Here is a 114,615-nt window from a genome sequence, read left to right as displayed (position 1 = left end):
TCTGAATGAACTAAAAAGACAGCATATTGAACATGCTACTTTCTTTTTATCTGCTTCATGGGCTGAGCGTCATCCAGATATTGTAGAGCGCATTAAGAAAGAAGGTCACGAAATTGGCACAATGGGCTATGACTATACTTCTTACACAAGCCTAGAACCTAATGAGATTAGACAGGATCTTGCAAAATCAAAGAAAGTCTTTGATTCACTAGGCCTTAAAGATGTTCACCTTCTTCGTCCTCCTAACGGGCAATTTAATAAAGACATCTTAAAATTAACGGCAGATATAGGATATACTACTGTTCACTGGAGCATTGATTCTAAAGACTGGACAAATCCAGGGGTTGAAAAAATTGTCTCGAATGTTACAAAGCCTTTAGACGGGGGGGATATTATATTGCTGCACGCGTCTGACTCCGCTCAACAAACAGCAAAGGCTATTCCATATATCAAGAATTCATTACAAAATAAAAAAGTCTCAAACGTAAGTGTTTCAACATTAATTTCAAATTCAAAAACCCAAGTAAAAGATATCCGCTAAGATCTATTTCCACTGCATATGGAAAGCAAAAGCAGACAAATATGCTATTTGTCTGCTTTTGCTATTCTTGCGTGCGTAAGAAGTTTGGGCAAAATAAGAAGTTGATACATATTACAAATTAGAAGTGGAAACAACATAAGGTAAAGCCAGCTTTCTTCGTTCGTTCGCAGCGCTGGGAACCATTCAATTGTCGTTACAACAATCATAAAAAACAGCGCTGGTACAAAAGCCTCTTTATTCGTCTGCTTTTTCTTTGCATACGCCACTAATAACCCCACCGCTAACAAGAAAACGCTTAACAAAATATACTTGCCTATGCCTTCTCCCGGTTGTTGAAAGAACTTATATCGAAAATAAGCAACGTCAAATAATACAAATAAAACAAATACAATTTGAACCGATTTCCAAAGTGATGCAGATTTAAAAATTCCCAACCCAAATCGGTGAATAGTTAAATATGCAAAAAAACCCATTTGGCTAATTAAACTAAAAATAAACCCTACGCCTACGAGCCATGTTAAAACAGCAACAATTTCTCCTATCTTTCCTTGTTGAAATAAGTGACCGTATTCCCCCCAGCGCACCGCAAACCCAACAACAGCTGTACTTATACCCCCGACAGCTAACGTGGTTAGAAATAGACGAACCCAATTTCGACTATTCACTTCCATCTCCCCCATAAGTTACAAAATTGTACCTTTTCATAAATTGTACCAATCACGTTTTGAAAAATCTAGAGCTCTTTTATGAATAAAAAACCTTGATTATCTCATATTAAGCGTAAGCATATTAGGAAAGGAGCTCATTACTATGAAAAAGCGACTCATGCTCCTCATTTATATAGGAATGTGTATGCTTTTAGCTACAGCCTGTGCACCGCAAGATGAAGAGAACAATGGTATGGATTATGATCAAACAAAGAAAATGGTTGTTGATATTTTAAAAACAGATGAAGGAAAAAAAGCAGTCGAGGCAATTATGAAAGACCCTTCTGTTAGACAAGATATTTTAATGGATCAAAACGCGATAAAAGATACAATTTCTCAAACCCTAGTATCAGATAAAGGCGTGGAATTTTGGAAAAAAGCCATGGATGATCCGAAGTTTGCTGAAAGCTTTGCTAAAAGTTTGGAAAAAGAAAATAAGACGGTCATCAAACAACTGATGAAAGATCCTGAATATCAAGGAATGCTTCAAGATGTTTTAAAGGATCCGGCTATGGAAAAAGAAGTACTGACTGTTTTAAAGAGTAAAGAATATCGCACTTATTTACAAAAGATTATGACCGAAACGTTTGATAGCCCTCTTTATCAATCTAAAATTCAAGACATTCTTTTGAAAGCTGCTGAAGAAACACAAGGTGGACAAAAACAAAGCAGCGACGACGGTGGTTCTTCTTCCTCTGGATCTAATTCAGGGGGAGAACAGCAACAGCAGTGATTAAATACGCATCTCATATGAGGTGCGTATTTAATTATGTCATTTATTTTTATTAAAAAACCTAAATGACTTCTTTATATTTTTTAATACTTAGTATTTTTATTGGAATTGTAAACTTTAATTCTTAGCTTTATGGTAAAATATTAGAAATTAACACAATCGTTTTATAGCAAAAGGAGGGAATTTGATGGAATTTCGCGTTATTAAAACGTTTCAAACCATTGTTCGTTTAGGAAGCTTTCAATTAGCCGCTGAATATTTAAAGTACTCTCAGCCTACCATTACACTGCACATTCAAAAGTTAGAATCCGAACTAGGATTTAAGCTTTTAGAACGAGGAAAAAGCATTAAACTTACTGAAGCAGGTAAAATCTTTTACGAGCGGGCAAATATTTTACTAAAGGAATATGAATATCTAAATAACACCTTAAAGGATTATTCAACAGGCGAAGCTGGCACGATCCGTATAGGTGCTGCGGAACCTACAGCAAGCAGTCGACTGCCTTCCATTCTCTCATTATTTAAAAAAAGATATCCCAACACAGAAATTAGCTTACTCGTTGCAGACGAAAAGCACCTTCATCAACATATACGCAATCAAGAAATTGATTTCGCGATTGGCACTGTCTCAGAATCGTTCAGAGATATAGAATTTGAGGCATTACTAACGGAAAAACTTGTGCTGCTACTACCATTCAATCATGCTCTAACAAAAAGAAAAACAATCTTTGCAAAAGATTTAATACACGAAACGCTGATTACAGCTGGGCAATCTTCCGTTCAAAAGAAAATTGAGCAGCTACTCTTTGAGCGAACAGGCCAGCTGCCTGCTAAAGTCCAGTTAGGCACTATTAGCACACTTCAGCATTTTGTAAAAGAAAACTTAGGAATAGCCGTTGTTCCACAAATAAGCGCAACTCTTCCGCCAGATCAAGTGGTGGTTAAAACAATTCATGACTTGCATGACGGGCCTGCAATCGGCATTTTAAAGCACCAGTCTCACACCGTAAGTACAGCTGGAAAAACATTTTTAGCTCTCTTAAAACAAAACCTTGCATTTGATTTAAAAAAGGCGCAGATTGAACTCTCTGTATAATAACAAAAAGCACGCGCTCGAACAGCGCGTGCTTTTTGTTATTTTCCTGTTGCTGCTTTTTCATTTTCGCAAATAAATGCAATCTTGCTTGCAATCTCTCCATATATTTTACCTAAACGATGCGATTCATCGTAAATGGAAGGTGCAAAATCTTCTTCATTCCAGTCGGGCTGACTTAACGGAAGCTGTCCTAAAAGCTCTGTCTGAAGTTCCTCAGCAAGTTTTGGACCTCCGCCTTTACCAAATACATACTCTTTTTCCCCTGTTAGCTGGCTTTCAAAGTAGGCCATATTTTCTACAACTCCAATTACCTCATGATCAGTTTTCAAAGCCATAGCACCCGCTCTAGCTGCAACAAATGCGGCTGTAGGATGTGGTGTCGTAATAATGACTTCTTTACAAGCAGGAAGCATGGAGTGAACGTCTAATGCGACATCACCTGTTCCGGGAGGTAAGTCTAGTAAAAGATAATCTAATTCTCCCCATTCAACTTCTGTAAAAAAGCTCGTCAACATTTTTCCAAGCATAGGTCCTCGCCAAATAACGGGTGAATTATCTTCTACAAAGAAGCCCATGGAAATAACTTTTACTCCGAAACGGTCAACTGGAATAATCTTTTCACCTTCTACTACAGGACGCTGTGTGATTCCCATCATATCTGGGACGCTGAATCCATAGATGTCAGCATCAATTAAACCAACTTTCTTTCCTAAACGAGCTAGAGAAACGGCCAAGTTAACAGAGACTGTTGATTTACCAACGCCTCCTTTACCGCTGGCAATAGCAATAAATTCAGGTGCATTCGGACTAGTTAGTAAGTTGCCAGTATTCGGTTGCTCAGCGCGGTACTGCTGAAGTTCTTCAGGCGTAAACTCAACAAATCGCAGTCCAACCGACTGTACACCTGCTTTTTTTAATTCTTCTACAATCGTGCCTTGAAGGCTCAGCTGTTCACTAGTACCTGTTTTTGCAACAGCAATCTTCAGGCTTATATGCTGTTTTTCAGCTTTGATTGTTATTTCTTTAATCGCATCTGTTTCTGATAGTTTTTTATTTAAAAATGGATCCGTAATTTCCCCTACTACTTCTTTTACTTGCTTTTCCGTTAGCATACTCCCACCACCATGTTAAAATCTATTTATTTATACTATCAAGTATATCATACATATTAGATTTTTCTGAATAGAAGGATGCTATGCTTTTTATTTGGGCTTTTCTCCAGTAAAATACCGGCTGACTCCTTCATAAATGGATTCAGCTAACTTTTTTTGATAGCGTTTCGATTGAAGCATTTTACGTTCTGTAGGATTTGATAAGAATCCTACTTCAACCAAAGCACCTGGTGGCTTGGAATGCTTAAGAAGGTAAAGCGTTTGAATAGCTTTTGCTTCACGACTCGTATTATCCAGATTATTTCTTAGCTCTTGTTGAATGAGTTTGGCCACTTGCTCGTTTTCTTTTAGGGACCCGTAATAGAAAGTTTGAGCCCCTCTCCACGCAGAGGATGGAATAGCATTCAAGTGAATACTTAAGTACAAATCAGCATTGGATTTATTAATCATCGTTAAGCGATTTTTTAAGTCTTCTACTTTTCTGCGACTGTATCCTCTTGTGTCTTTGGCCGCTAGGTCTTCGTCTTTTTCTCTTGTCATAATAACAAGTGCCCCTTGCTCTTGCAGATAGTCCCGAAGCATTAACGAAATTTTAAGAGTTATTTCTTTTTCAAGCACTTCATCCCCTCCTACGGCTCCTCCATCAACACCGCCGTGTCCAGGATCTAGTACAATAACTTTCCCGCTAAGAGGAAGTGAAAGCGAACCGGATGATGTTCTATGATCTATCTGATATTGTACAATGACAAAAAGAACGAGAAGCGCTATAATTGTGCTCATTATTTTTACTTTAGACATTTTATCCCTTCCCTTCTTGCCTCACCTATTTATTTCTATATGGGACAAGAACGGGAATTATGAGTACTTTTTAATGCAAACGTAACCGACGTCTTTTTTCTGCGGTTCGATAACCTTCTTTCCACCAGTCTTGCACATATCCTTGACACAAATAATACAGACCATCTTGATAAAGATCTGTTACAGACATGCTGACGGCTCCGTACAATGTATCAATTAAAAGAGACTCTTCTTGCTTACTGTGCTTCTGAAAGTCTTCGTAGCCTTTACCACGTTTACTCACCCGGGCACCTAATAAAAATGATTCGATGGCAATATCAAGACAGTACTCCTCCACATGTTCGTCTCCTAGCATATTCCACTGAAACATTGGATGAAAATAACGGCGCAGCCTCTCTTGAAGCAAATCAAACGACAGTTCCCTTAGGACTTTGCGTTCATATTTCATTTCTTTTTCATAACGTTTTTCTTTTAAATATGTAACCTCATTCACGATAACGCCTCCCTTTTTTACATATTGTCTGCACAAGCCTTCGTCTCATACGCAAACAACAAATAAAAAAAGCCCTGGTCCAAAGACCAAGGCTTGAAACGTAATATAAAATTAACGTTTTGAGAATTGTGGTGCACGACGAGCGCCTTTAAGACCGTATTTTTTACGTTCTTTCGCACGAGCGTCACGAGTTAATAGACCAGCACGTTTTAATGTTCCACGGTATTCAGGGTCTGCTTCTAATAAAGCACGAGAGATTCCGTGACGAATAGCGCCAGCTTGACCTGCATAACCTCCACCATTAACGTTTACAAATACGTCATAGTTACCTACAGTTTCAGTTAAAGCAAGTGGTTGTTTTACTACTTCACGTAGTGCAGCAAATGGAATGTATTCTTCGATTTCACGACCGTTGATTGTTACGCGACCGTTACCTGGTACTAAACGTACACGAGCAACAGAGCTTTTACGACGACCAGTTCCGTAATATTGTACCTGTGCCAAGATAATAACCTCCTCTTATTAATTATCCGCGAAGTTCGTAAACTTCTGGTTTTTGTGCTTCATGTGGATGTGTTTCACCAGCATACACATGTAATTTTTTGAACATTTGACGGCCTAGGCTACCTTTTGGAAGCATGCCTTTGATTCCTAATTCAAGCATTTTCTCAGAGTAGTTAGTACGCATTTCTAATGCTGTACGTTGTTTCAAACCACCTGGGTGCATGCTGTGACGGTAATAAATTTTATCAGTTAATTTTTTACCTGTTAGTTCGATTTTTGACGCATTGATAAGGATCACGTGATCACCAGTATCAACATGTGGTGTAAAAGTTGGTTTATGTTTACCGCGTAAGATTGATGCTACTTCACTTGCTAAACGACCTAAAGTTTTACCTTCAGCATCGACAACATACCATTTACGCTCTACTTCGTTTGCTTTCGCCATGAAAGTTGTACGCATGAGTTTCCCTCCTAATTTTCATCATCAATTATAAAATTATTTCAACCTTCTATTTCAACACGATTAATTTCCGGGGCTAACCGTGGGGTTAAAATACATACCATATGATATATTATATCTTTAAGCTACTAATGTCAAGAAAATGTTACACCAGGTTTAGTTGTCATAGAAAACGCGCCATAAATATAGTCCTTGCGAAGGCGCAGTTTTCCCTGCACGAGGACGTGATTTGCTTTCTAGAATATCTTTTATAGCATCTGGTTCAATACGGCCTTGTCCTACTTCTAAAAGCGTTCCAACAAGAATACGAACCATATTATACAGAAAGCCACTTCCAACGAATCTAAACACAAGCTGACTATTCTCTTCATACATATCAATCTTGTAAATCGTACGAATCTTATCTTCCACTTCTGTTCTCGCTGAACAAAAGCTTGTAAAGTCGTGTGTACCGAGTAAATATGTGATGGCTTTTTTCATTTTTGAGTAGTCTAATGGATAAGGGTAATGGTATGCATAAGAACGAGTGAAAGGATTTCGATCTTCGCCGCGCAAAATATGATAGCGATACTCTTTTGAAGTAACGTCATACCGGGCGTGAAAATGTGCATCAACTTCACATACATTCTTCATTACAATATCATCTGGTAGCATTGAATTCAATGCTTTTTTCCACTTATCACATGGAATATTTAGGTTTGTATCAAAATGAATGACTTGCCCCTGTGCATGAACATTTGTGTCCGTTCGTCCAGAGGCGTAAATCGGCACTTTTTTGTTATGCATTTTCTCTAAAACGGCTTCAATCTCCAGTTGAACAGTTCGCTTATTGGGCTGAACTTGATAACCTGAAAAGTGTGTGCCGTCGTATGCAACTATACATTTTAAACGTTTCATCTTTTCACCAAACAATCTTTACGTTCTAATCAGCACTAAAACAACTGCTACTGCCAGCAGAAGTAAAAGCATAATTGTATCTATGCTTCCCCATTTCAATTGACGATACTTTGTACGCCCTTCTCCGCCTTTATAACCCCTTGCCTCCATGGCAATAGCTAGCTCTTCAGCACGCTTAAATGAACCTATAAATAGAGGAACAAGTAAAGGAACGACAGCTTTCAAACGATCCGTAACGGGACCGCTGCTAAAGTCCACTCCTCGTGCTGTCTGCGCTTTAATAATTTTATCTGTCTCTTCCATCAATGTAGGAATAAAGCGAAGAGAAATGGACATCATTAAAGCTAATTCGTGTACGGGAAGCTTGAGCTTTTTAAATGGATTCAGCAAGCTTTCCATTCCATCTGTTACTTCAATAGGCGTAGTCGTTAAAGTTAGCATCGTCGTAATTAAAATTAAGAACAAGAAGCGCAAGGAAATTAAAACACCTTGAATAAGGCCGCCTTTATAGACAGAAAACCATCCCCATTCAAATAAAAGAGGACCTTCCTTTGTCATAAAAATGTGCAAAAGAAACGTGATGATAATAATAAACATAACGGGCTTTAACCCTCTTAAAATAAACGAAAGGGGCACTTTACTCATGGCCACTATCATAAGGGTATACACACCTAAAAAAGCATAGCCGATAGGGTTATTTGCTAAAAACACAATTAATACATACGCAAACACAAGAAGCAGCTTGGCCCGAGGATCCATTCGATGGACAACCGATTGACCCGGCACATACTTACCAATAATGATTGAGTTCATCATAATCGTTCACCTTGCTGCATAAGGTGCTGCACTTTCTCTACCACTTCAGAAAAGGTAATTACCGTATCCGATGCTTCAAGCTGAAATTTCTCTTGCAGCTTCAGCATAAAGCGAAGCGATTCTGGAACATCCAATCCATATTCTTTTAGCTGCGTATGCTGACCAAACACTTCTCTAGGTGACCCTTTCATCGCAACCGTTCCCTTATTCATCACAATTAGCTCATCAGCGTACATAGCTGCATCTTCCATGCTGTGAGTCACGAGAATCGTCGTCAAGCCTTTTTCTTTATGAAGACGATAAATCATATTCATAATTTCTTGACGCCCTCTAGGGTCCAATCCAGCAGTTGGTTCATCTAAAATTAGCACATTAGGATTCATCGCTAAAATACCTGCTATCGCTACACGACGCATTTGTCCACCGCTCAAATCAAAAGGAGATCTGGTGAGAATGTCTTCTGGCAACCCTACTAACTTGATAAGCTCTCTTGCTTTTTGCTTTGCTTCTTCTTCCGAAACGCCATAATTCATTGGTCCAAAAGCTATATCTTTTTCCACCGTTTCTTCAAAAAGCTGATGTTCTGGAAATTGAAACACCACGCCTACTTGCTGACGAATAGCTTTTAAATTCTTTTCTTTTCGATTGGCTTTAATGGTGCGCTCACCGATTTGAATTTCACCAGCAGTTGGCTTCAATAAGGCATTCAGATGCTGTATGATTGTTGATTTCCCAGAACCAGTATGGCCAATAACAGCCAAAAATGTACCTGATTGAATGTTTAAATTTAAGTCATGTAGAGCAATTCGTTCAAATGGTGTATTAACTTGATAACGATGCTCTACTTCTTTGAATATAATGTCCATAGTTCGTCCACCAAGTCCTCATCTGTTAAATGAATTTTTGATAAAGGAATTCCTACGGAAGCAAAACGATGGCTTAGTTTAACGGAAAACGGCAAGTCTAGTCCAATATCCGTTAACTTGGAACCTAATGCAAATACTTCGCGTGGAGTACCTGTTGCATATATCTTCCCTTTGTTCATCACAACGACTCTGTCAGCCATTGCTACTTCATCTAAATCGTGAGTAATTGAAATAACCGTCAGTTGTTTTTCTTCTTTTAATTTTCTAACAGTTTCAAGCACTTCAGTTCGCCCAATAGGATCTAACATAGATGTTGCTTCATCTAGAATGATGACAGATGGCTGTACGGCAATTATACCCGCAATGGCCACACGCTGTTTTTGTCCACCTGATAGCTGATGAGGCTCTTGATCCAGAAAAGCACTCATATTGACCATTTCGATTGCTTCAGGTATACGTTTTTCCATAATCTCAAATGGAATCCCGTTGTTTTCAAGCCCAAACGCAATATCGTCTTGAACGGTTGAGCCAACAAATTGATTATCTGGATTTTGAAACACCATTCCAATCTGCTTGCGCACATCCCATATTGTTTCTTCAGATAAAAGAGTATCGCCCACTCGAACCGTTCCTTTTTCAGGTAGCAAAAGGCCGTTTAGAATTCGTGCCAGCGTCGACTTACCAGATCCATTATGTCCAGCTATCGCTAACCATTCACCTTTATAAGCAGAGAGAGAAAGGTGATCTAATGTTAGGTCTGCTTCAGGATCGTATCGAAAGCATAAATCTTTTACCTCTAAAGACATTTCTTTCAACGCTATCTTCCTCTCAGCTTTTTCTATTGCAGCATTGCCTACATTGATTTTTTACACTATTTACCCGGTTTTAGGTATAAAAAAAGGGCAACGACTAGTTACACACTGTCTCGCCCTTTTCTATCTGTATTAAAAATATTAAACTAATTCAATGATAACCATTGGAGCACCGTCACCACGGCGAGGTCCAACTTTTAAGATACGAGTGTAACCGCCTTGGCGATCTTCGTAGCGAGTAGCGATATCGCTGAATAGTTTTTGTAAAGCGCTTTGACCAGCTTCTTCGTTAGCTACTTCATTACGGATGTAAGATGCAGCTTGACGACGAGCGTGTAGATCTCCACGTTTACCTAAAGTAATCATTTTTTCAACAGTTGAACGTAATTCTTTTGCACGAGCTTCAGTTGTCTCAATGCGTTCACTGATGATTAAATCAGTTGTTAAATCACGAAGAAGCGCCTTGCGTTGTGCGCTTGTACGACCTAATTTACGGTAAGACATGTGAGGTCCCCTCCTTTGTTAAGTAGTTAAACAGGTAGATATAATCAGTCGTCCTTACGTAGACCCAAACCTAATTCTTCAAGTTTAGCTTTAACTTCTTCTAAAGATTTACGGCCTAAGTTACGAACTTTCATCATATCTTCTTCTGTTTTATTAGCAAGCTCTTGTACAGTATTGATGCCTGCTCGTTTTAAGCAGTTGTAAGAACGAACAGATAAATCCAGTTCCTCGATCGTCATCTCTAGAACTTTTTCTTTCTGGTCTTCTTCTTTTTCTACCATAATCTCTGCTTTTTGAGCTTCATCTGTTAAGTTAACGAAGATATTTAAGTGTTCCGTTAGAATCTTTGCACCTAAAGCAACAGCTTTTTCTGGCTCGATGCTACCGTCAGTCCAAACATCCAACGTTAACTTATCGTAATTTGTCATTTGACCAACACGAGTATTCTCTACATAATACGATACGCGAGTAACAGGCGTATAGATTGAATCAATTGGAAGTACACCAATTGGTTGGTCTTCACGCTTGTTAGCATCGGCAGGATTATAACCTCGACCTGTGCGAGCAGTAAGTCTCATACGGAAATGAGCATCTGACTCAAGTGTTGCAATATGAAGATCCGGATTTAGAACTTCGATATCGCTGTCTGCTTGAATGTCAGCAGCCGTTACTGTACCAGGACCTTTAACATCGATCTCAAGTGTTTTCTCTTCATCAGAGTAAATCTTTAACGCTAACTTTTTAACGTTTAAAATGATGTTTGTTACATCTTCAACAACTCCAGGAACTGTTGAAAATTCATGTAATACACCTTCAATTTGAATAGATGTTACAGCTGCACCAGGGAGTGAGGATAATAGGATACGACGTAAGGAGTTACCCAAAGTAGTACCATATCCACGCTCAAGTGGTTCGACGACGAATTTACCGTACTTTCTATCATCGCTGATTTCTACCGTTTCGATTTTTGGCTTTTCAATCTCTATCAATATAAACCCTCCTTCAAAACGTCGAAACCTCGGCTAGACGGCTGATTTCTCAAATGCCTAACCGAAATTCCCTATTAGACAGTTCCCGAATGTGCACAACAAATGGAAAACATTTCGTTGCATGAATAAATTCTACACCATCATCATTATAGACAACGAAATAGAATCTATACATATTAATTATACACGACGACGTTTTGGTGGGCGGCATCCGTTGTGAGGTACAGGAGTAACATCTTTAATAGCTGTTACTTCTAAACCTGCAGCTTGAAGAGCACGGATAGCTGCTTCACGACCAGCACCAGGGCCTTTAACTGTAACTTCAAGAGTTTTCATTCCGTTATCCATAGAAACTTTAGCAGCAGTTTCAGCAGCCATTTGCGCAGCAAATGGAGTAGATTTACGAGAACCTCTGAAGCCAAGTGCGCCTGCACTAGACCAAGCAATCGCATTACCGTGAACATCTGTAATTGTTACAATAGTGTTGTTAAACGTTGAGCGAATATGAGCTACACCAGCTTCAATATTCTTTTTCACGCGACGTTTACGTGTATTAGTTTTACGTGCCATCTGTTAATGACCTCCCTTACTAATTATTTCTTCTTGTTCGCTACAGTACGGCGTGGGCCTTTACGTGTACGAGCATTGTTTTTACTGTTTTGACCACGAACTGGTAAACTACGACGGTGGCGGATACCACGGTATGAACCAATCTCAATTAAACGTTTGATGTTTAAAGAAACTTCACGACGAAGATCGCCTTCTACTTTATAGCTATCTAAAATATCACGAATTTTACCTAATTCTTCTTCTGTTAAGTCACGAACGCGAGTATCTTCAGAAACTCCAGCTTCAGCTAGAACTTTTTCAGCAGTTGGACGACCAATACCGAAAATGTATGTTAATGAAATTACTACACGCTTGTCACGAGGAATATCAACACCAGCAATACGTGCCATATGAATAGTGCACCTCCTTATTGATTAACCTTGTTTTTGTTTATGCTTAGGGTTTTCACAAATTACCATTACTTTACCTTTTCTACGGATAACTTTACATTTTTCGCAGATTGGTTTAACTGATGGTCTGACTTTCATGTTTCATACCTCCTTGATAGTACGGAGTGCATAGGTTTTATTTGAAACGGTACGTAATTCTACCGCGAGTTAAATCGTATGGTGACAATTCTACAGTTACTTTATCACCAGGTAAGATTCGAATGAAATGCATGCGAATTTTTCCTGATACGTGAGCAAGTACTGTATGACCATTTTCTAATTCTACCTTGAACATAGCGTTAGGTAAAGTCTCAGCAACTGTACCTTCAACTTCAATTACATCGTCTTTTGCCATTAAAGTGCTCTCCTTTCTTTGAAACAGTAACAAGCTATCATTAAACGACTTAAAAAGAACCTGTTCTGAACATCCGGAGATCGTAATCATTAAATTCAAGATGATTGACGCTAATATACATCTTTACCATTTTAACAGCAATTCAGACGAAAAACGATCATCGTGAATTTAGATAATTACTGTTTACTGTCCAGTGCATCTAGCGAGGAATGGATAGAGATAACATCCTTTAACATTACAATGCTGTCAGAATTTCATATCCCGTCTCAGTAATTGCAATAGTATGTTCGAAGTGCGCACACATTTTACCATCTACTGTGACAACTGTCCAGTTATCAGGTAATGTTTTTACATATCGCATACCAGCATTCACCATTGGCTCAACTGCCAATACCATGCCTGGACGTAGACGCGGTCCTTTATTCGGTGGACCATAATGAGGTACTTGCGGATCTTCATGTAAGTCTTTGCCGACCCCATGGCCAACATATTCTCTTACAATCGAAAAGTTACGTGATTCTGCGTACTGTTGAATAGCATGTGAAATATTCGACAAACGCTCACCCGGCTTAGCTTCTGCTAATCCTTTGTAGAGAGATTGCTCAGTCACATCAAGCAGCTCTTGATTTTCTAATGAAATCTTTCCTACTCCATATGTCCAAGCTGAATCACCGTGATAGCCACCGAATTTAGCTCCGATGTCTAAACTGATGATATCCCCTTCATTAAGCTTGCGTTCACCCGGAATACCATGAACTAATTCTTCATTCACAGAAGCACATACACTGCCGCGAAAACCATTATACCCTTTAAAAGACGGAATTGCATCATGTTGACGAATAAAATTTTCAGCAATTGCATCCAATTCTATAGTCGTAATACCTGGAGCGATATGCTTTTTTAACTCTTGATGAGTTAAAGCCACGATTCGTCCAGCTTCACGCATGACCTCAATTTCCTCTGGTGTCTTGCAAATGATCATTGCTTAACCCCAGCAAGTAATTGACGAACATCCTCAAACACAATGTTAATATCTTGATTACCATTAATATTGCGTAGATAACCTTTTTCTTGATAGAAATCAAGTAGAGGTTGAGATTGTTTAACATTAACTGAAAGTCTAGTTGAAACCGTCTCAGCATTGTCATCTGCACGTTGGTAAAGCTCTCCGCCACATTTGTCACAAACTCCTTCTTTCGCAGGAGGATTGAATACTAAGTGGTAAGTAGCTCCGCAATCTTTACAAATGCGGCGTCCAGTAAGACGCTCCATTAAAATGCTTTGATCTACATCAATATTAATCACATAATCAATTTGCTTGTTTAGTTCTTTTGTAATTGTTTCAAGAGCTTCTGCTTGGGCTACTGTTCTTGGGAAGCCATCAAGTAAAAAGCCGTTTTCACAATCTTGTTTGTTTAAACGCTCGCGCACAATTCCAATTGTTACTTCATCAGGAACAAGGTTACCTTGATCCATAAATGATTTAGCTTTTAAACCTAGTTGCGTTCCTTCTTTAATTGCAGCTCGGAACATATCTCCTGTTGAGATATGAGGGATATCGTAATGCTCAACGATTTTTTCTGCTTGAGTACCTTTCCCAGCACCAGGAAGGCCCATTAACACTAAATTCATTTCTTGCTTCCCCCTCAGTATCTTATCCGTTTAATGGGAAAGCAGCTTGCTTCCCACTAAACAGCTTTACTTAATAAATCCCTTATAATGGCGTTTCACTAATTGACTCTCAAGCTGTTTCATTGTCTCAAGAGCTACACCGACAACAATTAACAAACTAGTACCGCCGATCTGAGCAGATGATGGTAAGTTTGCAATTTTGATGAACAGAACCGGCAACACAGCAATTAACGCAAGGAATATCGAGCCGATTAATGTCAGACGATATAACACTTTCGTTAAATAAGCTTGTGTGCTTTTACCAGGACGGATGCCTGGGATGTAGCCACCTTGCTTTTTCAAGTTCTCTGCTACTTGTTCAGGGTTAACTTGAACAAATGTATAGAAGTAACAAAAAGCAATGATTAACGCTACATACACTATCATACCAATTGGCTTAGTATAGTCAAATGTATTCTGAATCCACGTCGTTACATCATTTGGACCGAAAAATGATGCAATTGTTGGTGGTGTAATAATAAATGAAACTGCAAAGATAACAGGAATAACCCCAGCAGCATTTACTTTTAACGGTAAATGAGTGGATTGACCTCCAACAGGATTACGACCAGCTGAACCCTTTGCATATTGAATAGGAATTTTTCGTAGCGCTTGTTGGAAATAAATAACCCCAACAATAATAGCTAAAACTGCAATTGCAATTAAAACTACCGTTACGATACGAATGAATAATTGATCCCCAACGTCTTCAAATTGCTGTGCATAAATTTGATTTAATGTTGTCGGAATACCAGCTGCAATCCCAGCAAAGATAATGATAGAAATACCATTACCTACGCCTTTTGCAGTAATCTGCTCTCCTAACCACATTAAGAAGGCAGTACCTGCCGTTAACACTGTAGCAATTAGAAGATACGTAGAAATTCCTGGATTAGCGATCAATTGTCCGCCCGAAATATTGTTGAATCCTATAGACATACCTAAAGCCTGGATAAATCCAAGCACAATTGTTCCATAACGAGTTACTTGAGCTAATTTACGGCGCCCAACATCTCCCTGCTTTGACCATTCTGTAAACTTAGGTACAACATCCATCTGCAATAATTGGACGATGATGGATGCTGTAATATAAGGCATAATGCCCATAGCAAGAATGGAGAAGTTTTTTAACGCGCCGCCGCCAAATGTATTCAGAACTCCGAATACATTTAACCCATCTTGCAATTTTAGTACATCCGTATTAACACTTGGTACAGGAATAAATGTACCAATTCGGAAGACAATTAACATTAACAAAGTGAAAAAGATTTTTTGTCTTATTTCACGCACGCGCATTAAATTGGAGATTGTTTGAAACATTAGATCACCTCAACTGTACCGCCAGCAGCTTCGATAGCTTCTTTAGCAGTTGAAGAGAATTTAGCAGCTTTAACAGTTAGCTTAGAGTTTAATGTACCGTTTCCTAGTACTTTAACGCCAGCTTTTGCTTTGCTTACTAAACCAGTTTCGATTAATAATTCTGGTGTTACTTCAGTTCCATCTTCAAAACGGTTAAGAGCTTCTAAATTAACGATCGCGTATTCTTTGCGATTGATATTAGTGAACCCACGTTTTGGAAGACGACGGAATAAAGGAGTTTGACCACCTTCGAAGCCAGGTCTTACGCCACCGCCAGAGCGAGCGTTTTGCCCTTTGTGACCTTTACCTGAAGTCTTTCCGTTACCTGAACCAGTACCACGACCTACACGGTTACGTACTTTACGTGAACCTTCAGCTGGTTTCAATTCATGAAGTTTCATTCCGGAGCACCTCCTTAGAGTGACAATTTATACTTATTGCTCTTTTACTGTAACAAGGTGAGCTACTTTGTTAATCATTCCGCGAATTGCAGGATTATCGTCTTGAACGACAGTTTGATTTAACTTACGTAGGCCAAGTGTACGAACAGTTACACGTTGATCTTCTGGACGACCAATTACGCTACGAGTAAGGGTAATTGCTAGTTTGTTTGCCATTCTATATCCCTCCCTTATCCTAACAGTTCTTCTACAGTCTTGCCACGTAGTTTTGCAACATCTTCAGCACGTTTTAGGTTAGCTAAACCGTTAAGAGTTGCACGTACCATGTTGATTGGAGTGTTTGAACCTAAAGATTTAGATAGAATATCACTTACTCCACCCAATTCTAGTACCGCACGAACTGGGCCACCAGCGATAACTCCTGTACCTTCAGAAGCAGGTTTTAAGAAAATTTGACCTGCACCAAATTGTCCAAGGATTTCGTGTGGAATAGTTGTACCAACCATAGGTACAGTAATTAAGTTTTTCTTCGCATCTTCAATAGCTTTACGGATTGCATCTGGTACCTCTTGTGCTTTACCAGTACCGAATCCAACGTGACCGTTTTTGTCACCAACTACAACTAATGCAGCGAAGCGGAAACGACGTCCACCTTTCACAACTTTAGCTACGCGGTTAACGGTAACAACACGTTCTTCAAGCTCTAATTTATTTGGATCAATACGACGCATGATTTTCCCTCCTTTTACAATTAGAATTGTAATCCAGCTTCACGAGCAGCGTCAGCTAATGCTTTAACACGGCCATGATATAAATAACCGCCACGGTCGAATACTACTTCGTTTACACCTTTTTCTACTGCGCGTTTAGCGACTAATTCGCCAACTTTGATAGCAGCTTCAGTGTTACCAGTGCTTTCTAAAGTCAGGTCTTTATCTAACGTTGAAGCACTTGCGATTGTTACTGAATTTAAATCGTCGATAACTTGTGCGTAAATATGTTGATTAGAACGGAACACGTTTAAACGCGGACGAGTTGCAGTTCCAGATAACTTCGCACGAACACGAGCATGTCTTTTTTTACGAACTTTGTTTTTATCAAGCTTCGTGATCATTTCGGGCACTCCTTTCTTTTACCTAACCGGCATTACTTCTTAGCAGTTTTACCTTCTTTACGACGTACATATTCGCCTTCGTAACGAATACCTTTACCTTTGTAAGGCTCTGGTGGACGAACGTCACGAATATTTGCAGCTAATGCACCTACGCGTTCTTTATCAATACCTTTAATAACGATCTTAGTTTGAGAAGGAACTTCGATTTCGATTCCTGTTTCAGGAGTAATCTCAACTGGGTGAGAGTATCCAACGCTCAATACTAATTTGCTACCAGATTTTTGTGCACGGTAACCTACACCGACTAATTCTAAACCACGTTCGAATCCTTTAGTAACACCTTCAACCATGTTACCTAAAAGGCTACGAGTAGTTCCGTGAAGAGCGCGGTGCTCTTTATTGTCGCTAGGACGATTAACAACTAGTACGTTGTCTTCAACTTTAATTTCGATTTCAGGGTGGAATGTACGAGTTAATTCACCCTTTGGTCCTTTTACAGTTACAGTGTTGCTCTCGTTCGTAACTGTAACACCTGCTGGAAGTTCTAAAGGCTTTTTACCAACACGTGACATAGTTACACCTCCATTCACATTTAAAACTTATTACCAAACGTACGCTAATACTTCTCCACCAGTTTGCTTTTGACGAGCTTCTTTGTCAGTTAAAACACCTTGAGAAGTAGAAACGATTGCGATACCTAAACCGTTAAGTACACGTGGTACTTCGTTAGTTTTTGCATAAACACGTAGACCAGGTTTACTGATACGTTTTAAGCCTGTAATTACACGTTCGTTATTTGAACCGTATTTTAAGAAGATACGGATAATACCTTGTTTGTTGTCTTCGATGTATTCTACATCACGTACGAAACCCTCACGCTTAAGGATTTCTGCAATTTGCTTCTTAATGTTAGAAGCAGGAACTTCAATTTTCTCATGACGAACCATGTTCGCATTGCGGATACGAGTTAGTAAATCTGCAATAGGATCAGTCATTACCATATTAATTTACCTCCTTCCCAAACTTGGGTTTTACCAACTAGCTTTTTTAACACCAGGAATTTGACCTTTATAAGCAAGCTCACGGAAACAAATACGGCAAAGCTTGAATTTACGTAGTACTGAGTGTGGACGTCCACAACGTTCGCAACGTGTATACTCTTGTACTTGGAATTTTTGCTGGCGTTTTTGCTTCGCAATCATTGATTTTTTAGCCACATTTTCGCCTCCTCTGCTTAACGTTGGCAGTTATTACTTCTGGAATGGCATACCGAACTGAGTTAAAAGCTCACGAGCTTCTTCATCAGTGTTTGCTGTTGTAACAATAACGATATCCATACCACGAACTTTAGTTACTTTATCATAATCGATCTCTGGGAAGATCAATTGTTCTTTAACACCTAACGTGTAGTTTCCACGACCATCAAATGCTTTTTTAGATACACCACGGAAATCACGCACACGTGGAAGTGATACTGATACTAGTTTATCGAAGAATTCGTACATACGCTCGCCGCGTAAAGTAACTTTCGCACCGATTGGCATACCTTCACGAAGACGGAAACCAGCGATAGATTTTTTCGCACGAGTTACAACAGGTTTTTGACCAGTGATTTCAGCTAGTTCTTCAACAGCGTTATCTAAAGCTTTTGAGTTAGAAACAGCATCACCGATACCCATGTTGATTACGATCTTGTCGATTTTTGGCACTTGCATTACAGATTCATAATTAAACTTGCTAACTAGAGCAGGAGTAATCTCTTTTGTAAATTTCTCTTTAAGACGGTTCATGTGAACTAAACCTCCCTTCACATTTCATTAATTATTTATCTAAAGTTTCACCAGATTTTTTTGCTACACGTACCTTTTTGCCATCGATAACTTGGTACCCAACACGAGTTGGCTCACCAGATTTAGGATCCAACGGCATTACGTTTGATACGTGGATAGGTGCCTCTTGGCTAACGATTCCACCTTGTGGATTTACTTGAGAAGGTTTAGAGTGTTTTTTAACAACGTTCACGCCTTCAACAAGTACACGGTCTTTCTTTGGGAAAGCTGCAAGTACTTCACCTTGCTTACCTTTGTCTTTACCAGAGATAACCACTACTTTGTCGCCCTTTTTAACATGCATCCTATTCGCACCTCCTTAAAAGGCATTTTGTATTTGTTCTATATATCAATTAGATAACTTCTGGAGCTAATGATACGATCTTCATGAAGTTGTTATCACGTAATTCACGAGCAACTGGTCCGAAGATACGAGTACCACGTGGTCCTTTGTCGTCACGGATGATTACGCAAGCATTTTCGTCGAAACGGATGTAAGAACCGTCAGTACGGCGAACACCACTTTTTGTACGTACAACAACAGCTTTAACAACGTCACCTTTTTTAACAACGCCTCCTGGTGTTGCTTGTTTCACCGTACAAACGATAACATCACCAATGTTTGCTGTCTTGCGACCTGAACCACCAAGTACTTTAATAGTAAGTACCTCACGTGCACCAGAGTTGTCTGCAACTTTTAAACGAGATTCTTGTTGAATCATGTACGAAACCTCCCTTCGGATGAATCATTCTTATCCGATCTATCTTAACTATTAGATGATAACAGCTTTTTCTACAACTTCTACTAGACGGAAACGTTTAGTAGCTGATAACGGACGAGTTTCCATGATCTTCACGATATCGCCTAGTTGAGCTGTATTGTTTTCATCGTGAGCTTTGAATTTCTTTGAGTATTTTACACGCTTGCCATAAAGCGAATGCTTTTTGTAAGTTTCAACAAGAACAGTAACAGTCTTATCCATTTTGTCAGAAACTACGCGGCCAGTGTAAACTTTACGTTGGTTGCGTTCACTCATTCTGAAAGCCTCCTCTCAGACTTAATTATTTATTAGCAGCAATCTCTCTTTCACGAACTACAGTTTTCATACGAGCGATCGATTTGCGCACTTCGCGAATACGAGTAGTATTCTCTAATTGTCCAGTCGCTAATTGGAAACGAAGGTTAAACAACTCTTCTTTTAAAGCCTTAACTTTTTGTTCAATTTCAGCAGTGGTAAGGTCACGAATTTCATTAGCTTTCATTAGAATCACCACCAATTTCTTCACGTTTTACAAACTTACATTTTACAGGTAGCTTGTGTGCAGCTAAACGTAAAGCTTCACGTGCAACCTCTTCAGATACACCTGAAATTTCAAACATTACTTTTCCAGGTTTAACAACTGCTACCCAACCTTCAGGAGCACCTTTACCAGAACCCATTCGGACTTCTAGAGGCTTAGCAGTATAAGGTTTAGAAGGGAAAATTTTAATCCATACTTTACCGCCACGTTTCATGTAACGAGTCATTGCGATACGAGCAGCTTCGATTTGACGGTTTGTAATCCAAGAAGCTTCAGTAGCTTGTAAACCGAATTCACCGAAATGTACTTCCGTACCACCTTTAGCGCGTCCACGCATTTTTCCGCGGTGTTCGCGACGATATTTAACGCGTTTTGGTAATAACATAATTATTTTCCTCCTTCCTCAGTTTTCTTTTTAGTAGGAAGAACCTCTCCACGATAGATCCATACTTTCACACCAAGTTTACCATAAGTAGTATCTGCTTCAGCGTGAGCATAGTCAATATCAGCGCGAAGTGTATGAAGTGGAACTGTACCTTCACTGTAATATTCAGAACGAGCAATATCAGCTCCGCCTAAACGACCAGATACCATTGTTTTGATACCTTGTGCGCCAGCACGCATACTACGTTGAATAGCTTGCTTTTGAGCACGACGGAATGATACACGGTTCTCAAGTTGGCGAGCGATGTTTTCAGCTACTAGTTTAGCATCTAAATCTGCTCGTTTAATTTCAAGGATGTTAATGTGTACACGCTTGCCTGTTAATTGGTTAAGAGCTTTACGAAGTGATTCTACTTCAGTACCACCTTTACCAATTACCATACCAGGTTTTGCAGTGTGGATCGTTACGTTTAAGCGGTTAGCAGCGCGTTCGATTTCAACTTTAGAAACAGCTGCATCGTTTAAACGTTTAGCGATATATTCACGTACTTTTAAGTCTTCATGTAATAAGTCAGCGTAGTCTTTGCCAGCGAACCATCTTGATTCCCAATCACGGATGACACCGACGCGAAGACCGACCGGATTTACCTTTTGACCCATGAATTATCCCTCCTTCTTTTCTGATACCACGATTGTGATGTGGCTTGTGCGCTTGTTGATTTGGCTTGCACGTCCCATAGCGCGTGGACGGAAACGTTTTAAAGTTGGACCTTCGTTAACAAAAGCGTCAGTAATAACTAAATTGTTAGCGTCCATTTCATAATTGTGTTCTGCATTGGCAATAGCAGATTTTAATACTTTCTCAACGACTGGAGAAGCAGCCTTTGGCGTGTGAAGTAGCACTGCTAGCGCTTCACCCACTTGCTTACCTCGAATTAAATCTACAACTAAACGAACTTTACGAGGAGCAATACGTACTGTTCTCGCGACAGCTTTAGCTTGCATTTAAAAGCCTCCTCTCATATTAGCGTCTTGTTTTCTTATCATCACTTGCGTGACCTTTGTAAGTACGAGATGGTGCGAATTCACCAAGTTTGTGACCTACCATGTCTTCAGTAACATAAACTGGTACATGTTTACGACCGTCATATACAGCAATTGTATGACCAATGAACTGAGGGAAGATAGTTGAACGACGAGACCAAGTTTTTACTACTTGCTTGCTGTCAGTTTCGTTTAACTTCTCAATTTTGTTGATTAAATGGTCATCTACAAAAGGTCCTTTCTTTAAGCTGCGACCCATAAATGAACCTCCCTTCGTGATTGTCCTACGGTTCGTTTGAACCGTAGCTCAATCCCGTTATTTTTTACGACGACGAACGATAAATTTATCGGATTTGTTTTTCTTCTTACGAGTTTTGTAACCAAGTGTTGGTTTACCCCATGGACTCATTGGAGACTTACGTCCGATTGGAGCACGTCCTTCACCACCACCGTGTGGGTGATCGTTAGGGTTCATTACAGAACCACGTACAGTTGGACGGATACCTAACCAACGAGAACGACCGGCTTTACCGATGTTGATTAACTCGTGTTGTTCGTTACCAACTTGACCTACAGTTGCACGACAAGTTGCAAGAATCATGCGTACTTCACCAGAAGTTAAACGTACTAATACGTATTTACCTTCTTTACCAAGTACTTGAGCAGATGTACCTGCAGAACGAACTAATTGTCCACCTTTACCAGGTTTCAATTCGATGTTGTGTACTACTGTACCAACAGGAATGTTAGCTAAAGGAAGCGCGTTACCTACTTTAATGTCAGCTTCAGGACCTGACATAACTTCTAAACCTACTTTTAGGTTTTTAGGAGCAAGGATGTAACGTTTTTCACCATCAGCATAATGAATTAATGCGATGTTAGCTGAACGGTTTGGATCATATTCGATTGTAGCAACGCGTCCAGGTATTCCATCTTTATCGCGTTTAAAATCGATGATACGGTATTGACGCTTGTGCCCACCACCTTGGTGACGAACAGTCAATTTACCTTGGTTGTTACGACCACCTTTTCTCTTGACAGGTGCAAGTAACGATTTTTCTGGTTTGTCAGTAGTAATTTCAGCGAAATCAGAAACTGACATGCCACGACGACCATTTGAGGTTGGTTTATACTTTTTAATCGCCATCTCAATTTCCCTCCTTCTCTAGTAATCTTAAGCTTCGAAGAATTCGATTTCGTTGCTCTCTTGAGTTAGTGTTACTACCGCTTTACGACGACGGTTAGTAAGACCACTGTAGCGACCTACACGCTTGAATTTACCTTTGTAGTTCATGATGTTTACTTTTTCAACTTTTACGTCAAAGATTTTTTCGATAGCATCTTTAACCTCAGTTTTATTAGCTCTTACATCAACATCAAACGTATATTTTTTCTCAGCCATTAAGTCTGTTGAACGTTCTGTAATTACGGGGCGCTTAATAATATCACGAGGATCTTTCATTATGCAAGCACCTCCTCTACTTTTTCAACTGCGTCTTTAGTGATTACAAGCTTATCATGGTTCATAACGTCTAATACGCTTAAACCATTAGCTGCAACAACTGTTACACCAGGAATATTACGTGCTGAAAGTGCAACGTTTTCGTTAAGATCAGCAGTTACTACTAATGCTTTGCGTTCTACTGTTAGGTTTTTAAGAACTGCTACCATTTCTTTTGTTTTTGGAGCATCAAAAGAAAGAGCTTCAAGAACAACGATGCTGTTATCTTGAACTTTAGTTGATAATGCAGACTTAATTGCTAAACGACGAACTTTTTTAGGTAATTTGTAGCTATAGCTTCTTGGAACTGGACCAAATACTACGCCACCACCACGCCATTGTGGAGAACGGATAGATCCTTGACGAGCACGACCAGTACCTTTTTGACGCCATGGCTTACGGCCACCGCCTCTTACTTCAGAACGATTTTTAACTTTAGAAGTACCTTGACGTTGAGATGCGCGTTGCATTACGATCGCGTCGAAAAGTACTTTGTTGTTTGGTTCGATACCGAAAACGGCATCTTGAAGTTCGATTTCTCCAACGTTTTCACCGTTTTGGTTAAACAATGCTACTTTTGGCATTGGTTATTCCTCCTTTCTCGAAGAATTATTATTTAGATTTAACTGCAGATTTAACAGTAACTAGAGATTTTCTAGCTCCTGGCACGTTACCTTTTACTAATAAAAGATTGCGTTCTGCGTCAACTTTAACGATTGATAAGTTTTGCACAGTGATGCGCTCTCCACCCATGCGTCCTGGTAATAATTTACCTTTGAATACGCGGTTTGGAGCTACAGGACCCATTGAACCTGGGCGACGGTGGTAGCGAGAACCATGAGACATAGGTCCGCGAGATTGTCCGTGGCGTTTAATAGCACCTTGGAAACCTTTACCTTTTGAGATTCCTGTTACATCAATTACATCGCCTTCTGCGAAAATATCAACCTTGACTTCTTGACCAACTTCATATGCTGAAGCGTCCACACCGCGTAACTCACGGATGAAGCGCTTAGGAGCAGTATTAGCTTTAGTAGCATGTCCTTTTGCAGGTTTGTTAGATAGTTTTTCACGGATATCTTCGAAACCTAATTGGATTGCTTCGTAACCGTCTGTCTCAGCGTTTTTAACTTGAAGAACTACGTTAGCAGAAGCTTCAATTACTGTTACTGGGATCAAGTCACCATTTTCAGCAAATACTTGAGTCATACCGATCTTTCTTCCTAAGATTCCTTTGGCCATTAGTCACACCTCCTAAGTATCTTTTCATTCTTTATTTTAAATTAAAGTTTAATTTCGATATCTACACCAGATGGTAAGTCTAAACGCATTAATGAATCAACAGTTTGTGGTGTTGGATTCACGATATCAATTAAGCGTTTATGCGTGCGCATTTCGAACTGCTCACGAGAATCTTTATATTTGTGTACTGCACGTAGAATTGTATAAATTGATTTTTCAGTCGGTAATGGAATCGGACCAGATACAGCCGCACCAGAACGTTTTGCAGTTTCTACGATTTTCTCAGCAGATTGATCAAGAATTCTGTGATCATATGCTTTTAAACGAATGCGAATTTTTTCTTTTGCCATTATTTTCCCTCCTTTTTCGCCTATTTTACAATAGACATTCTCCGCGGAAATTTCCCCACACTCGCCATGGCAAAGCGGCCGGGTGTGTCGGCAACCTTCCGCATCATCGCAGTCAAAGACCAACATTTTTATTATACTAAAAATGGGTTCATATTGCAACAATAAAGTTAAAAAACTTTTTCATGTGTCGCACACTTTTTTCATTATATATAAAAGGAGATCATTTTGCAAGTGTAATAGTAAAAACTATCTTTACCTTTTATCACCAAATAAAAAAGGAGTAGGTTACCCTACTCCCTTTACTGAAACGAGAAATTACTCGCTGATTTTAGCTACAACGCCAGCGCCTACTGTACGTCCACCTTCACGGATTGAGAATTTAGTACCTTCTTCAATCGCGATTGGAGCGATAAGTTCAACAGTCATTTCGATGTTGTCGCCAGGCATTACCATTTCTACGCCTTCAGGTAAGTTACAAATACCAGTTACATCAGTTGTACGGAAGTAGAACTGTGGACGGTAGTTTGTGAAGAATGGAGTGTGACGTCCACCTTCGTCTTTAGAAAGAACGTATACTTCAGCAGTAAATTTAGTGTGTGGAGTGATTGAGCCTGGTTTAGCTAATACTTGTCCACGTTGGATTTCTTCACGTGCTACACCACGAAGTAAAGCACCGATGTTGTCGCCAGCTTCAGCATAGTCAAGAAGCTTACGGAACATTTCTACACCTGTTACAGTAGTAGATTTTGGCTCTTCAGTTAAACCGATGATGTCGATAACGTCACCAACTTTAACTTGTCCACGCTCTACACGACCTGTAGCAACTGTACCACGACCAGTGATTGAGAATACGTCCTCAACTGGCATCATGAATGGTTTTTCAGTGTCACGTTCTGGAGTTGGGATGTACTCATCAACAGCGTCCATAAGCTCGATGATTTTAGCTTCCCAATCAGCGTCGCCTTCAAGAGCTTTAAGAGCAGAACCTTTGATTACTGGTACATCGTCACCAGGGAAGTCGTATTCAGAAAGAAGGTCACGTACTTCCATTTCTACTAATTCAAGTAGCTCTTCGTCGTCTACCATGTCACATTTGTTTAAGAATACAACTAGGTAAGGTACACCTACTTGACGAGAAAGAAGGATGTGCTCACGAGTTTGTGGCATTGGACCATCAGCAGCAGATACTACTAAGATACCGCCATCCATTTGAGCAGCACCAGTGATCATGTTTTTAACATAGTCAGCATGTCCTGGGCAGTCAACGTGTGCATAGTGACGAGTGTCAGTTTCATACTCAACGTGTGCAGTTGAGATTGTGATTCCACGCTCGCGCTCTTCTGGAGCAGCGTCGATCATGTCGTAAGCCATTGCTGCACCTTTACCACTTTTCTTAGCAAGAACAGTAGTGATAGCAGCTGTTAAAGTTGTTTTACCATGGTCAACGTGACCAATTGTACCGATATTGGCATGTGTTTTTGAACGGTCGAATTTTTCCTTAGCCATTCGAAAATCCTCCTTAAAATTCATGTAGTTTATGTTTTATGAGGCCGTGAAAGGGAATGAGCTCCACTTTCACAGCGTACATAAGTAGTTATACTTCAATAAAGAGTGAAAATCAATTATTCACCTTTATTTTTTTTAATAATTTCTTCTGAAATTGATTTAGGAACTTCTTCGTAGTGATCGAAGTGCATAGAATATGTTCCGCGACCTTGAGTGTTTGAACGTAATGCAGTTGCATAACCAAACATTTCAGAAAGTGGAACGAATGCACGTACAACTTGAGCGTTACCGCGTGCTTCCATACCTTCTACACGTCCACGACGAGACGTAATGTCACCCATGATATCTCCTAAGTATTCGTCAGGGATAACAACTTCAACCTTCATCATTGGTTCAAGGATAGCTGGGTTACATTTTGATACTGCGTTTTTAAGAGCCATAGAAGCGGCAATTTTAAACGCCATCTCACTTGAGTCAACGTCATGGTAAGATCCATCAACTAAAGCAGCTTTGATATCGATTAATGGATAACCAGCAAGAACACCGTTTTGTAATGCATCTTCAAGACCAGCTTGAACTGCAGGGATGTATTCACGTGGAACTACACCACCAACGATTTTGTTCTCAAATTCAAAGCCTTTTCCTTCTTCGTTAGGTTCGAACTCAATCCAAACGTGACCGAATTGTCCACGACCACCAGATTGACGAGCGAATTTACCTTCAACTTTCGCACCAGCGCGGAAAGTTTCACGGTAAGCTACTTGAGGAGCACCAACGTTTGCTTCTACTTTGAATTCGCGACGCATACGGTCAACGATGATGTCAAGGTGAAGCTCACCCATACCAGAGATGATGATTTGACCAGTCTCTGTATTAGTTTCCGCACGGAAAGTTGGATCTTCTTCTTGTAACTTTTGAAGAGCTGTAGTCATTTTATCTTGGTCAGCTTTTGATTTTGGCTCAACAGATAAAGAGATAACTGGCTCTGGGAATTCCATAGACTCAAGAATTACAAGACTCTTTTCGTCACATAGAGTATCACCAGTAGAAGTATCTTTTAATCCTACAGCTGCCGCGATATCTCCAGCGTATACTTCAGAAATCTCTTCACGAGAGTTAGCATGCATTTGTAGGATACGACCTACACGCTCACGCTTACCTTTTGTAGAGTTTTTGATGTATGAACCAGAGCTTAGTACACCAGAGTACACACGGAAGAACGTTAATTTACCAACATAAGGGTCCGTCATAACTTTGAACGCTAGTGCTGAGAAAGGAGCGTTGTCGCTAGACTCACGCGTAACTTCTTCTTCTGTGTCAGGTACGATACCTTGGATTGATGGTACATCTACTGGAGATGGTAGGTAGTCAATTACTGCATCTAGCATTAATTGTACACCTTTGTTTTTGAATGCTGAACCACAGATAACTGGGTAGAATTCAACGTCACAAGTACCTTTACGGATACCAGCTTTTAGTTCTTCAACTGTAAGCTCGCCTTCGTCTAAGTACTTCATCATTAATTCTTCATCAAGTTCTGCAACAGCTTCTACTAAGCTTGCACGGTATTCTTCAGCTTGCTCTTTGTATTCCTCAGGAATTTCACGAGACTCTGAACGAGTACCTAAGTCATCTTCGTAGAAGTATGCTTTCATTTCCACTAGGTCAATGATTGCTTCGAACTCATCTTCAGCACCAATTGGTAACTGAATTGGGTGAGCATTTGCACCTAAACGATCGTGGATCGTTTTTACAGAGTACAAGAAGTCAGCACCAATTTTGTCCATTTTGTTAACGAATACGACACGGGGAACACCGTACGTAGTCGCTTGACGCCATACTGTTTCTGTTTGAGGCTCAACACCAGATTGAGCATCAAGAACTGCCACAGCGCCATCAAGTACACGTAATGAACGCTCAACTTCAACAGTGAAGTCTACGTGTCCAGGAGTATCGATGATGTTAACGCGGTGACCTTTCCAAGAAGCAGTTGTCGCAGCAGACGTGATAGTGATACCACGTTCTTGCTCTTGCTCCATCCAGTCCATTTGTGAAGCTCCTTCATGAGTTTCACCAATTTTATGGATACGGCCAGTATAATAAAGAACACGCTCAGTTGTTGTTGTTTTACCAGCATCAATGTGAGCCATGATCCCAATATTACGAGTGTTTTCTAAGGAGAACTCTCTTGCCATCTTAGGTATTTCTCCTTCCATATTATGATTTGTTTTTTAAAAAGTTTCGTTAAAAGATTACCAACGGTAATGAGCAAATGCTTTGTTAGCTTCTGCCATTTTGTGAGTATCTTCACGTTTCTTAACTGCAGCACCAGTGTTGTTAGCTGCATCAAGGATTTCGTTAGCTAAACGCTCTTCCATCGTTTTTTCTCCACGAAGACGAGCATAGTTTACTAACCAACGAAGACCTAGAGTAGTACGACGCTCTGGACGTACTTCTACAGGAACTTGGTAGTTAGAACCCCCTACACGGCGTGCTCTAACTTCTAGTACAGGCATGATGTTTTTAAGAGCTTGGTCGAATACTTCCATAGCTTCTTTACCACTGCGCTCTTGTACTAAATCGAATGCTCTATAAAGAATAGCTTGTGACTTACCGCGCTTTCCATCAAGCATCATTTTGTTGATTAAGCGAGATACAAGCTTAGAATTGTAAATCGGATCTGGTAATACGTCTCTTTTTGCAACAGGTCCCTTACGTGGCATTCTACTTCCTCCTTTCACTTTTAAAAGTTTATCTATTAATTGTTAAGCTATTATTTTTTAGCTGCTTTTGGTCGCTTAGTACCATATTTAGAACGACCTTGCATACGGCCATCCACACCAGCAGTATCAAGTGCACCACGTACGATATGGTAACGTACCCCTGGTAAATCTTTTACACGTCCACCGCGGATAAGTACCACGCTGTGTTCTTGTAAGTTGTGACCAATACCTGGGATATAAGCTGTTACCTCGATACCGTTTGTTAAACGTACACGAGCATATTTACGAAGAGCCGAGTTCGGTTTCTTCGGTGTCATAGTACCCACACGTGTACATACACCACGTTTTTGTGGAGAAGATTGGTTAGTTTGAGCTTTTTTGAAGCTGTTGTAACCTCTGTTTAAAGCAGGTGAGTCAGATTTTTTACCTTTACTCACACGACCATTACGGATTAATTGGTTAATAGTAGGCATTTAAATTTTCCTCCTTTCGCCTTTTGTAAGACCACACATCCAGGTGGTTCATTTTTTAGCAAAAAACAAAGTCTTTGAAACTAAAAGTTCAAAAACGTGTTAACTAATAATTGCAACAGTTGCAGCGTTAACTTCTATCCTACAAGCTTGACCAAGCTTTCGCATAGAAGGGACATACGTATACGGAACGTTTTCTCGCTGTGCCGTTTTTGCCACAATAGATGTGACATAAAAATCAGCGTCTTCAGCAATGATGACTTCCTTTACTGTACCTTTTTTTAATGCTTTCACCGTCTGCTTTGTTCCTACAATAATATGATCAGCCTGTAATACTTTTTCATAAGACATTATCATATCCTCCAAAGTAACAGGTAGTTTATAGGAGCACCTTTGATATAGTATCATTCCCTAGAATGGATGTCAACTAACGTTTTGTAGTTTTTTTAAAAAACATCCATTCTAGAGTAATGATTTTATAATTAGTCGATTGTTACCGTTTCTTCAGCTTGGTTTTTGATAGGTTCAGCATTACGATATCTCGTCATACCTGTACCAGCCGGAACTAGCTTACCAATGATAACATTCTCTTTAAGTCCAAGCAACTCATCACGTTTTCCTTTGATTGCAGCATCCGTAAGAACACGCGTTGTTTCTTGGAATGATGCAGCAGATAAGAAGGAATCAGTTTCAAGAGATGCTTTTGTAATACCAAGTAATACAGGACGGCCTGTCGCTGGACGATTGCCTTCAAGTAATACTTTTTCATTTGCATCAGTGAATTGGTGAATATCAAGTAATGAACCTGGTAATACATCTGTATCTCCTGAATCCATTACGCGCACTTTACGAAGCATTTGGCGAACCATTACCTCTACGTGTTTATCTCCAATTTCTACCCCTTGCATACGGTATACTTTTTGCACCTCACGAAGCAAGTACTCTTGTACAGCCGTGATGTCTTTTACTTTTAGTAATTCTTTAGGATCAATTGAACCTTCTGTTAATTCTTGACCACGTGCAATGCGCTGTCCTTCAATAACTTTCAGACGTGCACTGTACGGAGCTGTGTAAGAACGAGTTTCAATCTCTCCTTGAACAGTAATTTCATGTTGACGATCGCGTCCTTCAGAAATGCCGGCAATTGTACCTTCAATTTCAGAAATAACGGCTTGACCTTTAGGGTTACGCGCTTCGAAGATCTCTTGGATACGCGGTAAACCTTGAGTGATATCGTCTCCAGCAACCCCACCTGTATGGAATGTACGCATCGTTAACTGTGTACCTGGCTCACCGATAGATTGAGCAGCGATGATACCAACTGCTTCACCCACTTCAACTTCTGAACCAGTTGCAAGGTTACGACCGTAACATTTTTTACATACACCGTGGCGAGTGTTACAAGTGAATGCAGAACGAATCCATACTTCTTCAACACCAGCATCCACAATTGTTTCAGCTAGGTCTTCTGTAATTAGTTCGTTTTCTTTCACTAACACTTCGTTTGTTCCTGGGTGAAGTACTGTTTTTCTTGCATAACGTCCAATTAGACGCTCATCAAGTTTCTCAATTTCTTCTGTTCCTTCTTTGATTGCAACAGCCAAAATACCGCGGTCTGTACCACAGTCGTCATCACGTACGATAACGTCTTGTGCCACGTCAACCAGACGACGAGTAAGGTAACCTGAGTCAGCTGTTTTAAGAGCCGTATCAGCAAGACCTTTACGTGCACCATGGGTAGAGATAAAGTACTCTAATACTGTTAAACCTTCACGGAAACTAGATTTGATTGGTAACTCAATGATACGACCAGACGGGTTGGCCATTAGTCCACGCATACCTGCAAGCTGAGTGAAGTTAGATGCGTTACCACGGGCACCAGAGTCACTCATCATGAAGATTGGGTTGCGTTTGTCTAATGATGCCATTAATTTACCTTGGATAACGTCTTTCGCACTGCTCCATACAGAGATAACACGATCATAACGCTCATCTTCAGTAATTAAACCGCGACGGAATTGTTTTAGTACGTTATCTACTTTAGCTTGCGCTTCTGTTAAGATAACTTCTTTTTCTCCTAAAACCACGATATCAGCTACACCAACTGTAATACCAGCTTTAGTAGAATATTTGAAACCTAGGTCTTTCATACGGTCAAGCATTTTAGAAGTCTCAGTAATTTTGAAACGTTTAAATACTTCAGCGATGATATTACCTAAGATTTTTTTCTTGAACGGTGCGATAGCCGGTTGATTCTTGATGAATTCCTTCACATCTGCACCTTTTTCAACAAAGTACTTCTCAGGAGTTTTCACTTCTAAGTTTTCTCTTGTTGGTTCGTTAATGTATGGGAACGATTTTGGTAAAATTTCGTTGAAAACTAATTTACCAACCGTTGTAACAAGCAATTGTTGATTTTGTGCTTCTGTAAACGTTTCGTTGTTTAAAGAACCTGCATACACAGCTACACGTGTATGAAGATGCACATAACCGTTTTGGTACGCTAATAGTGCTTCGTTGGTATCTTTGAACACCATACCTTCTCCAACTGCCTCTTCACGCTCAAGTGTTAAGTAGTAGTTACCTAATACCATATCCTGTGAAGGTGTAACAACTGGTTTACCATCTTTAGGGTTCAAGATATTTTGAGCAGCAAGCATTAAGATACGTGCTTCTGCTTGTGCTTCTGCAGATAATGGAACGTGAACCGCCATTTGGTCACCGTCAAAGTCAGCGTTATATGCTGTACATACAAGCGGGTGAAGACGGATAGCGCGACCTTCTACAAGCGTAGGTTCAAATGCTTGAATACCTAGTCTGTGTAGCGTTGGTGCACGGTTTAAAAGAACTGGATGCTCTTTAATAACCGATTCTAATACGTCCCATACTTCAGGTTGCACACGTTCAATTTTACGTTTTGCACTCTTGATGTTATGAGCTAAACCGCGTTCAACAAGCTCTTTCATTACGAAAGGTTTGAAAAGCTCTAACGCCATTTCTTTTGGAAGACCACATTGATACATCTTTAAGTTCGGACCTACAACGATTACCGAACGGCCAGAGTAGTCAACACGTTTACCTAATAAGTTTTGACGGAAGCGACCTTGCTTACCTTTTAACATGTGAGAAAGAGATTTTAATGGACGGTTACCTGGTCCTGTTACCGGACGGCCGCGACGACCATTATCGATTAATGCATCTACAGCTTCTTGAAGCATACGCTTTTCGTTTTGAACGATAATGCTAGGAGCTCCAAGGTCTAATAAACGCTTTAAGCGGTTGTTACGGTTAATTACACGGCGATATAAATCATTTAGATCAGACGTAGCAAAGCGTCCACCATCTAATTGAACCATTGGACGAAGTTCTGGCGGAATAACCGGTAGAACGTCTAAAATCATCCAAGAAGGTTCGTTACCAGAATGACGGAAAGCCTCTAGTACTTCTAAACGTTTAATAGCACGTGTACGACGTTGACCTTGAGCAGTTTTCAATTCTTCTTTCAAAGCATCTACTTCTTTATCAAGATCGATGTCATGCAATAATTTTTTAACAGCTTCAGCACCCATTGCTGCATGGAAAGTTTGTCCGTACTTCTCACGATACGCACGGTATTCTTTCTCTGATAAAAGCTGTTTCTTTTCAAGTGGTGTATCACCAGCATCTGTTACTACATAAGAAGCAAAATAAATGATTTCCTCTAGCGCACGAGGGGACATGTCTAAGACAAGTCCCATGCGGCTAGGAATACCTTTAAAGTACCAAATATGAGAAACAGGTGCAGCTAGCTCGATGTGACCCATGCGTTCACGACGAACTTTTGCGCGCGTAACTTCTACGCCACAACGATCACATACAACACCTTTATAACGAACGCGCTTATATTTTCCGCAGTGACATTCCCAGTCCTTTTGTGGACCAAAAATACGCTCACAGAATAAGCCGTCTTTTTCAGGTTTTAACGTACGATAGTTGATCGTTTCAGGTTTTTTTACCTCACCGTACGACCAAGAACGAATTTTATCTGGCGAAGCTAGACCGATTTTCATATACTCAAAGTTATTTACATCTAGCAAGGAGCCTACCTCCCTTTTAATCTACAGGTTTTTTCCCTTAACGTTTATATGAAAGTAATTCCTTACTCTTTTGTGACAGGATCTTTTTGTCCTTCAGAAAGACTTTCTTCGTTATCTGCAATAATTGATTCTGTTGGTTGCTCATGGTCCTCTTCTGAGTCCATGATATCAATTTCTTGCTCGTCAGCAGAAAGCATCTTCACATCCATACCTAAACTTTGTAGTTCTTTAATTAATACTTTGAACGATTCAGGTATGCCAGGTTCTGGAATGTTTTCACCTTTAACAATTGCTTCGTATGTTTTCACACGACCTACTACGTCATCTGATTTCACTGTTAAGATCTCTTGTAATGTGTAAGCAGCACCGTATGCTTCAAGTGCCCATACCTCCATCTCACCAAAACGCTGTCCACCGAACTGCGCTTTACCACCAAGTGGTTGTTGTGTAACAAGTGAGTATGGTCCAGTAGAACGAGCGTGAAGTTTATCGTCTACCATGTGAGCAAGTTTGATCATGTACATGATTCCTACTGATACACGGTTATCGAATGGTTCACCTGTTCGACCATCATATAGAACTGTTTTAGCATCACGAGACATGCCAGCTTCTTCGATTGTTGCCCAAACATCTTCCTCACGCGCACCATCAAATACTGGAGACGCAACGTGAATGCCAAGCTTACGAGCAGCCATACCTAAATGAAGCTCTAGCACCTGACCGATGTTCATACGAGATGGTACCCCTAATGGGTTTAACATGATGTCAATTGGCGTACCGTCTGGTAGGTAAGGCATATCTTCTTCAGGTAAAATACGTGAAATTACACCTTTGTTACCGTGACGACCGGCCATTTTGTCACCTTCAGAAATTTTACGCTTCTGAACAATATATACACGGACTAATTGGTTTACACCTGGTGGTAATTCGTCGCCATCTTCACGGTTGAAGACTTTAACATCAAGAATGATTCCACCGCCGCCGTGCGGTACACGAAGAGAAGTATCACGAACTTCACGCGCTTTTTCACCGAAAATAGCGTGTAGAAGACGTTCTTCAGCTGTTAGTTCTGTTACACCTTTTGGCGTTACTTTACCAACTAAAAGATCTCCGTCTTTTACTTCTGCACCAATGCGGATGATTCCACGCTCATCTAAGTTGCGAAGCGCATCTTCACCTACGTTTGGAATGTCACGCGTAATTTCTTCAGGCCCAAGCTTCGTATCACGAGACTCAGATTCATATTCTTCAATATGAACAGACGTATATACATCGTCTTTCACAAGGCGTTCACTCATGATGATGGCATCCTCATAGTTGTAACCATCCCATGTCATGAAACCAACCATTACGTTTCGTCCTAAAGCAAGCTCACCTTTTTCCATTGAAGGACCGTCGGCTAAGATCTCACCTTTTACTACTTCGTCGCCAACTGAAACAATTGGACGCTGGTTGTAACAAGTACCTTGGTTAGAACGAACAAATTTTAATAATTTGTATTGATCTAAGTTACCTTTAACTTTTTGTCCGTCTACTTCTTCATAGCGGCGAACAAAAATTTGTTTTGCTTCTACGCGCTCTACAACGCCAGGATATTTACAAATCACGGCTGCACCAGAGTCTTTACCAGATACGTATTCCATACCTGTACCTACGATTGGTGCTTCAGGATTTAATAAAGGTACTGCTTGACGTTGCATGTTCGCACCCATTAATGCACGGTTAGAGTCATCGTTCTCTAAGAATGGGATACATGCTGTAGCGGCAGATACAACTTGTTTTGGTGATACATCCATATAGTCTAAACGATCGCGACGGATGACCGTGTTTTCTCCACGGAAACGTGCAACGACATTTTCATCTAAGAATGAACCATCATCACCTAGACGAGCGTTCGCTTGGGCTACAACATAGTTATCTTCTTCATCAGCTGTTAAGTAGTCAATTCGCTCTGTCACTTTACCTGTTTCAGGATCGATACGACGGTAAGGTGTTTCGATGAAACCGAATTTGTTTACTTTTGCATAAGAAGATAGTGAGTTGATTAACCCGATATTCGGACCCTCTGGTGTTTCAATCGGACACATACGGCCATAGTGGGAGTAGTGAACGTCACGCACTTCGAAACCAGCGCGCTCACGCGTTAAACCACCAGGTCCTAGAGCTGAAAGACGACGTTTGTGCGTCAATTCGCCTAATGGATTCGTTTGATCCATGAACTGTGATAATTGAGAACTTCCAAAGAACTCTTTAATCGCCGCAATAACTGGGCGAATATTAATTAATTGTTGAGGTGTGATTGTATTCGTGTCTTGAATTGACATTCTTTCACGAACAACACGTTCCATACGGGATAAACCGATACGGAATTGGTTTTGTAACAATTCACCTACAGAACGCAGACGACGGTTACCTAAGTGGTCGATATCATCTGTGTCTCCTACTTGATGAAGCAAGTTAAAGAAGTAACTGATTGATGCTAAAATATCAGCAGGTGTGATATTTTTAACTTCTTCTGTTACATATGCGTTACCTGATACAGTGATGATTTTTTCACCTTCTGGATCATTTGGCGCATAAATCTTAATAGATTGTAATGTAACATCGTCTTCTACTACTCCACCAACCGGACTATAAGTTTTGAAGTTTACTCCACCTTCAAGCATCGGAATCAAGCGATCTAGCAGACGGCGGTCAATCATTGCGCCTTTTTCTGCAATAATTTCACCTGTTTCAGGATCAACTAATGTTTCAGCTAGCTTTTGATTAAATAAGCGATGTTTGATATGAAGCTTTTTATTAATTTTATAGCGACCTACGTTCGCTAAGTCATATCGTTTTGGATCAAAGAAGCGAGATACTAATAGAGACTTCGCATTCTCAACTGTCGGTGGTTCACCCGGACGTAAACGCTCATAGATTTCTAATAGCGCTTTTTCCGTTGTTTCCGTATTATCTTTTTCAAGCGTATTACGGATGTATTCATTATCACCGATTAAATCGATAATCTCTTGGTCAGAACCGAAACCTAGCGCGCGTAACAGCACTGTTACTGGCAGTTTACGAGTACGATCAATACGCACGTATACTACATCTTTTGCATCAGTTTCATATTCTAGCCATGCACCACGGTTAGGGATAACAGTTGCTGTATATCCTTTTTTACCGTTTTTATCAAGCTTTCCACTATAGTAAACACTTGGTGAACGAACCAACTGTGATACGATAACACGCTCAGCACCGTTAATTACAAAGGTACCTGTTTCGGTCATCAATGGGAAATCTCCCATGAACACATCTTGGTCTTTTACTTCACCTGTTTCTTTATTAATTAACCGCACCTTAACACGAAGAGGTGCTGCATAAGTTACATCACGTTCTTTAGACTCTCCTACTGAATACTTTGGCTCACCTAAGCTGTAATCAATAAATTCTAGTGATAAGTTACCTGTAAAATCATCAATTGGAGAAATATCTTGGAACATTTCTCGTAAACCTTCATCTAAAAACCATTGGTATGAAGCCGTTTGAATCTCGATTAAGTTCGGTAACTCTAAAACTTCACTAATACGAGCATAACTTCTGCGTTGGCGGTGGCGTCCATACTGAACTAGTTGACCTGTCAACTGATTCACCCCTCAAATCAAGCGTTATTATTCAAAATATATAATAAACCATATGTTTATTATTGAACAAAAGAAAAATGGTCTCTTTAAATAGAAAACCACAATTTCATAAAAACGTACTATTGATTTTATTAGTTTTTCCCATATAATTCAAAATTATACCTTTTATTTTATGTATAACCCGAGCTTATATGGAATATTTATATATTGGCATTTTATAATGCTAACATACTAAAAAATATTAGTCAACATTTTTTAGCACATATGATATAATACCCTTTTTTCTTTTCTACTACTTCTACTTCATTAAATAGAGATTCTAATTTCGCAAGAGCAGATGGCGCTCCTTGCTTTTTCTGAATCACAATCCAAAGCTCGCCTTGGTCAGCAAGGTGATCTAATGATTTTTCTAGAATTTCATGAACAACTTTTTTACCCGCACGGATCGGCGGATTACTAAGAATAGCTGCAAAATTCGTTTCCTTCACATTTTCATAGCAAGAGCTTTGATAGATTGAAACATTTGATACTGAATTAACTTCAGCATTTTTTTGAGCTAGTGCTAATGCACGTTCATTAACATCAACCATATGAACGTTTCTTTGGCTGTCCTCTTTTGCAAGTGCCAACCCAATTGGACCATATCCGCATCCAACATCCAGAAGCGGGCCGGGACTCTCGGGCATTTGAAACGTTTCAATTAACAGGCGCGATCCAAAATCGACCTCTTTTTTTGAAAAAACACCGCGGTCACTCGTAAATGAAAAAGAGGTTCCTCTCAATTCAAATGAAAAGCGCTCTTCATTACTTGCAGACGATGGTGTATTAGAAAAATAATGTTCTGTCAAAATAGAACCTCCTAATCAATATGTTCTTCTTTACTATAAATGAAAAGGATGACAGAAGCAAAAAAGCTCGCTTGTACAAGCGAGCTTTTTTATATCAGTTGTTAAGCAATAATTACTTAACTTCTACAGAAGCGCCAACTTCTTCAAGTTTAGCTTTTGCTTCTTCAGCTTCTTCTTTAGAAATACCTTCTTTAAGAGCTTTTGGAGCGTTATCAACGATTTCTTTAGCTTCTTTTAAGCCAAGACCAGTGATTTCACGTACTACTTTGATAACTTTGATTTTTTGTCCGCCAGCACTTTCAAGTACTAGGTCAAATTCAGTTTTCTCAGCAGCAGCTTCACCAGCAGCACCGCCAGCTACAGCTACAGGAGCAGCAGCAGTTACGCCAAATTCTTCTTCGATTGCTTTTACTAAATCGTTAAGTTCTAAAACAGTCATATTTTTAACTGCTTCAATGATTTGTTCTTGAGTCATTGTTAATTTCCTCCTTGTGATTGTGTTATATATAACAGACTAGATTATGCACCTTGTTCTTCTTTTTGATCTGCCACAGCTTTTGTAGCAAGAGCAAGGTTGCGAATTGGAGCTTGAAGCACGCTAAGCAACATAGAAAGTAAGCCTTCGCGAGATGGTAGTTCTGCAAGTGCTTTAATTTCTTCAACAGATGCAACATTACCTTCAATTACACCAGCTTTGATTTCTAACGCTTCGTGTTCTTTCGCGAAGTTGTTTAGAATTTTAGCTGGAGCAACAACATCTTCTCCACCAAATGCGATTGCATTTGGACCTACTAACGCATCATTAAGATCTGTTAGTTCAAGTTTTTCTACAGCACGGCGAGTTAAAGTGTTTTTGTAAACTTTGAACTCAATGCCTGCTTCACGTAATTGCTTACGAAGTTCAGTAACTTCAGCAACATTCAAACCACGGTAGTCAACGACAACTATTGAGTTACTCGCTTGAAGTTTTTCAGCAATTTCGTCTACGACTTGTTTCTTTTGTTCAATTACGTTGCTCATCTTTACACCTCCTGTAGATTTCCTTCCGTACACTCAGACAAGGTGCAATAAAAAACCTCCATGACAATAAAGACATGGAGGTGTAGTAAGCGAACCATAACGTTTCACTAATTTATCTCACACACCTCGGTAGGAAATTAAGCTTTGCAGCACCTACTGTCTACGGTACAAATGTTATTCTTTTTAACAACATTATCTATTATAATCAGGGACTTTCAAAAAGTCAACACCGATTTATTTCCAAATTTATTAAGCAGAGAATGAAGCAGTATCAACTTTGATACCAGGGCCCATTGTTGAAGTAACAGCTACGTTCTTCATGTATGTGCCTTTTGCTGCTGCCGGCTTAGCTTTTACCATAGTTTCGAAGATTGTAGTGAAGTTTTCAACTAACTTGCTCTCTTCGAAAGATACTTTACCAATTGGTACGTGGATGTTACCAGCTTTATCAACGCGGTATTCTACTTTACCAGCTTTGATTTCGTTAACTGCTTTTTGAACATCAAATGTTACTGTACCAGTTTTAGGGTTTGGCATTAAACCTTTAGGTCCTAATACACGACCAAGTTTACCAACTTCACCCATCATGTCTGGAGTAGCTACGATTACATCGAACTCGAACCAACCTTGTTGGATTTTGTTGATGTAGTCAGCATCGCCAACGTAGTCAGCGCCTGCAGCTTCAGCTTCTTTAGCTTTTTCGCCTTTAGCGAATACTAATACACGTTGAGTTTTACCTGTACCGTTTGGTAGTACTACTGCACCACGAATTTGTTGGTCAGCTTTCTTAGGGTCAACTCCTAAACGGAATGCTACTTCTACAGTTGCATCAAATTTAGTTGTGTTTGTTTTCTTTACTAATTCAATCGCTTCTTGTACTGAATAAGTTTGTGTACGATCTACAAGCTTAGCAGCTTCAACGTACTTTTTACCTTTTTTAGCCATTTTTGTTTCCTCCTTATGTGGTTTTAACGGAATAACCTCCCACTAATAAAGGTTGCGAGCATAGGAAAACTTCCATTTCTCGCAACCTTCTAACACCCAATCAAATGGAATTAGTCTTCAACTACGATTCCCATACTGCGCGCTGTACCTTCTACCATGCGCATTGCAGATTCAACGCTAGCAGCGTTTAAGTCAGGCATTTTAGTTTCAGCAATCTCACGCACTTTGTCACGCTTGACTGTTGCAACTTTATTACGGTTTGGTTCACCAGAACCAGACTCAATACCAGCCGCTTTCTTAAGTAGTACAGCAGCAGGTGGAGTTTTCGTAATAAATGTAAATGAACGGTCTTCAAATACCGTGATTTCAACAGGAATGATAAGACCAGCTTGATCAGCTGTGCGAGCGTTAAACTCCTTACAGAAACCCATGATATTAACACCGGCTTGACCTAATGCAGGACCAACTGGTGGCGCTGGATTTGCTTTACCTGCAGGAATTTGTAACTTAACAAGTTTAATTACTTTTTTAGCCACGAGACACACCTCCTTAAGTCCGTGATGTGGTAATAGGGCGATGCCCTCCCACTCAATGTTCTTTATATATAAAATAAAGAAATAGTTGTTTTAGTCTCTAGTTTTGAGACATACTGACTTATGAAATATTAACATTAAACTTCATGAATTGCAAGGTCTTACAGATTATATTTTTTCAATTTGTGTAAAGTCTAGCTCTACTGGCGTTTGTCTTCCGAACATATCCACATGAACCTTAACTTTACGTTTATCTGTATCGATTTCTTCAATGGTACCTTCGAAGTTTGCAAACGGACCTTCTTGAACTAATACTGTTTCTTTTAGTTCAAAGTCAAAGTCAGCATGCTTCTCGTCCATGCCCATTTGTTTTAAGATCATTTCTACTTCTTCTGGTAGAAGAGCAGTTGGCTTTGATCCAGAACCTGCTGAACCTACAAAGCCCGTAACGCCAGGTGTATTACGAACTACATACCATGAATCATCCGTCATGATGATTTCAACTAACACGTACCCTGGAAATACTTTTTTCTTTGTAATCTTTTCTTTGTTGTTCTTAATTTCTCTTTCTTCTTCTTCAGGAACAACAACGCGGAAAATTTTATCTTGCATACCCATTGTTTCTACGCGCTTTTCTAAATTTGTTTTTACTTTATTTTCATATCCAGAATAAGTATGGACTACATACCAATTTTTCTCCATTTCTGAGGACTATACGTCCTTCCCTCCCAGCTCACTATAAAATAAGATGTCCTAATCTATTGCACAGACAACGCACTAGGAAAATAGTTGACTCCTAGCACAATCATTCTTAAAGCAAATTAAAAAACCCGTCTCCGGGCTTTTCTGAAAAAAACATAATTTAGCTTTATTATACCATGATTTAAGTCAATTTATTCAAGGGATTAAACGAATAAGTGACGAAATTCCGTAATCAACTACTACAAAAAAGAGTGTCATAAATACAACTGTAGAAATAACAGTAATTGTATAACGAGTTAGCTCATTTTTTTTAGGCCAACTTACCTTCTTCATCTCACGCCCAACATCACGCAAGAAATTTCCTACACGGTTCATGTTTGTAACCTCCAATAAATTAAAAGGGGTATTAGTCTGTGCAGATTATTGATCTACTTTGTTTCACGATGAATCGTATGTGCGTTACACGTTTTGCAAAACTTCTTCATTTCTAAACGATCTTCGTTTTGCTGTGTGTTTTTCATAGTCGTATAGTTACGACTAGCGCATTGCACACACGCAAGTACAACTTTTTTACGCATAATGTCAACCACCTATAGAGTGATAATGTCTATAAAAAAGTATCACAGACTTTCTTAGCATGTCAATATGAGGATAGAAGGCTACATTGTGATTTCACGAATCTCGAGGTAGCGCTCTAATTTCCTCTTCACACGCTGAAGTGCATTATCGATGGATTTGACGTGGCGGTTTAACTCTTCTGAAATCTCTTGATAAGATTGACCATCTAAATAAAGAACGAGAACTTTTCGCTCAAGATCACTTAACAGTTCAGCCATCTTTAATTCAATATCATCAAACTTCTCTCGATTAATGAGCAACTCTTCTGGATTTGCTACTTTTGTCCCCGAAATAACATCCATTAAGGTTCGGTCGGACTCTTCATCATATATTGGCTTGTCCAATGATACATAAGAGTTTAATGGAATATGTTTTTGCCTTGTTGCGGTTTTAATAGCGGTAATAATTTGCCTCGTAATGCAAAGTTCAGCAAAAGCTTTAAACGAAGTTAGCTTATCTTCTCTAAAATCTCTAATTGCCTTATATAACCCTATCATACCTTCTTGTACAATATCTTCACGGTCTGCCCCAATTAAAAAATATGACCGCGCCTTTGCTCGCACAAAGTTTTTGTATTTATGAATCAAATACTCTAATGCGTCAATATCGCCTTTATGCACAAGATCGACAACTGTTTCATCCTCTTGTTGTTCGAAATGAGCATGCAGTTTTCTCCCATAATTATCGCCCATATCGATCCCCCCGACCGCACAGTAGATAGAAATATTATACAGTAGCTAATTCCGTACCGTCAATAACCTCACCGCTGTCCCCGGCGCCATTTTTCGAAAATTTCGGCTACTTGATTGGAAAGTTGAATGCGTGCCGCTGGCTTTTGATTTTGAATAGACTTCACATCAAGATTAATATGTTTCTCAATTTGCTCAATTTCGTTGTACAATTCTCGAGCAGAAATTCTAAGCGCACCTTGTCCAAAGATTGCCCACTGCTCCGTAAAATCAGATGTAGCAACATGAATCTGTGTCTTTACATTGTTTAGCTCTTGAGCCAGCTTTTCAATGTACTCATCCGCTGTTTCATTTTCTCTTGTAAATACAACGTCAACCTTATGATTTTTTGCCTTCTTTTCAATTCCTTCGACCATATGAGCATCGAAGACAATAATGACACGATAACCCATATATGCTTGATACTCTGCCATCTTTTCGATTAACAGGTCTCGAGCACCGGCTAAATCATTATCTCTAAGCTTTCTTAGGTCGGGCCACGCACCTATCATGTTATAACCATCCACCAGTAGAATATCCATTCTTATTCACCTAGAGGATGGCGTTTTCGGTAAACCTCATACATGAGAAGACTAGCTGCTACAGATGCATTTAACGATGTAACATGCCCAACCATTGGAAGCTGTACAAGGAAGTCGCATTTTTCACGAATCAAACGACTCATGCCTTTTCCTTCGCTTCCAATCACTAACGTAAGCGGCATACCTCCATCTAAGTTGCGGTAATCATCGCTTTCTTTCGCATCTGTTCCAACAATCCATACGCCTCGATCTTTTAATTCATCAATCGTCCTTGATAGGTTTGTTACCCTTGCTACGGGAACATGTTCAATTGCTCCTGTAGAGGCCTTAGCTACAGTGGCGGTTAATCCAACTGAACGGCGCTTTGGAATAATAATACCGTGTGCGCCAACGGCATCAGCTGTTCGCATAATAGAACCTAAATTATGGGGATCTTCAAGCTCATCTAACAGAAGAAAAAACGGACTTTCATTACGTTTTTCCGCTAAGTTAAATAAATCATCTAACTCTGCATACTGATAAGCAGCAACTTGTGCAGCTACTCCTTGATGAATACCGTCTACCATTTGCTCAATTTTCTTTTTCGGTACAAACTGCACCAATACACCATTACGTTTTGCTAACTGCGTGATTTGCCCCATAGAACCGCCTTGCGATCCTTCGGCAATCCATAGTTTGTTAATGTCGCGCCCAGACTTTAGGGCTTCTAGGACCGGATTACGTCCAATGATAAATTCATGTTCCATGATTCATTCCTCCCTCTCCTTCATCGACGAAAGAGATAGCTTTAGTAATAAGTTCCATCATTCTTTCTTCTTCACCTAAAAGATACAAATAGCCTACGACCGCTTCAAATGCCGTACTGTAGCGATACGTTTGCACATCTGTGTTTTTAGGGACTGTACCGGACTTTGCATTGCGTCCTCGGCGCAGTACACCTTCTTCTTCTTCAGTAAAAAAGTTTTCATTTTTAAAATAATATACGATTTGCGCTTGTGCTTTTGCTGATACATATTTTTTAGCTTTATTATGAAGCTGGTTAGGGCGCACTGTCCCTAACACCAGCAGGTGGCGGCGAACATGTAAATCAAACACCGCATCACCCATATAAGCAAGAGCTAAGCTATTTAGCTGTTTTACATCTAATTTACTGCTGCTCATAACACTATTATCCTCTTTTCCATCTTGTTCCTTGCGCCGTATCTTCTAAAATAATATTTTTAGCCTTTAATTCATCTCGAATTTGATCTGCTAATTGGAAATTACGATCTTTACGAGCCTGAATACGACCTTGGATCAATTGATCAATTTCTTCGTCTAGAAGTTCAGCTTCTCCAAACGTAATGCCTATTGCAGCACCTAATTCTTTAAACTCTTTAATAAAGGCTTCAATTACATCTGTAGACGTTGTTTGTTCTAACAAATACAAGTTAGCTTGCTTTGCTAGCTCGAACAGAACAGAAATGGCATTTGCCGTATTAAAATCATCATCCATCTCTTCAACAAACGTTTCGCGAAGCTCTTTTAGCTTTTCGAACCATTCTGAAGCATCTTCTTGAAGATTTGTTGCTGCCTCTAGACGGTGAGTTAAGTTGCCGTAAGCTGTTTGCAGACGATCAAACCCTTTGCGCGTATTCTCTAAAATTTCTTCGTTATAGTTAATTGGGTGACGATAGTGAACAGATAAAATAAAGAATCGAAGTAGGGAAGGATCATGCTTTTTAATAATGTCATGAACTAACACGAAGTTCCCTAGTGATTTAGACATCTTTTCATTATCAATATTGATATATCCGTTATGAAGCCAGTATTTCGCAAACGATTTCCCAGTGAGCGCTTCTGATTGGGCAATTTCATTTTCGTGATGAGGGAAAGCTAAATCCTGGCCGCCTGCGTGGATATCAATTGTATCACCTAAATACTTGCGTGCCATCGCAGAGCACTCGATATGCCAGCCTGGTCTTCCTTGACCCCAAGGGCTATCCCATGCGATCTCTCCATCTTTGGTTGCTTTCCAAAGAGTAAAGTCTAATGGATCTTCTTTCTTTTCTCCAACTTCGATACGAGCACCGGATTGCAATTCATCAATAGACTGATGTGATAATTTTCCGTATCCTTCAAACTTACGTGTACGATAGTATACATCACCCTCTGACTCATATGCATATCCTTTTTTCACCAGTTCATCGATGAACTCAATAATGATATCCATATTTTCAGTTACGCGTGGATGCACATCGGCATGCTTGCATCCAAGAGCTGACGTATCTTCAAAGTAGGCATCGATAAAGCGGTTTGCGATCGTTGGAACATCTTCTCCTAACTCTTTTGCTGCCTTAATTAATTTATCATCCACATCTGTGAAGTTTGAGACATACTCCACATCGTAGCCTCTAAATTCTAAATAGCGGCGCACCGTATCAAATACGATCGCAGGACGCGCATTTCCAATATGAATATAGTTATACACGGTCGGTCCGCACACGTACATTTTGACTTTGTTTTCTTCTAGCGGTACAAACGTCTCTTTTTGACGTGTTAACGTGTTATATAGCTTAATTGCCATGGTGAATCTTCCCTTCTTTTAATTCCTTTAATTGATTTTGCAGGTGTAAAATTTCTTTCTCTAGCTGTTTGAAACGCTCTGCATCTGGATCTGGTAAATCTTGATGATTCAAATCTTTTGGAATCCGGACGCCATTTTGAATGACGACTCGGCCAGGGATGCCAACAACCGTTGAGTTTTCTGGGACGTCATTTAACACAACTGAGCCCGCTCCAATTTTGGAGTGCGCATGAATCGTAATCGACCCTAGTACTTTAGCACCTGTTGCAATTAAGACATTGTCTTCGATCGTCGGGTGACGCTTTCCTTTTTCTTTCCCTGTTCCTCCGAGTGTTACTCCTTGATATACTGTTACATTATCTCCAATTTCGCACGTTTCCCCAATAACAATTCCCATTCCGTGGTCAATAAAAAATCGGCGGCCAATTTTCGCACCCGGATGAATTTCAATCCCTGTGAAGAATCGGCTAATTTGTGAGATTACACGTGCCAGAAAAAACCACTTTCTTTTAAAAAGCCCGTGAGCTAATCTATGTGCCCAAATAGCATGCAACCCCGAATAGGTTAATATCACTTCAATATAACTTCTTGCTGCAGGATCTTGTTCAAATATGGCCTCAATGTCTTCCTTTAACAACTTTAGCATCATCTCACCCCAATTCCGCTATTCCTCTATCTACTCTACTCATTGATTGTATAAAAAAACGCCCCTATGTCAAATGACACAGAGACGTATATACGCGGTTCCACTCTGTTTGGATCAACAAACGATCCCAACTCTTCTCTCATAACGTGAAAGTACCCGCTTTTGCCTACTTACTTAGTAGCATTCAACAAAAGACTCAAAGGCGCACTTCAACAAGTTTTGTCATAGGTTACTTTCAGCCGGTGATAACCCTCTCTGATATGCAATGAACTTGCCTACTCTTCCTTCTCAACGATATCCATATTTGATTATTTTATCATATGGGCAAAATAGAAATTTGTTAACTATAAATGCTTTCTAAACGAGCTAAAACTGTTTCTTTCCCTAAAAGAGAAATAGCTTTTGGAAGCTCAGGACCGTGTGTTTCGCCTGTTGTTGCTACACGAATTGGCATAAATAGTTTTTTACCTTTTTGACCTGTTGCTTTTTGTACAGCCTTTGTTGCTGCCTTAATTTCATCAGCGCTGAATTCTTCTAAGGAAGAAATCTCTTCAGCAAATGCTTTTAACACTTCCGGTACTTGCTCTTCAGCAAGCACTGCTTTTGCTTCTTCACTGTAATCAATTTCTTTCTTAAAGAACATTTCAGTAAGTTCAACAATCTCGGCGCCAAAGCTCATTTGTTCTTGGTATAGAGCGACTAGGTCACGTACCCATTGTTCTGTTTCTGCATCACGCGTTTCTTCAACTTTTCCAGCTTTCACTAAGTGAGGAACTGATAAAGCTACTACCTCGTCTAAATCCAATTGTTTCATGTATTGGTTGTTCATCCAACGTAATTTGCTTGTATCAAATAGTGCTGGAGATTTTGATAAACGAGCTGGGTCAAAAATTTCAATGAACTGTTCTTTAGAGAAGATTTCTTCTTCTCCCACAGGTGACCAGCCAAGCATTGTAATAAAATTAAACAGTGCTTCCGGCAAGTAGCCTAATTCTTTATATTGCTCAATAAACTGAATGATTGACTCATCACGTTTACTTAGCTTACGGCGATTTTCATTTACGATCAATGTCATATGACCAAATACAGGAGGCGTCCAGCCTAAAGCTTCATACACAAGAATTTGCTTCGGTGTATTAGAAATATGGTCATCTCCGCGTAGAACATGTGTCATCTTCATTAGATAATCATCAATGGCTACAGCGTAATTATATGTTGGTGTACCGTCTTTTTTCACAATAACGAAGTCACCAATGCCTTCAGACTCAAATGACACTTCATCTTTGACAATATCATTCCATTTAATTTCTTTGTTACTAGGAACACGGAAGCGAATGCTTGGCTCACGGCCTTCTGCTTCTAGTTCAGCACGCTGTTCAGCTGTTAAGTTACGGCACTTCCCTGAATAGCGCGGCATTTGACTGTTTGCCTGCTGTTCTTCACGCTCTTTTTCAAGCTCTTCTGACGTACAGTAACAGTGATAAGCTAATCCTTTTTCAAGAAGTTCTTCCGTATATTTTTGATAGATTTCCGTACGTTCAGACTGGCGGTAAGGACCGTACTCGCCGCCTACGTCGATACTCTCATCCCATTCAATACCTAACCATTTTAAATAGCGCAGCTGACTTTCTTCTCCGCCTTCGATATTACGCTTTTGATCTGTATCTTCAATACGGATAATAAATTTACCGTTTTGATTTCGTGCAAATAAATAATTAAATAGTGCTGTTCTTGCATTCCCTATATGAAGATGTCCAGTTGGACTCGGGGCATAACGAACTCTTACTTCGCTTGACATAACTAAGATGACCTCCAATTTAATATTACTTATAGTATGTATTTAGATATTTTAGACATGTTCTAATTTTATCACCAAATAGGTATCTGTCAAAGTCAACTGTTTTTATTTTTGATAAACTAAAACGGCTGCTTGGGCGGCAATTCCTTCTTCACGTCCCGTAAAACCTAACTTTTCTGTTGTTGTTGCCTTGACGTTAATTTGAGAAATGCTTGCTTCTAACAGCTGCGCAATACGCTCTCTCATTGGTTCAATGTAAGGAGCCATTTTAGGTTTTTGCGCGATAATTGTGCAATCTACATTGCTTAATTCATAACCTTCATCTTTTAGTAGTTTCCATACGTGTTGAAGAAGCTTTGCTGAATCAGCATCTTTAAATTCAGGGTCTGTATCCGGAAAATGCTTTCCGATATCTCCTTTAGCCGCCGCTCCTAATAAGGCATCTGCGATTGTATGCAACAGCACATCTGCATCTGAATGGCCTAATAGTCCTTTTTCATACGGAATTTCTAAACCGCCGATGATTAAAGGTCTTCCTTCTGCAAATTCATGTACGTCGAAACCTTGTCCTACTCGAATGTTCATTTTTCCACTCCTTCAGTCCTGTTTAGCTTTGTTAATATAGCTTCTGCATATAACAAATCTTCTGGTGTTGTTAGTTTTATATTATCGTAATTTCCCTCTACAATCGATACTTTTTGCCCCGCTCTTTCTACTAAGCTTGCATCATCGGTGCCTAAGTATTCATTTGTTTTTGCTTTTTCGTGTGCATTCATTACTACATCAAAAAGAAAAGCCTGCGGCGTTTGAATAGCCCACAAGCTAGAGCGCTCAACTGTTTCAATGACAGTACCCTGTTCCACACGCTTAATTGTGTCTTTTACTGGAACAGCCAGCACAGCAGCCTTATCACTAGCAGCTTTTTCTACTAACTCATGGATTGTGTTTTGTTGAACAAATGGACGAGCGCCATCATGAATTAATACCATCTGAGCCTGCTTTAAACTTTTAAGACCGTTATAAACGCTATGTTGACGTTCATCGCCCCCAACTGTCAATGATTGAACCTTTTGAATTGGATATTCGATTAATAACTCTTCAAAAATCTCCACTTCTTTTTCGTTTACGACTAGTACAATTCCACTGCACCAAGGATCTTGTTCGAATTTTTGCAGCGTATGAATGATAAGCGGAACGTTTTGAATAGTTAAAAATTGTTTGTTCCGCCCCGCTTTCATTCGCTTCCCCTGACCTGCAGCTAACACGATAATTTCATACTTCATAGGTATACTCCCTTTACCTGTTACGTCACAGTGCTTTTTCTAATAACTTGGGTTTCGCAAAAATCATACGGCCTGCTGAGGTTTGGAGTACGCTCGTCACCAGTACATCAATTTGCTTTCCAATATAATTTCTTCCTTCTTCTACCACGATCATTGTACCGTCATCAAGATAGGCAATACCTTGATTGTGCTCTTTACCGTCTTTTATAACCAATACGTTCATTTCTTCTCCTGGAAGTACAATTGGCTTGACGGCATTTGCTAAGTCATTGATATTTAAAACGCCAACATTTTGAAGTTCACATACTTTATTTAAATTAAAATCGTTTGTCACGACCAAACCGGAAGTCAGCTTTGCCAATTTAACCAGCTTGCTGTCTACTTCTTGAATGTCTTCGAAATCGCCTTCATAAATTTCTACCTTCATTGCCAGTTCTTTTTGAATACGGTTTAGAATATCTAGACCTCGTCTACCTCTGTTTCGTTTTAGAACATCCGACGAATCAGCAATATGCTGAAGTTCCTCAAGCACAAAGCGCGGAATAACAATCGTTCCGTCTAAAAATCCTGTTTGACAAATATCTGCGATACGGCCGTCAATAATAACGCTTGTATCTAAAATCTTAAGAGACTTTAATGATTCTTCGTTATCTGTTTCTTCTTCTTGTCCTTTTTTCTTCCCAATTCGAGCCGGCATCGAAAACACGCTTACAAGTTCATCACGTTTTTTAAACCCGACTTGAAACCCTAAGTAACCTAAAAGAATACTTAGAAAGATTGGTAAAATGGTACTTACTACTTGAAGTTGAATTCTACCTAAAAAAGCTCCGACCAAGTAGGCCACAATAAGCCCTAAAATCAATCCTAAGCTCCCGAAAAGCACATCCGTTACAGGCGCCTTCAGTAACGCCTCTTCCACTCGGCGAATTAATTCAACTATATAATCAACAATCCAAAACGTGACAAGGAAAAACAAAATGGCTCCCAGTATTGCATCGACGTAAGGCTTTTCTAGAAATGCTACATCTTGCAGATTTAATAATTGAATAAGTTCAGGTATAAAAAAGACGCCCAATGTACCACCTGTAATAATAAAAAATAACTGTACAAAACGTTTTAACACGCCTTCACCTCCCTTTATCATTATAAACAGTTTACAATGATTGAAACCTGTTATTTAACCAAAAAACAGAATTTGTAAACAAACTGTCACTTTTTTTGTATTTTCACAATATCTTAATGAATCAAACATTTAATGTCAATTAATATCCTATAGCTGACGGTTTGTAAGATGCTGCTCTTTTAGTCTTTTTAGGCCTTCTCTGATTTTCCTTGCTCGAATTTCACCGATGCCTTCTACCTCATCCAATTCTTCTACCGACGCATCTGCTATCGTTTTTAAATCCCCTAATTCATCAATGAGATTTTCAATAATAATCGATGGAAGTCTTGGAATTTTATGAAGCATTCGATACCCTCTAGGAATAACGCTGTCTTCAAAGCTTGTATACATAGGATATCCCATTAAGCGAAGGAGCGTTTGGTCATCGAGAAGAACATTATTTGACGGCTGCTGCATGCGTTCAATTACTCGGTAAGGGTCAAAGCTGAGATCATACATATAATCTTTGATTAATAAAGTTGCTTCTTCCTCTAAGTGGGAAAGTAGTTCATTCATTTGGAGACGGATTAGTCTTCCTTCTGTTCCTAACTCGCTAATATAGCTCAAAATTTCATTTTTAATACGCAGAACCATTTCTGTACGATGAAGCGACTGCAGCACATCTGTATGAGTTACTTGCTCTTCAAACTCTAATGCACTGAGACTTGTAATCGATTCGTCTAATACCGCCTTGTACTTTTCAAGTGTCCCAAGCGCTTGATTCGCTTTTGCTAAAATAACACTAATGTCTTTCAATACATACTGCAGAGACCCTTTGTAAAGCGTAATCACATTTCGTCTTTGTGAAATGGCTATCACCAATACACCTGACTGCTTAGCTACGCGCTCTGCTGTACGGTGACGCATTCCTGTCTGTGAAGAAGGAGTAGAGGGATCTGGCATGAGCTGAGCATTAGCAAATAATATCTTGCTTCCGCTGTCGTTTAAAATAAGCGCTCCATCCATTTTGGCTAACTCGTATAAATGCGCAGGTGTAAATGCACAATTAATCGAAAATCCTCCATCTACCATCTTTTTGACTTGTTCATTGTAGCCCATAACAATTAAGCCGCCCGTCTTTGCCCGCAAGACGTTATCGATACCGTCACGAATAGGGGTTCCTGGTGCTACAAACTGCAGAATTTCTGATATTTGTTTTTGACTAACTGTTGTTTTTTCTCCTTCCACTGCTTATCCTCCTAATGTATATTGCAGAGCCTCCGCTACTGTTGATACCCCAATCACATCAATACCATCTGGGACTTTCCATCCTCCTAAATTTTTCTCCGGGATAATAATTCGTTGGAACCCTAATTTTACCGCTTCTTGAACGCGCTGTTCAATTCTAGACACTCGGCGTACTTCACCTGTTAATCCTACCTCTCCTACAATAACATCTGTAGCGCTAGAAGCAGCATCTCTGAAGCTTGAAGCAATGCTAACGGCTACAGCTAAATCGATTGCTGGTTCATCTAATTTCACTCCACCTGCTACTTTTAAATAAGCATCTTGATTCTGCAGCAGCATTCCTACACGCTTTTCTAAGACAGCCATGATAAGCGAAACGCGATTATGATCTACTCCCGTCGCCATTCTTCTAGGGTTTCCAAAGCTCGTTGGACTGATTAGCGCCTGCAGCTCTACTAATACGGGTCTTGTCCCTTCCATTGAAGCGACAACAACCGATCCTGCTGCTCCCTGAGATCGTTCTTCTAGAAAGATTTCAGATGGATTCAATACTTCTTCTAGCCCACTTTCTTTCATTTCAAAAATGCCCATTTCATTTGTAGATCCAAACCGGTTCTTAACCGCTCTTAATATACGATACGTATGATGGCGCTCTCCTTCAAAATAAAGAACCGTATCCACCATATGTTCAAGAAGTCTTGGACCTGCAATGGCCCCTTCTTTCGTTACATGACCCACAATAAAGATGGCAATTCCATTCGTTTTAGCAACACGCATTAGTTCAGCCGTACACTCTCGCACCTGTGAGACGCTTCCTGGCGCTGATGTCACATCAGCATGGTAAATGGTTTGAATTGAATCAATCACCACAAAATCAGGCTGCATGCTTGAGATGGCCTCTAGTATTAATTCTAAGTTTGTTTCTGCGTGAACATAAAGCTCTTCAGCTTTTACACCTAGCCTGTCCGCTCTTAACTTCGTTTGTTTGGTTGATTCCTCTCCCGAAATATATAGTACTTTATTTTGTTTCATTGCTAACTGCGCAGAGGTTTGCAAAAGTAAAGTAGACTTTCCGATACCCGGATCTCCCCCTATTAAAACGAGTGACCCTCTCACAATGCCTCCTCCTAATACACGATTTAACTCTGCAGAAGGTGTAAAAATTCGTGGTTCTGTTGTAGATTCAATCGCTGTAATTGACTGAGGTTTTTGAACTTTAGAAGCAGTAGCTCCGGAAAAAGCTCCTCGGCGTGATGATTTCGTTTCTTCCATTTCTTCTACCATAGAATTCCAGCTTCCGCATCCGGGACATTTCCCCATCCATTTTGCTGATTCATATCCGCAATGCTGACATGCAAATTTTGTTTTTCGTTTCGCCATTATGTTATCAATCTCTCCGTTCATTCAATCGATTTCTATCTCTATTGTACACTATTTCCTAAGCTAAAATAAAAAGGGAGGCATACGTGTTTTTTCGTATGCCTCGTCTTGGTTTGAGTAAATTTAGCTGATGCTGCTTGGAGCGGAGGATTTAACAACAAATTCTCCTTTGTCTACATCTAGCGTCACTTTCTGACCTTTTTGAACAACCCCTTTTAGCAGCTCTTCAGATAAACGGTCTTCAATATGTTTTTGAATTGCTCTACGAAGTGGACGAGCACCGTATTCTGGATCAAAACCTTCCTCTGCAATTTTATCAATTGCCTCTTTTGTTAATTCAAGATCAATTTCTTGCTCTTTTAAGCGTTTTGTTAACTGATCCGCCATTAATTTAACGATTTCAGCTAAGTGAGGTTTCTCTAATGAATGGAAGACGATAATTTCATCGATACGGTTTAGGAACTCCGGACGGAACGCGCGCTTCATTTCCGCCATTACTTTTCCTTTCATATCTTTGTAGTCTTGCCCTTCTGCTTCTACTGTGAACCCTAAGTGCTTGCTTCGTTTTAATGTATCAGCACCTACGTTTGATGTCATAATTAAAATCGTATTACGGAAATCAACTGTACGGCCTTTTGAATCTGTTAAGCGTCCATCTTCTAACACTTGTAATAAAATGTTAAATACATCCGGATGCGCTTTTTCAATTTCGTCTAAAAGAACAACTGAGTAAGGTTTTCTTCTTACTTTTTCCGTTAACTGACCGCCTTCTTCGTATCCAACATACCCTGGAGGTGAACCTACTAAGCGTGAAGTAGAATGTTTCTCCATGTACTCAGACATATCGATACGAATCATTGCATCTTCATCGCCGAAGATTGACTCCGCTAATGCACGTGCAAGCTCTGTTTTACCAACCCCTGTTGGTCCTAAGAAAATGAATGAACCAATTGGACGTTTTGGATCTTTCAAGCCTGCTCTAGCACGGCGCACAGCTTTTGCAACTGCTTTTACCGCTTCTTCTTGCCCAATTACACGAGAGTGAAGAATCTCTTCCATGTTCAGCAGTCTTTCTGTCTCTTCCTGTGCCAGTTTAGAGACCGGTACACCCGTCCAGCTAGATACCACCATCGCAATATCTTCTACGGTTACAGCTGAGTTTTCTTTACCTTGCTGCTCTTTCCAAATTTTCTTTGTGTCTTCTAATTCTTCGCGTAGGCGTTGCTCTGTATCGCGTAAAGATGCTGCTTTTTCAAATTCTTGACTTTGAACAGACGCATCTTTTTCATTGCGTACTGATTCTAATTTTTGCTCTAATTCCTTTAAATTTGGCGGCGTTGTAAATGAACGTAAACGCACTTTTGAACCAGCTTCATCAATTAAATCGATTGCTTTATCCGGTAAGAAACGATCGGAAATGTAGCGATCTGATAGTTTCACCGCTTGCTCGATTGCCTCATCAGAAATAGATACTCGGTGATGCGCTTCATAACGGTCACGAAGCCCTTTTAAGATTTGAATAGACTCTTCCAACGTTGGTTCATCCACTTGAATTGGCTGGAAGCGACGCTCTAACGCTGCATCTTTTTCAATGTACTTTCTGTATTCATCTAAAGTGGTGGCACCGATACACTGAAGTTCTCCACGAGCAAGAGAAGGTTTTAAAATATTAGAAGCATCGATAGCTCCTTCTGCGCCACCAGCGCCAATTAATGTGTGTAACTCATCGATAAAGAGAATGATATTACCTGCTTGACGAATTTCATCCATTACTTTCTTCAGGCGATCTTCAAATTCTCCGCGGTATTTTGTACCAGCAACGACCGTTCCCATATCCAAAGTCATAACGCGTTTGTCACGTAAAATTTCTGGAACTTCATTGTTGACGATTTGCTGAGCCAAACCTTCAGCGATTGCCGTTTTACCGACACCTGGCTCCCCAATTAATACAGGATTGTTTTTTGTACGTCGGCTTAACACTTCAATAACACGCTGAATTTCTTTCCCACGTCCGATAACAGGGTCTAAGCTTCCTTCGCGCGCTACAACTGTTAAATCGCGTGCTAAGCTGTCTAGCGTAGGTGTATTGGCATTTGAAGAGCCTCCGCCTTGATGGCTTGAAGCAGCTTCATTGCTACCTAATAAATGAAGCACTTGCTGACGAGCTTTATTTAGGCTGACACCTAAATTATTTAAAACGCGTGCTGCAACGCCTTCACCTTCACGAATTAAGCCTAGTAAGATATGTTCTGTTCCTACATAAGAATGACCAAGCTTTCGGGCTTCGTCCATTGAAAGTTCAATGACTTTTTTCGCTCGAGGTGTATAATGAATGGTCTGCGTTAATTCTTGGCCTCTGCCAATTAATGCTTCCACTTCTTTTTGAATTTTTTCAGTGCTTAGGCCTAGAGCAGAAAGAGCTTTTGCTGCAATTCCTTCACCTTCACGAACGATACCTAATAAAATATGCTCTGTTCCAATGTTGTTGTGACCTAGGCGTAGTGCTTCTTCCTGTGCTAAAGCTAATACTTTTTGTGCGCGCTCTGTAAATCTACCAAACATCATATAATCGTCACCCTCCACGTTTAATTTGTGTTTTTATTTATAGTGAGACGTTCTCGAATTAAGGTGGCTCTTTTAATGTCACGTTCTTGAGGCTTTAGGGGACCTCCCGAATACTTCTGTAAAAAGCCTGGCTGCGTCATAATGATAAGTTCATTCAATATATTTTGACTCAGTCCTTTTATATACCCTAAATCGATTCCTAATCGAACATCTGATAAACATTGTGAAGCTTCTTTTGACTCAATAATACGGCTATTGGCCAATACTCCATATGAACGATACACTCGATCTTCTAACTCTACATGAGATGTTTTAAACAGCGCGTCTCGTGCAGAGTGCTCTTGTGTAATTAACTGCTGTACGACACTATTTAAATCTGCCACAATATCTTCTTCAGATTTCCCTAAGGTTATCTGATTAGAAATTTGAAAGATATTCCCTAAAGCTTCGCTACCTTCTCCATAAATTCCTCTCACCACTAAGCCGAGCTGGTTAATAGCGGGAATAATACGATGAATTTGACGGGTCATCACTAAAGCCGGCAGATGCATCATCACAGATGCACGTAGCCCAGTACCCACATTTGTGGGACAGCTGGTTAAATACCCTCTATTTTCATCAAACGCATAATCTACGTATTTCTCAATCCAATTATCTACTTTATTCGCTGTGCTTAAAGCTTCAGATAATTGAAGGCCTGGAAATAAACATTGTATGCGTAAATGATCTTCTTCATTAACCATAATACTCAAATCTTCTTTTTCTGATAAAAAACAAGCTCCGTTGTTATCTCCTTCAGCCAAGTTAGGACTGATAAGATGCTTTTCAACCAACACTTGCTTTTGAAGAGGCTGTAATTCGTTCATCTTTAGTAAATGCAAATTCCACTGATTGGTGTTCTCACTTTTTTGAAAAACTTGCTCGAATACTCGAACCACTTCAACTGCTTGTTCTTTAGAAAAGAGAGTTGGAAAAAGATAATGAGTTAAATTTCGAGCCAGCCTGATTCGACTGCTTAGAACAATATCTGAATTCGAAGCTTCTTGACGCATCCAAGAGCTAACAGGCTGGGAAAAGAACAAATCCTGGGACATGAATTACGCTTCCTCCTCTCTCGATTCGTTCATCTTCTTTTCTAGTAATCGAATGTGATCTCGGAGTTCGGCTGCTTTCTCAAACTCCTCTTTTTCGATATACTCTTTTAAGTTCAATCTTAATGCCTGTAATTCCTTTTTTAAATGAAGATTACTTGCAATTCTTGCTGGTATTTTTCCATGATGCAGATAATTACCTCCATGCAGCCTCTTCAAGAAAGGAATAAGAGGTCGCTCAAATGTTTTGTAGCAATCTGCACATCCAAACCTGCCGATTTTAGCAAATTTTTGATATGTCATACCACAAGTAGGACAAGAAAGAACCTCCTGACTTTGTTGCTTATAATTTTCAGTTACTGCTGGATCTAGGTTAAGTAGGCCAGCTAGTAAGTTATTGATTGAAAAACCTTGCTGATTTGAAAAAGAAAATGTATCTCCATTTTCTGAAGCGCATTGTTCACATACATGCATCTCCGTCTTTTCACCATTAATAATTTTTGTGAAGTGAAGAGTTGCAGGTCTCGTTTCACATTGCTGACAAATCATCCTGTCATCACTCCCTGTTCTAAATAAAATAGATCATGAGTTTATCGGTAGCGTAATGAATTAAGCATTGCTTTTAAAAGATTAGCCCTTAGCTCATCACGATAAGGAAGTTCAATATTAATAACTGAACGATTGATAACACTCAACATGATTTTTGCTTCTCGTTCTGTGATGACTTTTTCTTCAACTAACCTAATAATGACGTTTTCAGCACTTACTTGTGAAATTTCATTTTGAATCATCTCAATTACTTGCTGAAACAAATCCGCTGCATCATGCATTTTTACTTTTGCAATACGAATAAAGCCGCCGCCGCCTCGCTTACTTTCTACAAGATAACCTCTCTCAACTGTAAAACGGGTATTGATAACGTAATTAATTTGCGACGGAACGCATTGAAATTTATCAGCAATCTCACTGCGCCTTATTTCAACAATTTCTCTTTCACTTAATTCAAGTACTTGTTTTAAATACTGTTCGATAATGTCAGAGATATTTGGCACGCTGCCCCCTCCTTCTGACTTTGACTATATTTGACCTTAATTTAAATATAAAAGGAAACGAAAAAATTTTCAACTATGTACTATTAAAGTTTATTCTTTACTTTTATCGTTGCCACTAAAATTTATTTCAAAACCTGCAAATCGTGAATTTTATTGTTCTTACTATACTTTTTCATAAAACAAATAAATTGTAAACAAAAAAGGACTAGCTAAAATAGCTAGTCCTTTTTCAGGTGCCTGGCAACGTCCTACTCTCACAGGGACAAAGTCCCAACTACCATTGGCGCTAAAGAGCTTAACTTCCGTGTTCGGTATGGGAACGGGTGTGACCTCTTCGCTATCGCCACCAGACAAGAGATTGCTCTCTCAAAACTAGATAACAGTTTGCTGAGTAAAGCTTACGCTTTTAAAGTTTTGGTTAAGTCCTCGATCGATTAGTATCAGTCAGCTACACATGTCGCCACGCTTCCACCTCTGACCTATCAACCTGATCATCTTTCAGGGATCTTACTAGCTTGCGCTATGGGAAATCTCATCTTGAGGGGGGCTTCATGCTTAGATGCTTTCAGCACTTATCCCGTCCACACATAGCTACCCAGCGATGCCTTTGGCAAGACAACTGGTACACCAGCGGTGTGTCCATCCCGGTCCTCTCGTACTAAGGACAGCTCCTCTCAAATTTCCTACGCCCACGACGGATAGGGACCGAACTGTCTCACGACGTTCTGAACCCAGCTCGCGTACCGCTTTAATGGGCGAACAGCCCAACCCTTGGGACCGACTACAGCCCCAGGATGCGATGAGCCGACATCGAGGTGCCAAACCTCCCCGTCGATGTGGACTCTTGGGGGAGATAAGCCTGTTATCCCCGGGGTAGCTTTTATCCGTTGAGCGATGGCCCTTCCATGCGGAACCACCGGATCACTAAGCCCGACTTTCGTCCCTGCTCGACTTGTAGGTCTCGCAGTCAAGCTCCCTTGTGCCTTTACACTCTACGAATGATTTCCAACCATTCTGAGGGAACCTTTGGGCGCCTCCGTTACATTTTAGGAGGCGACCGCCCCAGTCAAACTGCCCACCTGACACTGTCTCCCGGCCCGATCAGGGCCGCGGGTTAGAATTTCAATACAGCCAGGGTAGTATCCCACCGACGCCTCCACCGAAGCTAGCGCTCCGGCTTCTCAGGCTCCTACCTATCCTGTACAAGCTGTACCAAAATTCAATATCAGGCTACAGTAAAGCTCCACGGGGTCTTTCCGTCCTGTCGCGGGTAACCTGCATCTTCACAGGTACTATAATTTCACCGAGTCTCTCGTTGAGACAGTGCCCAGATCGTTACGCCTTTCGTGCGGGTCGGAACTTACCCGACAAGGAATTTCGCTACCTTAGGACCGTTATAGTTACGGCCGCCGTTTACTGGGGCTTCGATTCAGAGCTTCTCCCAAAGGATAACCCCTCCTCTTAACCTTCCAGCACCGGGCAGGCGTCAGCCCCTATACTTCGCCTTGCGGCTTCGCAGAGACCTGTGTTTTTGCTAAACAGTCGCCTGGGCCTATTCACTGCGGCTCTCTCGGGCTATACACCCTACCAGAGCACCCCTTCTCCCGAAGTTACGGGGTCATTTTGCCGAGTTCCTTAACGAGAGTTCTCTCGATCACCTTAGGATTCTCTCCTCGCCTACCTGTGTCGGTTTGCGGTACGGGCACCTCCCGCCTCGCTAGAGGCTTTTCTTGGCAGTGTGGAATCAGGAACTTCGGTACTATAATTCCCTCGTCATCACAGCTCAGCCTTTATGATGAGCGGATTTGCCTACTCATCAGCCTAACTGCTTGAACGCGCATATCCAGCAGCGCGCTTACCCTATCCTACTGCGTCCCCCCATTACTCAAACGGCGGGGAGGTGGTACAGGAATATCAACCTGTTGGCCATCGCCTACGCTTTTCAGCCTCGGCTTAGGTCCCGACTAACCCTGAGCGGACGAGCCTTCCTCAGGAAACCTTAGGCATTCGGTGGACAAGATTCTCACTTGTCTTTCGCTACTCATACCGGCATTCTCACTTCTAAGCGCTCCACCAGTCCTTACGGTCTGACTTCACAGCACTTAGAACGCTCTCCTACCACTGACATCTAAGATGTCAATCCACAGCTTCGGTGATACGTTTAGCCCCGGTACATTTTCGGCGCAGAGTCACTCGACCAGTGAGCTATTACGCACTCTTTAAATGGTGGCTGCTTCTAAGCCAACATCCTGGTTGTCTAAGCAACTCCACATCCTTTTCCACTTAACGTATACTTGGGGACCTTAGCTGGTGGTCTGGGCTGTTTCCCTTTTGACTACGGATCTTATCACTCGCAGTCTGACTCCCATGGATAAGTCTTTGGCATTCGGAGTTTGACTGAATTCGGTAACCCGTTGGGGGCCCCTAGTCCAATCAGTGCTCTACCTCCAAGACTCTCACAACATGAGGCTAGCCCTAAAGCTATTTCGGAGAGAACCAGCTATCTCCAGGTTCGATTGGAATTTCTCCGCTACCCACACCTCATCCCCGCACTTTTCAACGTGCGTGGGTTCGGGCCTCCATTCAGTGTTACCTGAACTTCACCCTGGACATGGGTAGATCACCTGGTTTCGGGTCTACAACCACATACTAAACGCCCTATTCAGACTCGCTTTCGCTACGGCTCCGCCTTATCAGCTTAACCTTGCATGGGATCGTAACTCGCCGGTTCATTCTACAAAAGGCACGCCATCACCCGTTAACGGGCTCTGACTACTTGTAGGCACACGGTTTCAGGATCTCTTTCACTCCCCTTCCGGGGTGCTTTTCACCTTTCCCTCACGGTACTGGTTCACTATCGGTCACTAGGTAGTATTTAGCCTTGGGAGATGGTCCTCCCAGCTTCCGACGGAATTTCACGTGTTCCGCCGTACTCAGGATCCACTCAAGAGGGAACGAAGTTTCAACTACAGGGTTGTTACCTTCTTCGACGGACCTTTCCAGGTCGCTTCATTTACTTCGTTCCTTTGTAACTCCGTATAGAGTGTCCTACAACCCCAAGAGGCAAGCCTCTTGGTTTGGGCTAATTCCGTTTCGCTCGCCGCTACTCAGGAAATCGCATTTGCTTTCTCTTCCTCCGGGTACTTAGATGTTTCAGTTCCCCGGGTCTGCCTTCAATATCCTATGTATTCAGATAAAGATACTGTTCCATTACGAACAGTGGGTTTCCCCATTCGGAAATCTCCGGATCAAAGCTCACTTACAGCTCCCCGAAGCATATCGGTGTTAGTCCCGTCCTTCATCGGCTCCTAGTGCCAAGGCATTCACCGTGCGCCCTTTCTAACTTAACCATTAGCGAATAAATGGTACAACATAATGTTGTGTTATTTATTGATTTGATTAAAGAAAAGTTTCACTTTTCCTCAGCAATTACTGTTATCTAGTTTTCAAAGAACAATCGCAACCAAAATTCTTCTTATTAGATAAGAAGAAAGTAGTGTGCTTTCTATAATTGAGAGATTGAACTCTCAAAACTGAACAAAGTATCAAAACGTACGTCATTTAAAAATCCTTAGAAAGGAGGTGATCCAGCCGCACCTTCCGATACGGCTACCTTGTTACGACTTCACCCCAATCATCTGTCCCACCTTAGGCGGCTAGCTCCTTACGGTTACTCCACCGACTTCGGGTGTTACAAACTCTCGTGGTGTGACGGGCGGTGTGTACAAGGCCCGGGAACGTATTCACCGCGGCATGCTGATCCGCGATTACTAGCGATTCCAGCTTCATGTAGGCGAGTTGCAGCCTACAATCCGAACTGAGAATGGTTTTATGGGATTGGCTTGACCTCGCGGTCTTGCAGCCCTTTGTACCATCCATTGTAGCACGTGTGTAGCCCAGGTCATAAGGGGCATGATGATTTGACGTCATCCCCACCTTCCTCCGGTTTGTCACCGGCAGTCACCTTAGAGTGCCCAACTTAATGCTGGCAACTAAGATCAAGGGTTGCGCTCGTTGCGGGACTTAACCCAACATCTCACGACACGAGCTGACGACAACCATGCACCACCTGTCACTCTGTCCCCCGAAGGGGAACGCTCTATCTCTAGAGTTGTCAGAGGATGTCAAGACCTGGTAAGGTTCTTCGCGTTGCTTCGAATTAAACCACATGCTCCACCGCTTGTGCGGGCCCCCGTCAATTCCTTTGAGTTTCAGTCTTGCGACCGTACTCCCCAGGCGGAGTGCTTAATGCGTTAGCTGCAGCACTAAAGGGCGGAAACCCTCTAACACTTAGCACTCATCGTTTACGGCGTGGACTACCAGGGTATCTAATCCTGTTTGCTCCCCACGCTTTCGCGCCTCAGCGTCAGTTACAGACCAAAAAGCCGCCTTCGCCACTGGTGTTCCTCCACATCTCTACGCATTTCACCGCTACACGTGGAATTCCGCTTTTCTCTTCTGCACTCAAGTTCCCCAGTTTCCAATGACCCTCCACGGTTGAGCCGTGGGCTTTCACATCAGACTTAAGAAACCGCCTGCGCGCGCTTTACGCCCAATAATTCCGGATAACGCTTGCCACCTACGTATTACCGCGGCTGCTGGCACGTAGTTAGCCGTGGCTTTCTGGTTAGGTACCGTCAAGGTACGAGCAGTTACTCTCGTACTTGTTCTTCCCTAACAACAGAGTTTTACGACCCGAAAGCCTTCATCACTCACGCGGCGTTGCTCCGTCAGACTTTCGTCCATTGCGGAAGATTCCCTACTGCTGCCTCCCGTAGGAGTCTGGGCCGTGTCTCAGTCCCAGTGTGGCCGATCACCCTCTCAGGTCGGCTATGCATCGTTGCCTTGGTGAGCCGTTACCTCACCAACTAGCTAATGCACCGCGGGCCCATCTGTAAGTGATAGCCGAAACCATCTTTCAATCATCTCCCATGAAGGAGAAGATCCTATCCGGTATTAGCTTCGGTTTCCCGAAGTTATCCCAGTCTTACAGGCAGGTTGCCCACGTGTTACTCACCCGTCCGCCGCTAACGTCATAGAAGCAAGCTTCTAATCAGTTCGCTCGACTTGCATGTATTAGGCACGCCGCCAGCGTTCATCCTGAGCCAGGATCAAACTCTCCGAAGAAATGTTTGACTTGCTCATTTAAAAAATAAAAATTAACGTTGACGTTTGTCGCTTTGTTCAGTTTTCAAAGTTCAACCGCCGCTCTTAAGCGACTTTACTATCTTATCAAGTTATTAACATAATGTCAACAACTTTTTTATTTCTTTTTGTTGTTTTCGCTTGTCTGCGTTAGCAACAGATATAAATATACCAAATCAATTTCATAAAAACAAGAGGTAAATTAAAAGTTTAAATTTTCTAATATTATTAACTAAAAAAAGATGGCCGTAGCCATCTTTTTTTTAGCGTTGACGCATATGTGGGAATAATAGTACATCACGGATTGACGGTGCATTTGTTAGTAACATAACAAGGCGGTCAATACCGATTCCTAGACCACCTGTAGGTGGCATACCATATTCTAATGCCTCAATGAAGTCATCATCCATCTCATGTGCTTCATCGTTTCCTTGTTCTTTCTCTTTCAACTGAGCTTCAAAGCGCTCACGTTGGTCAATTGGATCATTTAGCTCTGTAAATGCGTTCGCGTGTTCACGCGCAACGATAAACAGCTCAAAACGGTCAGTAAAACGCGGGTCTTCCGCATTTTTCTTAGCCAATGGAGAGATCTCTACAGGATGTCCGTAAATGAACGTTGGTTGAATTAACTGCTCTTCTACTTTTTGTTCAAAGAATTCATTTACAATATGTCCATATTGCATATGTTCAGTGATTTCTACCCCGTGTTCTTTCGCTAAAGCACGAGCTTCTTCAACAGATGTTTCTCCCCAGAAGTCTACGCCTGTATATTGTTTAATAGCATCGACCATATGAAGTCTTGTCCACTCTGGAGTTAAATCTACCTCTTGATCGCCATACTGAATCTTTGTTGTGCCAAGTACTTCTTGCGCGATGTGTGCAATTAAGTTCTCTGTTAAAGCCATGATATCTTTGTAGTCCGCATACGCTTCGTACAATTCGATCATTGTAAATTCAGGATTGTGACGTGTAGATACACCTTCATTACGGAATACACGGCCAATTTCATATACTTTTTCTAATCCACCTACGATTAAACGTTTTAAATGAAGTTCAATCGCAATACGCATATAAAGTTCCATATCAAGCGCATTGTGGTGTGTCACAAACGGACGAGCTGCTGCTCCACCTGCAATTGAATGCATCATCGGTGTTTCAACTTCTAAATATCCATGATTATCTAAGTAACGGCGCATCGATTGAATAATACGGCTTCTTGAGATAAATGTTTGTTTACTTTCTGGGTTTGTAATTAAATCTAAGTAACGTTGACGGTAGCGCTGTTCAATATCTTTTAAACCATGATATTTATCTGGAAGTGGACGAAGCGCTTTTGTTAGTAACGTAAAATCTTTTACTTTAATAGAAAGTTCGCCAACTTTTGTTTTGAATAAAACACCTTCAACCCCTACCAAGTCACCGATATCTACGCTGCTGAAGATTTCGTACTGTTCTTCGCCAATTGCATCTTTACGTACATAAAGCTGAATTTGTCCTGTTAAATCTTGAACGTGAGCGAAACCTGCTTTTCCTTTTCCACGTTTTGTCATAATACGACCAGCTAGTGACACAGGCACTTCATTTTCTTCTAACTGTTCTTTTGTTAACTCGTCATACTCACTAATTAATTGCTGTGATGTATGTGTACGTTCAAAACGTTGACCAAACGGATCAATACCCTGATCTCGTAGGTTGCTCATTTTTTCGCGGCGAACGAGAAATTGATCATTTAATTCTTCATGACTCATCGTTTACTCATCTCCATCGTATAATTAAGTTTTCCGAAACAGAAAAAAGGCCAGCATGTTTACTGGCAACTACTACGTTTCTTTAAAATTATTATAGGTTCAGTCGTTTCTCTATGTCAAATCGCTTTATTCTTGCTTCGCTTCTCTTTTTCTTCGATTTCTCTAACAAGCTACCGAATAAACCAACAACCTGCGAACCCAAACCTTAAACTTTTTACTCTGAACTCTACTTTACGCCAATATAAAAATGAATCAACTAATAAGATTCGTTTTTACTTATGTAAATCATTACTATTATTTTCGAACATATCTATTATACCAGTTGTTTGCTCTCGAAATAATTTTACATCTTTTAAATCCGATAAACGTGTTGTGATGGTTTCAACTTTTTCTTCTGCTACAGGGAGAATAAGAGATGGAGCTAGCTCGTTTAGAGGAACCATCACAAACGCCCGTTCAAACATTCGGGGATGAGGGACGCTCAATCTATCCGTATGAATGATTTCATTACTATAAAGTAAGATATCTAAATCAAGGGTTCTAGGCCCCCATACAATCTCTCTTTTTCGACCTGCCGCTTGTTCAATGGCTTGCAAACAATCTAAAAGTTGCTCTGACGAATACGTTGTTTGTATTTTTACTACCATGTTTAAAAAGCTTGCTTGATTCGTATACCCGACCGGGGCCGTTTCATAAACAGATGAAACAGCCACTACCTTAACCTCAGAGTGTTTCATCAAGCCAGTAACTCCTGACTTCAAATGTTCCATTCGATTTTCAATATTTGAACCTAATGCAATATATGCTTCTGTTGTCATTCAACGGCTCCTTTTAATTTCAATTGCTACCGATTGATAATAACCGGGAATTGGCGGATCGGGCTTATATACCTTTACTGTACAAGCCTGCACGAGTTCGTAATTAGCAAGCAATTCAGATGCAATCGTTTCGGCCACCGTTTCAACTAACTTGAACGTGCGCTTCTCTACGACTTCCTGGCATGTTTGGTATAAATCTGCATAGCTCACCGAGTATTCTAAATTATCCGTAGTACCGGCTTGCTTTAAATCCAGTTCTACAGCTAAATCCACGTGAAAACGCTGCCCTAATTTATTTTCTTCTGGAAATACGCCATGATATCCATAGAAACGCATATCGTTCACATAAATTTTATCCATCTTTAGCCTCTCCTTTCGCTTTTATACATGTAGCTCGTGTCGACTCATTAGCGACATAGTGTAAGAGCTATACTCTTTTTGCAACTGAGCTGTCAGCGTATGGTCTCCTACTGAAAACTGCTTATCCTTTATACTTCGAAGAGGTACGATTTCTTGAATGGAATTTGTAACGAAAGCTTCATCACCCTCCAAGAGCTGTTCCACCGTAAATAAGCCTTCTACAACCTTTATGTTTTTCTTTTGTAAAAGCGTAAAGATAAACTGTCTCGTAATTCCATTTAAGATACCTGTTTCAAGAGACGGCGTATATACACAATCACCTTTTACAAAAAATAAATTTGACACAATACCTTCGGCTAAGAACCCTTCTTTTGTTAAAAAGATACCCTCTTTATTTAAGTCTGAACCAACTTCTCGCTTAGCTAGTACATTGTTTAAATAATGATGAGACTTTAATCTCATGGTTCCTTCGGGCGTATTTCGCTTCGTCTCAAGAATAAGCCCCTCTTTTACAAGGGGGCTCGATGGATGAGGCATTGATTTCATATATATGATTGTAGATGGCTTATCGTATTCTTCCACCTGCAAGCCAATTCCGCCATTTCCTGCTGAGACATTTAATCGAACATACGCATTTCTCTCATTGTTTTTCATTAACAGACTATTAATGATTCCCAACACGTCCTGTGTAGAGTAGTCCCATACAATATTTAATTCACGTAAGCTGCTACACAGTCGATCCAGATGGTCTTCCACTAAAAATGGATGACCTTCATAAACTCGTAACGTTTCAAACAGCCCTAGGCCATACATATATCCGTGATCAAACGGAGAAATAGTGGCTTCAGACGCAGGCTTTACTTCGCCATTTACGTATATATACATATCATTACACTCGCTTTTTTTCGTAAGTTTCAATAAAATTCTTCAGCATTTCTTTACCGTAAGAAGTCATGATAGATTCAGGATGGAACTGTACTCCTTCAATAGGTAATGATTTATGGCGAATCGCCATAATTTCATCTTCTGCTGTCCACGCTGAAATCTCAAAGCAATCCGGCAGTGAACTTTTTTCTACAATCAAAGAATGATATCTCGTTGCCGTGAACGGATTATCAAGACCTTTAAAGATAGTACGGCCATCATGATGCATTTCAGATGTTTTACCGTGCATTAATTTATCCGCACGAATCACATTCCCTCCAAAAGCTTGCCCAATCGACTGATGCCCTAAGCATACGCCGAATATTGGAATCTTACCTGCAAAATACTCGATGGCTTCTAGACTGATTCCCGCTTCGTTAGGACTGCATGGTCCCGGGGAGATCATCAAGAAATCTGGGTTTAGCACTTCAATTTCAGAAAGTGTAATTTCATCATTTCTTTTTACAAGAAGCTCATGCCCTAGCTCACCTAAATACTGTACTAAATTAAACGTAAAAGAATCATAATTATCAATCATTAATATCATCTTTACTCACCCTCACTCAGCTCATTTTCGCTCTGCTCTTTTGCTTTCCATAGTGCAATTGCTTTTTTCAGTGATTCTTTGTATTCGTGTTTCGGATTTGAATCAATCACAACACCCGCACCAGCCTGCACATAAGCTTGGCCGTCTTGAATAATCATAGTGCGAATCGCAATATTTAATTCCATATCTCCATTAAACCCAATCCAACCAATCGATCCTGTATAAATTCCTCGTCGAACTGGTTCAAGTTCTTCAATGATTTCCATTGTACGAACTTTAGGTGCTCCAGTAATCGTCCCTCCAGGAAAAACCGCATCTACGATATCTACAAAATCTTTGCTGCGCGCGAGCTTGCCTTTTACATTAGACACAATATGCATGACATGTGAATATTTTTCAATAACCATAAACTCGTCAACATGTACGGTACCATATTCGCTTACTCTACCAAGATCATTACGCTCCAAGTCAACAAGCATCACATGCTCTGCACGCTCTTTTTCGTTATGAATAAGCTCATCCGCTAACTGTTGGTCTTCTTGATCATCCTTACCGCGAGAGCGCGTTCCCGCAATCGGTCTCGTACTGATTTCATCACCGGCTTTTTTCACTAATAGTTCTGGTGAACAGCTCACAATGTGAAATTCTTCTGTCTGCATATAAGACATGTAAGGAGACGGGTTGATTTTTCGCACCTGTTCGTAGATATGCATAGGATGAGTTTGAAGCTGTTGAGACTGTCGAACAGATAAGTTCACTTGAAACACATCGCCTTGCCCAATGTACTCATGTACGCGAGTTGTGGCATCTGAAAAAACAGCTTCAGACATCGAAACCTCACTCTTTTCGGCAACACGATGAATCCGCTCATATGAGAGTCCTTCAGCACTTGCCTCCATCCAGTCCTTTTTATATTGATCAATACGCTTATGTGCCTGCTCTTTACAATCTGCTTCGTCATTAACGATAATCCAGAGCTTTTCCTTTTCTTGATCGTATACAAATACGTCATCGAAAATAAGGAAATAAACGTCCGGCGTTTTCAATGAATCTTCAGCAAGGTCAGGTATGGTTTCTACATAGCGGATATAATCATAGCTAATAAAGCCAATTGCTCCACCTTGAAAAGGAGGAAGATCTGGATTCACCTCTGATTCAAACTTCTTCATCCAGTCTCGCATAAGATGAAACGGATTACCTTTTTGAACAGTAGCTTGGTCATCCGTTTTGATATGAAGCTCGTTTTGTTCGCCTCGCAAAATGGCTACAGGTTTTAATCCCATCATTTGAAACTTTCCGCCTCGACCGCTTTCAAGCAGGATATGATTCGGTTCCTCTTTTGACAACTCTTGATATTTTTTGAACCATTGGTTTTTAGAGATAGAAATAGATTCGCCCCAAGTCATTCTTTGCTGCATTTGTTCACTCTCCTAAAAATAAATCACCTGCTTTCATTTTACATGATTCTTAGATGAAAAAAAACAGCTTCATATAGAAGCTGTTTTTTTATCGTTTTTATGCTTGTGTTTGTTCCTCGAATTGGAACAATGGAGTACTTAGGTAACGCTCACCGTTACTTGGAATAATCGCTAACACTTTTTTACCTTTTCCAAGCTGTTTTGCAGCTTTTAACGCAGCATAAATCGCAGCCCCAGAAGAGATACCTACTAGTACACCTTCTGTTTTTGCTACTTTACGGGCATATTCAAAAGCTTGGTCGTTTTGAACAGCGACAACTTCGTCATATACTTCCGTGTTAAGCGTATCCGGAACAAAGTTTGCACCAATTCCTTGAATTTTATGAGGTCCTGGTTGACCACCGCTTAAAATCGGAGAATCAGCTGGCTCTACCGCATAAATTTTGATATTTGGATACTTTTCTTTTAACACTTCACCAGCACCTGTAATAGTACCGCCAGTACCGATACCTGCCACAAATCCATCTAGCTGATCGCCAAACTGCTCGATAATTTCTTTAGCCGTTGTTTGACGGTGCACTTCTGGGTTCGCCTCGTTTTGGAACTGCTGAGGAATAAAGTAGCCGTGCTCTTTTGCAAGCTCAGTTGCTTTATTAACCGCCCCTTTCATTCCTTCTGGACCTGGTGTTAACACTAACTCTGCACCGTACGCACGAAGCAGATTACGACGCTCAATACTCATCGTTTCAGGCATTGTTAAAATAGCACGGTATCCTTTTGCTGCAGCTACCATTGCTAAGCCAATTCCTGTGTTACCACTTGTTGGTTCAATGATTGTGTCGCCAGGTTTTAACACACCTTTTGCTTCCGCATCTTCGATCATCGCTAATGCTATACGATCTTTTACACTGCTCCCCGGGTTCATAAATTCTAATTTTAAATATACATCCGCCATATCTTCTTCAACTAGACGGTTTAGTTTTACGATTGGTGTTTGACCAATTAACTCTGTAATTGAATTTGCAATACGTGCCATATGACCACTCCTAATACCAACTAATTTTATTGATTTTGTATACAATTTATCAGATGTTTTCTAAATTGTCAATCATTTTGTCTTTCCATTTACCTAATTTTGTTATATTTTTAGATCAATATATACAGAAATAGAACCTATTATCTATAAAAAAAGGCGCTCATTTATAAAATGACGCCTTTTAAGAATCTTTTATTTCATTTAAATTGCTTGTTCTTTCATTTCTTCAAGCTGCTTTTTATCAAAACGATAGGTCTCATTACAGAAATGACACTGGGCTTCAGCTTGGCCGTCTTCCTCAATCATCGATTGAATCTCTTCTTGTCCTAAGCTGATAATAGCATTGGCAATTCTTTCTTCTGAGCACTGACATTTGAACTCTACAGGCATTGTCTCCAGAAACTTTACATTTTCTTTTCCAAGAACTTCTTCTAAGATTTCTTCAGGAGAAAGACCTTTTTGAATCAGTTTTGAAATTGGTTCAATCGTCTGTAATCGTTGTTCAATAGCTGTAATCGTTTTATCATCGGTTCCTGGCAGAAGCTGAATGATAAATCCGCCCGCAGCTAAGATCGTGTTATCAGGGTTAACAAGTACACCTACACCTACTGAAGATGGGACTTGTTCAGATGTCACAAAATAATACGTGAAATCCTCTCCTAATTCTCCCGATACAATAGGTACTTGTCCGTTAAATTGATCACGCATTCCGATATCTTTTACGACACTTAGCGTGCCATCTGTACCTACAGCACGTGCTACATCTAATTTTCCATGCTGATTTAAATCGAAGTGCGTTTGTGGATTCGTTACATATCCGCGCACTTCCCCTTTAGCATTGCTGTCTACTAAAATAACGCCAATTGGGCCGCGACCTTCAATTTTAATTGTTAGCTTTTGCTCACCCTTTAGCATAGCCCCCATCATGACTCCCGCAGTCATTGAACGTCCCAATGCTGCAGAGGCTGTAGGCCATGTATAGTGACGGCGCTGCGCTTCTCCAACTGTATCCGTTGTTTTTACTGCATAAGCGCGAACTTGACTATTGTAAGCTAGTGCTTTTACTAAATAGTCACCCATAATATACACCTCTTACTCCATATTTTTTGTATAAATTATTTGCAATCCTTTTAAAGTCAAAAATGGATCCACAATATCAATAATATCCGACTCTTTAGCAATCAATGTTGCGAGTCCTCCAGTAGCAATAACTTTAGGATTTACTGTTGCTTGCTCTTTCATTCTTGCTACAATTCCTTCTACTTGTCCAACGTATCCATATAAAATACCTGCTTGCATCGCAGATACTGTATTTTTTCCCACAATGCTATTTGGTCGCGCAATTTCAATTCGCGGAAGCTTAGATGCTCTTGAATAAAGAGCTTCTGTCGAAATATTAATACCAGGGGCAATCGCACCACCCATATATTGCTTATTTTCATCAATATAGCAATACGTGGTTGCGGTACCAAAATCAACGATAATTAAAGGGCTTCCGTATAGCTGAATTCCAGCAACAGCATTTACAATACGGTCTGCTCCCACTTCACGCGGATTTTCATATTTAATATTTAAACCCGTCTTAATTCCAGGACCAACAACAAGCGGCTTTAAATGAAAATACTTTTGACACATTCTCTCCAATGCAAACATAATAGGAGGAACAACAGAGGAAATAATAATACCATGAATATCTTTAAAAGATAAACTAACGTGCTCAAGCAAGGCTTTGATTGTCATGCCATACTCGTCTTCTGTTTTATTACGGCTTGTTTCTACACGCCAATGATACTTTAATTCATCTCCATCGTATACACCTAATACCGTATTCGTATTTCCAACATCTAATACAAAAATCATTTCAATCACCACTTTATATAAATTCAGTATTCACACTGAAACCATCATACCATAACTGGTAAATAGACGTGTATATTCTAGATAAAATAGGAATATAATGACACGATTCTCTAGTAGATATCCTACTTATCCACCATATATACGAAAACCTTTTATCAAATCTAACTTTTGCTCATAAAAAAATCAGTGGAGAATATCTCCACTGATTTTTATTGTCTTATGCTTTTGGCTCTTCATCGTCTGTCTTTGTTTGGATGTTTACTTTAACATCTTCATCTGTTACGTGACTAGAACGGTCTGGAAGAGTTCCATGATCTACTAAGTGGTTGATTTGCTCAGCGTCTAACGTTTCTACTTCTAACAATGTTTGAGCTACAAGCTCTAACTTGTCACGGTTTTCCGTTAAGATCTGCTTCGCACGCTCATAGCTTTCTTTAATGAAACGTTGGATTTCATTATCAATTTCATGAGCAATTGCATCACTGTAGTTTTGTTCACTGTGTAAATCACGACCTAAGAATACTTGGCCTTGTTGTGATTGACCGAATTGCATTGGTCCTAACTTTTCACTCATACCGTATTCTGTTACCATTTTACGAGCGATGCTTGTTGCACGCTGGAAGTCATTGTGAGCACCTGTACTCACTTCGCCGAAAATAATTTCCTCAGCTACGCGACCACCAAGCAATCCAACAATTTTATCCAGCAGCTCTGGCTTCGTCATAAAGTAGCGATCTTCTTTTGGTAACATAACAGCATATCCACCAGCTTGCCCACGTGGAACAATGGTTACTTTATGTACCATATCAGCTTCGTCTAATACGACACCGATAATTGTATGTCCTGCTTCATGATAAGCAACAATATTGCGTTCTTTTTTAGAAATAACTCGACTTTTCTTAGCTGGACCTGCAATTACGCGGTCTGTTGCTTCGTCAATGTCAACCATTTCAATTTTCTTTTTGTCCTGTCTAGCAGCTACTAAGGCAGCTTCGTTTAACAAGTTTTCGAGATCTGCACCTGAGAAACCTGGCGTACGCATAGCAATTGCTTTTAAGTTTACTGATTCATCTAAAGGCTTATTGCGAGCATGTACTTTAAGCACTGCTTCACGGCCATTTACATCTGGACGATCTACCGTAATTTGACGGTCGAAGCGGCCTGGACGTAATAACGCTGGATCTAAGATATCCGGGCGGTTTGTTGCTGCAATGATAATGATACCTTCGTTAGCACCAAAACCATCCATCTCAACAAGCAATTGGTTCAATGTTTGTTCACGCTCATCGTGTCCGCCACCAAGACCTGCGCCACGTTGACGACCTACAGCATCGATTTCATCAATAAAGATAATACATGGAGCATTCTTCTTCGCATTTTCGAATAGATCACGAACACGAGAAGCACCGACCCCAACAAACATTTCAACAAAGTCTGAACCACTGATAGAGAAGAAAGGAACGCCTGCTTCACCAGCAACAGCTCTTGCTAATAATGTTTTACCAGTACCAGGAGGTCCCACAAGTAAGACACCCTTCGGAATTCTTGCACCTAGCTCTGCGAATTTACGAGGATCTTTTAAGAACTCAACAACTTCCACAAGTTCTTGCTTTTCTTCGTCTGCACCAGCTACGTCTTTAAATTTAACCTTTTTCTTTTCTTCACTGTAAAGCTTAGCCTTACTTTTACCGAAGTTCATAACGCGGCTTCCGCCACCTTGAGCTTGGTTCAGTAAGAAGAAGAATAGGATGAAAATAATAACAAACGGAATGATTGACGTAAAGAACGTTACCCAGCCGCTTGTTTCATCAGCAGGTTTAAAATCAACTTCTACTTGATTATTTTCTGAAGCAGCGTCAATACGATTAAGTGCTTTGTCACCATCTACGATGTAAGTTTGGAACGTTTGATCCTTTTTATAAGAATCTAACTTCCCTTGCACAACATACACGCCTCTTTCAGGCTTCATAGAGAGTGATTTTACATCACCTTTGTCTAAGTGTTGAACAAATGTATCGTATCTCATTGGTTCTGCTTTTTGATTAGAGCCACTAAAGAAGCTTACCACGCCAATAATGACTAAAAATATAAGTAAATAAAAGATGGTATTACGGAAGATCCGATTCATTTCTTACCTCCTCCCACGATAAACAAATACTGTATTCAATACTAACATAGAACATTTATCCTATCCAATAAATTGCACTTGGATATGTGCTTATTAATTGCTGTATACTTGCGGTTTAAGAACCCCAATATACGGCAGGTTACGATATTTTTCTTGATAATCTAATCCATACCCTACTACGAATGCATCAGGTACTTCAAATCCAACGTAATCTGCTTTAATAGATGCTTTACGACCTGTTGGTTTGTCTAAGAGTGTGACAATCTTAATTGACTTAGCTTTACGATACTTGAATAACTCTACAAGGTAGCTAAGCGTTAAGCCGCTGTCGATAATATCCTCTAAGATAAGAATGTCTCGACCTTCAACTGATGTATCTAAATCTTTTAGGATTTTTACTTCACCAGAAGAAACCATCGCATTGCCATAACTTGATACATCCATAAAATCCATTTCTAAATATGTATCAACACGCTTAATTAGATCAGACATAAAAGGCATAGCGCCTTTTAATACACCGATTACCAAGGGAAAACGGTCAGCGTATTCCTCAGATAATAGCTTACCCAATTCTTTTACTTTCTGTTGTATTTCTTCTTCTGAAATCAAAATTTCTTGAATATCCTGCTTCATTCCTTACTTGCCTCCTAGAAGTTTTCGCTACTTATAGTATAAAATAACATATCTGGACTTATGTGTATGCAGTTCATAAGCAGATTTTTTCAAACCAGGTAGCCACAAAATAGTTCCTTGGCTATCTTCCACTACCGGCCAATGATCTCTGAATTGTAAAGGAATTTTTTCATCGATAAAAATATCCTTTACTTTTTTATGTCCCTTCATGCCCTTTACTCGCATTTTATCGCCATTTTTTCGTGTCCTTACCTTTAATGATTGTAAATCGTGAGCTTCATCTAAAAGAAAAACATCGTTTCCTTTTATATCTTCGACTTTATTATGTATTTCACAAATAAGCTGGTGACCATTTGGAAGCTCGACGACCCCTGGAATCGGAACAATAAATTCATATGGCTCGATGTTCCCCTCATTAAAGGTGAAAAGACAGTCGTTGTAAGATCGGATAATGCGCAAACCATTTGGAAAGTCAAGCGTACCAGACGGTTTTTCACTTTCACAAAATCCTACTAACATGTCAATATGCGCTGAGGAAAGGGTTGGAGGAATTTCTTTATAGAGATAGTTTAATATTAGTTGAATACCACGCCTTTGTAAAGGCTTGCGTATCCTTAGAAAACAATCTCTATCAATGAGAATTTCATTTTGCAATTTCTTTCTCATTACTTTATTCATCACACCGGTCGTTAATTCCTCTAAGTATGCTTGATCTTCATGCAAGTTCTCGCTAAATTGTTGAAATTTTTCATGTACAGCTGCGTTTTCTTGCTTTAAAAATGGCAAAACGTAATGACGAAACCGATTTCTTGTGTACGAGTCTTTCTCATTACTCGGATCAATCCGAGGGGTAAGGCCATGTAGCTTACAGTAGCGATTGATTTCTTCTTTCGTTACGGCTAGGAACGGCCTAATAATAAATCCATCCGCATATGGCCGCTTGGGCTGCATCCCTGCGTATCCATTCATCGTACTGCCTCGGACCATTCGCATTAACATCGTTTCAATCTGATCATCTCCGTGATGTCCTAATGCAAGAAGATTTGCTTTGTGCTTCTTCATAACATGAGTAAAGAATGTATAGCGGCATTCTCTGGCTGCTACTTGAGAAGATAACTTTCTTTCCTTCTGATAGGCAGTAACATCAATCTGCTTCGCCTCACATTTAATATTCAATTGTTTGCAGTAGTTCTGCACATATTCCATATCTTGCTGTGACTCTTTGCCCCGGAACATATGATCAACATGAGCAGCAATAATCGTGAGAGATTTTTGCTCTTTCAGACTCCATAAGAAATGCAGCAGTGCTAAAGAATCAGGACCACCAGAAATACCTACAACCACTGTAGAGCCTGCGGATAATAACTGATGTTTTGTCATAAAATTGTTCACTTGCTTTTCCATAGGAATGACTCATCCTTATAATGTACACGCAATAATGTATCATTAATTTACTTTATACGAATGACTATAAGGAAAGTTTCACAATTTCTCCAAACTTTATAGCACTTGAATAAATAGATACAAAATATAAATCAACATTACAGACGTACAAAGTAGTAGCGTCTCTAACACGTGAGAACGCTTCTTCTTTACTTTAACACGAGGGGCAGACGGTTGACGAACGTTTTGAGGCTTTGTTCCCTTACTTTTTGCCCCTCTTCTTTTTTCGACCGATAACACCTCTGTTTTCATTTCTTTAGCTGACTTATACTTTCCCGTAACCGCTTGATACAAAACGTCTCCGAAAGGTTCTAACTGCTTTGTTGTTAATATAAATTGTTTTAATTGTTCAGCTGGTTTGTCTGTTTTATTAATTCGCTTGCCATAAGCTGCGTGAATCAAAACCATAGATACAGCAAACAAATCATAGGTTGGTTCTGCTTTTCGGGAGCCAAGCCCCCAGTGCGCTCGATCATAAAAGTCGGTAAATTCTTTTATTGACCGCCCTTGTAGAGTTGTTCCCCCGACGTCAATCCACCGAACTTTTACGGGGTTAGGTGTTACGACCAGGTTTTCTGGTTTTAAATCGCCAAATACCCACCCTTCTTCATGAAGGTTTTCTAAGTCTGTTAAGAGCTGACTTGCAAATACTTGCAGCCATTCTGTCCCTCTTGTTGAGATAAAGGAAAGGAGAGGCTGCCCTTTCACATATTCCATTACATAAAAAGAAAGAGCGTGAGAACCATAGCTCCAATCATCTACATCAAGTAAGCGCGGTCCTAGCACTTTGTCTTTGACTTGAGAGAGCTTTTTTAATACATTCACTTCTGCTGTAACGGACATGTTGGAAAAGCTTATTTTTAACGCCGCTAGCGTTCCGTTTACTAATTGAACTAAATAGACAACTCCAGTTGCCCCCACGCCTAATTTCTCAAGAATTTTATAATGGACGTGATGCCATTTTCCTTGAATTTCTGTTCCCGGAGATAGGTTACATACCTGATTCTTCAATGTATTGTTCATTATTTTTTAACAACCCTCTCAATGAGCGCTTTTTGGTGAAATAATGAGTAGCCTCTTTGATAGCCGGTCCAGTAGGCGTAATACCTCCTGCTGTTAGTTTCGGAAAAATCGTTGAAAGCGACTCTAACCTTGGATTCCAGTCCATTAGCTTCTCTACGTCTTTCTTTTTCCCAGGAAATAAAAAGATTGAAAATTGATTATGCCCCATGCGAGCATTCAAGCTTAACGATAAATCTAACAGCGACTCCTTTACAGTAGGAAGCTTATTTTTCATACTTCCGCTCATGTCAACTAAAATAAGAATCTCTAAGTCAACCGTTTCCCCAAGTTCATCAACAACTTCCATGATTTCTCCTCGCTTCTCAGGAGATAACTCTTCTAATCTTGAATTAGAGGAACCTAGAATTTGCTGAAGTTCTTTATTTACAACGCCTTGAAGTGTTTGCGTCATTGCCTGCCTTGTAACCATTTGAACAGTTTGAGACAGCTGTTTTACGTAAACAATTTGACTCACGCCACCGCCTGACATGGCAATGCCTTCTATTTCATTCGTGCTTTGCTCATCAATTGTGTCCTCTTCCATCACACCAATAACGTTTACACTAATCCCTTGTTCTTTAGCCAGTGCTGCCATTGCTACCGGATCTTCACCTGTATTCGAACCACCGTCCGTAATGACCAACATCTGTTTCAATGTACCTTTTTTCATAAAAAAATCCCCTCCTCATTATCAGTATTAACATGATAGACGAGGAGGAGATAAAATATACTTCTATCTAACTATTGTGCTTTTTTACGATAAGCGTAAGAAGGAATCGATGACCATTTCGGGGTATTGTGCTGAAGTTTTGCCACAACTACCGTCATATCATCTTCAATTAAACCTGATTTTGTTCGAATAACTTCTTCCATAATTAAGTCTGCAATTTCTTGTGGATCGTTTGTTTGAAGCTCGCCAATTTTTCGCTTCATCCACATTTCGTAGTTCTCAACGTGTTTCGGTCCTTCAAATACGCCGTCACTCATCATAATTAATAAATCTTCCGCCTTCATTTGTTCATTCACAACATCCACTTCAAATTCTTCAATAATGCCCATTGGCAAATTGCTTGCCTGTATTTTAATTACCTTATCTCCGCGTTTGATGAAGCTTGGCGTAGAACCGATTTTCAAGAAGTTTACATTGGCATCTTGTAAGTCGATCATCGCTAAATCTAACGTAGAAAAGATCTCATCGTTTGTACGCAGCGATAAAATAGAGTTAATCGATTTAATTGCAATTGTCTCTTCTATTCCTGTTTGTAAAATTTGTTTTAACAGCTGAAGCGTTTCGCTGCTTTCATAGTGGGCACGCTCTCCATTCCCCATACCATCGCTAATAGCTAGTGCATACTTACCGGCGTTTAGCTCAATCATGGAGTAGCTGTCACCGGATACAAACCCTCCGCCTTTAGCAGCATGTGCTACGCCTGTATCAACAACGTACGCTTTTGTACAGCCAAACGAAACGTGGCAATAGCCTTGAGGATATTTAGCACATTCTTCGTTCTTTACTACAATACTTTCACCTAAAATATCTGTAAGCATTGGCGCAATAATCTTCTCGCATTCTCCTCTTCCGTGACAATATGGCACCCACATTTCAATATCTACATTTCCAGGTTCTAAGCTATAAATTTCAATTTGATTGATTTCCATCCCAAAGTTACGAAGAGCTTCTAAAATCTGTTCTTCTTGTACATTTAAATTTTCGCGCTCTCGCTTAATTTCTTTTGCAAAATTCCCCATGACTTCAGAAACACCGTGAAGCTGTTCTGCTACAATCCTTCTACTTTCTTGAATTTGGGCTTTTAAGTGCTGATTGGCTTTAAAATACGTAAGTTCATGCTCAATCACATCGATGACTTTTTTCGATTTCACACAATGTTTGTCCATTTCTCGGATTAGTCTTGGATTTTGTTCAAGAGTGCCATTATCAACTTCAAGCATAATTTCCTTCATATATTCATAGGTTGTATCAAACTGCTGTGCCCAACATTGTTCTTTTTTAAAACAAAATTGGCACGTCCTTTCGGTAACGCTGCTTAAGAAATAATCGACTTCTTTATCCGCGCTTGGCTTTTCATCATAAAATCCATTTTGCGTGAAGCTTTTGGAAAGTGCTTGAAAAACATTTGAGAACTGTTCTACGCGATTCGCTGTTACATCTCGGATCTTGCGCACGTACTGCTGTTGTTCAAGCATGTTTTCAGATGTCCCTGGTACGAGTTTACTTAAGTTTTTCAAAACAAAAGATGGGGTTAATAAAAATAGGACAACGGCTGTCAGTGATTCATACAAATTAGTCGTCAATCCTTGATCTGCCTGAGCATATAGGCCAATTAGCAATGAACCAACAACCAGCCCAAGAGCTGCACCTAGCTTTTTACCGTCTTTTAAAAGTCCTCCAAGCAAGCCTGAAAAAGCGAGTAAACTCATTTCGTACAAACTAGAAACATTCGCGAAACTTAAAATTAAACCGGTTACGACCCCTACCGTAGCTCCTATCGTGGGGCCAGATACAAACGCAAAAACTAATACTAAGTAACGAGATAATATATGTTCGGCCGAAAGCCCGTAAATCATCCACCCTATTGTCCCCGTCATAACAGATGCCAACAAAATAATTAGAGAAATCACTTCTTCTGTTTTTAATGATTGTTTTCGCTTTCGGTATGAAATTAAAGGCACGCTTTGTAAGAAAATCATTGTTAAGATAAAGCTCAACCCTGCTTCTACTGCCACAAATGTAAAATCATACATGGTGAATTCCTTGGTAAACACATAAAAAATAGTTAGTTTTGTAAGTAACATCGCGCTAAATACAGTGAACGGCAGCTTCTTTAACGGATCCATTGTCAGTATGCCGCTAAATCGATGAATTAGTAAGAAAACAAATAGTGTAGCAAATACGGTACCTCCATTTTGAATGGAAACACTAAATGCCCCTGCCAATACGGCTAAACTTGCTAGCGGTGCTTTTTCTTTCTTTATAGCCATTACAGCTGCAAAGAATGGCAAAGCAAATGGCATGATTTTCATTAAAATTAACGCTCGTCCTAATAAAAAACCTACGACTAGCAGCAACAATCCCCATTGAAATAACACCTTTTCCGTTTTCATACCCGCCTTTGTAAACACACGGGACATTTCTAATCTAGTTCGGTTAAATACCGCCTCTGTTGTTGGACTTGCAAAATCTCTTTCCGTCTTTTGCATTCTCCCACCACCCGCTAATTATACTTATTCATTATTATATCGCGGCGAAAGGTGAAATTTTGTCAAACGGACTAGCAAAATACCTATAATCGTTCGACTATTTTCTAGTATTATATTGAAAACTATACAAAAAGATGTACAATCTTACATGGCAATTTAAAAAATATCAGAGATACTGTTTGCCTCAGAGAAAGCCTATGCTCATCATTCTTTTTTAAAAGCAAATAAAAGTCTATAAAAATAACAAAAAAGTTATTGACAATAACCCTGCTTTTTTATATCATTATAAATGTCTTTTAGAGAACGTATAATGGCGGTGTAGCTCAGCTGGCTAGAGCGTACGGTTCATACCCGTGAGGTCGGGGGTTCGATCCCCTCCGCCGCTACTCGAATAACGGCCCGTTGGTCAAGCGGTTAAGACACCGCCCTTTCACGGCGGTAACACGGGTTCGAATCCCGTACGGGTCATCAAAAAGCATGTACAACAGTACATGCTTTTTTTCTACTCTTTTTTACATATAAAAAAAGCACCTTTTAAATAAAAGGTACTTTCCAAAAACTCGCTATCTATTTGATATAAGCAGCAAGTTAACCGCGTTTTGCACCGCGTCCACCGCGTTTTGATTCGGTATGGCGTTTTAGGGAAGATAAACGTTCTTCACTGTCTTTTAAGAAACGATTCATTTTTTGTTCGAATGTTTCTTTTGTACGGAAATCATTACCGCCACCACGATTATTATTACGTTGTGGGCGTGAATCACGTGGACGGTCTGAGCGTGGCGCTCTTGCAGGACGCTCTGGTCTTTCTGGACGTTCTGGTTTGTCTACCGCTTTCTTAATTGAAAGACCAATTTTACCATCTTTCTCAACGTTAATTACTTTGACTTCAACTTCGTCGCCCACTTTTAAATGGTCGTTAATGTCCTTTACGTAATTATCAGCTACTTCACTGATATGAACCAAGCCTGTTGAACCTCCTGGTAACTCAACAAAAGCTCCAAAGTTCGTAATACCTGTTACCTTTCCCTGTAACTTGCTGCCTACTTCGATTGACATAAAAAAAATGCTCCTCCTTAAATGATAAAAGAAATCAATTTATTATATTATACAAAAAGCAAAAATACACTGTCAACGAACCATACGTTTAGTCTTTTTTTACATTAAAGATAATTTCCCCGTCTTCTGATAAAAAATAATCTCTGCGGGCAATCTTTTTAATATAATCATCGTCATTTAACTTGACGATTTCACCTTTTAACTGTTTTTGCTTGCTTTGTAATTTTGTCAGCTGCTGTTCTAATTTCACCTTCTCAGCTTTTTTGTTCTCAATAGCTGAGGTTTGCGTAATTAAAGCTGATACCATCAATCCACCAATGATTAAGGCCAACACTCCGAAAACAGTCAAACGCCTAATTAAACCGATACGCTTTCGATCTGTATTTTGTTTAATTTGCTCTTGTTTATGGCTATAATCAGTATTTAACTTCGCGACCTTTTTTTTTCGTACCGCACTCATTGAATTAGTCGTCCCCCTTGTTTTTTAAAGTGTTCACCCATGCAACGATTCTCATTATCATATTCTTTGCACGATTGTAAATTCCTTCTATATACCGAAAACCCATATGTAAAAATCGTTTTACAGGTTTAGGCATCATTCTCCAAAATACGAAAAGAACCCACCTGGTCGGTACGTAAATAAGCTTTAGACAGAATACGAGCAGCTTATGAACAGCTCGGTAGATCCCTAAAGCGAATACAACTAAAATATGAATAAAGAAGCGGATAGGCTTGACCAAAAAAATATTACTAAGCGTTAAAACACCTCGATATAAACTTAATACGCTCGAGACAGTAAATGTTAATACTTTTAAATACAGTGATTGAAATAAGCTTTGATACGCGGCAAAGCCGCAAAACAAAGCAAGAAATGCATACAAACGCAGTTCTCCTTCATTCACTAAAAACAACACATAAAAAATGAGAAGAGCTTGCACCATCCAAAACAATACGTCATTCACAAATACAAACCATGGGCGTGATTTAGAGCGATTAACAAAGTAACGATAAGTATCGAGAGAAGCACCTAAACCGCTTCCCATCGATACCATCGCAAGCATTGTATAGAGCTGAATGTTTAAACTCATCGAAACAACTTACTAAAGAATCCTTTAGCCTTCTCCGATTGGTTCTCATCTAAGTAAACTATATCAAAGATTTTTCCTTTTATCGATACAATTCCTTGATCAACGTCTAAATTTTTCATTTGCAGATTTTGCCCTCTAACTGACAAGAAACCCATCACTGTTTCAAGTAAAAATTCCTCATTGTCAAAGCTCTCTACCTGCTTCACACCCGTGATATCTAAGAGACGCCGACCCTTCATCACTAAATCATGATTTGGAGTATGGTCTTTGTTTGAATTGCTTGTTTCGTAAAATTGGCTCATATCTTCATCCCCACCTCATTCATTAAGAGCATTCGCTCTTGTTATCTGTTGTTTAAAACATATGAATGAGAAAGGTGATTTAGAACAAGCCTTCATCAGTTATACTTCAGATGAAATACGCTCTTCTTTGACAATTGAGTACAAATTAGCTGCTTCTTCTTTTTTAGCTGCTTCTTGAAGAGCCTCTATTTTAACGGTAATTTTCTTCGTGCCAAATGTGATCGCTAATTCATCTCCTACTTTCACATTTGTGCTTGCTTTTGCAACGATTCCATTAATGGTAATACGGCCCTTGTCTGATACTTCTTTTGCTAATGTACGGCGCTTAATTAAACGTGATACTTTTAAAAATTTATCTAACCTCATAATTCCCTCACCTTTCTGTTTTACAAACCTGTTTTTTTTGCTTCTTCCCAAAATTCATCTAACTCTTCTAACGAAAAAGATTCAAATGGTTTTTCAGAAGCTCTCACTTTTTCTTCAATATATTGAAATCGATTTAAAAATTTTGTATTCGTTTTGGCTAATGCAGCTTCAGAGTCGATTTTATAGAATCTTGCAATATTCACTAAAGCAAATAAAATATCTCCAAATTCATCGCTCATTTTTTCTTTATCAGCATGCTGTACTTCCTCTTGGAATTCAGCAAGTTCTTCCTGTACTTTTTCCCACATTGGTTCAACTTCTGACCAATCGAAACCAACTTTTGCAGCTTGTTTTTGGTATCCATGCGCTTTCATTAAAGAAGGCATAGCTCCAGGTACAGAAGCTAACAGAGAAGAAGGTTCCTCTCCTTTTTCTTCTTTTTTGATTTCATCCCAATTTTTTAAGACCTCGTCTGCATCATTTACGCTTACTTCACCAAATACATGCGGATGGCGCCTTACCATTTTCTCTGCAACACTGCGAATGACATCATCAATTGAAAACATTCCTTCATCTTCACCGATTTGTGCATGAAGCAATACCTGTAGCAATACATCACCAAGCTCTTCAATCATATTATCGTCATCTTGACGGTCAATTGCATCTAATAACTCATAAGACTCTTCTAACAAATAGCGCTTGAGCGATTCATGCGTTTGTTTTTGATCCCAAGGACATCCGTTTGGTCCTCTGAGCGTGGCAATAATCCTTCTGAATGCGTCAAATTGATGGTATAAAATTGTTTCATCTGCTACTGGAGGGACATAAATAGTCGTTAAGTTATTGAGCGACATTTCTCTATCCAATTCATACAGCTTGACCGGCTGGATTTTTTCTTCGCTGCTTCCCGCTGCTGTTACAATGTAAACGAGGTAATCATCAGGAACATGTTCCATCAGCGTTAGCTTTACCTCTGAGGCAACGAACTGATCGTACACTTGAGCAATTAGAACATGACCGGTTAACTCTATTTCGCTTCGCTTTAAATCTGTTCCGTCTAGTAGCTGAAACCCTTCGATAGGATCGATCTTTAGCGCACCAAAAATTGGGTCTAAGAAGCTTTGTCCTCCTTTAATTTCAACAGGGATGCCTCGTTCTTTTCCTTTTTGTAAAAGTAATTGAACCGTACGTTCTGCCACTAAAGGGTGCCCGGGAACGGCATACACCACTTCTTCTATTGAAGCTTTATCGATTAAATCATTTGATATATGTTCATATACCTGTTCAAATGCATCATAAGATTCGTATACGTCATCATAGGATACATACGTCAAGCCTTCACTTTCTAATTCTTTGATTACAGGATGTTCTTTTGTGCGCATATAAATATGCTTTTCCTGCTGTAGCAAGCGATAAATGCCTACAGGTAGCTGTTCTAAATCGCCTGCTCCTAAACCAATAACTGTTACTTTACCTGTCATTGCTTCACCTTCTTAATTTATTTTTTAATACGTATTTAGCTAAAACACTTCCCATTGGAAGTAAACGTAATTCTTCTTCGGTAAAAATATGTTGTTTCATAATGATAAACAAATAAAACAAACCGCCTATTAAAACACCAGCTCCTGTTTCAACCACTTGTTTGCTTGTATCTAAACTATTAGACCATGCAAAGTGATGTAAACAAAATAAATAGCTTTGCAAAAGAACGACCATTGCTATGCCCGTTATAAAAATACCTCCACTCGCCTTTTTCGGAACAAGAAGTACAGCTAGCTTTTTATACAGACAAAATAGATTGATTGCTGCAACGATAGCGAATCCAGTTGAGGAAGCAATGGCTGCTCCTATGGTTTGAAAATCTGGTATTAGCCAAAGATTCAATATCAGTTTGACTGCCATGCCAGCGATGACGGCTATTACAGGCGCGAAAACAGCGCCCATCCCCTGCAGCACAGCTCCAGCAGTTGCTGCTACTGTTGTAAATATAACTAACAAGCTCAAAATTTGTAAAACGTCCGTTCCGTGGGAGTCACCGTATAAAAGCATATTAATGGGTTTCATCAGCGCAATCAAGCCAAAAGCTGCTCCAACTCCGACTACAAGCGATAGACGGAGAGACAGCTGAACTTTTTCAACCACAAATGACAGGTTCTTTTTCGCAATGGCTGAAGAAATAACAGGTACAAGCGAAAGCGAAAAAGCTGTACCTACTACTGTACCTAATTGAATCAACGGAAGACCACGGTCGTAAATACCTTTTAAAATTTGTGCTGCTTCTTCAGCCATGCCGTGCGCCGTTAGACTAGAATATAAAGTAAAGGAGTCAATAAGCTGGATAAACAGCAGACCCATACCGCTAATACAAATTAATAAGCCTTGAATAACAAGGATTTTAAATATTCTCTTGATGTCTGCTTTTTTTATGCGTTGAAATACTCCCTTAGAATTTGTCTTTGTTCTAAAAACAAATAAAAATAAAATAACAAGGGATGTTATACCGCCTGTTATAGAACCAAAAATAGCTCCCGCCCCTGCAGTATATAAATCATAACCATGTTGGATCAAGAAAATAGACAGATACAAAATAGTCCCTACCCGTACAACTTGTTCTGCAATTTGAGACAACGCTGTAGGAAACATATTATGTAACCCTTGATAATAACCACGAATAACAGCAATAAACGGAATAAGTAAAAAGGAAAATGAAATAATTTGAATGAGAACTGTTAACTTACGATCTCCCATCCATTCGGCAATCGTTTCTGCGAAAATATATTCGAACGCAAATATCGTGCAGCCTACTATAAATAAAAAAGCAAACGAAACTTGAAGTATTCCTCGGATTTCCTTTCTCCGATTTGTTACCGCATACTCAGCTACTAACTTTGAAATAATTACAGGGAAACCATATGTACCTAGCTGTAGCGCAATTCCATATAGCGGATAAACTTGCTGATAGATATAAAACCCTATATCTCCCGCGATATGGTGATATGGAATACGATAAGTGGCACTTAAGATTTTCGTAAATAAACCTGCGAGCGTTAAAATAACGGCGCCGTTAAAAATAGAATAGAGCTTTGATTGTTTCTGCATTCCTACACCTTTCACCTGCAGCTTGTAATGATATGAACAACTCTTTTTATTAGCCTCTAACCGCAATAGAATAGAGCTTTGTTCTTATAAAACATCCTGCACTTTCCAATAAATAAAATACCGTACCATTATATCATGTTCTCTTTATTTCTAAGGTAAGACAGCATGAAAAAAGGCAGCAGAAACTGCTACCTTTTCAGTAAATAATGTAAAATAAAGATAATTACGCTTACTGCTCCATTTGACGAGATAAGAAGCTAGCTGCTGTTTCGGCTGCTTTATGCTCTACTTCACCAAGAGACTTATCTTTTGAGAAAATGACAACAGCTCCAATCGGATCTCCATTTGCAATAATCGGACCGATTGTGTAAGAAGAAATATTTTCTTCGTATCCATCGACAAATTCCAGGTTTTTCCCATCAGTTACTAAAGAAGAACTGCGGCTTTCCATAACAGATTCCACTAACGAACTAATGTTTTTATTTAAGTATTCTTTTTTAGAACTTCCTGCTACCGCAATAAATACATCGCGGTCACAAATAAGTACAGGATGACCTAAGCTATCGTATAGCGCTTCGCCATACTCTTTTGCAAAGTCTCCTAATTCACTAATTGGCGAATATTTCTTTAAAATAACTTCTCCATCACGATCGACGAAAATCTCTAGCGGATCTCCCTCTCGGATACGAAGCGTTCTTCTAATTTCTTTTGGAATCACAACGCGACCCAAATCATCAATACGACGAACAATACCTGTTGCTTTCATTCATTGAAGCCTCTCTTTCATATGATGATTAAAATAGTTGGTGAATATCACTGATGGCTATATGATAAAAGGTTCACCTTTGTTGAGGTTAGTATTCTTCACTCTACAACTTCTATTCACCAACCATCTCTTTTTTTGTTAAAAAGTGTGCTTTTATTAAAAAAATGTCCAAAAAACCGCCAAAACATGGGGATTTGGATATTTTTATTTGACTATACAAAAGAGGCTGAGACATAACTAAACCTATCTCGCCTAAAGACGAACAAATAGGAGAAATGAGGTGAACCGCTTGAGACACCAGCTAGAAGCAGCCACATACATGAAACCTGCGTTCACCATATCAATAAAAAAATCCGAACGAGTTGGATTCTTTATCAAGAACCTCAATTCATCGTTCGGATTTTCCTTTAACTAAAATACTTTTGTCTTGCCTGTTTTAATTCGTAACTTGTTCTTTTTTAACAGTGGCTACTCCTTTTACTAACTGATACACAATATTGAGCCATTCTTTTTGAGCAAGTCCTTTTACATTAACCACTAATTTTACTTTCTTGCCTTCCATACCTAAGCTGACCATTCTGCCAAATTGATCACCTAGCATGAATAATTTTTGGCCGTCTACCGTTGAGCTCGCTTCTTCAGACAGCAGAATAGAAATTTCTTGTTTTGACTGAAGAATAGATTCTACTAAGTTCTGCGTTGCATATACTTTTGTTTCAGCTACTTTAAACAAATACTCAACCTCAGCCGGATACTCTCCAAAACGATCAATCATTTCATCCTGCAATTCTTGAATATCCTCTAGTCCTTCAATTCCTCTAAAGCGCTTATACATCTCAATTTTCAAGCGGCCGTCTGTAATGTACTGATCAGGAATATACGCGTCTAAATCCAGATTCATTTCCACATTAAATTTTACACTTTCTCCGTCAGACCCGCGTCTTTCCTCTATCGCTTCTTTAAGCATTTGTGAGTAGAGATCGAAACCGACAGAATCGATAAATCCATGCTGCTGAGCACCCAGTAAGTTTCCGGCACCACGTATTGAAAGATCACGCATAGCAATTTTAAAACCAGAACCTAATTCGGTGAATTCTTTAATAGCTTGCAGACGCTTTTCAGCTACTTCTGTCAGTACTTTGTCTTTGTGATACGTAAAGTACGCATATGCCACGCGATTTGAACGACCTACACGCCCTCTTAATTGATACAGTTGTGATAATCCCATCTTATCAGCATTATTGACAATAAGCGTATTTACATTGGGAATATCTACTCCTGTTTCAATAATGGTTGTACTCACAATCACGTCATATTCGCCTTCTAAAAAGCTTAAGATAACCGCTTCGAGTTCGGTTTCATTCATTTTTCCGTGGGCATACGTTACCCTAGCATCAGGCACGAGCATCGAAATTTCTTCTGCTTTTCGTTCAATATCTTCTACGCGATTATATAAAAAGTAAACTTGGCCATCACGCGCTAACTCACGCTCAATCGCTTCACGAACTAAAACCGGATTATACTCCACTACATATGTTTGAACCGGAAAACGATTTTCAGGCGGCGTTTCAATAACAGACAAATCCCTTACGCCCAACATAGACATATGTAATGTTCGTGGAATAGGTGTTGCTGTGAGTGTAAGGACATCAACGTTTGCTTTCATTTGCTTGATTTTTTCCTTGTGCGTTACACCAAAACGCTGCTCTTCATCGATAACTAACAATCCTAAATCTTTATAAATCACGTCTTTAGATAGTAAACGATGTGTACCAATCACTACATCTACGGTCCCGTTTTTTAGCCCTTTAATTGTTTCTTGCTGCTGTTTACGGCTGCGAAAGCGGCTCAATAGCCCAATGTTGATTGGATAGTCTTGAAAACGCTCACGGATGGTTTCATAGTGCTGCTGAGCTAAAATAGTGGTTGGCACTAAAATAGCCACTTGTTTTCCATCTGTCACAGCTTTAAACGCAGCACGAATGGCTACTTCTGTTTTTCCATATCCAACGTCTCCACAAAGCAGACGATCCATTGGTCTTTCATGTTCCATATCCTTTTTAATTTCTTGTACAGAACGAAGCTGATCTTCGGTTTCTTGATAAGGGAAAGCTGTTTCAAATTCTCTCTGTAAATCGCCATCTGGGGAAAATGCATAACCTTTACTTGCTTCACGCTCTGCATACAGTTTAATTAAGTCATCAGCGATGTCTTGAACAGAAGACTCAACTTTTCGTTTCACTTTCTTCCAATCATTTCCGCCAAGTTTATATACTTTTGGCTCTTTCCCTTCAGAGCCTACATATTTTTGTACTTGATCAATCTGTTCAACAGGAACGTACAGCTTGTCAGAGCCTTCATATTTGATATGGATATAATCTTTATGATTACCGTTAATCTCTAACGTTTCCATTCCTAAATAACGGCCAATACCGTGGTTCACGTGAACGACATAGTCACCTACGTTTAACTCTGAATAGCTTTTAATACGCTCTGCATTGGAAAGCTTTTGACGACGCTTTGATTTCTTTACCCGTTTTTTAAACAATTCTTCCTCGGTTAAAACAGCTAATTTTTGCATCGGCAGTTCAAAGCCCATTTGTAAATCGCCTTCAATAATTTGAACAAGACCTGGCACAAGCTGACCATTTCCATCTAAAATAGATGAATCAATATCATAATCTGCTAGCACACCTTCGAGTTTTTTCACGCGCTCTTTATCTGCTCCTAAGAGGACTACCGTATAATTAGCATTTTTCCAACGTTCAATTTCATTTTTTAATAAGTTCATTTGGCCGTAAAACTGCTGCATCTGCTTACATGAAATATTAATAATATTTTGCGGACTCGTATACGATACGTGCTTCAAAAATAACGATAAGTATAAAAACTGATGTTTTGCTCGCTGAATAAGCGATGGGAGCTTATGAGATAATTGAACGTCTCGAACAATTTGCCCCTGTCCTAATAATTCTGTTATCCATTCAGCTTCCTCTGTTTCAAGCTGATCAGACGTTTCTTGAATTCGAGTTGTCTCATCAAAGATGACAAGGCCGCCTTCTGGTAAATAATCTAGTAAACTAGCAGGCGATTCGTAGAAGAATGATAAATACTTGAACATATTTTCAAGAAGTTGACCTTGACGCAGCTGTTCGATTTCACCTTTAATATTTTCTGTTAAGGTAGCTTTTAGCGCTGCGTTTTTCACTTGTTGCAGCGTCGAAGCCAGCTGTGCTTCTAGTCCTTCAATTCCTTGGGCCACTTCATTTGGGTTCACAATGATTTCCGTAGCAGGACCGATTGAAATTTCTTTTAACTGCTCTTGAGAGCGTTGATCCTCGATTGTAAAAGTACGAATGGAATCAATCTCCGTATCAAATAGTTCAATTCGGATGAACTGCACCCCAATTGTTAGACAAAGAAACTCTAATGATTGGGGTGCTTTTATGTCTAGACATACATTTGAAGATAAGTTGAAGGCTATTGATTTGTACCTAAATAAGCGAAACTCATATAGGGAAACAGCCAAGTTAATAAGCGCAACTAAATCAGATATTATAAAATGGGTGGCATTGTATCAAAAACATGGAGAAAAGGGTTTACAGCCGACCTATACAAACTACTCTGTGAAGTTTAAAATGGACGTATTAACTTATATGGAAAAAACAGGAGCGTCTATTCGTGAAGCATCATATGTATTCAATATTCCTTCTTACTCAACGGTGGCGAAATGGAAAAGAACCTTTGAAGAACAAGGTAAGGATGGCCTGTTTCCTAAAAAGAGGAGTCGTCCAAAAATGAAGAAAAAGCCTACTGAAAATCTTGATACAGACAAGACAAATGAAGAGTTACTAAAGGAAAATGAATACCTACGAATGGAAATTGCGTATTTAAAAAAGTTAAACGCCTTAGTTCAAGCATCAAGGGAATCAAAGAGCGAGAAAAAGCCCAAATAGTGTTTGAATTAAGGCATGAGTATAAGGTCGTAGACCTTATAAAGGTAGCTAAAATCGCTCGTAGTACTTATTATTACTGGACGAAAGCTTTTAAGGGTCCTGATAAATACAAAGAGATGAAACAACTAATTAAGCATATTTTTCATGAGCACCAAGGTAGATACGGTTACCGTCGTATTACTTTAGAGCTGGGTAGACTAGGATATTCTATTAATCACAAGACCGTATATAGACTGATGAAAGAATTAGGATTAAAGAGCCTCGTGCGACTCAAAAAATATCGCTCGTACCGTGGGAAAACAGGAAGGATCGCTCCTAACATTCTTAAACGCGACTTTGAAGCGTCTAAACCAAATGAAAAATGGGTCACAGATATTACAGAGTTTCATCTGTTTGGAGAGAAGCTTTATTTATCCCCTATTCTAGATCTTTTTAATGGTGAAATTGTCTCTTATCATATAGATAAACGGCCTGTTTTTTCTCTTGTGACAACAATGTTGAATGAGGCATTTAATCACTTACAAGTCGGAGAACGTCCAATACTCCATTCTGATCAAGGGTGGCATTATCAAATGACAAAATATCAGCATTTACTCAAAGAAAACAATATTACTCAAAGTATGTCCCGTAAGGGAAATTGTTTTGATAACGCAGTCATTGAAAACTTCTTTGGTCTCTTAAAATCAGAGTTACTCTATCTCCAAGAGTTTGAGAGTATGGAGCACTTTCAACAGGAATTAGAGAGGTATATTGTTTATTACAACCACAAACGAATAAAAGTAAAATTAAAAGGATTGACCCCTGTAGAATACAGAATTCAATCCTCATTCGCTGCTTAAATAAAGGGTCTAACTTTTTGGGTTCAGTTCAGGACAGGTAGCTCTTCTGTTAACGGATAAATGTCAATGATTCCTCCGCGCACACTAAACTCACCCGGAGCTGAAACCATCGATGCCCGCTCATAGCCCAACTCAACTAACCTTTTTAAATAATGATCAACGTCGATGTCAATTCCCATTTGAAACGGCAGCTGTGTTTGCTCCCATCTTGCTTTAGGAGGCAGCAGCTTTCGAATTCCTGCAAGCGGTGTTACAACTACTCCACCTGTATGTTGACTCCAATAATTGAGTACTTCAATTCGCTGAGCCTTTAATTCTGGACTTGCAATCCCCACTTCTGTAGCAACTAAATCGTTAACAGGGTATAAGAAAACGTCTTTTTCCGGTAAAAGATGCAAAAGGTCTTCATACACTTTTTGAGCTTGATATAAATTATGAGTCACTACTAATAAGGGGTATTTTTTATCCTCATTTAAGAGTGCCATTAATACAGATCGAGCTGAACCGGAAATTCCCGTTACTAACTGTTCTTTCAAACCTTCTTCTAAACTGCTGACAACAGCTCCAATTTCTTTATTTTCTTCAAATTGCTGTCTAATCCCTCGCAAAGGAATTCCCTCCTCCCATGATATGTCTAAACTAAACAGAAAAACGCTTTGGTTTGAGACCAAAGCTTTTTATTGTATAAATGTTTCGTACTGATGATAGTCTGGATTTCGTTCTAGCGCTTCTTGACAGTCTTCACAAATAATTTTAACCACGATATCTCCACTATTATGGTAGTGAATAAAGTCTTTTCGTTCATCTGCGGTTAGGTGATTAAAACCGAGTGCTTCTGTATTGTGAGCTGTCTTTTCTATCATACCGACTTTTGCGCCACAATGTCTACAGAAATAATGAATAGACATACAAATCCTCCCAAATCTTTTAGTGTTAGTATGGACGATTGAGAGAAATTTTATTCTACTTAATTATAGCGATTCATTACTTCTAAGAACGTTTTACCTAAAAAATCTTCACTCGCGTGTACAGACGTTTTCATCGCTTCTTCCATATGAACCATTTCATCTTCTGTAAAGCGCCCTAGTACGTAATCAACTACTTTCATACCGTTTTTCGGACGATCAATTCCAATACGAATTCGGTTAAACTCTTGGGTTTTTAAATGCTGAATAATTGATTTTATTCCGTTATGGCCGCCCGGACTTCCTTTTGTACGCAATCTTACTTTTCCGCACGGTAAATCTAAGTCATCGTAAATAACAAGCAAGTCTTCGACGTCTATATCAAAATAGTCCATTAACGGGCGAATACTTTCTCCTGATAAATTCATATATGTTAGAGGCTTTAATAATATGACTTTTTCTCCTTTTATTATACCTGTTCCATATATTCCGTTAAACTTTGTTTTATCTAATGAAATCATAAACTGTTCAGCAATTTTATCAATTGCCATAAATCCTATGTTATGACGAGTACGGTCATATTCTTTTCCAGGATTTCCTAAACCAACGATTAATTTCAAAATAGATACTCCTTTCCACTCTATGTAAGTTGTACATAATAGGTAAATGTCTTTAATGTTTTACATTACTATATAGTATCACTTTTATTATAATCAATTCACACAAAAAGACGTAACCTTTTGGTTACGTCTTTTTATATTATTCTTCGTTATCTTTTTCTTTTGTTGCTTCAACATCGCCTTCAGCATCCTGAACTTCGCCGCTGTCCGGCTCTTCTTCCTGTTGAGGAGGTAGTACAGAAGCAACTGTATCTTCTGCACCATGCGTAATTTCTAGCTTTTTATCTACCTTAATATCCGCTACTGTGATTGTATCATTAATTCCTAAATCTGATACATCTACATCAATAGATGATGGGATATCTTGCGGCAAGCCTTTTAATGAAATTTGATATAGAGACTGCTGTAATACGCCGCCTTCTTTTGTTCCTTTTGCTTCTCCTACTAGAGATAAAGAAACTTCAGTATCAATTTCTTTCTTCATGTCGACCACTTGGAAATCGGCGTGGACAATTTCGTTTTTTAATGGATCAGTTTGAATATCATGTAACATTACGGAATATTTTTGCTTATCCACTTGTAATGTTAACACTCCATTGCGTCCTGCTTCACGAATAGTCTTAATAAAATCAGCACTGTTTAAGTAAATAGGTGTGGATTCTGTTTTATTTCCGTAAACAACCGCTGGGAAGTTTCCTTCGTCGCGAATCTTTCTATTTGTAGAATTTTTGAAATCCGTTCTTTTATTTGCTTGAATTGAAATACTCATTTTATTCACCTTCCAGTATGTTTTCTACTTAAAATGTACCCTTTTTAGAAGGTTGCTAAACATGAAACCCAGTTTGAACAGTAATATATCTTTAGTCATTCCGTCCAAAGCGCTTTAAAATCAAGGGTTAGCACATTTAAATTTTTTTCAAAAAAACCTCTTTCCAAATGGAAAGAGGTTCTATTTATCAATCAAATAATGTACTAACTGATTGCTCTTCGTGAACACGAATAATCGCTTCACCGATTAACGGAGCTACTGAAAGTTCTGTTACTTTATCAATTTTCTTATCTTCTGTTAAAGCAATAGAGTTTGTTACAGCTAGCTCTTTGATTGTAGAGTTTTGAATACGCTCAATCGCAGGGCCTGAAAGCACTGGGTGTGTACAACAAGCATATACTTCTTTTGCACCTGCTTCAATTAATGCACTTGCACCAATTGTAATTGTACCAGCTGTATCAATCATGTCATCAATCAAGATTGCTGTTTTTCCTTCCACTTGTCCAACAATGTTCATAACTTCTGCTACGTTTGGACGTGGGCGACGTTTGTCAATGATAGCGATCGGCGCTTTTAGACGTTCCGCTAAACGGCGAGCACGCGTTACGCCACCGTGGTCCGGAGATACAACCACAACGTCATCAAGGTTTTTACTCTTGAAGTATTCACCTAAAATTGGAACACCTACTAAATGGTCAATTGGAATATCGAAGAAACCTTGAATTTGAGGAGCATGTAAATCTAATGTGATAATACGAGTAGCTCCCGCTTTTTCAATGATATTTGCTGCTAATTTGGCAGTGATTGGTTCACGTGCACGAGCTTTACGATCCTGACGAGCATAGCCATAGTAAGGCATAACGATGTTAATTGTTTTAGCGGATGCACGTTTTAATGCATCAATCATAATTAATAATTCCATTAAGTGTTCGTTAACTGGAGCACTTGTTGATTGAATGATAAATACATCACAACCACGGATACTTTCTTCAATGTTAATTTGAATTTCACCGTCACTGAAACGATCAACCGAACATTTACCTAATTCCACACCAATTACTTTTGCGATCTCTTCAGCTAAAGCCTTGTTTGAATTTAGCGTAAATAACTTTAAATTTTCATCAGCATATACATTTGACATTTTATTGTGAAACCTCCGTCAGGATTTTTTATTAATATCAAGCTTTTCAGCATAGTTTTCTTTATTTACTTGTTTCGCACGAGCAATTGATAATGCTTTTCCTGGCACATCATCCGTTACGGTTGAACCAGCTGCAACATAGGCGCCTTCACCAATTGTTACAGGTGCAATTAAGTTTGAGTTACATCCTACGAATGCCCCATCTTCAATCTTTGTTAAAAATTTATTTTTCCCATCGTAGTTAACTGTAATAGATCCGCACCCTAAGTTTACACCTTTTCCGACCTCTGCGTCTCCAATATAACTTAAATGAGAAGCTTTGCTACCTTTGCCAAAAGATGCTTTTTTAATTTCCACAAAGTTTCCTACGCGCACTTCATCTCCAATTAATGATTGAGGACGAATATGTGCAAATGGGCCAATTGTGACTTCGTGACCAATTTCACTATCGTGAGCAACAGAATGGCGAATAGAAGTATTATTACCTATTTTGCAGTCTTTAATTTCACTGTTAGGTCCTACTTCACAATTCTCTCCAATTACAACTGTTCCTTGAATAACCGTACCAGGATAAATAAACGTATCTCTGCCAATGACAGCATCTGCTGAAATGTACGTGTTAGAAGGATCCACAATCGTCACTCCATTTAACATATGCTGCTTGTTGATGCGCTTTTTCATTGTTTCTTCTGCTTGAGACAGAGCAAATCGATCATTAACGCCCAATGTTTCAGCAAAATCGGATGTTTGATATGCAGAAATAATTTGACCTTCATTTTTTAGAATTTCGATAACATCAGGTAAATAATACTCTCCCTGTACATTATCATTTGAAACTTTTGAAAGTGTCTCAAATAATTTCTCATTATCAAAACAATACGTGCCAGTATTAATTTCCTGTACAAGACGCTCTTGTTCCGTGGCATCTTTATGCTCAACAATCTTTTCAACAGACCCTTGTTCATTTCGAATGATGCGTCCATATCCTGTTGGATCTTCTGCATGAGCTGTTAAAATAGTTGCCATTGCATTTGTTGCTTCATGATGCTTTAATAAAGATTCAATTGTTTCAGCTGTAATAAGCGGAGTATCTCCACATACAACAATTGTCGTACCTTTTTCATGTGCAAGTAAAGATTCTGCTTGCATTACTGCATGAGCTGTTCCTAACTGCTCTTCTTGTAAAGCAAATAAGCTTTTATCTCCAACATGTGATTTCACTTTTTCGGCACCGTGACCTACAACTGTAATTAAATTTGTTAAATCCAAACGTGATAACTGATCAATTACGTGTTGCACCATCGGTTTGCCACACACAGGGTGTAACACTTTATATAAAGATGACTTCATACGTGTACCCTGACCAGCTGCCAATATGACTGCATATCTTTTTGACATAACAGGCCTCCAATTTTACCTTTTTATCCATTAAGAATATTATATCAAAAATGACAGCATTTCAAGGAATCATTTATAAGTCATGAATTTTATTTTTTGGTAATGCTAAAGTTTTACAAAGGTGTGAAATTATATAAGTGGTAATCAAAAAGAAAAGAGCCTACTTTTCAGTAGACTCTTAATGTATCATATGTTTACGAAGCACCCGCTTCTTCAAATTCAACTTCTACCTCACCTAAACGATGATATTCTGCTAAAACAGCATCTTGAATCTTTCCGCGAGTATTTGAATTGATTGGATGTGCAATATCACGGAACTCACCATCCGGTGTACGTTTACTTGGCATGGCTACAAATAAGCCATTATTACCATCAATCACACGAATATCATGAACAACAAATTCACCATCTAATGTGATTGAAGCAATCGCTCTCATACGTCCTTCAGTGTTCACGCGGCGTAATCTTACGTCAGTTACTTCCATCTTGTTCACCACCTTTTTCTATGCGAAGCTTTACATACTTAATTCCACAGAATTTTGTGTTTTCCTGCTATTCAGAAAAAATTTTTAGAAAATTTTCGCAAAAAAAGTGAACAATTGGAAGTTACTTGCTTTTTGTTAGAAATTTGTTAATTTAATTACCCTTTAACGAGCGCAATAACTTCGATTTCAACAAGTACATCTTTAGGTAGTCTCGCTACTTCTACACATGAACGTGCCGGCTTATGGTCGCCAAAGTAGTCGCCATAGACTTCATTTAACGCTGCGAAGTCGTTCATATCTTTAATGAACACGGTTGCCTTTACAACTGTATTTAGAGAAGCTCCAGCTTCTTCAAGAACTGCTTTTAGATTTTCAAATACTTGAGTAGCTTGTACTTGAACATCTCCTTCGACCAACGTACCATCTGGACGAAGTGGAATTTGACCTGAACTGTAAAACAAGTTATTCACAACAATTCCTTGTGAATATGGACCAATAGCTTGCGGTGCATTTTTTGTTTGAACCTGTAACATATGTTCCTCTCCCTTACTTGATCAAATATATTTTAAGTAATTGCCTTCTTGTACACGAATTTGTTTATCTTTGATATTTACATCTGTTAATTGTACAAGGGACACATACTCATCCACTAAACGTTCTTCAATATCTTCTGATTCTACTAAAACTCCAATACCAGCAACAGTTGCATCGAACTCTTCAAGCAAGCTAACCATTCCATTTACAGTACCGCCAGCTTTCATGAAATCATCAATGATGAGTACATTTGACCCCACCGCTAAACTTCTTTTAGCTAACAGCATCGTTTGAATGCGCTTAGATGAACCCGACACGTAGTTAATACTAACGGTCGATCCTTCAGTTACTTTACTGTCTCTGCGCACAATAACAACGGGCACGTCTAAATACTGAGCAACCGCATACGCAATAGGAATACCTTTTGTTGCTACAGTCATCACCACATCGATTTTGCGGTTAGCAAAAAGCGATGCATACAAGCGACCGATTTTATTCACAACGCGGGGGTTCCCTAAAATATCAGTTAAATATAAATATCCACCTGGCAGTAAACGCTCAGGTTTTTCAATCAACCCACATAATTCTTGAACAAGCTGACCGGCTTCTTCATTCGTCATCTTTGGAATGAATTTAACTCCGCCGGCAGCCCCTGGTAGCGTAACCAAAGTTCCGATACCCTGCTGTTCAAAAGTTTGTTTAATAATCGCCATATCTTCGCTAATAGATGATTTTGCGGAATCATATTTATCTGCAAAATACGTAAGAGGGATAAGGCGCTGAGGGTTTTGAATGAAATAGTTGGTCATATCAATTAATCGTCCACTACGTCGAAACTTCATAACATCCTCCTGAAAATCCGAATATTGTAATGTAAATATAACATTAACATACGGATTTATTCAAGCGTTATTCGTTCACCTAGTAGCCTAACTGCATAAACTTTATCACAAAAGCCACGTAATCCATTATAAATGCGATGCATACGTGAATCATGCTGTACAAGTCCAAATACAGTTGGCCCACTGCCGCTCATGAGCACAGCATCGGCGCCAAAACGCTTTATTTGTTCTTTAATGAGAGCTACTTCCGGATGCATTTTCAGCGTTACTGCTTCCAATACATTTCCTACAAGGCTACACATTTGATCATAATTTCCTGATTGTATGGCGTGAACCATCTCATCTACTTTAGGATGATCCATCTCTTCAATTTTTAAGTTTCGATATACATCTGCTGTAGAAACACCTATTTCAGGCTTAGCTAAAATCACCCAGCAGCTTGGAGGTGCCTCAATATGCTCTACAATCTCTCCGCGCCCTGTAGCAAGAGCTGTCCCTCCGTACACGCAAAAAGATACGTCAGAGCCAATCTCAGCCCCTATTTCTGCAAGTGTGTCTAATGATAACCCTAATTCCCATAACGTATTTAAACCGCGTAATGTAGCAGCCGCGTCACTGCTGCCTCCAGCTAATCCAGCAGCTACTGGAATATGTTTATCAATTAATATATTTACACCTTTTGAAATGTTATAACGTCGCTTCAAAATCTGCGCTGCCTGATAAGCGAGATTTCGCTGGTCATCTGGAACAAAGCGATTATGAGAATAGATAACAATTCGTCCATCTTCACGGTCAGAAAGTTCAATTCTGTCCGCTAAATCAATTGTTGTCATAATCATCTTAACTTCATGGTAACCATCTGGACGTTTATGTAACACATCAAGTGACAAATTTATTTTAGCCGGTGCTTTCACCATTAATTTCAACTTACTTCACCTACTTCATCTTATCGAGTTTAACGCTATTTTATCATAAAATGAACAAGATATAGCTGTTCATTTAAACATCTTTGTTTAATCCTCTGTTTTATCTTTCATTTTGGGACAAAAAAACCGAAGCGGTTATACACTTCGGTTTTCCTCATTTCACTTTAAATAGTCGTATAAGCATTGATTTTCACTATGCTATTGCTTTAGCTGCTGCTGTGCAAGCTCTACAGCTCGCTTCACCATATTGCCTGCGTCTTTTGCCCGAATAGCGCCCCAGCCTTCTGCTTGTACAGTATCGTAAAAACCAAGTTCTTTAGCCAGTTCTTCTTTCAGCTTCGATGACATAATCCCTCTACGCCTTGACATTGCACATGGCTCCTTTACGTATAAAATGAAATTTCAACCTGAATCTCCTCGCTCTTTTACATAAGAAACGCGAGGACGATATGTATAGTATGTATAAAAAATAATGCATATATAATTTGAAAAAAAGACCAATAAAAAAGCAGTAAACCAATGTCCACTGCTCATCACCACTTGCTATATTGCCTATGTCATTCTTAGAAAAATTTTAGTTGCACTGTTTCCGTTAACACATCTGCGTAACTATACGAAACGCGCTCCAAAGAGTTTTCCTCTTGATCTAATTCAACGATAAAAACAGATGGGTACGTTTCTGTTAATACACCTGAACGTTCTACTGTTTTTCTACGACCACCGTTTGCTTTTAAAGTTAATCGTTGGCCTAGGTGCAAATCCAGCGCTTGCTTAATATCAGACAAAGTTTTCGCCATATTGGTCCACCTCACTATGTATAGTGTAACACATGTTAGAAAAATAGTCAAAAACATAAAATTATAACAATCTATCTCTAATTGTGTCAATAAATAATTTTCAACATGAATCTACATTTCGCTGTTAGTATGCTCGTTTTTCAACGAAATATGTATATCTTTAGCAAATATTGAAAATGATTTTGTATAATTAAGCGTATACTTTGGCTTCATACGAAAAAACAACTGGTTGCACATCATGCGTGTACATGCTGTAACCAGTTGTTTTTATTTCTACTCATCGCTTTCATAAGGCATGCCCGTGCGAAGCAGCCCTTTTGTTTCTACTCCTCCTAAACCTTTAGCACCCGTTAATGTATTACGTAAGACGTCCCATACATTAATACGATCCGTGAAAGGAGTAAAACTTAGTTTTGCTACTACATACACAGGGTCAAGCGCATGAATATTTACACGTGAAGGTGAACTAGCAAAGTTTGCTCCAGCTTGAATCAATAATTCAAAATGCGATTGACAGGCACCTGCAAAAATCACCAGCTGATCTAAATTACCAACTCTTTTTCTTGCTTCTTGGACTGTTTGAATATAGTGCTTGGAATGTCTATAAGCAAGGAGATCATCTTTATTTCCTTTTCCTTTGGAATAGGCATCATGGCCTGTCAGCACCAGAATATCGGGTCTTACATCCTCAATTAGCTTTCCAACTTTCTCCGGCATTTCTGACTCGACGCAATGAACACCATAAACAGGAACACCAATTTTTTCGTAAACCAACAAACATTTACGTAAATAATTAGGGTCTCCGTCTACGTGCAGGACCTTTCCTGGAATTTGAAATAAGCGATGTGAATGGCTGTATCCATTTGTCATGCTATATTCAGTTTTCTCTCGAACGAGCCGATAATCCTGTTGAATAAGCTCCAAAGATCTTTCTAAAAGTTCTTCTTCTTGTTTTTTTCTTTGATCCTGTTCTTTAGCATCCACAACCTCTAGATCTGTACAAGGAGCGTCGGCGATCAACCGAACGTCTTCCCCTATTAAAGTCGCATATTTCCCCGCTTCGCTGTCATTAATAGCTATAACACGAAAAAGCAAATCTCTTTGATAAGAAGGTCGTGTAACTATATCACCAATTTTGATGTTCATATGCTTCACTCCGTCTTTGCTACTTCAAAAATAAATTCTCTTCATAGCCTATGACTTCATGATAAAAATGTGATGATTTAGCGAAATGATTTTAAAAGTTGATCACTTAGCTTTCCAAATTCTTGAATAGATAAAGTTTCGCCTCTTCGTTTCGGATCAATTTCAGCAGTTGAAAGTGCTTGCTCAATGTCCGCTTTTTTCTGCTTACCATTTGGCAAGTTGTTCACTAGATTGTTTAAAATTGTTTTTCGACGCTGTCCAAAACTTGCTCGTACAACTTGGAAGAAGAATGCTTCATCTTGTACTTCTACCGCGGGCTTTGGTCTTCTCAACAATCGAATAACAGCTGAATCTACATTAGGCTGCGGATTAAACACTGTTTTAGGCACGATCATAACCGTCTCAGCCTCTGTATAGTATTGAATCGCAATAGAAAGTGAACCGTACTCTTTTGTTCCCGGTTTAGCTGCTATACGGTCGGCAACTTCTTTTTGAAGCATAACGACGATTCCACGTACCGGAATTTGCTCTTCTAATAATTTCATCAAAATGGGTGTCGTCACGTAATACGGTAAATTCGCAACGACCATTAAATCTTCTATGTTTTCAAATTCTTGTTCGAGCGTCCCTTTTAAATCGGCTTTTAACACATCTTGATGAATAACTTTTGCATTTGAGTAAGGAGAAAGAGTATCAGCTAAAATTGGAAGCAAACGCTGATCGATTTCAAATGCCAGCACTTTTTTTGCGCGCTTTGCTAGCTGTTCAGTTAAGGCACCGATACCAGGTCCAATTTCAATAGCTCCCGTTTCTTCTGTTATTTCCGCATGATCAACAATACGATGTAAAATGTTCGTATCAATTAAAAAATTTTGTCCCAAACTCTTTTTAAATGTAAAACCGTATTTCTTTAAAATTTCCTTGGTTCGATTAGGCGTTGCAATATCTTTTAACACGATCCCTTTTCCTCCTTATTTATCTGCTCAACAGCTCTGATAAAGTCCTCTTTTGAAATTTGGAACATCTGTAATCGTTTATGGAGCTGCTTTCCGTTGGCATAACCAATTTTTAATAACTTCCCTATTCTTTCACGTCGAGACTTGGCTTTACTATCTCCTATCAAACGAGCTACGATTAAATCCTCTTGAGAAATCTCCATAGCTGCCCCCATCCACTCTTGCTTCACATCTTCTAGTGCTTTTTGAATAGATGCAATAGAAGCATGTTCAACTCCAATACCTTTGCCATTTTTAGGGCGAGCCTCTTCTTTATCTAAGAATGCATGTTTACATCCGGGAACACGTTCTGAAACAATATTTCGAATTCGCTGTCCTGGATAATCTGGATCTGTAAAAATAATCACGCCTCTTGTTTTTTGAGCTAATTTTACTTTCTCAATGGTTTCTTCATTTACAGCTGATCCATTTGTCTCGATGGTATCCGCATCCACTGCACGTTTAATCGCTACAGTGTCATCTCGGCCTTCTACTACAATAATTTCTTTAATCTTCATTGCTTCCTCCAAAACATTCAGTTTTGTTCATTTGCTTTTCAGTAAAAATGAAATGCTCGTTACGCACATCATTTTTCTTCTATGAAATCAACGTTTTATCTTATTATCAACTAAATTAAAAAACATCTACCTGTTATTTTAACTGAAAAAGGCAGAGGATAACATTCTCCTCTGCGCCTATCTTTACTTTAACACGAAAATGATTGTTATATGAGAAAAAGTTTTAATCATTAATGCCAAATAGCTTTTTGGCGTTAGCTGTTGTAATAGCAGCTAATTCTTCATACGTTATACCTTTTAACTCTGCAATTTGCTCTGCTACGTATGAAACATAACCAGGTTCATTGCGCTTGCCGCGGAATGGATGAGGAGTTAGATAAGGACAGTCTGTTTCAATTAATAGTTTATCTAAAGGAAGCTCTGTAGCAACTTCTTTTGGCTTTTTCGCATTTTTAAAAGTAACAGGTCCGCCAAAAGAAATATACATATTCATATCCATACACTGCTTCGCTACTTCAATACTGCCCGTGAAGCAATGCATAATCCCGCCTACTTCTTCTACGTGCTCTTCTTTTAAAATGGTTACCACGTCTTCCGTTGCATCACGATTATGAATAATGATAGGTAAATTCACTTTGCGAGCTAAGCGAATTTGACGGCGAAATACGTCTTTTTGAACTTCTTTAGGTGATTTATCCCAATGGTAGTCTAATCCCATTTCTCCTAAAGCAACAACTTTCGGATGCTGAGCTAACTCTTCAATCCAAGCTAAGTGCTCATCCGTCATATCAACTGCATCTACTGGATGCCATCCTACACTAGCATAGATAAAGTCATACGTTTCAGCTATTTGAATAGCCTTTTTGATGGTAGGTTCATCGAATCCAACAACTACCATGTTTTGAACACCTTTTTCTAACGCACGATTAATTACTTCTTGCAAATCATCTTCATACTGTTCTGCGTTTAAATGAACATGTGTATCAAATAACATCTAATCGATCCTTTCCATGAATAAAAGGGGGTCCTCGCATGTTACACGTGAAACACCCCTTTTACCTATACTTATTTTATCTTCGTGCCGTTTGCTAAGTTTTGATCTACGCTTGCTAGTGAAAGACCATTCTCATCTTCCCCCGCTAAAATCATTCCTTGTGATAGTTCACCGCGCAGTTTCACAGGTTTTAAGTTGGTTACACAAATTACTTTTCGACCTACTAATTCTTCAGGCTTATAAAACTTGGCAATACCTGATACAACCTGGCGTTTTTCATAGCCAAGATCAAGCTGCAGCTTTAATAGTTTATCTGCCTTTTTAACTGGTTCTACTTGCGTAACTTGCGCTACACGAAGCTCTACTTTCATGAAATCATCAATCATAATCTCTTCAGAAGGCTCTTCCTTCACAACAGGTTTTTCTTCCTTTGGAGCACTCCCTTGCATCTGCTCTTTAATAAACGCTACCTCTTCTTCTCGATCTAGACGAGGGAACATTGGCTCACCTTTTTCTACTTTTGTGCCTTCTTTAAGCATATTAAAACGCGTCGTGCTTTCCCACGTTTTTAATACATCTTCTTTTACACCAATCTGAGCAAAAATTTTCTCAGGCGTACGCGTTAAGAATGGCTGCAGTAATACCGCAATGTGACGAATTGATTCAGCTAGATGTGTCATAACGGAAGCAAGTTCTGCACGCTTATTCTCATCTTTTGCTAACGCCCAAGGCTGCGTTTCATCAATGTATTTATTCGTGCGGCTTACATATTGCCAGATAGAAGCAAGGGCCACTGAAAACTCCATATCTTCCATCGCTTCTTCATATTTATTCACTGTATCTTTTTGAGCTTGGACGATAAGTGCATCAAACTCTGTTACATTGCCTTCATAAGTCGGAATAACACCATCAAAATACTTATTAATCATCGCCACTGTACGATTAACTAGGTTGCCAAGATCATTTGCTAAGTCAAAGTTAATACGTTCAACAAACGCTTCTGGTGTGAATACACCGTCTGAACCGAATGGAACTTCACGAAGTAAGTAGTAACGAAGGGCATCTAATCCATAGCGGTCAATCAATGTCACTGGGTCTACTACATTCCCTTTTGACTTCGACATTTTTCCATCTTTCATTAATAACCAGCCGTGAGCAAATACTTTCTTAGGAAGTGGCAAATCAAGTGCCATCAACATTATTGGCCAATAAATAGTATGGAAACGTACGATTTCTTTTCCTACTAAATGTACGTTAGCCGGCCAATATTTTCGATAGTTTTCATCGTTCTCTGTATCATACCCAAGAGAGGTGATATAGTTAGAAAGCGCATCAATCCATACGTAAATAACGTGTTTTGGGTTACCTGGAACTTTTACCCCCCAATCAAACGTCGTGCGAGAAACAGCTAAGTCTTCAAGGCCAGGCTTAATAAAATTATTGATCATTTCGTTTTTACGGGACTCTGGTTGAATAAATGAAGGGTTTTCTTCATAAAAAGCTAGTAAACGATCTACGTATTTCCCCATTTTAAAGAAATAGGACTCTTCTCGAACGAGCTCTACAGGGTGTCCGCTATCCGGGCTTTTTCCGCCTACAACTTTTCCATTTTCAACGATTGGATCTACTAGCTGATGCTCTGTATAGTACGTCTCATCGGGAACTGAATACCAGCCTTCATATTCATCAAGATAAATATCACCTTGTTCTAAAAGGCGTGCGAAAATCTTTTCCACGATTTCTTTATGTCTTGGTTCCGTTGTACGGATAAAATCATCATACGAAATATCCATCTTATCCCACAGCTCTTTGATTCCAGATACAATATCATCTACGTATTGCTGAGGTGTCACGTTTTTCTCTTCTGCTTTTCGCTGAATTTTTTGACCATGTTCATCTGTACCTGTTAAATAACGTACATCAAACCCTCTCAAACGTTTATAACGAGCCATTGCATCTCCCGCTACCGTCGTGTATGCATGCCCTATATGTAATTTACCACTCGGATAATAAATCGGCGTAGTAATATAAAATGTATTATTTCCATCTGCCATGTTCATAACCTCCAACATTCCATTTCAACATTTTGATTTATATGTATGTAATCATATAAACCCTGTCTTCTTATTCTACTATCTATCATACTATTTTACATGATAATTTCAAAACATTCTCTTCCTATATACACGGGAATATGACTGATTCACTTCATTTTTAAATAATCGTTATTTTTCCAAAAAATAATCCTGTTAATTGTATCAGCTTCGCCCTATTTTTATATAAAATATACCCTCATTCAAAAAGTCACTTTGATGAAAACGACAAATAGGTCTAATTTTGTCGTTTTATGTCGAATTATATTTACCCTATCTTCAAAATAGTTAATATCAAGCTATTTAGACGATTAATCTTTTTTCCAATGAAACCCCTTGTCATTCCTTGACTGACGGTCACAATTAGCTTGTAAACAAGTCGAAAAAAATTTTTTACCAGCTACATTTTTTTACATATAAAATGATTGACTAGTTTTGGAAACGCTGGTATTATGAAAGTACGTTGAAATTGTCGAATAATGACGAAAGTAATAACATAGAAAAATGATTACTGAGAGGAGAACGATTAACATGAAATCTACAGGTATTGTTCGTAAAGTTGATGAATTAGGACGCGTAGTAATTCCAATTGAATTACGTCGTACATTAGGAATTGCAGAGAAAGATGCTCTAGAAATCTATGTAGATGAAGAGCGCATCATCTTAAAAAAATACAAACCAAACATGACTTGCCAAGTAACAGGTGAAGTATCTGATGATAACATTCAACTTGCTAGCGGCAAATTAATTCTAAGCCGTGAAGGTGCAGAACAAATCATGAAAGAACTTCAAGATTCTTTACAAGCTTCTAAATAAAACGAAAAGCTGTCTATGATAGACAGCTTTTTTTAATGTACGTGATATTCACTATAAATGTCTCGCTTTGACACATCTCGGTCTTTTGCCACTTGCTTAATAGCTTCTTTGTTTGAAAGTCCTTCTTCTACATAGTGATCAACATGCTCGATAATGGTGAGCTGTTCCCACCATAGATTACTTTCATCTGGCGCTTCTTCATTTGTCCCTTCAAGAATTAAGCAGAATTCGCCTCTAATATCTGTGGCATTTGTCCATTCAATTGCTTCTAATACGCTTCCTCTTAAAAATTCTTCATAGCGTTTTGTTAACTCTCTACATAACACAATAGATCGGTTCCCTAAAATTTCTTCTATACTCTTTAGTGTTTCTTTTAATCGATGAGGGGCTTCATAAAATATCATGCTTTCCTTAATATACTGAAGCTCTTGAAGCTGTTCTTTACGCTGTTTTTTATTTCTGTTTAAAAATCCATAAAAATAAAACTGCCCTGTAGGTAGTCCCGAAGCAATTAAAGCTGTTAATGCTGCGTTAGGCCCCGGCAGCGGAACAACCGTATACCCTTTTTTAACGGCAGCTACCACTAACTCATAACCGGGATCTGAAATACAAGGCATGCCCGCGTCGCTTACTAAAGCAATATTTTTTTCACCGTCTAAGTCGCTTAACAGCTGTTCACTTTTTGTATGTTTATTATGTTCATGATAACTTGTAATAGGCGTATCGATCTCAAAGTGGTTACATAGTTTTTTCGTTTGTCTCGTATCTTCTGCGGCAATATAATCAACTTCTTTTAAAATTCGAATCGCACGAAATGTCATATCCTCTAAGTTTCCAATAGGAGTGGGAACTAAATATAAAACGCCTCGTTCATTTGATACATCATAACTTTTTTGTGATTTCATTCTGCTTTTCTTGCTCCCTTCGAATGTAAGCCTGTTTTTGTACTCTGCTTAACTGTTTGAACCAATATTCTTTTTGCATAGCTTCTGTTTTAGAAGTAAACACCTCATGCCAAATTAGTGAAACAGGCCTTCTTGCTCTCGTATATTTTGCCCCTTTTCCTTCATTATGGACAGAAATACGTTTTTGCAAATTATTCGTGTAACCAGCGTAATACGTACAGTCCTTGCATTCAACTACATAAAAATAATGATTATTTTGTTCCATATAAAATCCTTTTTAATTCGTCCGTGTATTCATCATTATCTTGGTAGACCACAAGCGGAGGAAGAATCTTTAAATCTGGACTTCCATCCTTCGTACCTTCAATTAAAAGTGTATTTGCTTCTTTCCCATCTTTAGGATAGACAAACTGAAGTCTCTTTGGCTCTAAACGGTACTGCCTCATTAACGTAACGATATCTAATAGTCTTCCTGGACGGTGAACTAATGCCACTTTTCCGCCTTGCTTCACTAGTTGACTGCTGGCTCTAATCACATCTTCCAACGAACAATGAATTTCGTGGCGAGCGATTGCAAAGTGTTCGTTTTCATTTATCTCTTCTTTATTGGATGTGGTGAAATAAGGAGGATTACATGTTACAACATCATATTTTCCATAACCCAGTTCTTGAGGCGCATTTTTTAAATCGCCATGTATCATTTTAATCTGTCCGTCCAGCTGATTATACGCAATACTTCTTTGCGCCATACTGTGTAGCCGCTCTTGAATTTCTACACCAATGATTTTTCCCTTTGTTCGTTTAGATAAAAACAGTGGGATTACACCGTTTCCTGAACATAAATCAACCAAGTTACCTTTACGAATTGGGACATAAGCAAAGTGAGATAAAAGCACAGCATCCAATGAAAAGGAAAAGACAGACGGACTTTGAATAATGCGCATCTCCTCATCGGCTAATAGATAATCTAAACGTTCATCTCCATATAACTCAACCATAGTCGTTCTTCTCCTTGTACATCTATTATTTATATCTTTTACTCATAAAAAGAACCTCTCCAAAAGGGAGAGGTGTTGTTACTTTTTATTTAAAAATGACAAGCAAAACAAACAGTCTCCATCTTTACGCACACTTCCATAATGAATGTTACAAATATGAAAACCCTCTTGGTAAAGGCGAGCCAAATTGTCATATCCTTCTCCGATATCAATTTGTTTTTGCTCTTTTGTTTGAGCGCTTGCTTTTGAATGTCTATTTTTCAGCTTCGTTTCGAAGTTTGTCTGGTCAAGGCGACGGCGCAAATGATCATTTTCTATTTGCAGGTGATGATTTTCTTCAATTAGCTCAGCAAGATGCTCTTTCAACTCACCTAACTGCTTATATAAATGACCAATTTGTTCCTCCATGTTTGTCACCGAATCAAAAATCTCTTTTTTATCCACCTTTGCCCACCTCGTTAATCTGTGGCTTGAAACGAAACAGCACCTTCATTATTGATCTCATCCAGAGTATACTCTAAAATTTGTTCGTGATCTGACAGTTCCACTTGAATAATTCTTTCCAAAATATTCAACCCCACTACACGTCCTGAACCATCTGAAGTTTTAATTGTTGAGCCTATATCAGGAAGCTGTTCTTTTGCCGTTTCATACTCATCATTTTCATATTTTAAACAACACATTAAACGTCCGCATAAACCAGAAATTTTCGTTGGATTAAGCGATAGGTTTTGGTCTTTGGCCATTTTAATAGAAACCGGCTCAAAATCACCTAAAAACGTTGAGCAACATAGCATACGTCCACAAGGACCTATCCCGCCCAACAGCTTTGCCTCGTCTCGTACACCGATTTGACGAAGCTCAATTCGCGTACGGAAAATAGCAGCTAAATCTTTAACTAACTCTCTAAAATCAATACGGCCGTCTGCTGTAAAATAAAAAATGACTTTATTACGATCAAACGTATATTCTACATCTACTAACTTCATATCTAAATCGTGTGATTGAATTTTTTGCACGCATACGTCATACGCTTCTCTAGCAGCTTGTTTATTTTCATCCACAATCAGCCTGTCTTTTTGTTCGGCAATGCGGATTACTTTTTTTAAAGGAAGTACGACATCATGTTCACTTACTTGCTTTTTATTAATAACCACTCTGCCAAATTCAACACCACGAACTGTTTCTACAATAACAAACTCACCATCTGGAATTGTAAGTTCTCCAGGGTCAAAATAATATATTTTTCCCGCTTTTTTAAAGCGAACGCCTACTACATCATACAAGCTTTTATCCCTCCTGCAAATCCAACACCAGCTGTTCCATTAATAACTGTAGATTCATATTTGAATTTAATTTATTTTTGGCCTTCAAGATAACCTCTAAGCGATAAATCGCTTTTTCCTGCGTTGTCTGAAGAGCTTGCTGTTTTAATTCTTCTATTTTATGACGATAGACGATTTTAGACTCTTGTCCAACTTGCAGCGTCAACAAATCACGATAAAGAAGCATCAATAAAGTTAAACCAATATGAGCTTGTTCTTTTTCTTTAAAATGTGTTACCCACTTTTCATGAATAAAAAGAAGAGCTTGTTGAGGTCTCGTTGTTAACACTTCATATAATTGTATCACTAACTTTATTGCAAGTCCAAACCATTCATCTTTACTTAATTCAATTGCTTCATCAATGCTGTTTGTTAAATTAGACAAGATGGACGCATCTACTGCCGAAAGGCCATTTTCTACTAGTTTTTCAGCTAACTGTTCTGGTGTAAGAGATCGAAATGATATTACTTGGCAACGTGAGATAATCGTATCTAATAAGCGCTGTATATTTTCTGTTAATAAAATTGCATAAGTTCCGTTGCCAGGCTCTTCTAAAAATTTCAGTAAACTATTTGCTGCGCTTACTGTCATTTTATCAACATGATTCACAATATATAACTTTTTATTAGATTCAACACCAGTTTTTGTGAATTCTGATTGCAAGAATTGAATTTGCTCTTTTTTAATCGATAGACCAGCTGGCTCAATCAAGTGAATATCTGGATGATTACCTGAATCAATTCGCCGGCAGTTACTGCACTCATGACATGGCCTATGATTAACTGGATTTTGGCAAAACAGCGCTTTAGCAAACAAAAAACTAATTTGTTTTTTACCTGTTCCTTTGCTTCCTTCAAATAAATAAGCATGAGCAACTCGCTCTTTAAGTAAGCTGTTTTGCAAAATCTTTAATACGTTCGGCTGAAGAGCTTCAAGCTGTTCCCATGTATTTCCCATTCAATCATCACTTTCTATTTAAAATCTTCTCTCTCAAAATTGATGAAATTGATCTACTGGTAGTACGAATACTGTAGCTCCGCCCACTTCAACTTCAACAGGATACGGAATGTATGAATCTGCATTACCGCCCATCGGTGCCACAGGAGAAATCATCTGTCTGCGGTTTTCACATTGGCCCTTAATAATATCAAGTACTTCATCTACTTTATGATCATCTGTACCAATCATAATTGTTGTATTCCCTGATTTTAAAAATCCGCCCGTACTTGATAATTTGGTTGAACGAAACCCTCTTTCTACAAGTGCATTTAAAAGCTTTGAGCTATCTGAATCTTGAATAACGGCCATTACTAATTTCATGAATAACACCTCATTTTACTTTTTTGTTAAGAATAGTATAGCAAGAATAACGATCATCTGTATTTATTTTAAAATCAATTTTATTTGTTTATAAGCTTCTTCACAGACTTTTTCAACGGATTGATTTGCATCAATTCTTCGAATACGCTCTGGAAATTCACTCAAAAGAGATAAATATCCATCTCGTACTTTGTAATGAAAGTCTAAGGATTCTAAATCTAATCGATTAATCTCATCTTTTCGACCATTATTAATTCTTTCTAACCCTACCTCAGGCTCAATATCAAAATATAAAGTGGCCTGTGGCATCGTTTGCTCAATAGCAAATTGATTGATAGCAAAAATATCTTCTACGCCTATACCCCGCGCATTTCCTTGATAAGCAAGTGAGCTATCAATAAAACGGTCACATAATACTATATTCCCTTTATTTAGCTCAGGAATCACTTTTTCCACAAGATGTTGTCTTCTAGCCGCAGCGTAAAGAAGTGCTTCGGTTCTGGCATCCATTTCCGTGTTAGATGGATTTAAGATGATTTCACGAATTTGTTCAGCAATTCGTATGCCTCCAGGCTCTCTTGTTAATACAATGGTATAGCCCTCTTGTATTAATTTTTGTTGAACCATATGGATGATGGTCGTCTTACCAGCACCCTCTGGCCCTTCGAATGTAATAAACGTTCCTGACATGTATAAATTCCTTTCTCTATTTAAATACTTCTATCTTTCCTTTTTCCATACAAGAGCCGCCTTGAATATGACCGTTTAACCTTTGAATATGCAAAATATAGTCAATATGATTGCTCGTAATCGTTTCTCCCTCCATTAAAATAGGAATTCCAGGAGGATATGGAATAACAGATTGTGCGCTTACACACCCAATCGCTTCTTCAAACGAACACATATGCTTTGATCTTAGTTTTCTTTCTTCCATAGACAGGAGAACGGTTGCTCTTGAAAAACGAAATGGTTTGATTAGTGGTTTTTCATATGACTTACGCTGTATATTCTCTACTGCTTGTCTAACCCGCTTAATTGTATCATTAAAATCCCAACTGCTGCTTAACGGTAGAACAAACAATACATAGTTAACGTCAGCTAGTTCTGTATAAATATTTTGCTTTTCCAGTTCCTTTTGCAAATGATATCCTGTTGCCGCCGAACAAGTCAACGTCATTTTCAAAAGGTCGGTAGCAGTTTGATCTGTTTTCACATCGATAGTTGAAAGTGTATCAATCTCATTAATTTTTTCAGCAAACGAATGAATATTGTCAGTCATTCTATCGATATCATGCTGTGTAAACTGCTGAAGATAATAACGTGCCAAATCGAGAGAAGCCATAATAGGGTATGAAGGACTGCTTGACTGCAGTACTTGTAGATAATGCCGCACGGCTTGCTTATTTACTAATGTTCCTTGCATATGTAAATAAGAACCCATTGTCATAGCTGGCAGCGTTTTATGTGCTGACTGAACGACAAGGTCGGCTCCATACGTAACAGCTGAAGAAGGAAAAGGATTGCCTAAAATAAAATGGGCTCCATGAGCTTCATCAATAATTATAGGAATATTGTAGCCATGAATAAAGTCAATGATCTCCTTTAAATCTCGCGCTACCCCGTAGTAAGTAGGATTTGTTAACACAAATGCTTTTATATCCTCAGAATGCTCTAAAGCCGCCTTAATTGTTTTAATGGATACACCTGTACTAAGATGTGTTTTTGAATCTATTTCAGGAGCTAAAAAAATAGGTGATGCCTTTGATAAAGCAATAGCATTAAAAATAGATTTATGAGAATCTCTTTGGACAGCAATTTTATCTCCTTCTTGACAAAGAGATAAAATTGCTGCGAGATTGCCTACAGTAGAACCATTAACTAAAAAAAAGCTTTCATCTACTCCATACAACTTTGCCGTTAACTCTTGTGCTTCTTTAATAACAGATTCTGCTTCATGTAAATCATCTAATCCGCTAATTTCTGTTAGATCGTATTGCAAAAAGTCTGCGTAAGAAGACTGAATATGTGAAGGTAGAATTTGACCATTTTTATGGCCGGGCACGTGATAAGAGAGTGACCTCTTTTCGCTGTGCCTTACTAAACAGTTATATAAAGGTAAATATGTATCCATACATCCATTCCTTACTTTTTGTAAATATAACATTGTTAACTTGATAAAAGAATATAATATGTAAGTATTTTTCCTATCAAAATTCATTTTTCTTTCATTATAACAAACTTAGATGATTTTTTTGAACCATATAAAGAAGCCCTTATAAAAAAGGGCTTTTAGTAAGAAAACGCTCCTGATATTCTCTTTAATTGATCTACTAACAATTGATAACGAAAATGAGATGAATCCACCTCTACAATCTCTACCTCGCAGTGTTGGCATATAAAGCTGGAAAACACCTCAATACCCTTTGTATGCTGTTCATGACAAACGGAACATGTTTTAATTTGTTTTTCCATTACTCTCCACCTCCACTAAATAAGTATCGACAAGATGCAACTTCTTTATGCAGTTCATTTAACCCATTTTATGTAGATAGCTTATACTCTGTGAATAATAAAAAAAGGACTAGCTAAAATAGCTAGTCCTTTTTCAGGTGCCTGGCAACGTCCTACTCTCACAGGGACAAAGTCCCAACTACCATTGGCGCTAAAGAGCTTAACTTCCGTGTTCGGTATGGGAACGGGTGTGACCTCTTCGCTATCGCCACCAGACAAGAGATTGCTCTCTCAAAACTAGGTAACAGTTTGCTGAGTAAAGCTTACGCTTTTAAAGTTTTGGTTAAGTCCTCGATCGATTAGTATCAGTCAGCTACACATGTCGCCACGCTTCCACCTCTGACCTATCAACCTGATCATCTTTCAGGGATCTTACTAGCTTGCGCTATGGGAAATCTCATCTTGAGGGGGGCTTCATGCTTAGATGCTTTCAGCACTTATCCCGTCCACACATAGCTACCCAGCGATGCCTTTGGCAAGACAACTGGTACACCAGCGGTGTGTCCATCCCGGTCCTCTCGTACTAAGGACAGCTCCTCTCAAATTTCCTACGCCCACGACGGATAGGGACCGAACTGTCTCACGACGTTCTGAACCCAGCTCGCGTACCGCTTTAATGGGCGAACAGCCCAACCCTTGGGACCGACTACAGCCCCAGGATGCGATGAGCCGACATCGAGGTGCCAAACCTCCCCGTCGATGTGGACTCTTGGGGGAGATAAGCCTGTTATCCCCGGGGTAGCTTTTATCCGTTGAGCGATGGCCCTTCCATGCGGAACCACCGGATCACTAAGCCCGACTTTCGTCCCTGCTCGAC

At 39.3% G+C, this 114,615-nt stretch carries 126 protein-coding genes, 2 tRNA genes, 5 rRNA genes, 1 pseudogene and 2 other annotated features (2 of these 136 only partly in view); of the genes and pseudogenes, 7 read left to right on the top strand and 127 right to left on the bottom strand.

All coding sequences use genetic code 11. The features are described from left to right. A protein-coding gene (gene pdaB, locus JNUCC25_RS00890; RefSeq protein WP_014462001.1) for a polysaccharide deacetylase family sporulation protein PdaB crosses the window boundary here: on the top strand, positions 1-541 show its 3' portion. 224 nt of this gene lie to the left of the window's left edge; only the last 541 of its 765 coding nucleotides appear in the window; its start codon lies off the left edge, out of view; the stop codon is at positions 539-541. 44 nt (positions 542-585) lie between these two features. Here the strand turns inward: pdaB and JNUCC25_RS00885 are convergent, their stop codons facing one another. After that, positions 586-1,206 (bottom strand): KinB-signaling pathway activation protein, encoded by a 621-nt coding sequence (locus JNUCC25_RS00885; RefSeq protein ID WP_013054965.1) that lies wholly within the window; start codon positions 1,204-1,206, stop codon positions 586-588. Between the two features lie 145 nt (positions 1,207-1,351). Between JNUCC25_RS00885 and gerD the strand changes: the two genes are divergently transcribed. Beyond that, a complete protein-coding gene (gene gerD / locus JNUCC25_RS00880; protein WP_029325227.1) occupies positions 1,352-1,981 on the top strand; it encodes a spore germination lipoprotein GerD in 630 nt (209 codons plus the stop codon). A gap of 187 nt (positions 1,982-2,168) precedes the next feature. Continuing rightward, positions 2,169-3,077 carry a LysR family transcriptional regulator gene (locus tag JNUCC25_RS00875; RefSeq protein WP_013054963.1) on the top strand — a complete coding sequence of 303 codons (909 nt, stop codon included), beginning with the start codon at positions 2,169-2,171 and terminating at the stop codon, positions 3,075-3,077. A 38-nt stretch (positions 3,078-3,115) separates the two neighbouring features. On the opposite strand, the gene JNUCC25_RS00870 is transcribed toward JNUCC25_RS00875, so the two are convergent. The 88 genes from JNUCC25_RS00870 to spoIIE all read right to left on the bottom strand — a co-directional run bounded on the left by JNUCC25_RS00870 (position 3,116) and on the right by spoIIE (position 80,287). Next, positions 3,116-4,189 (bottom strand): Mrp/NBP35 family ATP-binding protein, encoded by a 1,074-nt coding sequence (locus tag JNUCC25_RS00870; RefSeq protein ID WP_013054962.1) that lies wholly within the window; start codon positions 4,187-4,189, stop codon positions 3,116-3,118. 90 nt (positions 4,190-4,279) lie between these two features. Then, positions 4,280-4,987, bottom strand: a complete 708-nt coding sequence (gene cwlD, locus JNUCC25_RS00865) for an N-acetylmuramoyl-L-alanine amidase CwlD (protein ID WP_013054961.1) — start codon at positions 4,985-4,987, stop codon at positions 4,280-4,282. A 70-nt stretch (positions 4,988-5,057) separates the two neighbouring features. Further along, positions 5,058-5,480, bottom strand: a complete 423-nt coding sequence (locus JNUCC25_RS00860; RefSeq protein WP_013054960.1) for a DUF2521 family protein — start codon at positions 5,478-5,480, stop codon at positions 5,058-5,060. 111 nt (positions 5,481-5,591) lie between these two features. Next, on the bottom strand, positions 5,592-5,984 hold the full coding sequence (gene rpsI / locus JNUCC25_RS00855) for a 30S ribosomal protein S9 (protein WP_013054959.1): 393 nt from the start codon (positions 5,982-5,984) through the stop codon (positions 5,592-5,594). Positions 5,985-6,006: 22 nt separating this feature from the next. After that, complete coding sequence (rplM, locus tag JNUCC25_RS00850) at positions 6,007-6,444, bottom strand: 50S ribosomal protein L13 (protein WP_013054958.1); 438 nt, start codon at positions 6,442-6,444, stop codon at positions 6,007-6,009. A 156-nt stretch (positions 6,445-6,600) separates the two neighbouring features. Continuing rightward, positions 6,601-7,341, bottom strand: coding sequence for a tRNA pseudouridine(38-40) synthase TruA (gene truA, locus JNUCC25_RS00845; protein WP_013054957.1), 741 nt, complete (start codon positions 7,339-7,341; stop codon positions 6,601-6,603). An 18-nt stretch (positions 7,342-7,359) separates the two neighbouring features. Further along, positions 7,360-8,157, bottom strand: a complete 798-nt coding sequence (locus JNUCC25_RS00840; protein ID WP_013054956.1) for an energy-coupling factor transporter transmembrane component T family protein — start codon at positions 8,155-8,157, stop codon at positions 7,360-7,362. Continuing rightward, positions 8,154-9,023 (bottom strand): energy-coupling factor ABC transporter ATP-binding protein, encoded by an 870-nt coding sequence (locus JNUCC25_RS00835; protein WP_013054955.1) that lies wholly within the window; start codon positions 9,021-9,023, stop codon positions 8,154-8,156. The genes JNUCC25_RS00840 and JNUCC25_RS00835 overlap by 4 nt, the downstream gene beginning before the upstream one ends. After that, positions 8,999-9,838, bottom strand: a complete 840-nt coding sequence (locus JNUCC25_RS00830; protein ID WP_013054954.1) for an energy-coupling factor ABC transporter ATP-binding protein — start codon at positions 9,836-9,838, stop codon at positions 8,999-9,001. Before JNUCC25_RS00830 ends, JNUCC25_RS00835 begins: the two co-directional genes overlap by 25 nt. A 138-nt stretch (positions 9,839-9,976) precedes the next feature. Beyond that, positions 9,977-10,339 carry a 50S ribosomal protein L17 gene (gene rplQ / locus JNUCC25_RS00825; protein WP_013054953.1) on the bottom strand — a complete coding sequence of 121 codons (363 nt, stop codon included), beginning with the start codon at positions 10,337-10,339 and terminating at the stop codon, positions 9,977-9,979. Between the two features lie 44 nt (positions 10,340-10,383). Further along, positions 10,384-11,328 carry a DNA-directed RNA polymerase subunit alpha gene (locus JNUCC25_RS00820; RefSeq protein WP_013054952.1) on the bottom strand — a complete coding sequence of 315 codons (945 nt, stop codon included), beginning with the start codon at positions 11,326-11,328 and terminating at the stop codon, positions 10,384-10,386. A gap of 180 nt (positions 11,329-11,508) precedes the next feature. After that, complete coding sequence (gene rpsK / locus JNUCC25_RS00815) at positions 11,509-11,898, bottom strand: 30S ribosomal protein S11 (protein ID WP_013054951.1); 390 nt, start codon at positions 11,896-11,898, stop codon at positions 11,509-11,511. Positions 11,899-11,921: 23 nt separating this feature from the next. Then, on the bottom strand, positions 11,922-12,287 hold the full coding sequence (gene rpsM / locus JNUCC25_RS00810) for a 30S ribosomal protein S13 (protein WP_013054950.1): 366 nt from the start codon (positions 12,285-12,287) through the stop codon (positions 11,922-11,924). 24 nt (positions 12,288-12,311) lie between these two features. Further along, entirely contained in the window at positions 12,312-12,425 is a 114-nt protein-coding gene (gene rpmJ / locus JNUCC25_RS00805; RefSeq protein WP_003156543.1) for a 50S ribosomal protein L36, read from the bottom strand. A gap of 37 nt (positions 12,426-12,462) precedes the next feature. Next, positions 12,463-12,681, bottom strand: coding sequence for a translation initiation factor IF-1 (gene infA, locus JNUCC25_RS00800; RefSeq protein WP_010285101.1), 219 nt, complete (start codon positions 12,679-12,681; stop codon positions 12,463-12,465). A gap of 235 nt (positions 12,682-12,916) precedes the next feature. Continuing rightward, on the bottom strand, positions 12,917-13,663 hold the full coding sequence (gene map / locus JNUCC25_RS00795) for a type I methionyl aminopeptidase (RefSeq protein WP_014462024.1): 747 nt from the start codon (positions 13,661-13,663) through the stop codon (positions 12,917-12,919). Further along, entirely contained in the window at positions 13,660-14,313 is a 654-nt protein-coding gene (locus tag JNUCC25_RS00790; RefSeq protein ID WP_013054948.1) for an adenylate kinase, read from the bottom strand. The genes map and JNUCC25_RS00790 overlap by 4 nt, the downstream gene beginning before the upstream one ends. 66 nt (positions 14,314-14,379) lie before the next feature. Next, positions 14,380-15,672: a preprotein translocase subunit SecY gene (gene secY, locus JNUCC25_RS00785; protein WP_013054947.1), complete on the bottom strand. Its 1,293-nt coding sequence runs from the start codon at positions 15,670-15,672 to the stop codon at positions 14,380-14,382. After that, positions 15,672-16,112, bottom strand: a complete 441-nt coding sequence (gene rplO, locus JNUCC25_RS00780; RefSeq protein WP_013054946.1) for a 50S ribosomal protein L15 — start codon at positions 16,110-16,112, stop codon at positions 15,672-15,674. The genes secY and rplO overlap by 1 nt, the downstream gene beginning before the upstream one ends. A gap of 33 nt (positions 16,113-16,145) precedes the next feature. Then, positions 16,146-16,328 carry a 50S ribosomal protein L30 gene (gene rpmD / locus JNUCC25_RS00775; RefSeq protein ID WP_013054945.1) on the bottom strand — a complete coding sequence of 61 codons (183 nt, stop codon included), beginning with the start codon at positions 16,326-16,328 and terminating at the stop codon, positions 16,146-16,148. A 14-nt stretch (positions 16,329-16,342) separates the two neighbouring features. Then, positions 16,343-16,843: a 30S ribosomal protein S5 gene (rpsE, locus tag JNUCC25_RS00770; RefSeq protein WP_013054944.1), complete on the bottom strand. Its 501-nt coding sequence runs from the start codon at positions 16,841-16,843 to the stop codon at positions 16,343-16,345. A gap of 20 nt (positions 16,844-16,863) precedes the next feature. Further along, positions 16,864-17,226: a 50S ribosomal protein L18 gene (rplR, locus tag JNUCC25_RS00765; protein ID WP_013054943.1), complete on the bottom strand. Its 363-nt coding sequence runs from the start codon at positions 17,224-17,226 to the stop codon at positions 16,864-16,866. A gap of 32 nt (positions 17,227-17,258) precedes the next feature. After that, positions 17,259-17,798: a 50S ribosomal protein L6 gene (rplF, locus tag JNUCC25_RS00760; protein WP_013054942.1), complete on the bottom strand. Its 540-nt coding sequence runs from the start codon at positions 17,796-17,798 to the stop codon at positions 17,259-17,261. Positions 17,799-17,828: 30 nt separating this feature from the next. Beyond that, on the bottom strand, positions 17,829-18,227 hold the full coding sequence (rpsH, locus tag JNUCC25_RS00755) for a 30S ribosomal protein S8 (protein ID WP_013054941.1): 399 nt from the start codon (positions 18,225-18,227) through the stop codon (positions 17,829-17,831). Between the two features lie 30 nt (positions 18,228-18,257). Further along, positions 18,258-18,443, bottom strand: coding sequence for a type Z 30S ribosomal protein S14 (locus tag JNUCC25_RS00750; protein ID WP_013054940.1), 186 nt, complete (start codon positions 18,441-18,443; stop codon positions 18,258-18,260). Between the two features lie 33 nt (positions 18,444-18,476). Continuing rightward, on the bottom strand, positions 18,477-19,016 hold the full coding sequence (rplE, locus tag JNUCC25_RS00745) for a 50S ribosomal protein L5 (RefSeq protein ID WP_013054939.1): 540 nt from the start codon (positions 19,014-19,016) through the stop codon (positions 18,477-18,479). A gap of 31 nt (positions 19,017-19,047) precedes the next feature. After that, a complete protein-coding gene (rplX, locus tag JNUCC25_RS00740) occupies positions 19,048-19,359 on the bottom strand; it encodes a 50S ribosomal protein L24 (protein WP_013054938.1) in 312 nt (103 codons plus the stop codon). A gap of 49 nt (positions 19,360-19,408) precedes the next feature. Continuing rightward, the gene (rplN, locus tag JNUCC25_RS00735) at positions 19,409-19,777 is read right to left on the bottom strand and encodes a 50S ribosomal protein L14 (RefSeq protein WP_013054937.1); all 369 of its coding nucleotides are present in this window, start codon (positions 19,775-19,777) and stop codon (positions 19,409-19,411) included. A gap of 51 nt (positions 19,778-19,828) precedes the next feature. Further along, positions 19,829-20,092: a 30S ribosomal protein S17 gene (rpsQ, locus tag JNUCC25_RS00730; protein WP_013054936.1), complete on the bottom strand. Its 264-nt coding sequence runs from the start codon at positions 20,090-20,092 to the stop codon at positions 19,829-19,831. Between the two features lie 25 nt (positions 20,093-20,117). After that, a complete protein-coding gene (gene rpmC, locus JNUCC25_RS00725) occupies positions 20,118-20,318 on the bottom strand; it encodes a 50S ribosomal protein L29 (protein ID WP_013054935.1) in 201 nt (66 codons plus the stop codon). Next, entirely contained in the window at positions 20,308-20,742 is a 435-nt protein-coding gene (gene rplP / locus JNUCC25_RS00720) for a 50S ribosomal protein L16 (protein ID WP_013054934.1), read from the bottom strand. Before rplP ends, rpmC begins: the two co-directional genes overlap by 11 nt. A 2-nt stretch (positions 20,743-20,744) precedes the next feature. Continuing rightward, positions 20,745-21,401, bottom strand: a complete 657-nt coding sequence (gene rpsC / locus JNUCC25_RS00715; RefSeq protein WP_013054933.1) for a 30S ribosomal protein S3 — start codon at positions 21,399-21,401, stop codon at positions 20,745-20,747. A gap of 3 nt (positions 21,402-21,404) precedes the next feature. Continuing rightward, positions 21,405-21,746, bottom strand: a complete 342-nt coding sequence (rplV, locus tag JNUCC25_RS00710; RefSeq protein ID WP_013054932.1) for a 50S ribosomal protein L22 — start codon at positions 21,744-21,746, stop codon at positions 21,405-21,407. A 19-nt stretch (positions 21,747-21,765) separates the two neighbouring features. After that, positions 21,766-22,044, bottom strand: coding sequence for a 30S ribosomal protein S19 (rpsS, locus tag JNUCC25_RS00705; protein WP_013054931.1), 279 nt, complete (start codon positions 22,042-22,044; stop codon positions 21,766-21,768). Positions 22,045-22,101: 57 nt separating this feature from the next. Then, a complete protein-coding gene (gene rplB, locus JNUCC25_RS00700; RefSeq protein WP_013054930.1) occupies positions 22,102-22,932 on the bottom strand; it encodes a 50S ribosomal protein L2 in 831 nt (276 codons plus the stop codon). A 27-nt stretch (positions 22,933-22,959) separates the two neighbouring features. Beyond that, entirely contained in the window at positions 22,960-23,247 is a 288-nt protein-coding gene (gene rplW / locus JNUCC25_RS00695; protein ID WP_013054929.1) for a 50S ribosomal protein L23, read from the bottom strand. Then, complete coding sequence (gene rplD, locus JNUCC25_RS00690) at positions 23,247-23,870, bottom strand: 50S ribosomal protein L4 (RefSeq protein ID WP_013054928.1); 624 nt, start codon at positions 23,868-23,870, stop codon at positions 23,247-23,249. Before rplD ends, rplW begins: the two co-directional genes overlap by 1 nt. A gap of 28 nt (positions 23,871-23,898) precedes the next feature. Then, positions 23,899-24,528 (bottom strand): 50S ribosomal protein L3, encoded by a 630-nt coding sequence (rplC, locus tag JNUCC25_RS00685; RefSeq protein WP_013054927.1) that lies wholly within the window; start codon positions 24,526-24,528, stop codon positions 23,899-23,901. A 41-nt stretch (positions 24,529-24,569) separates the two neighbouring features. Further along, the gene (rpsJ, locus tag JNUCC25_RS00680) at positions 24,570-24,878 is read right to left on the bottom strand and encodes a 30S ribosomal protein S10 (RefSeq protein ID WP_013054926.1); all 309 of its coding nucleotides are present in this window, start codon (positions 24,876-24,878) and stop codon (positions 24,570-24,572) included. 315 nt (positions 24,879-25,193) lie between these two features. Further along, on the bottom strand, positions 25,194-26,384 hold the full coding sequence (gene tuf, locus JNUCC25_RS00675; protein ID WP_013054925.1) for an elongation factor Tu: 1,191 nt from the start codon (positions 26,382-26,384) through the stop codon (positions 25,194-25,196). A gap of 116 nt (positions 26,385-26,500) precedes the next feature. Continuing rightward, positions 26,501-28,579: an elongation factor G gene (gene fusA / locus JNUCC25_RS00670; RefSeq protein WP_029325229.1), complete on the bottom strand. Its 2,079-nt coding sequence runs from the start codon at positions 28,577-28,579 to the stop codon at positions 26,501-26,503. Between the two features lie 57 nt (positions 28,580-28,636). Further along, entirely contained in the window at positions 28,637-29,107 is a 471-nt protein-coding gene (rpsG, locus tag JNUCC25_RS00665) for a 30S ribosomal protein S7 (RefSeq protein ID WP_013054923.1), read from the bottom strand. Between the two features lie 50 nt (positions 29,108-29,157). Further along, positions 29,158-29,580 carry a 30S ribosomal protein S12 gene (gene rpsL, locus JNUCC25_RS00660; protein ID WP_013054922.1) on the bottom strand — a complete coding sequence of 141 codons (423 nt, stop codon included), beginning with the start codon at positions 29,578-29,580 and terminating at the stop codon, positions 29,158-29,160. Positions 29,581-29,679: 99 nt separating this feature from the next. Next, a complete protein-coding gene (locus JNUCC25_RS00655) occupies positions 29,680-29,928 on the bottom strand; it encodes a 50S ribosomal protein L7ae-like protein (protein WP_029325230.1) in 249 nt (82 codons plus the stop codon). 131 nt (positions 29,929-30,059) lie between these two features. Continuing rightward, positions 30,060-33,653, bottom strand: coding sequence for a DNA-directed RNA polymerase subunit beta' (gene rpoC / locus JNUCC25_RS00650; protein ID WP_013054920.1), 3,594 nt, complete (start codon positions 33,651-33,653; stop codon positions 30,060-30,062). A gap of 62 nt (positions 33,654-33,715) precedes the next feature. Then, positions 33,716-37,279 (bottom strand): DNA-directed RNA polymerase subunit beta, encoded by a 3,564-nt coding sequence (gene rpoB, locus JNUCC25_RS00645; RefSeq protein ID WP_013081368.1) that lies wholly within the window; start codon positions 37,277-37,279, stop codon positions 33,716-33,718. A gap of 245 nt (positions 37,280-37,524) precedes the next feature. Next, positions 37,525-38,127, bottom strand: a complete 603-nt coding sequence (locus JNUCC25_RS00640; protein ID WP_013054918.1) for a class I SAM-dependent methyltransferase — start codon at positions 38,125-38,127, stop codon at positions 37,525-37,527. 112 nt (positions 38,128-38,239) lie between these two features. Further along, positions 38,240-38,602, bottom strand: coding sequence for a 50S ribosomal protein L7/L12 (rplL, locus tag JNUCC25_RS00635; protein ID WP_013054917.1), 363 nt, complete (start codon positions 38,600-38,602; stop codon positions 38,240-38,242). 44 nt (positions 38,603-38,646) lie between these two features. Then, positions 38,647-39,147 carry a 50S ribosomal protein L10 gene (gene rplJ, locus JNUCC25_RS00630; RefSeq protein ID WP_013054916.1) on the bottom strand — a complete coding sequence of 167 codons (501 nt, stop codon included), beginning with the start codon at positions 39,145-39,147 and terminating at the stop codon, positions 38,647-38,649. Between the two features lie 40 nt (positions 39,148-39,187). Further along, positions 39,188-39,331: a sequence feature (ribosomal protein L10 leader region), on the bottom strand. Between the two features lie 65 nt (positions 39,332-39,396). Continuing rightward, on the bottom strand, positions 39,397-40,092 hold the full coding sequence (gene rplA, locus JNUCC25_RS00625; protein WP_013054915.1) for a 50S ribosomal protein L1: 696 nt from the start codon (positions 40,090-40,092) through the stop codon (positions 39,397-39,399). Positions 40,093-40,202: 110 nt separating this feature from the next. Next, the gene (gene rplK, locus JNUCC25_RS00620) at positions 40,203-40,628 is read right to left on the bottom strand and encodes a 50S ribosomal protein L11 (RefSeq protein ID WP_013054914.1); all 426 of its coding nucleotides are present in this window, start codon (positions 40,626-40,628) and stop codon (positions 40,203-40,205) included. Positions 40,629-40,793: 165 nt separating this feature from the next. Next, positions 40,794-41,327 (bottom strand): transcription termination/antitermination protein NusG, encoded by a 534-nt coding sequence (gene nusG / locus JNUCC25_RS00615; RefSeq protein WP_013054913.1) that lies wholly within the window; start codon positions 41,325-41,327, stop codon positions 40,794-40,796. 195 nt (positions 41,328-41,522) lie between these two features. Continuing rightward, the gene (gene secE, locus JNUCC25_RS00610) at positions 41,523-41,702 is read right to left on the bottom strand and encodes a preprotein translocase subunit SecE (protein WP_013054912.1); all 180 of its coding nucleotides are present in this window, start codon (positions 41,700-41,702) and stop codon (positions 41,523-41,525) included. Between the two features lie 53 nt (positions 41,703-41,755). Beyond that, complete coding sequence (gene rpmG / locus JNUCC25_RS00605) at positions 41,756-41,905, bottom strand: 50S ribosomal protein L33 (protein ID WP_013054911.1); 150 nt, start codon at positions 41,903-41,905, stop codon at positions 41,756-41,758. Between the two features lie 81 nt (positions 41,906-41,986). Further along, a complete protein-coding gene (gene sigH / locus JNUCC25_RS00600) occupies positions 41,987-42,637 on the bottom strand; it encodes an RNA polymerase sporulation sigma factor SigH (protein WP_013054910.1) in 651 nt (216 codons plus the stop codon). Between the two features lie 68 nt (positions 42,638-42,705). Beyond that, the gene (locus JNUCC25_RS00595; protein ID WP_013081364.1) at positions 42,706-43,215 is read right to left on the bottom strand and encodes an NYN domain-containing protein; all 510 of its coding nucleotides are present in this window, start codon (positions 43,213-43,215) and stop codon (positions 42,706-42,708) included. 2 nt (positions 43,216-43,217) lie between these two features. Further along, positions 43,218-43,961, bottom strand: a complete 744-nt coding sequence (gene rlmB, locus JNUCC25_RS00590) for a 23S rRNA (guanosine(2251)-2'-O)-methyltransferase RlmB (RefSeq protein ID WP_013054908.1) — start codon at positions 43,959-43,961, stop codon at positions 43,218-43,220. Continuing rightward, positions 43,951-44,376 (bottom strand): Mini-ribonuclease 3, encoded by a 426-nt coding sequence (locus tag JNUCC25_RS00585; protein ID WP_013054907.1) that lies wholly within the window; start codon positions 44,374-44,376, stop codon positions 43,951-43,953. Before JNUCC25_RS00585 ends, rlmB begins: the two co-directional genes overlap by 11 nt. A 7-nt stretch (positions 44,377-44,383) precedes the next feature. Continuing rightward, entirely contained in the window at positions 44,384-45,781 is a 1,398-nt protein-coding gene (cysS, locus tag JNUCC25_RS00580; RefSeq protein WP_029325231.1) for a cysteine--tRNA ligase, read from the bottom strand. Then, positions 45,771-46,427: a serine O-acetyltransferase gene (gene cysE / locus JNUCC25_RS00575; RefSeq protein ID WP_013054905.1), complete on the bottom strand. Its 657-nt coding sequence runs from the start codon at positions 46,425-46,427 to the stop codon at positions 45,771-45,773. The genes cysS and cysE overlap by 11 nt, the downstream gene beginning before the upstream one ends. A 77-nt stretch (positions 46,428-46,504) precedes the next feature. Beyond that, positions 46,505-46,728, bottom strand: a binding site (T-box leader). A gap of 39 nt (positions 46,729-46,767) precedes the next feature. Beyond that, the gene (gltX, locus tag JNUCC25_RS00570) at positions 46,768-48,225 is read right to left on the bottom strand and encodes a glutamate--tRNA ligase (protein WP_013054904.1); all 1,458 of its coding nucleotides are present in this window, start codon (positions 48,223-48,225) and stop codon (positions 46,768-46,770) included. Positions 48,226-48,330: 105 nt separating this feature from the next. Continuing rightward, on the bottom strand, positions 48,331-48,810 hold the full coding sequence (ispF, locus tag JNUCC25_RS00565) for a 2-C-methyl-D-erythritol 2,4-cyclodiphosphate synthase (protein WP_013054903.1): 480 nt from the start codon (positions 48,808-48,810) through the stop codon (positions 48,331-48,333). Then, positions 48,807-49,508 carry a 2-C-methyl-D-erythritol 4-phosphate cytidylyltransferase gene (ispD, locus tag JNUCC25_RS00560; RefSeq protein WP_029325232.1) on the bottom strand — a complete coding sequence of 234 codons (702 nt, stop codon included), beginning with the start codon at positions 49,506-49,508 and terminating at the stop codon, positions 48,807-48,809. The genes ispF and ispD overlap by 4 nt, the downstream gene beginning before the upstream one ends. A gap of 25 nt (positions 49,509-49,533) precedes the next feature. Next, positions 49,534-50,631, bottom strand: a complete 1,098-nt coding sequence (locus JNUCC25_RS00555) for a PIN/TRAM domain-containing protein (protein WP_013054901.1) — start codon at positions 50,629-50,631, stop codon at positions 49,534-49,536. 147 nt (positions 50,632-50,778) lie between these two features. Beyond that, positions 50,779-51,858, bottom strand: a complete 1,080-nt coding sequence (gene disA / locus JNUCC25_RS00550; protein WP_013054900.1) for a DNA integrity scanning diadenylate cyclase DisA — start codon at positions 51,856-51,858, stop codon at positions 50,779-50,781. Positions 51,859-51,861: 3 nt separating this feature from the next. After that, complete coding sequence (radA, locus tag JNUCC25_RS00545) at positions 51,862-53,238, bottom strand: DNA repair protein RadA (RefSeq protein ID WP_013054899.1); 1,377 nt, start codon at positions 53,236-53,238, stop codon at positions 51,862-51,864. A gap of 123 nt (positions 53,239-53,361) precedes the next feature. After that, positions 53,362-55,803, bottom strand: coding sequence for an ATP-dependent protease ATP-binding subunit ClpC (clpC, locus tag JNUCC25_RS00540; protein ID WP_014462041.1), 2,442 nt, complete (start codon positions 55,801-55,803; stop codon positions 53,362-53,364). Between the two features lie 20 nt (positions 55,804-55,823). Next, the gene (locus JNUCC25_RS00535) at positions 55,824-56,897 is read right to left on the bottom strand and encodes a protein arginine kinase (RefSeq protein WP_013054897.1); all 1,074 of its coding nucleotides are present in this window, start codon (positions 56,895-56,897) and stop codon (positions 55,824-55,826) included. Positions 56,898-56,900: 3 nt separating this feature from the next. Then, positions 56,901-57,443, bottom strand: coding sequence for a UvrB/UvrC motif-containing protein (locus tag JNUCC25_RS00530; protein WP_013054896.1), 543 nt, complete (start codon positions 57,441-57,443; stop codon positions 56,901-56,903). Positions 57,444-57,484: 41 nt separating this feature from the next. Further along, positions 57,485-57,946: a CtsR family transcriptional regulator gene (locus JNUCC25_RS00525; protein WP_013054895.1), complete on the bottom strand. Its 462-nt coding sequence runs from the start codon at positions 57,944-57,946 to the stop codon at positions 57,485-57,487. Positions 57,947-58,181: 235 nt separating this feature from the next. Further along, positions 58,182-58,297, bottom strand: a 5S ribosomal RNA gene (gene rrf / locus JNUCC25_RS00520). Between the two features lie 63 nt (positions 58,298-58,360). Beyond that, a 23S ribosomal RNA gene (locus JNUCC25_RS00515) occupies positions 58,361-61,296 on the bottom strand. Between the two features lie 225 nt (positions 61,297-61,521). Continuing rightward, positions 61,522-63,073, bottom strand: a 16S ribosomal RNA gene (locus JNUCC25_RS00510). Together the 16S, 23S and 5S rRNA genes form the textbook arrangement of a ribosomal RNA operon. A 281-nt stretch (positions 63,074-63,354) precedes the next feature. After that, positions 63,355-64,839: a lysine--tRNA ligase gene (gene lysS, locus JNUCC25_RS00505; RefSeq protein WP_013054894.1), complete on the bottom strand. Its 1,485-nt coding sequence runs from the start codon at positions 64,837-64,839 to the stop codon at positions 63,355-63,357. A 272-nt stretch (positions 64,840-65,111) separates the two neighbouring features. After that, on the bottom strand, positions 65,112-65,657 hold the full coding sequence (gene folK / locus JNUCC25_RS00500) for a 2-amino-4-hydroxy-6-hydroxymethyldihydropteridine diphosphokinase (RefSeq protein ID WP_013054893.1): 546 nt from the start codon (positions 65,655-65,657) through the stop codon (positions 65,112-65,114). Then, entirely contained in the window at positions 65,658-66,017 is a 360-nt protein-coding gene (gene folB, locus JNUCC25_RS00495; protein ID WP_013054892.1) for a dihydroneopterin aldolase, read from the bottom strand. Positions 66,018-66,038: 21 nt separating this feature from the next. Then, on the bottom strand, positions 66,039-66,902 hold the full coding sequence (pabC, locus tag JNUCC25_RS00490; protein WP_064472212.1) for an aminodeoxychorismate lyase: 864 nt from the start codon (positions 66,900-66,902) through the stop codon (positions 66,039-66,041). A gap of 4 nt (positions 66,903-66,906) precedes the next feature. Beyond that, the gene (gene pabA / locus JNUCC25_RS00485) at positions 66,907-67,488 is read right to left on the bottom strand and encodes an aminodeoxychorismate/anthranilate synthase component II (protein ID WP_013054890.1); all 582 of its coding nucleotides are present in this window, start codon (positions 67,486-67,488) and stop codon (positions 66,907-66,909) included. A gap of 2 nt (positions 67,489-67,490) precedes the next feature. Beyond that, positions 67,491-68,906 (bottom strand): aminodeoxychorismate synthase component I, encoded by a 1,416-nt coding sequence (gene pabB / locus JNUCC25_RS00480; protein ID WP_029325206.1) that lies wholly within the window; start codon positions 68,904-68,906, stop codon positions 67,491-67,493. Positions 68,907-69,003: 97 nt separating this feature from the next. Continuing rightward, positions 69,004-69,942, bottom strand: a complete 939-nt coding sequence (gene cysK, locus JNUCC25_RS00475) for a cysteine synthase A (RefSeq protein WP_013054888.1) — start codon at positions 69,940-69,942, stop codon at positions 69,004-69,006. A gap of 201 nt (positions 69,943-70,143) precedes the next feature. Continuing rightward, positions 70,144-71,022: an Hsp33 family molecular chaperone HslO gene (hslO, locus tag JNUCC25_RS00470; protein ID WP_013054887.1), complete on the bottom strand. Its 879-nt coding sequence runs from the start codon at positions 71,020-71,022 to the stop codon at positions 70,144-70,146. 12 nt (positions 71,023-71,034) lie between these two features. Then, positions 71,035-71,802 (bottom strand): type III pantothenate kinase, encoded by a 768-nt coding sequence (locus JNUCC25_RS00465; RefSeq protein ID WP_013054886.1) that lies wholly within the window; start codon positions 71,800-71,802, stop codon positions 71,035-71,037. Between the two features lie 217 nt (positions 71,803-72,019). Next, entirely contained in the window at positions 72,020-73,930 is a 1,911-nt protein-coding gene (gene ftsH, locus JNUCC25_RS00460) for an ATP-dependent zinc metalloprotease FtsH (RefSeq protein WP_013081350.1), read from the bottom strand. A gap of 93 nt (positions 73,931-74,023) precedes the next feature. After that, the gene (hpt, locus tag JNUCC25_RS00455; protein ID WP_013054884.1) at positions 74,024-74,563 is read right to left on the bottom strand and encodes a hypoxanthine phosphoribosyltransferase; all 540 of its coding nucleotides are present in this window, start codon (positions 74,561-74,563) and stop codon (positions 74,024-74,026) included. A 27-nt stretch (positions 74,564-74,590) separates the two neighbouring features. After that, positions 74,591-75,967 (bottom strand): tRNA lysidine(34) synthetase TilS, encoded by a 1,377-nt coding sequence (gene tilS, locus JNUCC25_RS00450; protein WP_029325205.1) that lies wholly within the window; start codon positions 75,965-75,967, stop codon positions 74,591-74,593. A gap of 96 nt (positions 75,968-76,063) precedes the next feature. Beyond that, entirely contained in the window at positions 76,064-77,029 is a 966-nt protein-coding gene (locus tag JNUCC25_RS00445; protein WP_064471256.1) for a protein kinase domain-containing protein, read from the bottom strand. Then, the gene (locus tag JNUCC25_RS00440; protein WP_013054881.1) at positions 76,998-77,738 is read right to left on the bottom strand and encodes a VWA domain-containing protein; all 741 of its coding nucleotides are present in this window, start codon (positions 77,736-77,738) and stop codon (positions 76,998-77,000) included. The genes JNUCC25_RS00445 and JNUCC25_RS00440 overlap by 32 nt, the downstream gene beginning before the upstream one ends. A 71-nt stretch (positions 77,739-77,809) precedes the next feature. Continuing rightward, entirely contained in the window at positions 77,810-80,287 is a 2,478-nt protein-coding gene (gene spoIIE / locus JNUCC25_RS00435; RefSeq protein ID WP_013054880.1) for a stage II sporulation protein E, read from the bottom strand. Between the two features lie 312 nt (positions 80,288-80,599). On the opposite strand from spoIIE, the gene JNUCC25_RS00430 reads away from it, so the two are divergent. Continuing rightward, a tRNA-Met gene (locus tag JNUCC25_RS00430) sits at positions 80,600-80,673 on the top strand. A gap of 10 nt (positions 80,674-80,683) precedes the next feature. After that, positions 80,684-80,755: transfer RNA gene (locus JNUCC25_RS00425), tRNA-Glu, on the top strand. Between the two features lie 120 nt (positions 80,756-80,875). Here JNUCC25_RS00425 and JNUCC25_RS00420 read toward each other — a convergent pair. The 9 genes and pseudogenes from JNUCC25_RS00420 to mfd all read right to left on the bottom strand — a co-directional run. Beyond that, positions 80,876-81,343, bottom strand: coding sequence for a S1 domain-containing RNA-binding protein (locus tag JNUCC25_RS00420; RefSeq protein WP_013054879.1), 468 nt, complete (start codon positions 81,341-81,343; stop codon positions 80,876-80,878). Positions 81,344-81,431: 88 nt separating this feature from the next. Further along, positions 81,432-81,803, bottom strand: coding sequence for an FtsB family cell division protein (locus JNUCC25_RS00415; RefSeq protein WP_013054878.1), 372 nt, complete (start codon positions 81,801-81,803; stop codon positions 81,432-81,434). A gap of 4 nt (positions 81,804-81,807) precedes the next feature. Continuing rightward, positions 81,808-82,431 carry a spore cortex biosynthesis protein YabQ gene (yabQ, locus tag JNUCC25_RS00410; protein ID WP_140456577.1) on the bottom strand — a complete coding sequence of 208 codons (624 nt, stop codon included), beginning with the start codon at positions 82,429-82,431 and terminating at the stop codon, positions 81,808-81,810. Continuing rightward, on the bottom strand, positions 82,428-82,733 hold the full coding sequence (yabP, locus tag JNUCC25_RS00405) for a sporulation protein YabP (RefSeq protein WP_013054876.1): 306 nt from the start codon (positions 82,731-82,733) through the stop codon (positions 82,428-82,430). The genes yabQ and yabP overlap by 4 nt, the downstream gene beginning before the upstream one ends. A 99-nt stretch (positions 82,734-82,832) precedes the next feature. Next, entirely contained in the window at positions 82,833-83,099 is a 267-nt protein-coding gene (locus JNUCC25_RS00400) for an RNA-binding S4 domain-containing protein (protein WP_013054875.1), read from the bottom strand. A 20-nt stretch (positions 83,100-83,119) separates the two neighbouring features. Continuing rightward, positions 83,120-84,580 carry a bifunctional methyltransferase/pyrophosphohydrolase YabN gene (locus tag JNUCC25_RS00395; RefSeq protein WP_029325202.1) on the bottom strand — a complete coding sequence of 487 codons (1,461 nt, stop codon included), beginning with the start codon at positions 84,578-84,580 and terminating at the stop codon, positions 83,120-83,122. Positions 84,581-84,584: 4 nt separating this feature from the next. Then, complete coding sequence (locus JNUCC25_RS00390; protein WP_029325201.1) at positions 84,585-86,198, bottom strand: putative polysaccharide biosynthesis protein; 1,614 nt, start codon at positions 86,196-86,198, stop codon at positions 84,585-84,587. 229 nt (positions 86,199-86,427) lie between these two features. Further along, a complete protein-coding gene (gene spoVT, locus JNUCC25_RS00385; RefSeq protein ID WP_013054872.1) occupies positions 86,428-86,964 on the bottom strand; it encodes a stage V sporulation protein T in 537 nt (178 codons plus the stop codon). A gap of 436 nt (positions 86,965-87,400) precedes the next feature. Then, positions 87,401-90,466: pseudogene (mfd, locus tag JNUCC25_RS00380) on the bottom strand (transcription-repair coupling factor); the annotation flags it as partial. Here mfd and JNUCC25_RS00375 point away from each other — a divergent pair. Next, a protein-coding gene (locus JNUCC25_RS00375) for an IS3 family transposase (RefSeq protein WP_454222654.1) occupies positions 90,411-91,759 on the top strand; the annotation gives its coding sequence in 2 pieces (ribosomal slippage) (positions 90,411-90,870 and positions 90,870-91,759; 1,350 coding nt in all). The pseudogene mfd and the gene JNUCC25_RS00375 sit on opposite strands and share 56 nt — an antisense overlap. A 23-nt stretch (positions 91,760-91,782) precedes the next feature. Here the strand turns inward: JNUCC25_RS00375 and JNUCC25_RS00370 are convergent. The 17 genes from JNUCC25_RS00370 to metG all read right to left on the bottom strand — a co-directional run bounded on the left by JNUCC25_RS00370 (position 91,783) and on the right by metG (position 105,883). After that, the gene (locus tag JNUCC25_RS00370) at positions 91,783-92,367 is read right to left on the bottom strand and encodes a hypothetical protein (protein ID WP_454222653.1); all 585 of its coding nucleotides are present in this window, start codon (positions 92,365-92,367) and stop codon (positions 91,783-91,785) included. A gap of 69 nt (positions 92,368-92,436) precedes the next feature. After that, a complete protein-coding gene (locus tag JNUCC25_RS00365) occupies positions 92,437-92,667 on the bottom strand; it encodes an anti-sigma-F factor Fin family protein (protein ID WP_013054869.1) in 231 nt (76 codons plus the stop codon). 59 nt (positions 92,668-92,726) lie between these two features. Then, complete coding sequence (gene pth / locus JNUCC25_RS00360; protein WP_013054868.1) at positions 92,727-93,284, bottom strand: aminoacyl-tRNA hydrolase; 558 nt, start codon at positions 93,282-93,284, stop codon at positions 92,727-92,729. Positions 93,285-93,423: 139 nt separating this feature from the next. After that, positions 93,424-94,053 carry a 50S ribosomal protein L25/general stress protein Ctc gene (locus JNUCC25_RS00355; protein WP_029325200.1) on the bottom strand — a complete coding sequence of 210 codons (630 nt, stop codon included), beginning with the start codon at positions 94,051-94,053 and terminating at the stop codon, positions 93,424-93,426. Positions 94,054-94,240: 187 nt separating this feature from the next. Continuing rightward, positions 94,241-95,194, bottom strand: coding sequence for a ribose-phosphate diphosphokinase (locus tag JNUCC25_RS00350; protein WP_013054866.1), 954 nt, complete (start codon positions 95,192-95,194; stop codon positions 94,241-94,243). A gap of 18 nt (positions 95,195-95,212) precedes the next feature. Further along, positions 95,213-96,592, bottom strand: a complete 1,380-nt coding sequence (gene glmU, locus JNUCC25_RS00345; protein ID WP_013054865.1) for a bifunctional UDP-N-acetylglucosamine diphosphorylase/glucosamine-1-phosphate N-acetyltransferase GlmU — start codon at positions 96,590-96,592, stop codon at positions 95,213-95,215. A gap of 194 nt (positions 96,593-96,786) precedes the next feature. Next, positions 96,787-97,077 carry a septation regulator SpoVG gene (gene spoVG / locus JNUCC25_RS00340; RefSeq protein WP_013054864.1) on the bottom strand — a complete coding sequence of 97 codons (291 nt, stop codon included), beginning with the start codon at positions 97,075-97,077 and terminating at the stop codon, positions 96,787-96,789. A 155-nt stretch (positions 97,078-97,232) separates the two neighbouring features. Continuing rightward, positions 97,233-97,610: a RidA family protein gene (locus tag JNUCC25_RS00335; protein WP_013054863.1), complete on the bottom strand. Its 378-nt coding sequence runs from the start codon at positions 97,608-97,610 to the stop codon at positions 97,233-97,235. 21 nt (positions 97,611-97,631) lie between these two features. After that, the gene (gene purR, locus JNUCC25_RS00330; protein WP_013054862.1) at positions 97,632-98,453 is read right to left on the bottom strand and encodes a pur operon repressor; all 822 of its coding nucleotides are present in this window, start codon (positions 98,451-98,453) and stop codon (positions 97,632-97,634) included. A gap of 56 nt (positions 98,454-98,509) precedes the next feature. Continuing rightward, the gene (gene ispE, locus JNUCC25_RS00325; RefSeq protein ID WP_013054861.1) at positions 98,510-99,379 is read right to left on the bottom strand and encodes a 4-(cytidine 5'-diphospho)-2-C-methyl-D-erythritol kinase; all 870 of its coding nucleotides are present in this window, start codon (positions 99,377-99,379) and stop codon (positions 98,510-98,512) included. Between the two features lie 198 nt (positions 99,380-99,577). After that, the gene (locus JNUCC25_RS00320) at positions 99,578-99,748 is read right to left on the bottom strand and encodes a small, acid-soluble spore protein, alpha/beta type (RefSeq protein ID WP_013054860.1); all 171 of its coding nucleotides are present in this window, start codon (positions 99,746-99,748) and stop codon (positions 99,578-99,580) included. 194 nt (positions 99,749-99,942) lie between these two features. Beyond that, positions 99,943-100,176, bottom strand: a complete 234-nt coding sequence (gene veg / locus JNUCC25_RS00315) for a biofilm formation stimulator Veg (protein WP_013054859.1) — start codon at positions 100,174-100,176, stop codon at positions 99,943-99,945. A gap of 273 nt (positions 100,177-100,449) precedes the next feature. Beyond that, entirely contained in the window at positions 100,450-101,322 is an 873-nt protein-coding gene (yabG, locus tag JNUCC25_RS00310; protein ID WP_025601509.1) for a sporulation peptidase YabG, read from the bottom strand. Between the two features lie 77 nt (positions 101,323-101,399). After that, entirely contained in the window at positions 101,400-102,278 is an 879-nt protein-coding gene (gene rsmA, locus JNUCC25_RS00305) for a 16S rRNA (adenine(1518)-N(6)/adenine(1519)-N(6))-dimethyltransferase RsmA (protein ID WP_013054856.1), read from the bottom strand. After that, positions 102,272-102,835, bottom strand: a complete 564-nt coding sequence (rnmV, locus tag JNUCC25_RS00300) for a ribonuclease M5 (RefSeq protein WP_013054855.1) — start codon at positions 102,833-102,835, stop codon at positions 102,272-102,274. The genes rsmA and rnmV overlap by 7 nt, the downstream gene beginning before the upstream one ends. Before the next feature lie 223 nt (positions 102,836-103,058). Continuing rightward, positions 103,059-103,829, bottom strand: a complete 771-nt coding sequence (locus tag JNUCC25_RS00295; protein WP_013054854.1) for a TatD family hydrolase — start codon at positions 103,827-103,829, stop codon at positions 103,059-103,061. A gap of 71 nt (positions 103,830-103,900) precedes the next feature. After that, positions 103,901-105,883 carry a methionine--tRNA ligase gene (gene metG, locus JNUCC25_RS00290; protein ID WP_025601514.1) on the bottom strand — a complete coding sequence of 661 codons (1,983 nt, stop codon included), beginning with the start codon at positions 105,881-105,883 and terminating at the stop codon, positions 103,901-103,903. 564 nt (positions 105,884-106,447) lie between these two features. Between metG and JNUCC25_RS00285 the strand changes: the two genes are divergently transcribed. Then, entirely contained in the window at positions 106,448-106,738 is a 291-nt protein-coding gene (locus tag JNUCC25_RS00285) for an AbrB/MazE/SpoVT family DNA-binding domain-containing protein (protein WP_170836841.1), read from the top strand. Between the two features lie 32 nt (positions 106,739-106,770). Here JNUCC25_RS00285 and rsmI read toward each other — a convergent pair whose 3' ends face one another. The 12 genes from rsmI to JNUCC25_RS00225 all read right to left on the bottom strand — a co-directional run. Continuing rightward, positions 106,771-107,643 (bottom strand): 16S rRNA (cytidine(1402)-2'-O)-methyltransferase, encoded by an 873-nt coding sequence (rsmI, locus tag JNUCC25_RS00280; RefSeq protein WP_029325198.1) that lies wholly within the window; start codon positions 107,641-107,643, stop codon positions 106,771-106,773. After that, positions 107,621-107,908: a GIY-YIG nuclease family protein gene (locus tag JNUCC25_RS00275; RefSeq protein ID WP_013054850.1), complete on the bottom strand. Its 288-nt coding sequence runs from the start codon at positions 107,906-107,908 to the stop codon at positions 107,621-107,623. The genes rsmI and JNUCC25_RS00275 overlap by 23 nt, the downstream gene beginning before the upstream one ends. Next, on the bottom strand, positions 107,895-108,641 hold the full coding sequence (locus JNUCC25_RS00270; RefSeq protein ID WP_013054849.1) for a tRNA1(Val) (adenine(37)-N6)-methyltransferase: 747 nt from the start codon (positions 108,639-108,641) through the stop codon (positions 107,895-107,897). Before JNUCC25_RS00270 ends, JNUCC25_RS00275 begins: the two co-directional genes overlap by 14 nt. Before the next feature lie 78 nt (positions 108,642-108,719). Next, a complete protein-coding gene (gene yabA, locus JNUCC25_RS00265) occupies positions 108,720-109,085 on the bottom strand; it encodes a DNA replication initiation control protein YabA (RefSeq protein ID WP_013054848.1) in 366 nt (121 codons plus the stop codon). Between the two features lie 14 nt (positions 109,086-109,099). Continuing rightward, a complete protein-coding gene (locus tag JNUCC25_RS00260) occupies positions 109,100-109,927 on the bottom strand; it encodes a PSP1 domain-containing protein (protein ID WP_013054847.1) in 828 nt (275 codons plus the stop codon). 4 nt (positions 109,928-109,931) lie between these two features. Further along, on the bottom strand, positions 109,932-110,924 hold the full coding sequence (gene holB, locus JNUCC25_RS00255) for a DNA polymerase III subunit delta' (RefSeq protein ID WP_013054846.1): 993 nt from the start codon (positions 110,922-110,924) through the stop codon (positions 109,932-109,934). Between the two features lie 33 nt (positions 110,925-110,957). Further along, positions 110,958-111,287, bottom strand: coding sequence for a cyclic-di-AMP receptor (locus JNUCC25_RS00250; protein WP_013054845.1), 330 nt, complete (start codon positions 111,285-111,287; stop codon positions 110,958-110,960). Positions 111,288-111,350: 63 nt separating this feature from the next. Next, positions 111,351-111,977 (bottom strand): dTMP kinase, encoded by a 627-nt coding sequence (tmk, locus tag JNUCC25_RS00245; RefSeq protein WP_013054844.1) that lies wholly within the window; start codon positions 111,975-111,977, stop codon positions 111,351-111,353. Between the two features lie 16 nt (positions 111,978-111,993). Continuing rightward, entirely contained in the window at positions 111,994-113,418 is a 1,425-nt protein-coding gene (locus JNUCC25_RS00240) for an aminotransferase class I/II-fold pyridoxal phosphate-dependent enzyme (protein WP_029325197.1), read from the bottom strand. A 158-nt stretch (positions 113,419-113,576) separates the two neighbouring features. Then, complete coding sequence (locus JNUCC25_RS00235) at positions 113,577-113,759, bottom strand: sigma factor G inhibitor Gin (RefSeq protein WP_013054842.1); 183 nt, start codon at positions 113,757-113,759, stop codon at positions 113,577-113,579. A 139-nt stretch (positions 113,760-113,898) separates the two neighbouring features. Beyond that, a 5S ribosomal RNA gene (gene rrf, locus JNUCC25_RS00230) occupies positions 113,899-114,014 on the bottom strand. A 63-nt stretch (positions 114,015-114,077) separates the two neighbouring features. Continuing rightward, positions 114,078-114,615 (bottom strand): 23S ribosomal RNA (locus JNUCC25_RS00225) (it continues 2,398 nt past the right edge of the window).

This window comes from Priestia sp. JNUCC 25, assembly GCF_053667915.1.
Note: the sequence above shows the minus strand (reverse complement) of the source record. Positions and strands in the feature narration are given on the sequence as shown.

What these genes read in the sequence shown, in the direction of transcription:
- gerD (WP_029325227.1), top strand. Translation starts at nt 1,352, where the DNA reads ATGAAAAAGCGACTCATGCTCCTCATTTATATAGGAATGTGTATGCTT.
- JNUCC25_RS00875 (WP_013054963.1), top strand. Translation starts at nt 2,169, where the DNA reads ATGGAATTTCGCGTTATTAAAACGTTTCAAACCATTGTTCGTTTAGGA.
- JNUCC25_RS00870 (WP_013054962.1), bottom strand. Translation starts at nt 4,189, where the DNA reads ATGCTAACGGAAAAGCAAGTAAAAGAAGTAGTAGGGGAAATTACGGAT.
- cwlD (WP_013054961.1), bottom strand. Translation starts at nt 4,987, where the DNA reads ATGTCTAAAGTAAAAATAATGAGCACAATTATAGCGCTTCTCGTTCTT.
- rplM (WP_013054958.1), bottom strand. Translation starts at nt 6,444, where the DNA reads ATGCGTACAACTTTCATGGCGAAAGCAAACGAAGTAGAGCGTAAATGG.
- truA (WP_013054957.1), bottom strand. Translation starts at nt 7,341, where the DNA reads ATGAAACGTTTAAAATGTATAGTTGCATACGACGGCACACACTTTTCA.
- JNUCC25_RS00840 (WP_013054956.1), bottom strand. Translation starts at nt 8,157, where the DNA reads ATGATGAACTCAATCATTATTGGTAAGTATGTGCCGGGTCAATCGGTT.
- JNUCC25_RS00835 (WP_013054955.1), bottom strand. Translation starts at nt 9,023, where the DNA reads ATGGACATTATATTCAAAGAAGTAGAGCATCGTTATCAAGTTAATACA.
- rplQ (WP_013054953.1), bottom strand. Translation starts at nt 10,339, where the DNA reads ATGTCTTACCGTAAATTAGGTCGTACAAGCGCACAACGCAAGGCGCTT.
- rpsK (WP_013054951.1), bottom strand. Translation starts at nt 11,898, where the DNA reads ATGGCACGTAAAACTAATACACGTAAACGTCGCGTGAAAAAGAATATT.
- rpsM (WP_013054950.1), bottom strand. Translation starts at nt 12,287, where the DNA reads ATGGCACGTATTGCTGGTGTTGATATTCCTCGTGACAAGCGTGTAGTA.
- rpmJ (WP_003156543.1), bottom strand. Translation starts at nt 12,425, where the DNA reads ATGAAAGTCAGACCATCAGTTAAACCAATCTGCGAAAAATGTAAAGTT.
- infA (WP_010285101.1), bottom strand. Translation starts at nt 12,681, where the DNA reads ATGGCAAAAGACGATGTAATTGAAGTTGAAGGTACAGTTGCTGAGACT.
- map (WP_014462024.1), bottom strand. Translation starts at nt 13,663, where the DNA reads ATGATCATTTGCAAGACACCAGAGGAAATTGAGGTCATGCGTGAAGCT.
- JNUCC25_RS00790 (WP_013054948.1), bottom strand. Translation starts at nt 14,313, where the DNA reads ATGAATTTAGTGTTAATGGGCCTTCCTGGTGCTGGGAAAGGTACTCAA.
- secY (WP_013054947.1), bottom strand. Translation starts at nt 15,672, where the DNA reads ATGTTTCAAACAATCTCCAATTTAATGCGCGTGCGTGAAATAAGACAA.
- rplO (WP_013054946.1), bottom strand. Translation starts at nt 16,112, where the DNA reads ATGAAACTTCATGAATTGAAACCAGCTGAAGGTTCACGTAAAGTACGT.
- rpmD (WP_013054945.1), bottom strand. Translation starts at nt 16,328, where the DNA reads ATGGCAAACAAACTAGCAATTACCCTTACTCGTAGCGTAATTGGTCGT.
- rpsE (WP_013054944.1), bottom strand. Translation starts at nt 16,843, where the DNA reads ATGCGTCGTATTGATCCAAATAAATTAGAGCTTGAAGAACGTGTTGTT.
- rplR (WP_013054943.1), bottom strand. Translation starts at nt 17,226, where the DNA reads ATGATCACGAAGCTTGATAAAAACAAAGTTCGTAAAAAAAGACATGCT.
- rplF (WP_013054942.1), bottom strand. Translation starts at nt 17,798, where the DNA reads ATGTCACGTGTTGGTAAAAAGCCTTTAGAACTTCCAGCAGGTGTTACA.
- rpsH (WP_013054941.1), bottom strand. Translation starts at nt 18,227, where the DNA reads ATGGTAATGACTGATCCTATTGCAGATTTACTAACTCGTATCCGCAAT.
- rplE (WP_013054939.1), bottom strand. Translation starts at nt 19,016, where the DNA reads ATGAACCGTCTTAAAGAGAAATTTACAAAAGAGATTACTCCTGCTCTA.
- rplX (WP_013054938.1), bottom strand. Translation starts at nt 19,359, where the DNA reads ATGCATGTTAAAAAGGGCGACAAAGTAGTGGTTATCTCTGGTAAAGAC.
- rplN (WP_013054937.1), bottom strand. Translation starts at nt 19,777, where the DNA reads ATGATTCAACAAGAATCTCGTTTAAAAGTTGCAGACAACTCTGGTGCA.
- rpsQ (WP_013054936.1), bottom strand. Translation starts at nt 20,092, where the DNA reads ATGAGTGAACGCAACCAACGTAAAGTTTACACTGGCCGCGTAGTTTCT.
- rpmC (WP_013054935.1), bottom strand. Translation starts at nt 20,318, where the DNA reads ATGAAAGCTAATGAAATTCGTGACCTTACCACTGCTGAAATTGAACAA.
- rplP (WP_013054934.1), bottom strand. Translation starts at nt 20,742, where the DNA reads ATGTTATTACCAAAACGCGTTAAATATCGTCGCGAACACCGCGGAAAA.
- rpsC (WP_013054933.1), bottom strand. Translation starts at nt 21,401, where the DNA reads ATGGGTCAAAAGGTAAATCCGGTCGGTCTTCGCGTCGGTGTCATCCGT.
- rplV (WP_013054932.1), bottom strand. Translation starts at nt 21,746, where the DNA reads ATGCAAGCTAAAGCTGTCGCGAGAACAGTACGTATTGCTCCTCGTAAA.
- rpsS (WP_013054931.1), bottom strand. Translation starts at nt 22,044, where the DNA reads ATGGGTCGCAGCTTAAAGAAAGGACCTTTTGTAGATGACCATTTAATC.
- rplB (WP_013054930.1), bottom strand. Translation starts at nt 22,932, where the DNA reads ATGGCGATTAAAAAGTATAAACCAACCTCAAATGGTCGTCGTGGCATG.
- rplW (WP_013054929.1), bottom strand. Translation starts at nt 23,247, where the DNA reads ATGAAAGATCCTCGTGATATTATTAAGCGCCCCGTAATTACAGAACGT.
- rplD (WP_013054928.1), bottom strand. Translation starts at nt 23,870, where the DNA reads ATGCCAAAAGTAGCATTGTTTAACCAAAACGGTGAAAACGTTGGAGAA.
- rplC (WP_013054927.1), bottom strand. Translation starts at nt 24,528, where the DNA reads ATGGCCAAAGGAATCTTAGGAAGAAAGATCGGTATGACTCAAGTATTT.
- rpsJ (WP_013054926.1), bottom strand. Translation starts at nt 24,878, where the DNA reads ATGGCAAAAGAAAAAATTCGCATTCGTTTAAAAGCATATGATCACAGA.
- tuf (WP_013054925.1), bottom strand. Translation starts at nt 26,384, where the DNA reads ATGGCTAAGGAAAAATTCGACCGTTCAAAAACACATGCCAATATCGGT.
- fusA (WP_029325229.1), bottom strand. Translation starts at nt 28,579, where the DNA reads ATGGCAAGAGAGTTCTCCTTAGAAAACACTCGTAATATTGGGATCATG.
- rpsG (WP_013054923.1), bottom strand. Translation starts at nt 29,107, where the DNA reads ATGCCACGTAAGGGACCTGTTGCAAAAAGAGACGTATTACCAGATCCG.
- rpsL (WP_013054922.1), bottom strand. Translation starts at nt 29,580, where the DNA reads ATGCCTACTATTAACCAATTAATCCGTAATGGTCGTGTGAGTAAAGGT.
- JNUCC25_RS00655 (WP_029325230.1), bottom strand. Translation starts at nt 29,928, where the DNA reads ATGTCTTATGAAAAAGTATTACAGGCTGATCATATTATTGTAGGAACA.
- rplL (WP_013054917.1), bottom strand. Translation starts at nt 38,602, where the DNA reads ATGACTCAAGAACAAATCATTGAAGCAGTTAAAAATATGACTGTTTTA.
- rplJ (WP_013054916.1), bottom strand. Translation starts at nt 39,147, where the DNA reads ATGAGCAACGTAATTGAACAAAAGAAACAAGTCGTAGACGAAATTGCT.
- rplA (WP_013054915.1), bottom strand. Translation starts at nt 40,092, where the DNA reads ATGGCTAAAAAAGGTAAAAAGTACGTTGAAGCTGCTAAGCTTGTAGAT.
- nusG (WP_013054913.1), bottom strand. Translation starts at nt 41,327, where the DNA reads ATGGAGAAAAATTGGTATGTAGTCCATACTTATTCTGGATATGAAAAT.
- secE (WP_013054912.1), bottom strand. Translation starts at nt 41,702, where the DNA reads ATGAACCGTGTAGGAAATTTCTTGCGTGATGTTGGGCGTGAGATGAAG.
- rpmG (WP_013054911.1), bottom strand. Translation starts at nt 41,905, where the DNA reads ATGCGTAAAAAAGTTGTACTTGCGTGTGTGCAATGCGCTAGTCGTAAC.
- sigH (WP_013054910.1), bottom strand. Translation starts at nt 42,637, where the DNA reads ATGGGCGATAATTATGGGAGAAAACTGCATGCTCATTTCGAACAACAA.
- JNUCC25_RS00595 (WP_013081364.1), bottom strand. Translation starts at nt 43,215, where the DNA reads ATGGATATTCTACTGGTGGATGGTTATAACATGATAGGTGCGTGGCCC.
- rlmB (WP_013054908.1), bottom strand. Translation starts at nt 43,961, where the DNA reads ATGGAACATGAATTTATCATTGGACGTAATCCGGTCCTAGAAGCCCTA.
- JNUCC25_RS00585 (WP_013054907.1), bottom strand. Translation starts at nt 44,376, where the DNA reads ATGAGCAGCAGTAAATTAGATGTAAAACAGCTAAATAGCTTAGCTCTT.
- cysS (WP_029325231.1), bottom strand. Translation starts at nt 45,781, where the DNA reads ATGGCAATTAAGCTATATAACACGTTAACACGTCAAAAAGAGACGTTT.
- cysE (WP_013054905.1), bottom strand. Translation starts at nt 46,427, where the DNA reads ATGCTAAAGTTGTTAAAGGAAGACATTGAGGCCATATTTGAACAAGAT.
- gltX (WP_013054904.1), bottom strand. Translation starts at nt 48,225, where the DNA reads ATGTCAAGCGAAGTAAGAGTTCGTTATGCCCCGAGTCCAACTGGACAT.
- ispF (WP_013054903.1), bottom strand. Translation starts at nt 48,810, where the DNA reads ATGAACATTCGAGTAGGACAAGGTTTCGACGTACATGAATTTGCAGAA.
- ispD (WP_029325232.1), bottom strand. Translation starts at nt 49,508, where the DNA reads ATGAAGTATGAAATTATCGTGTTAGCTGCAGGTCAGGGGAAGCGAATG.
- radA (WP_013054899.1), bottom strand. Translation starts at nt 53,238, where the DNA reads ATGGCGAAACGAAAAACAAAATTTGCATGTCAGCATTGCGGATATGAA.
- clpC (WP_014462041.1), bottom strand. Translation starts at nt 55,803, where the DNA reads ATGATGTTTGGTAGATTTACAGAGCGCGCACAAAAAGTATTAGCTTTA.
- JNUCC25_RS00535 (WP_013054897.1), bottom strand. Translation starts at nt 56,897, where the DNA reads ATGTCCCAGGATTTGTTCTTTTCCCAGCCTGTTAGCTCTTGGATGCGT.
- JNUCC25_RS00530 (WP_013054896.1), bottom strand. Translation starts at nt 57,443, where the DNA reads ATGATTTGTCAGCAATGTGAAACGAGACCTGCAACTCTTCACTTCACA.
- lysS (WP_013054894.1), bottom strand. Translation starts at nt 64,839, where the DNA reads ATGAGTCATGAAGAATTAAATGATCAATTTCTCGTTCGCCGCGAAAAA.
- folK (WP_013054893.1), bottom strand. Translation starts at nt 65,657, where the DNA reads ATGACAACAGAAGCATATATTGCATTAGGTTCAAATATTGAAAATCGA.
- folB (WP_013054892.1), bottom strand. Translation starts at nt 66,017, where the DNA reads ATGGATAAAATTTATGTGAACGATATGCGTTTCTATGGATATCATGGC.
- pabC (WP_064472212.1), bottom strand. Translation starts at nt 66,902, where the DNA reads ATGTATATATACGTAAATGGCGAAGTAAAGCCTGCGTCTGAAGCCACT.
- pabA (WP_013054890.1), bottom strand. Translation starts at nt 67,488, where the DNA reads ATGATATTAATGATTGATAATTATGATTCTTTTACGTTTAATTTAGTA.
- pabB (WP_029325206.1), bottom strand. Translation starts at nt 68,906, where the DNA reads ATGCAGCAAAGAATGACTTGGGGCGAATCTATTTCTATCTCTAAAAAC.
- cysK (WP_013054888.1), bottom strand. Translation starts at nt 69,942, where the DNA reads ATGGCACGTATTGCAAATTCAATTACAGAGTTAATTGGTCAAACACCA.
- hslO (WP_013054887.1), bottom strand. Translation starts at nt 71,022, where the DNA reads ATGGGTGACTATTTAGTAAAAGCACTAGCTTACAATAGTCAAGTTCGC.
- JNUCC25_RS00465 (WP_013054886.1), bottom strand. Translation starts at nt 71,802, where the DNA reads ATGATTTTTGTATTAGATGTTGGAAATACGAATACGGTATTAGGTGTA.
- ftsH (WP_013081350.1), bottom strand. Translation starts at nt 73,930, where the DNA reads ATGAATCGGATCTTCCGTAATACCATCTTTTATTTACTTATATTTTTA.
- hpt (WP_013054884.1), bottom strand. Translation starts at nt 74,563, where the DNA reads ATGAAGCAGGATATTCAAGAAATTTTGATTTCAGAAGAAGAAATACAA.
- tilS (WP_029325205.1), bottom strand. Translation starts at nt 75,967, where the DNA reads ATGGAAAAGCAAGTGAACAATTTTATGACAAAACATCAGTTATTATCC.
- JNUCC25_RS00445 (WP_064471256.1), bottom strand. Translation starts at nt 77,029, where the DNA reads ATGAACAATACATTGAAGAATCAGGTATGTAACCTATCTCCGGGAACA.
- JNUCC25_RS00440 (WP_013054881.1), bottom strand. Translation starts at nt 77,738, where the DNA reads ATGAAAAAAGGTACATTGAAACAGATGTTGGTCATTACGGACGGTGGT.
- spoIIE (WP_013054880.1), bottom strand. Translation starts at nt 80,287, where the DNA reads ATGCAAAAGACGGAAAGAGATTTTGCAAGTCCAACAACAGAGGCGGTA.
- JNUCC25_RS00420 (WP_013054879.1), bottom strand. Translation starts at nt 81,343, where the DNA reads ATGTCAATCGAAGTAGGCAGCAAGTTACAGGGAAAGGTAACAGGTATT.
- JNUCC25_RS00415 (WP_013054878.1), bottom strand. Translation starts at nt 81,803, where the DNA reads ATGAGTGCGGTACGAAAAAAAAAGGTCGCGAAGTTAAATACTGATTAT.
- yabQ (WP_140456577.1), bottom strand. Translation starts at nt 82,431, where the DNA reads ATGAGTTTAAACATTCAGCTCTATACAATGCTTGCGATGGTATCGATG.
- yabP (WP_013054876.1), bottom strand. Translation starts at nt 82,733, where the DNA reads ATGAGCCAATTTTACGAAACAAGCAATTCAAACAAAGACCATACTCCA.
- JNUCC25_RS00400 (WP_013054875.1), bottom strand. Translation starts at nt 83,099, where the DNA reads ATGAGGTTAGATAAATTTTTAAAAGTATCACGTTTAATTAAGCGCCGT.
- JNUCC25_RS00395 (WP_029325202.1), bottom strand. Translation starts at nt 84,580, where the DNA reads ATGACAGGTAAAGTAACAGTTATTGGTTTAGGAGCAGGCGATTTAGAA.
- JNUCC25_RS00390 (WP_029325201.1), bottom strand. Translation starts at nt 86,198, where the DNA reads ATGCAGAAACAATCAAAGCTCTATTCTATTTTTAACGGCGCCGTTATT.
- spoVT (WP_013054872.1), bottom strand. Translation starts at nt 86,964, where the DNA reads ATGAAAGCAACAGGTATTGTTCGTCGTATTGATGATTTGGGTCGCGTT.
- JNUCC25_RS00365 (WP_013054869.1), bottom strand. Translation starts at nt 92,667, where the DNA reads ATGTCTATTCATTATTTCTGTAGACATTGTGGCGCAAAAGTCGGTATG.
- JNUCC25_RS00355 (WP_029325200.1), bottom strand. Translation starts at nt 94,053, where the DNA reads ATGAGTATTTCAATTCAAGCAAATAAAAGAACGGATTTCAAAAATTCT.
- JNUCC25_RS00350 (WP_013054866.1), bottom strand. Translation starts at nt 95,194, where the DNA reads ATGTCAAATGTATATGCTGATGAAAATTTAAAGTTATTTACGCTAAAT.
- glmU (WP_013054865.1), bottom strand. Translation starts at nt 96,592, where the DNA reads ATGTCAAAAAGATATGCAGTCATATTGGCAGCTGGTCAGGGTACACGT.
- spoVG (WP_013054864.1), bottom strand. Translation starts at nt 97,077, where the DNA reads ATGGAAGTAACTGACGTAAGATTACGCCGCGTGAACACTGAAGGACGT.
- JNUCC25_RS00335 (WP_013054863.1), bottom strand. Translation starts at nt 97,610, where the DNA reads ATGTTACAGGTTCAAACAAAAAATGCACCGCAAGCTATTGGTCCATAT.
- purR (WP_013054862.1), bottom strand. Translation starts at nt 98,453, where the DNA reads ATGAAGTTTCGACGTAGTGGACGATTAATTGATATGACCAACTATTTC.
- JNUCC25_RS00320 (WP_013054860.1), bottom strand. Translation starts at nt 99,748, where the DNA reads ATGTCAAGGCGTAGAGGGATTATGTCATCGAAGCTGAAAGAAGAACTG.
- veg (WP_013054859.1), bottom strand. Translation starts at nt 100,176, where the DNA reads ATGGCGAAAACTTTGTCTGATATTAAGCAAGCGCTGGATTTGCACCTA.
- yabG (WP_025601509.1), bottom strand. Translation starts at nt 101,322, where the DNA reads ATGAACATCAAAATTGGTGATATAGTTACACGACCTTCTTATCAAAGA.
- rnmV (WP_013054855.1), bottom strand. Translation starts at nt 102,835, where the DNA reads ATGAAGATTAAAGAAATTATTGTAGTAGAAGGCCGAGATGACACTGTA.
- JNUCC25_RS00295 (WP_013054854.1), bottom strand. Translation starts at nt 103,829, where the DNA reads ATGTTATTTGATACACATGTTCATTTAAACGCAGAACAGTATGAAGAT.
- metG (WP_025601514.1), bottom strand. Translation starts at nt 105,883, where the DNA reads ATGGCAGATGGAAATAATACATTTTATATTACTACGCCGATTTATTAT.
- rsmI (WP_029325198.1), bottom strand. Translation starts at nt 107,643, where the DNA reads ATGAAATCACAAAAAAGTTATGATGTATCAAATGAACGAGGCGTTTTA.
- JNUCC25_RS00275 (WP_013054850.1), bottom strand. Translation starts at nt 107,908, where the DNA reads ATGGAACAAAATAATCATTATTTTTATGTAGTTGAATGCAAGGACTGT.
- JNUCC25_RS00270 (WP_013054849.1), bottom strand. Translation starts at nt 108,641, where the DNA reads ATGGTTGAGTTATATGGAGATGAACGTTTAGATTATCTATTAGCCGAT.
- holB (WP_013054846.1), bottom strand. Translation starts at nt 110,924, where the DNA reads ATGGGAAATACATGGGAACAGCTTGAAGCTCTTCAGCCGAACGTATTA.
- JNUCC25_RS00250 (WP_013054845.1), bottom strand. Translation starts at nt 111,287, where the DNA reads ATGAAATTAGTAATGGCCGTTATTCAAGATTCAGATAGCTCAAAGCTT.
- tmk (WP_013054844.1), bottom strand. Translation starts at nt 111,977, where the DNA reads ATGTCAGGAACGTTTATTACATTCGAAGGGCCAGAGGGTGCTGGTAAG.
- JNUCC25_RS00240 (WP_029325197.1), bottom strand. Translation starts at nt 113,418, where the DNA reads ATGGATACATATTTACCTTTATATAACTGTTTAGTAAGGCACAGCGAA.
- JNUCC25_RS00235 (WP_013054842.1), bottom strand. Translation starts at nt 113,759, where the DNA reads ATGGAAAAACAAATTAAAACATGTTCCGTTTGTCATGAACAGCATACA.